Here is a 98,117-nt window from a genome sequence, read left to right on the forward strand (position 1 = left end):
TCGTGGGGAGTGCGCCAGTTCGCCGCCGTGGCGCGATTCCATCAGCCACTTGGCCAGCAGGGTGACCAGCCCCAGGCAGGCCAGCAGCGAAGCCAGCGCGAAGGACGAGGCGATCGCGCTGTCGCTGCCGCCGTTGTAGACCTGGTCCACCTGCAGCGGCAGCGTGTTGGTGAGGCCGGGGAGATGTCCCGACACCACCGATACGGCGCCGAACTCACCCATGCTGCGCGCGGTGCACAGCAGTACGCCGTACAGCAGCGCCCAGCGGATCCTGGGCAAGGTGACGCGGAAAAAGATCTGCCAGCCGCCAGCGCCCAGCGTGCGCGCCGCCAGTTCCTCGTCGCTGCCCTGCGCCTGCATCAGCGGGATCAGCTCGCGCGCGACGAACGGAAACGCCACGAACACCGTGGCCAGCACCAGGCCGGGCCAGGCGAAGATCACGCGCAGGCCATGCGCTTCCAGCCAACCGCCGTACCAGCCATGCACGCCGTAGACCAGCACGCAGACCAGGCCGGCGACCACCGGCGACACCGAGAACGGCAGGTCGATCAGGGCGGCCAGCAGTGCCTTGCCGCGGAACTGATGGTGCGTAAGCAGCCACGCGGCGGCCAGGCCGAACACGGTATTCGCCGGTACGGCGATGGCGGCGACGGTGAGCGTCAGGCGCACCGCGGCCAGCGCATCCGGATCTGTCACGGCGGCGGCGAACACCGCCCAGCCCTTGGCGAAAGCCTCGGCAAACACCACCAGCAAGGGCAGCACCAGCAAGCCGCCGATGCACAGCAAGGCGAGCGCGATCAGCGTGGCGTGCCGCCAGCGTCCGCTGCGCGAACGGCTGGCGGGATGATTCACGGCATAGGCAGCGACGGCAGCCATCAGGACACCCCGCTCCAGCGCCGGCTCCAGCGCTGCAGGCCGTTCACCGCCAGCAGCACCAGCAGGGACACCGCGAGCATCACCGCGCCCAGCAGGGCCGCCGGTGCGGTGTCGTCACCAGCATCGATCTTCTGCACGATCAGCAGCGGCACGATTTCCGTGCGCATCGGCAGGTTGCCGGAGATGTAGATGACCGAGCCGTATTCGCCCACCGCGCGCGCCAGCGCCAGCGCGAAGCCGGTGAGCAGGGTCGGCGCGAGCAGCGGCAGCAGCACGCGGCGGAAGCTCTGCCACGGCGAAGCGCCGAGGGTGAGCGCGGCTTCTTCCACTTCGCGCTCCAGGCTCTCGATCACCGGTTGCAGGGTGCGCACCACGAACGGCAGGCCGACGAAGACCATCGCCAGCAGCACGCCCAGGCGCGTATAGGCCACCTGCACGCCCAGCGGCTGCAGCAGATGGCCGATCCAGCCGTTCGGCGCGTACAGCGCCGTGAGCGCGATGCCGGCCACGGCGGTGGGCAGGGCGAACGGCAGGTCGATCAGGGCATCGCAGACGCGGCGCAGCGGGAAACGGTAGCGCACCAGTACCCACGCCAGCAGCAGGCCGAGCAGCAGGTCGATCGCGGCGGCGGCGAGCGCTCCGCCGAAACTCAGTTGCAAGGCCAGCAATACGCGCCGGGTACCCAGGTGCGCCCACCACGCCGACGGTCCCAGGCTGGCCGCCTTCCAGGCCAGCGCCGCCAGCGGCAGCAGCACGATTCCGCCCAGCCAGACCAGAGTGACGCCCAGGCTGAGGCCGAATCCGGGCAAGGCGCGGCGGCTCATGGCTTCAGTGCCCCGCTTCGCTGAGCTGGTCGTAGATGCCGCCGTCGGCGAAATACGTGGCCTGGGCCTTGCGCCAGTCACCGAACTGCTCGGCCAGGGTGAAGGTCTTCACCGGCGGAAAGGTCGAGGCGTACTTCGCGGCCGCGGCGGCATCGCGCGGACGGTAATAGTGCTTCGCCACCAGGGCCTGGCCCTCCGGCGAGTACAGGAACTTGAGATAGGCCTCGGCCACCGCCCGGGTGCCATGCTTGTCGACCACCTTGTCGACCACGGCCACCGGAGGCTCGGCCACGATGGTCAGCGAGGGCACGACCACGTCGAACTTGTCCGCGCCCAGCTCCTGCCGGGCCTGCAGCGCCTCGCTCTCCCAGGCGATCAGCACGTCGCCGATGCCGCGCTGGACGAAGGTATTGGTGGCGCCGCGCGCGCCGGTATCGAGCACCGGCACATGCTTGTAGAGCTGGGCCACATAGGCGCGCGCCTTGTCCGCATTGCCGCCGGGCTGCCGCTGCGCCCAGCCCCAGGCGGCCAGGAAGTTCCAGCGAGCGCCGCCGGAGGTCTTGGGATTGGGCGTGATCACCTGCACGCCTTCGCGGACCAGGTCGGGCCAGTCGCGGATGCCCTTGGGATTGCCCTTGCGCACCAGGAACACCACCGTCGAGGTGTAGGGGGTGCTGTGCTCGGGCAGCCGCGACTGCCAGTCCTTGGCCAGCAGGCCGCGGTCGGCCAGCACGTCGATGTCCCAGGCCAGGGCCAGGGTGACCACGTCCGCCTCCAGGCCGTCCTGCACCGCGCGCGACTGCTTGCCGGAGCCGCCGTTGGAGGTGGTGATGCGCAGTTCCTTGCCGGTCTGGCGTTTCCAGGAGGCGGCGAAAGCGGTGTCGGCGTCCTTGTAGAGCTCGCGGGTGGGGTCGAAGGAGACGTTGAGCAGGCGGACGTCCTGTGCATGGACGGTGGCGCCGAGGGCGAGGCCGGCGATGGCGAGGAGCAGGGTCGGGCCAAGGCGTTTCAAGGTCGGGCTCCAATGGCGGATGGGGACGTCGTGGGCGCCTGCGCGCTCCACCCTGATGGCTTTGTCCCATGCCAAGCATTCAGAGAGCGTCAGTGGCGTGCTAGGGCGCCGTTGGTCCGGATGGACACAAGCAGGTTGCCGGGTTTTCGGCGGGCAACGAAATGATCGATGCGCATAAGCTCATGCGTTCGGCCGTATAGACATCCACATCGAAGACCAGTCCGGACGAGTCCCGGCGTAAGCCAAGGCTCGCTGGCACGCGACGCAGCACTCAGAGTGCGTAGCTGCCCTGCACCACCAGCTTGCTGGCCGCCTGCTTCGCACGGACGCGCAGATACCAGGTGCCCGGCTGCGGAAGGCTTATCGCGATCGCTTCACTATTGCCCGCATGGTCCGAGGTGGCATCGGCGTCCGCTCCATCGACGGCTGGCGCCATCCCGGACTTCAGGTAAAGCGTTGCGTCCCCCGTCCCGCCCAGCGTGCGCAGATGGAGATAACGCGCGCCGGCGGGAACCGTGATGGCGTAGAGCAGGCTTTGGTCCTGGGCGATGGATGGTTCCGAATGGAGCACGCCGCGTTCCAGCGGGATCACGGGTTCGGCCGGCGCCGCACTGCCTAAGGCTTTCACCACCGCCGCATACGTATCCAGGATGCCGGCGCCGATCGGCCGGTCCGGCGCGACAGGGAAAGCCCGTGCCGTATCGATCAGCAGTTGGCCCACCTGCCCGGCATCGAGCGCCGGCAGGCCGGCCTGCTTCACGGCACCGATCACCAGCGCGGCGGCGCCGGCCACGTGCGCGGCGGCCAAAGCCGTACCGGTGGATCCGCCATAGCCAGGATCGGCAGGTACCGTCGCTCCTTCGTTGGACGAGGACCAGATCAGATCGTTGGCGCTGCCGACCACCGCCTCGCCACCGCCCGGGGCAGCCAGCGCAACGCCCGAACCGAAGCTTGAGTTACCGGCGCGCCCACCCTTGATGCCATTGGCGGCAACGGCGATGACACCCGGACAACTCGCTGGAACCGCCAAGTCCACATCGCCGCCGAAATCGCCGGCAGGAGCGATCACGACCGCGCCACGGCGGCGGGCTTCGGCGATGGCGCTTTTCAGGCTGTAGGTTTCCGTGCAGCCGTCCTCGAAGCGGTCGCCGACGCCCAGGGTGATGACTTGTGCCGGATGCTTGTTGTCCGGCGCGCCGCGGACATGCCCACCCGCAGCCCACACGATGGCGTCGGTGATGTCCGACAGATAACCCGCGCCGCAGTGCCCTGCCACGCGGACGGGCAACACTTTCGCCCGATAGGCGATGCCCAGGTTTCCGGTGGAACCGCCGGCCAGCCCTGCCACGATGCCGGCCGCCCGCGTGCCCTGCCAGCTGCTGGCCTCTCCACCCGGCTCATCGAAGCAATCCTCGTATTCGGGCGTGTTGCTCCAGTCGCCCGGATCCCAGCCTCCCGCGGCCCGGCCGTACTCGTCGCGGCCCGAGGTCAAGGGGTCCCTGGTGAAGTCGTAACCGGCATCGGCCAGTGCAAGGTCCAGCCCGGGATGCCGCGTGATGCCCGTGTCGAGCACGGCGACGACGACGTCCTTGCCATCGGCGAGCGCCCAGGCCTTCTCGATGTTGGCGCCGCCGCGCGGATCGCTGTAGTTCCACCGGACCGTGGGAAATGCCTGGCGATGCACAGTCCATCCATGCGCCGAGGTTCCGGCCGAAGCGCGCGAACCGCCCAACGTATGCAGGCGGACATCGCGCTCGACATGCAGCACGGCAGGATCCGCCGCGATTTCCCGCATCAGGCTGCGCGCCTGCGCGGTGTCCAGCGGATGCGACACGCCGATCAGGTCGCCACCCGAGGCCAGCTTGCGCATGTAGCTCGCGGACAAGTACCGGGCTCCCAGACCTTTGACGGCAGGTTGGGCCAATCCGCTTTTGCCGACTGCCACGCTCACGTTCTGCAGGGCGGCGCCCTGGTCGCGCGCTTCATTGCTGTCTTGCCGGTAAGTGACGATGAAGCGGTCGGACGCGTTGGCGCCGTCATGCGCATGGAGCTGAGGAACCGCTGCCCCCATCGCGGCAACGATGGCCATGACCGGAAAACGGATGAGATGTCGTTTCATGCGAGTACCTCGGGAAAGGAATCGAGCAAGGCTCGGAGAGGTGGCCACGGCCGCGCGCGGGCCTGCGTCTCCCGGTAGCCGCGCGGCATGCGCGCGGCCGGGCCACCAACGTGATGGCGGGCCCGTTACGGAGCGCGCCGTGCGCTTATCGGCTGAAGCCCGGGCCACGCGTTCCACTGCACTCGCCGTACGTTCTGTGCAAGCAGGCCTTCCGTGACCGCGAATGAGGCGCCGAAGCGAAAGCGCGAGGCATGTACGCCCCCGCTCCTGCCATCGATCGAATCGGCAAGCGGCCAGGCATCGTGCAGGGCCTTGCTGTGCATCCTTTTCATGCGGTGCTCCATGACGGCGGAGAAAGTGGCGACGCAGGCTGGGGCGTCGTGCCGGTGGAGTCAGCTTTCCGCAGGTTGGGCGGGCGATCACTCACGCTTTCCAACCGGACATCACCGAGGTGTTGGCGTGCCTGGCTTTTCTCGCGCGTACCCTGCTGCACGCAAAGCCCGCAGCTGAGCGCTTCGGAGGGAGAAACACGAGGTGACGCGGCAGGAGAGAAACTCACGCCGAAAGCGTGAAGCGCCATGCTTTTTGGGCCGGCTCCTACGCCGGCGTGCTGCGCCCGACGAAGGCATAGCCGCCACCGCGCACGGTGATCAGCGGCAACACCGGCACGCCGAGCACCCTGGCCTTCCTGCGCAGGCGGTAGATCAGCATTTCCAGGCGATGCGGGTCGAACTCGGCGTCCTCGCCGTGCCACGCGGCGATCAGCACCTCCCGCGCCACCGTCGTACCACCGGCGGCGAACAGGGGGCGCAGGATGCAGCGCTCAGAAGCGGACAGGGGAATGGACTCGCCCGTGGGTGCCACGAGGTTCCAGTCATCGGTCGACAGGCGCCACTCCGCTGGAGCGGCACATGCCACCGCTTCGGTGGCGGGTGCCGGCGACGCCGGCCGCGGCGCCCCCAGCAGACGCCTGCCCACGCTGTGCAGGCTCGCTGCCAGCAACGCCATGCCGGCGGGTTTTCGCAGGTAGATATCGGCGCCGGCGGTGAGCGCGCGGATCTGATCGTCCTCGGCGGTACTGCCGGTGAGCACCACGATGCCGATATCCGTACAGCGGCGCAGATGGCGCGCCACCGAGATGCCGTCTTCGTCCGGCAGGCCCAGGTCGAGCACGGCCAGATCGAAGTGCTCGGCGAGCATGCACCGATAAAGTTCGGCGGCGCGGCCTACGCCGACCGCGTCGAAGCCGAGGCTCAACAGTCCGGGCACCAGGATTTCATCGCGCAGCGGGGCATCGTCTTCCAGCACGACCACCCGCCATGCACCCTGCCCGCCCGACGAGAAAGAAGTGGCTTCCATCTGCGTCCCTGCCGTCATCCGTTGCGGCGGACCTTATAGCAGCGCGGCGGCATGGCCGGCGTATAGACGTCCAAACGCCATGCGCCATGCAAGCGCCGGCGAGGCATTTCCTGACGGCAAAATCCGAGGTGCGGCGCGATAGCTGCCTGTAGCTTCTATGCCACCGCCCCCGAAACGCAGGCATAAAAAAACGCGGCAACTTGCGCTGCCGCGTCTTTCACCAGCAGACGGCTTAGCCGACCGCGGCGTCCTTCAGCTTCTTCAGCGGGCGGATCTTCACCTTCACCGTGGCCGGCTTGGCGGCGAACCACTGCTCTTCCTTGGTGAAGGGGTTGATGCCCTTGCGCTTCGGCTTGGCCGGCACATTGACCGCGGTGATCTTCAGAAGACCCGGCAGCGTGAACGAGCCGTGGCCCTTCTTGTGCACCGAACCGGCGACGGCACCTTCGAGCGCACCCAGAATAGCGCGCACGTCCTTGGCCACCACACCGGTGGTTTCGGCGAGGTGGGCGACCAGGCCGGACTTGCTCAGAGCGTCCTTGATCGGCTTCAGCGCAGCCGGCTTGGCGGCGGCCTTGGCGGTGGTCTTCTTGGCGGCTTTCTTGGCCATACATTCCCCGTAGTTTTGATGGGTTTGGTTGAAACCTGTGCCTTTCGGCAGGTGGAATGTATGGCATGTGAGCGATGCCGCCAAGACGCAAACGCATAAATGTGTCTTACGGCATGGTGTTTTTTGCGACCGCGTCATGCCGAAGCGCCGTTTTCCCGGCGAAAGATGACCCGCCGCTGTCCGCCGGAGCTGATTTGCAGGGGTGGCGGAGCGGCCGCAGATGCGTGCGCCGACGGCCTCGCAGCACAGCTGCGGATACGAAAAGGCCCGCTCCGCGGTGGCGTCGCCACCTGGGAGCGGGCCCGGTGTCCCGCGGCATCGGCCGGGGTTCAGCGCCCGAAGATGATTTCCTTGCCTTCGTGATCGCGGTCCCAGCCGCGCAGCTCGTCGCGGATGTGGGCGATGCGCTGGCGGCCGAGCGCGTTGCGCTCTTCATCCAGCACCTGACCGTCCAGCAGCTCGGCCAGCCGCTGCGCGGTAGGCAGCATGGCGTCCCAGGCGTCGAGCGCGGGGATCGGCGCCGGCAGGGTCATGAAGAAGCTCAGGCCCGGCGAGCGCAGCGCGTCCAGGCGGCTCAGATCGAAGTTGCCCGGCTTGAGCATGTTGGCGACGCTGAAGATCGGACCTTGTTCGCGCTTGCCATCGAGCAGGCGGTGATAGATGCCCATGTCGCCGAATTCGAGGCCAGCCTTCTCGGCGGCCACGATCAGGTCGGGGCCGAGGAAGACTGCGCCTTCGCGCGCCACCACGAACAAGGTGACGATGCGCTCCACCGGCAACTGCGCCGGGCGCTTGCCCAGCTCCGAACGCGGCGGCACGCGCGGCGCCGCTGGCGCGGGCGCCGGAGCGGCAGGCGGCGGCACCGGTGCCTGCGGGCGCGGCCTGGTTTCCAAGGGCCTGGTGTCAAAGGGTGCGTGCTCGACGGGCGCGGGCTTCACCGGCTCGTCGACATGCCCCTGCGCCGCCAGGAACTGCTCCGGCGGTGCACGCAGCGCCTCGATGATCGAGGCCGCGGCGCCCATCGGCTTGGCACTCACCGGCGCAGGCGCGACGCGTTCGCTGGACAGCGTGGCGCCGAGCTTTTCCAGCTCTTCGCGCAGGCCCATGTCCAGCTCGCCCTGCTTGGGTTTGGGTTCGTCGAGCGGGTCGAGGCGGAAATCGTCGCGAGCGCTGAACCCGGGTGCATCGTCGGCCACGTCCACGTCGTCGCCGAAAGTGGGCTCTCGCCGCTCCTCGCCGCCCTGCGCGGCAGGCGCGCGGCGGCGGCCCTGCTCTTTCTTCGGCTGGCCGAACAGCCAGATCAGGGCCAGCGCGATCGCGCCCACGATCAGCAGCGGGACGCCTACCGCGGGATTCCAGGCCAGGGCGAGCACGGGTTGCATGGTCATGTCGGGTTCCTCAGGCTGCGCCGGCAAGTTTGGCCGCTTCGGCCAGGTCCACCTGCACCAGGCGCGACACGCCGGGTTCGCGCATGGTCACGCCGCACAGCTGCGACGCGGCCTCCATGGTGGCCTTGTTGTGGCTGACGAAAATGAACTGCACCTTCTCGCTCATCTCCTTCACCATGTTGGAGAAGCGGCCCACATTGGCCTCGTCCAGCGGCGCATCCACCTCGTCCAGCAGGCAGAACGGCGCGGGGTTGAGGCCGAAGATGGAGAACACCAGCGATACGGCGGTCAGCGCCTTCTCGCCGCCGGACAGCAGCGAGATGTTGGAGACGCGCTTGCCCGGCGGGCGGGCCATGATGGCCACGCCGGTGTCGAGCAGGTCGTCGCCGGTCAGTTCCAGATACGCATGGCCGCCGCCGAACAGGCGCGGGAACAATTCCTGCACGCCAGCGTTGACGCGGTCGAAGGTTTCCTTGAAGCGCTGGCGGGTCTCGCGGTCGATCTTCTTGATCGCGCCTTCCAGCGTGTCCATGGCGGAGGTCAGATCCGCCAGCTGGTTGTCCAGGTAGTTCTTGCGCTCGCTCTGTTCGGCGTGTTCCTGGATCGCGGCCAGGTTGACCGGTTCCAGACGCTGGATCTTCTGGCCGATGTCGGTCAGCGCGCCGCGCCATTGCGAGGCGTCGGCGTCCTCGGCCAGTTCCGCCAGCAGCGGTTCCAGCTCCAGGCCGGAGGCGGCGATCGCTTCGGCCAATTGCTGCGCGCGCAGCTCCAGCGCCTGCGCGGCGAGGCGCTTCTGCGACAGGCTTTCGCGCAGGCTGTTGAGGCCCTGCTCGATGCGCTGGCGCTCCTGCTCCAGGCGGCGGAATTCCGCGTCGCAGTCTTCCACCGCGCGGCGTGCTTCCACCAGCTGCTTGTCGACCAGCAGGCGCTGGTCCAGATAGGTCTGGCGCTCGGCCTCGAGCTCGGCGATGGGGTCGGAGCCGGCGGCCAGCTGTTCGGCGATTTCGCCGCGGCGCGAGGCGATCTGGCGGATCTGCGTGTCCATGCGCGCCAGGGCCTGGTCGAGCGAGGCCAGCGCGGAGCGCTTGGATTCCATCGACAGCGCCAGCGCATGCGCCTGGTCGGCGGCCTCGCGCGCATTCATGCGCGCTTCCTCGCGCGCTTCCAGCAGGGCGCGGCGCTCGTTTTCCAGTTCGCGGCGCTGGTCTTCCAGGTCGCCCATGTGGTTGACCGATTCGTCCAGGCGCGCGCGCGCGTCGCGGATCTGCGCCTGCAGTTCGTCGAGCTGGCCGATGATCTCGCCCAGTTCGCCGCCGACCTTTTCGGCGCGGGCGCGCGCGGTTTCCATCTTGCCGCGGTGGCTCTGCAGCTGGCCGGCCAGTTCGGACTGGCGGCGATGGGCGTTGTACAGCTCGCGCTGCGCGTCGTCGCGCGCGCGTTCGGCTTCGAACTTGCGCGTGCGCAGGTCGTCGAGCTCGCCGGTGGCTTCTTCGATGCGCGCTTCCAGCGTGGCGATCTGCTCGGCCAGCAGGCGCATCTCGCGCTCGCGCGCCAGCACGCCGACCTGGTTGCCCTGCGCGCGGCGCACGCGCGCCCAGCCCGGGCCCAGCCACTCACCGGTGCGCGTCATCACCGACTGGTACGGTGCCAGCGCGGAAAGACCGGCCACGCGCTGGTGCGCTTCGTCGAGGTTCTCGGCGGTAAGCACGTGGCTGAGGATCGCCACCGCGGCGGACGGGCCGCGCACGTGCGAGGCCAGCGTGCCGGCGGTGTTGGCGCCGCCCTCGGCGGCGTCCAGCAGGGCGAGATCCGCGTTCTTCAGCTCGCCGAAGTCCTTGGCGTAATCGTGCGCGCCGTCGACCAGCACGCTGTCGAGGAAGCCGGCCAGCGCGGTTTCCACCGCGGTTTCCCAGCCCGCTTCCACCTGCAGCGATTCGCCCAGGCGGCGCGATTTATCCAGGCCCAGCCGCGACAGCCAGCCGCTGGCGGCGCTTTCCTCCTGGCCCAGCGCGGCATGCTGCAGCGCTTCGAGCGAGGATTGGCGGCCGCGCGCGGACTGCAGCTGCTGGCGCGCTTCGTTGAGCGCGGACTGCACCTGGCGCTCCTCGTCCAGTACCTGCTCGTAGCCGAGCTTGTGCTGGTCGAGCAGGCCGCCCAGGGTTTCCAGGCGTTCGCGCTGGGTTTCGTGCTCGCCCTGCAATTGTTCGAAGGAAGCGTCCAGCGCCTCGATGTCGGTGGCCTTCTGTTCGGTCTCCAGCGCCTCGCGGCGCTTGGCCAGGTCGATCGACTGGCGGTCCAGATAGGCCAGCTTGGTGCGCTCCACTTCCGCGGCACGCGCGGATTCGCCGGCGGTGCGGGTGTAGACGTCCCAGCGCTGCTGCCAGTCGGACAGCTTGGTTTCGGTGTCGCGCTGCGCGTCGGCGGTGTCGTCCTGCATCTGCTGCAGGGCTTCGAGCTTCGGCTCGCCCTCGGCCAGCGCCAGGCGCAGGCTTTCGGTCTGTTCGCGATCGGTGGCGATATGCGCGGCCAGTTCCTCGTGCTCGCGCTCGGCCTCGGCCTGGGCGCGCCCGAGGCGCTCGGCGGTTTCGCGGTTGAAGCGCACCTGCTGCTCGACGCGGGCGATCTCGGCGCCGACCTTGTACACCTCGCCCTGCACCTGGCCCAGATGCTCGTTGGCGGAGGTGTGGCGCTCGCGCACGCTTTCCAGCTGCGCCTCGACGTGGCGCTGCCCGGCCACTCGCTTCTCGATCTCGATCTCGGCGGCGGAAAGCCCCGCGCCTTCGCCGTCGTGCTGGCTCTTGAGTCCGCGGTATTCCAGCGCGCGCAGCTCGGCTTCCTTGCGCGTCTGTTCTTCCTTCAGCGCCTTCCAGCGCTCGGCGGCGCGGGCCTGGCGGTTCAGGTGTTCGAGCTGCTTATCCACTTCGTCGCGCACGTCTTTCACGCGGTCGAGGTTTTCGCGGGTGGACTTGATGCGGCTCTCGGTCTCCTTGCGGCGCTCCTTGTACTTGGAGATGCCGGCGGCTTCCTCCAGGTGCACGCGCAGTTCTTCCGGCGCGGCCTCGACGATCTGGCTGATCATGCCCTGCTCGATGATCGAGTAGCTGCGGGGCCCAAGGCCCGTGCCCAGGAACAGGTCGGTGATGTCGCGGCGGCGGCAGCGCGCGCCGTTGAGGAAGTACGCGGACTGGCCGTCGCGGGTGACCTGGCGCTTCACCGAGATCTCGGCGTACTGGCCGTATTCGCCCTGGATGGTGCCGTCGCTGTTGTCGAAGATGAGTTCGACCGTGGCCTGGCCCACCGGCTTGCGCGAGTTGGAGCCGGAGAAGATCACGTCGGTGAGCGAGTCGCCGCGCAGGCGGCTGGCCGCGCTCTCGCCCATCACCCAGCGGATGGCGTCGATGATGTTGGACTTGCCGCAGCCGTTCGGACCCACCACGCCGGTCATATTGGTCGGCAGGTGCAGGGTGGTCGGGTCGACGAAGGACTTGAAGCCGGCGAGTTTGATCGTGGTCAGGCGCATGCGGATTCCGCGGCAGCTCTACGGAGAGGCCCGGCTAAGCGGCACGGGCGATGGGGCACTGTGCCAAACGCGGGGCGGGGTCGCAATGCGCGTGGGCAGCAAGACATGGCCTTAAGAATAAGGCCTATGTCCATGATATCGAAAGGCTCATGTATCCGGCGGACGCGCGTCGATGGAAAGCGCGTGGATGCCGTTGTCCATCAGACCTTCCAGCGCCGCATAGATCATGCGGTGGCGCTTCAGCGGCGGCTGGCCGGCGAACACCGGGCTGACGATGCGCACGTGGAAGTGGCCCTTGCCCTCGTTGGCGTGGCCGGCGTGCTTGTGGCCTTCGTCGGCCACGTCCAGCTCCACCGGCGCCAGCGCGGCCTGCAGGCGTTCGCGGATCTGGGTGGCCATCGAGGCGGTCATGTCAGGGCAGCACCTTGCGGAAGGGTTTGACCGAGACGGAAGCATAGACCCCGGCCGCCACATAGGGGTCGGCATCGGCCCAGGCCTGCGCCTCGGCCAGCGAAGCGAACTCGGCCACGATCAGGCTGCCGGTGAAGCCGGCGCTGCCCGGGTCTTCTGCGTCGATCGCCGGGAACGGGCCGGCCAGCAGCATGCGGCCTTCGGCCTGCAGCTGCTGCAGGCGGGCCAGATGGGCCGGACGCGCGGCGCCGCGCTTTTCCAGCGAGTTCGGAACATCGGTACCGACAATGGCGTACCACATGGCTCAGGCCTCCGGACGCATATAGGGGAACAGCAGCACGTCGCGGATCGACACGGCGCCGGTCAGCAGCATCACCAGGCGGTCGATGCCGATGCCCAGGCCGCCGGTGGGCGGCAGGCCCACTTCCAGCGCGCGAATGTAGTCGGCGTCGAAGTGCATGGCTTCGTCGTCGCCGGCGTCTTTGGCCGCCACCTGGGCGCGGAAGCGGGCTTCCTGGTCTTCCGGATCGTTGAGCTCGGAGAAGCCGTTGGCCAGCTCGCGGCCGTTGATGAACAGCTCGAAGCGATCGGTGATGCCCTTGTCGGTGTCGCTCTCGCGCGCCAGCGGCGAGACCTCGACCGGGTGCTGGGTGATAAAGGTGGGCTGGATCAGGGTGTGCTCGACGGTCTTCTCGAAGATTTCCAGCAGCAGCTTGCCCCAGCCGTAGCCCGGCTTGACGTTGCAGCCCAGGCGCTTGGCGTGCGCGGCCATCGCTTCGCGGTCGCGCAGCTCGTCGCGGCGGATCTCCGGGTTGTGCTCCAGCACCGCGTCTTCCATCGACCAGCGGCGGAAGGCCGGACCCAGGTCGATGTCGGCGCCGTCCCAGTGGATCTGCGTGCTGCCGATGACGTTGGCGGCGGTATCGCGGATCACGCCTTCGGTCAGGTCCATGATCTCGGTGTACGTGGCGTAGGCCTGGTACAGCTCGAGCATGGTGAATTCGGGATTGTGCCGGGTCGACACGCCCTCGTTGCGGAAGTTGCGGTTGATCTCGTACACGCGGTCGAAGCCGCCGACCACCAGGCGCTTCAGATACAGCTCCGGCGCCACGCGCAGGTACAGGTCCAGATCCAGCGCGTTGTGGTGGGTGATGAAGGGCTTGGCCGTGGCGCCGCCGGGGATGATCTGCATCATCGGCGTTTCCACTTCCATGAAGCGGTAGGGCTCGGCCTCCAGCCACTTGCGGATGTAGCCGATGATGCGCGAGCGCAGCACGAAGGCGCGGCGCGATTCCTCGGTGACGATCAGGTCGACGTAGCGCTGCCGGTAGCGCTGCTCCACGTCGGCCAGGCCGTGGAACTTGTCCGGCAGCGGGCGCAGGCTCTTGGTCAGCAGGCGCAGGGTGTCGACCTTGACCGACAGCTCGCCGGTCTTGGTGCGCATCAGCAGGCCTTCGGCGCCGACGATGTCGCCCGAATCCCAGCCCTTGAACGCGTCGTACGTGGCTTCGCCCACCGTGCCCTGGTGGATGAAGAACTGGATGCGGCCGGACATGTCCTGCACCTGCACGAAGCTGACCTTGCCCTGCACGCGCTTGAGCACGATGCGGCCGGCCATCTTCACGCGGCGCGCTAGCGCGTCGATCGCCTCGGCGGTGTGCACGTCCTTGTCGGCGTATTCGGCCTGCAGGTCGCCGGCGAAGGCGTCGATCTTGAAATCGTTGGGGAACGCGACGCCCTGCCCGCGCAGCGCTTTAAGTTTCTCGCGGCGCTCAGCGATCAACTTGTTCTCGTCGATGGGCAGGTTGTCTGTCGTTTCGCTCATGGTGATTCCGTGATGTCGGCCATCGAAGTGGCGATGGCCGGGATGTTGGCTAATGGCCGAATAGTGCGGGGTTGTTCTTCTTGAGGACGCTGTACGGGATGACCGACCAGTCCGGGTTGTCGCAATTGCGGGCCACGCGCGCGAAATAGGCGCCGACGTACAGGCCCTTGTCGGTGAGATACCAGGGACCGAAATCCCACACGCCAGCGTCGGCGTAGTTGCAGCCGTCTTCGTCGCCGTCGCTCTTCATGGCGTCGGGATAGAGCTTCTGGAACAGCTTCACCACGGCCGGCGCGTACACCTTTTCGCGGTACTGGTACCACGCGTCGGAGCGCTCGGCCGGCTTGCTGCCGCTGCCCAGCCAGTAGACGTCTTCCAGCGCCAGCTCCTTGCCGGTGGCGGCGTCGATGGTGGTGCCGCTGATGCCGAAATCCGGATGCGCCGCGCCGTAGCAGCTCCAGCTGCTGGAGACGGCGTAGCTGACGAAACGCTCGGTGAGGTAATGGCTGGATACCTCCGCCGACTCCTGGCCGGAGCCGCCCTCGCCGTTCGCGCAGCCGAAATATCCCTGCAGGCCGCCGTAGAAACCGGTGTCGATAGTGCGGTTGATCGCCGCCATCGCCGCCTCCGGATAACCGCCCACCACATGGAACATGGCGATCTTGGACAGCGGCTCGGAGAACCACTGGATCTGGTACTTGCCGCCGACGGTTTCCTTCTTGCCCGGCACGAAACGGAGATCGGCCAGGCGCAGCTTTTCGTAGTCCGACAGCGGGCGCTCGAACTTCAGGTCCGGCCGCGGCTCATGCACCGAGCCGGCCGCCACCGCGTGCAGTTCGACCGGCAGGCTGGCGCCCTTGCCGGCGCTGAAGCTGCCCTTGAAACCGTCGCCGGCCTTGGTGAGCACGAAGTGGTCCGACTTGGCTTCGTCGGTGTCGTAGGCGGCCGAGCTGAGCTTGTAGCCCTGCTTGGCGGGTTCGCCGCGCAGCGGGATGTCCTGCTTGAACTTCTCGTAGAAGTAGGTGCCGGACACGGTGCCGTCGGACTCGTCCAGCTGCATCACGATCGGATACTTGCCCACCGTGCCGCGCAGCAAACGGCTTTCCGCATGCAGCGTGGCGGTGGCCAGCAAGCTCACGGCGAACAGAGCGATCGAGGCGCTTCTCATGCGTGGGTCTCTTCCTTGGGAGTGCGGCTCGCAGGCACGAGCGGTGCGCTGCGCATTCAGTCTTCCTTGCCCACCGCGTGCTTCACCGCATGCTTGGTGGCGTTCCAGCCGTCGCGCGCGCCGTGGCCGATCTTGAGGCCGACGTCCTTGGCGCCATGACCCACCTTCAGGCCGGCATCGCGCGCGCCGTGGCCCACTTCGACGCCCGCATCGCGGGCGCCGTGGCCGACTTTGACGCCCGCGTCGCGGGCGCCATGCCCGACTTTGACGCCCGCGTCGCGGGCGCCGTGCCCGACTTTGACGCCCGCGTCGCGGGCGCCGTGCCCGACCTTGACGGCGGTGTCGCGGGTGGCGTGGCCGACGTCGCGGCCGGCATCGCCGACCGCGTGGCCGGCGGCCTTGGCGTCCTGCTTGATGCCCTGCCCCGTGCTCTCCTGCGCGTTCGCCATGCCGATGCCTGCCGCCAGTGCCGCACAGGCGATCAGGATCCGGGAGATCTTGCTGCTGCTCATGCGGTCACCTCGTCGGCGGTCAGGTGGAATCGGTGGCGGAGCACTCAGGCGTCGATGCGCTTGGCGCCCGCGTCCAGGCCGGCCTTCAGGCTGCCTTCGACGAATTCGTCGAGGTCGCCGTCCAGCACCTTCTGCGTATCGGAGCGTTCGATGCCCGTGCGCAGGTCCTTGATGCGGCTCTGGTCCAGCACGTAGTTGCGGATCTGGCTGCCCCAACCGATATCGGACTTGGTCGCTTCCAGCGCGTCCTTCTCGGCATTGCGCTTCTGCAGCTCCAGCTCGTACAGCTTGGCTTTCAGCATCTTCATCGCGCGGTCGCGGTTGGCATGCTGGCTGCGCTCGGTCTGGCAGGCCACCACCACGCCCGAGGGCATGTGGGTGATACGCACGGCCGACTCGGTCTTGTTCACGTGCTGGCCGCCGGCGCCGGACGAGCGGTACACGTCGGTGCGCAGGTCCGCCGGGTTGATCTCGATATCGATGTCGTCGTCGACTTCCGGCGACACGAACACCGAGGTGAAGCTGGTGTGGCGACGGTTGTCGGAATCGAACGGGCTCTTGCGCACCAGGCGGTGCACGCCGATCTCGGTCTTCAGCCAGCCATAGGCGTAGTCGCCTTCCACGCGGAAGGTGGCGGACTTGATGCCGGCCACGTCGCCGCCGCTGACTTCCAGCAGCTCGGCCTTCCAGCCGCGCGATTCGGCCCAGCGCAGATACATGCGCAGCAGGATTTCCGCCCAGTCCTGCGCCTCGGTGCCGCCGGCGCCGGCCTGGATGTCCACGAAGGCGTTGGCCGAATCCATCTTGCCGGAGAACATGCGCTGGAATTCGAGCTTGCCCACCTGGGCGTCGAGCTTGCCAAGGTCGCTGACGATGGACAGCACGGTGGATTCGTCGTCGTCGGCGACGGCCATCTCCAGCAGGTCGCCGGAGTCGGCGAGGCCGGCCGTGAGCGTGTCGATGCCGCTGACGATGGTTTCCAGGCGGGCGCGTTCGCGGCCCAGTTCCTGCGCGCGCGGCGGATCGTCCCAGACGTTGGGACTTTCCAGTTCGCGGCTTACTTCTTCGAGACGCTCACGCTTGGTGGCGTAGTCAAAGATACCCCCTAAGCGACTCGACGCGGCCCTTGAGGTCCGCGATCTGCGCAAGGATCGGATTGGTCTCGATCATGGATGGAATGGCTTGGAAAATGGCCGAACAGGATAACAGGCGCACCTCGCCCACGGTAGGTTGGGGTGAGCCGCAGGCGAACCCCAACGGACGTCCGGTCAGCACGGAAGGTCCGTTGGGGTTATCACCCCAACCTACAGCGCCTGCTGGTGCACCCCGCGCACCGCGCGCCCCGACGGATCGGCCGCGGCGGCGAAGGCCGGATCCCAGGCCAGCGCGGCCGGCGAGGAACAGGCGATCGACTTGCCGCCCGGCACCGTGGCCGCGCAGGCCTCGCCGGGGAAGTGCTGCTCGAAGATGCGCCGGTACAGGTAGGCCTCCTTGGTGGCCGGCGGGTTGTGCGGGAAGCGCGTGGAGGCGGCGGCGAATTCGCGGTCGCTGACCACTTGTTCCGCATGCGCCTTCAGCCCGTCGATCCAGCCGTAGCCGACGCCGTCGCTGAACTGCTCCTTCTGCCGCCACAGGATCGAATCCGGCAGCGCGCCCTGGAAGGCCTCGCGCAGCACGGCCTTCTCGATGCGGCCGTGGCCGGCCATCTTGTACTTGGCGTCCAGGCCCATCGCCACGTCGAGGAATTCCAGGTCCAGGAACGGCACGCGCGCCTCCACGCCCCAGGCCATCATCGCCTTGTTGGCGCGCAGGCAGTCGAAGCTGTGCAGGGCGTCGAGCTTGCGCACGGTTTCCTCGTGGAAGGCTTCCGGCGACGGCGCCTTATGGAAGTAGAGATAACCGCCGAAGATCTCGTCCGAACCCTCGCCCGACAGCACCATCTTCACCCCCATCGCCTTGATGCGCCGGGCCAGCAGGTACATCGGGGTGGAGGCGCGGATGGTGGTGACGTCGTAGGTCTCGATATGGCGGATCACTTCCGGCAACGCGTCCAGGCCTTCCCAGAAGGTGTAGACGAAGCCGTGGTGCACGGTACCCAGCGCCTCGGCGGCCACTTGTGCAGCGGCGAGGTCCGGCGAGCCTTCCAGGCCGATGGCGAAGGAATGCAGGCGCGGCCACCAGGCTTCGCTGCGGTCGTCGTCCTCGATGCGTTCGCGCGCGAAGCGTGCGGCGCAGGCGGCAACCAGCGAGGAATCCAGGCCGCCGGAGAGCAGCACGCCGTAGGGCACGTCGGTCATCAGCTGGCGGTGCACGGCTTGTTCGAAGGCGCCGCGCAACTCGGACGGTTCCAGCTGCTGGCCGTGGGTGACTTCATAGGAACGCCAGTTCTTGCGGTAGTAGCGCGTCACTTCGCCGGTAGCGCTGTCGTAGACATGGCCCGGCGGGAAGGCGGAGACGTCCGCGCAGATGCCGACCAGGGCTTTCATTTCCGAAGCCACGCACAGGCGCCCTTCCGCATCGTGGCCCCAGTACAGCGGGCAGACGCCGATCGGATCGCGCGCGATCAGGTAGCGCTGCGTGGCGGCATCCCACAGCGCGAAGGCGAAGATGCCGTTGAGCTGCTTGATGCCGCGCGCCAGGAACTCCTCCGGCCCCAGTTCGCGGTACAGCGCGTTGATCACTTCGCAGTCGGAGCCGGTGGTGAAGTCGTAGCCGCTGGCAGCGCGCAGCTCGCGGTGGTTGTAGATCTCACCGTTCACCGCCAGGGCCAGGCTCTCGTCGCGCGAGCGCAGCGGCTGGGAGCCGCTGGCCGGGTCGACGATGGCCAGGCGCTCGTGCACCAGGATCACGCCGGCGTCGACGAACACGCCGCTCCAGTCCGGCCCGCGGTGGCGCTGGCGCTGCGAGAGTTCCAGCGCCTGGCGGCGCAGGGCGGCCAGATCGTCGCCGGGTTGCAGGTCGAACATGCCGAAGATGGAACACATGGTTTGACGCTCCTGAGGTTGGATGACGCGCAAAACTGCGTACTGGGAAAAAGAAAAGGGCCCGCTTGTCGGCGGGCCCTTTTGCGTGATTGGAGACTTTTTTTCGTGTCTACACGCCGGCCCACCCGTCGATGCGGGGATTGTTATTGGCGTTGTTATTCAGCGCGTTCGCGGATACGCGCAGGCCGGCCGCGTAGGCGGCGAAGGCGGAGCGCTGGGTGGCGAAGGCACGGGACATGAGGCCGACTAAAGCACAGGCATGCTGCGGCGCGCAAGAGCTTTTTTCACCCTCCTCGCGGCCGGCCTAGGTTGGGGTGAGCGCAGCGAACCCCAACGGTGCGACAGCCTGCGAGGTCCGTTGGGGTTCGCCTATGGCGCACCCCAACCTACGTGCTCACCCAGTTCCGCGCTTCTTCCAGCTGCGCCGTCTCATACAAGCGAAACTCCCCCGGCGACAGAAACCCCAGCGCCTTGGCCAGGTTGCGCATCCAGCCCACGTCGGTGACCAGGGCCGCGCGTTCCCAGCCGCTGAAATGGCGGAAGCCCAGCTTGGCGTCGTCCCACATCGCGGCGGCGTCGAAGCCGGTGAAGTCCTGGTCGATGTGGAAGATCACCCGCAGCTTGCGGTTAAGCGCGAAGGCTGCCTCGATATCGGGAATCACTACCCGTTCGTAATCCGCCGCGGTGACCTGGTTGTGCGCGGTGAAACCGATCACGCCGGGCGGCAGTCCGGTCATCTGCACGATCATGGCGCCAGCTCCTCGATGGTTGAGACTGACCCTATCCAAGCGCGGCGCTCGTTGCGCCGGCAGCTAGGCGCCGTGAAGAAGCGCCCAACAAATCACCGGCGGCAAATCAAACCGGCTCGATATGCCGCAGCAGCAGGCGCGGGCTTTCGCGGCCCTGCCAGTCGTTGATGGTCAGCTCGTAGGCGGCGCGCAGCCGCGTCGGCGGCGGCTGGCCGGTGTAGGCGCCGAACATCACCGCGTCCAGCACGGCTCCGTCGCGCGGATCGCTCAGGCTCAGGCGCAGATGGGTTTCGCCCATCACGCGCCAGCTGGCGCAGGCGAATTCGTTGTCGAACACCGGCTCCGGAAACGCCTGGCCCCAGGGGCCGCCGTAGCGCAGCTGGCGCGCCAGTTCCAGGGTGGCGGCGCCGGGCGGCAGTTCGCCGTCGGTATAGAGCACGTGTTCCAGACAGGCTTCGTCCAGCCATTCGCGCGCGATCGCGTCGAAGGCCGCGGCGAAGCGGGCGAAGTCGCTCGCCTTCAGGCTCAGGCCCGCGGCCATGGCGTGGCCGCCGAAGCGTTCGATCAGGCCGGGCTGGCGCGCGTCGATCGCGGCCAGCGCATCGCGGATATGGAAGCCGGCGATCGACCGGCCGGAGCCGCGCAGCTCGCCGGTGTTGTCTTCGCTCGCCGGAGCGAACGCGATCACCGGGCGATGCAGCCGCTCCTTCAGCTTCGACGCCACCAGCCCCACCACGCCGGCATGCCACGAGGGTTCGAACAGGGCCACGCCCACCGCATCGATATCGGCGGCGCGCGCGACCATCACCTCGGCTTCGGCCACCATGGTCGCCTGCAGCTCGCGGCGCTCCTGATTGATCGCGCTCAGCTGCTCGGCGTAGCGGCGCGCCACGCCGAAGTCGTCGGTCAGCAGGCATTCGACACCCAGGCGCATGTCTTCCAGGCGGCCGGCGGCATTGAGCCGCGGCCCCACCGAAAAACCCAGGTCGCTGGCGCACAGCGTGGCGACGCTGCGCTTGCCCGACTCCACCAGCGCCGCGATGCCCGCGCAGGCGCGCCTCGCGCGGATGCGCTTCAGGCCCGCTTCGACCAGCACGCGGTTGTTGTAGTCCAGCGGCACCAGGTCGGCGACCGTGCCCAGCGCCACCAGATCCAGCAGCGTGGAAAGGTCGGGCTCCTTGCCCTCGGCGAACGCACCCTGCCCGCGCAGCGCAGCGCGCAGGGCCAGCAGCAGATAGAACATCACGCCGACGCCGGCCAAGGCCTTGCTCGGAAACGCATCGCCGGCCAGGTTCGGATTGACCATCGCATCGGCCGCGGGCAATTGCTCGCCGGGCAGATGGTGGTCGGTCACGATCACGCGGATGCCCAGCGCCTGCGCCGTGGCCACGCCGCTCAGGCTGGCCACGCCGTTGTCGACCGTGATGATCAGCTGCGGCTTGGGCTGCAGCGATTCGACCAGGGCGGGACTCAGGCCATAGCCGTGGATAAAGCGGTTCGGCACCGCGTAATCGACATGGCGCGCGCCGAGCATGCGCAGGCCGCGCACGGCCACGGCCGTGCCGGTGGCGCCGTCGCAGTCGTAGTCGCCGGCGATCAGGATGCGCCAGTCGCCGCGGATCGCTTCGGCCAATAGTTCCACCGCGCGTTCCAGGCCGCCGAGCTGGTGCGGCGCCAGCATGCAGGCGAGCCGGTGGTCGGCATCGGCGGGACTGAGCACGCCGCGCGCCGCATAGATCTGGCGCAGCACCGGATGCACGGCATCGCTCCAGCCTTGCGGCACGCCCTTCGGCGCGCGGCGGCGCAGGCTCAGGCGCGGACTCATCGGCCGCCACCGCGCCAGAAGCGCAGGCGATGCCACGGACGCTGCAGCCAGCGTTCGCCGCTGGCGAAGGACAGTTGCAGCGGAGCCGCGGCAAGACGCTGCAGCACCGGCCACCAGGCGCCGCCGATCTCGCTCGCCTGCAGATCCTGCAGATCGATCAGCCAGCCGGTGCCTGCCTTGGCGATGGCATCGGGTGTGCGCGGCACGACTTCGACGCCGGCACGCGCAGCCAGCGCGCCCAGCAGCACGTCGTCGCTCACGCAGCCGCTCAGTGCGCTGCGCACCTTGGTCGGCAGATGGCCGCCGCCCCACAGCCATAGGCTGTTGACCGGCGGCAGTCCGCGCTCGCGCCGCTGCGCATTCAAGGGATGCTGATGCAGCAGCACCTGCGCCTCGGTGAGGATCACGCGCCAGCGGCGCCCTTCCGCGCCCTCCGGCAGATGCTGCACAAGGTTTTCGCCCAGGGCCTCGTCCGGCGAGGCGAACGAAGGCAAGGCGATGCCCGGCGGTACGCGCACATGCCAGCGGTCCGGCGTGCCGACTTCCAGCGCCATGCCGGCATCGGCGAATGCCGGCTGCAGCGCATCGGCCAGCGTGCGGGCTTCGTCGAGGCTCAGCTGCATCTGCCCGCAGGCCAGCAGGCGCGCGCCGTTGAGATCGGGCTGGATCCAGGCCGGATCGGCGCTGAGCCAGGTGGCCTCGCCCGCATCGCCGGCCAGCAGCTCACGGGTCAGCGCGGCCGGCGCGAAACCGTCGGCGCAGTCGAAATACGCAGCCAGCCCGCCGAGAAATCCGCGCGGGCCATCTTCGATGCGGTCGGCGCGCGCCAGCCAGGCGCGCAGCGGATGGTCCGGCTCGAAGCGCGGCAGGTCGGGCAGCCACAGTTCCAGCGGTCGCGCCGCATCCGCCATCGCCTCAGGCCTCCAGCAGTTCGTACAGCTCTAACCACTGCGCCTCGAGCGTTTCCTTCTCGCGGCGCAGTTCGGCCTGGCGCTGGCCGAGCTTCATCATCTCGGCGGTGGAGCCGTTGTAGACGTCCGGATCGGCGAGCTTGGCTTCCAGCTTGCCCAGCTCCTCGTCGATCGCGGCCATGCGCGTCTCGATCTTCTTGACCTTCTGCCGCGTGGCCTTTTCGTTCTCGCGCTGCGCGGCTGCCGCGCGGCGGCGGTCGGCGGCGGAAACGGCCGGCGTGCTGTCGGCCTGCGCGCTCTTCTTCGGCGAGGAGCCACGGGCGCGCAGCCAGCGGGCGTAGTCGTCGAGGTCGCCGTCGAAGCCTTCGACCTGGCCGTCGGCGACGCGCCAGAAGCTGTCGCAGACCATGCCCAGCAGATGGCGGTCGTGCGAGACCAGCACCAGGGCGCCGTCGAAATCGGCCAGCGCGTCGGCCAGTGCCTCGCGCATGTCCAGGTCCAGATGGTTGGTGGGCTCGTCGAGCAGCAGCAGGTTAGGTTTGTCCCAGGCGATCAGCGCCAGCGCCAGGCGCGCGCGTTCGCCGCCGGAGAAACCGTCCACCGATTCGAAGGCGCGGTCGCCGGCGAAATTCCAGCCGCCGAGGAAGTCGCGCAGCACCTGCGTGCCGACGCCGGGCGCCTTGTCCTGCAGATGCTGCAGCGGGCTGGAGCCCTCGTGCAGGCTCTCCACCGTGTGCTGGGCGAAGTAGCCGATCTTCAGGTCCTTGTGCGTCTTGCGCTCACCGGCCAGCGGGGCCAGCTCGCCGACCAGCGTCTTCACCAGGGTCGACTTGCCCGCGCCGTTGGGGCCGAGCAGGCCGACGCGGTCGCCGGCTTCCAGGCGGAAGCGCACGTCGTGCAGGATCGCCGCAGGCGCGCCGCCGTTGTCGTCCGGATAGCCGGCCGTGACCTCTTCCAGCTGCAGCATCGAATCGGGCAGGCGCTCGGGCACGGCGAACTGGAAGCGGAACGAGCGCTCGGCGCGCACGGCCTCGGTGCCGGCCATCTTCTCCAGCCGCTTCATGCGCGACTGCGCCTGCTTGGCCTTGCTGGCCTTGGCCTTGAAGCGGTCGATAAAGGACTGCAGGTGGGCGCGCTCGGCCTGCTCGCGCTCGTGCGCGATCTGCTGCAGGCGCAGGTGTTCGGCGCGCTGTCGCTCGAAGGCGCTGTAGTTGCCGGTGTAGAGCTTGGCGCGGCCTTCGTTCAAATGCAGGGTGTGGGTGATCACGCCGTCGAGGAATTCGCGGTCGTGCGAGATCACCAGCAAGGTGCCCTGGTAGCGGCGCAGCCATTCTTCCAGCCACAGCACGGCGTCGAGGTCCAAGTGGTTGGTCGGCTCGTCGAGCAGCAGCAGCTCGGACGGCGCCATCAGCGCGCGCGCCAGGTTAAGGCGCACGCGCCAGCCGCCGGAGAACTCGCGCACCGCGCGCTCGTGCGTTTCCGGCGCGAAGCCCAGGCCGTGCAGCAGGCGGCCGGCGCGGGCGCGGGCGTCGTAGCCGTGCAGTTCCTCGATGCGGTGGTGCGCCTTGGCCATGGCCTCGGTGTCGCCGCGGGCCTGGGCATCGAGTTCGTCGCGCAGGGCGATGGCCAGTTCTTCGTCGCCGCCCATCACGTATTCGATCGCCGGGTCCGGCAGGGCCGGGGTTTCCTGCGCCACCGAGGCCAGGCGCAGGCGCGCGGGCAGATCCAGCTCGCCGGCGTCGGCTTCCACCTGGCCCTGCAGGGCGGCGAACAGGCTGGACTTGCCGCAGCCGTTGCGGCCGACCACGCCCAGCCGCCAGCCGCTCTGGATGACCAGGTCGATGTCGGAAAGCAACAGCCGGGCGCCGCGGCGCAGGGCGAAATGACGGAAGGCGATCATCGGAACCACAACCCATGGACAGGGCGTGCAGCCGCCCTCAGCCGCCCATGATAGCGGACGCGGCGCCCCGCCCCATGGCCGGAATGCCCACCCCATCGCAGTCGCGAGCGGTGCTCGTAGCTTCCCCGCCGCGGTTTCTGCTACAACGACGCCGCACTGCGCAGCGGCCTCGCGCCACTGCCGCTCGGGGGCAATCGACAGACATATAACGTGCGGAGGCGCAGCCCGGCTGCCCCCGTCAACGTGGAGAGGGGACCATGACCAAGTTCGGCATCAGCCTGCCCATGCTCGTATTGCTCGCCGCTGGCGCCGCCGCGCCGCAGCTGGCCCGGGCCGATAACCTGCTGGTCAATCGCGTCAAGCAGGAACAAGGCATGAACCTCCCGGCTCGCGGCATGAGCATGGAGCAGGTCGAACAGAAGTTCGGCGCGCCCAAGCGCAAGCTCTCGCCGCGCGGCGGCGATACGGCCAAGCATCCGGTGATCAATCGTTGGGATTACTCCAACTTCATCGTGTATTTCGAGCACAGCCATGTGATCCATGCGGTGCTCAACACCCCGGCCGGCAACAACAAGAATCCCGAAACGGTGAACTGAGGGCCCGCCCCTTCGCCCATCGGCTGAGCAGTATTCGAGAACGGGCTGCGCCTTGCGCGGCCCGCTTCTTTGTCGGGCGTGCCCTTTCGTCATGGCCGCGCCTTACAATTCGCGTTTCCTCTTGCAACGCGAGTCCCCCACATGAGCCACGCCACCTTGCGCCTGCCGGCGGAATGGGAGCCCCAGTCGGCCGTCCTGATCGCCTGGCCGCATGCCGATACCGACTGGGCCGAGCGCCTGGCCGAGGTGGAAACCACCTATGTGGCGCTGGCCGCGGCCGTCACCCGCTTCGAGCCGCTGATCGTGGTGGTCGCCGACGCCGGACTGCGCGCGCATGCCGAAGCGAAGCTGCGCGATGCCGGCGTGGACCTCTCCCGCATCCGCTTCGTCGAACTGCCCTACGACGACACCTGGCTGCGCGATTCCGGCCCGATCACCCTGAAGGACGACCAGGGCGCGTTCCAGCTCACCGATTTCCGCTTCACCGGCTGGGGCGGCAAGTTCGGCGCCGAGCAGGACGACGCGCTGGTGGCCGGCCTGGTGCAGGCGGGCGTGTTCGGCCGCGCCGCGCACAAGCGCATCGACTGGGCGCTGGAAGGCGGCGGCATCGAGAGCGACGGCGCCGGCACCGTGCTCACCACCTGGCGCTGCCTGGTGCAGCGCCATCCGGAGCAGTCGCGCGAGGAAATGACCGCGATCCTGCGCGACGGCCTGCAGGCCGGCCGCATCCTGTGGCTGGACTACGGCTATCTGGAAGGCGACGACACCGACGCGCACATCGACACGCTGGCGCGCTTCTCGCCGGACGGCGGCATCGTGTTCCAGGCCTGTGAGGATGAGAGCGATGCGCACCACGACGAACTGTCGCGCATGGCCGGCGAACTGGCCGCGCTGCGCACGGCGGACGGCAAGCCGTACGCGCTGCACCCACTGCCCTGGGCCGAGCCGATCCTGGACGAAGGCCGCCGCCTCGCGGCCTCGTACGCCAACTATCTGATCGTCAACGGCGGCGTGCTGGTACCCGCCTACGGCGACCCGGCCGACGACGAAGCGGCGCGGATCATCGGCCAGGCCCATCCGGGCCGCGACGTGGTGCAGGTGCCCTGCCGCCCGCTGATCTGGCAGAACGGCAGCCTGCACTGCATCACCATGCAGTTGCCGGCGGGCATCTACGGCTAAATCTTCTTAAGAATCGGCCGGCGTAGGTTGGGGTGAGCAAAGCGAACCCCAACGTTGCGACACGGTGGCGGGCCTGTTGGGGTTCGCCTGCGGCTCACCCCAACCTACGTCTCAACCTACGTACAATTGCCCCTTTCGCCCCCAGCGAGCAGGACTTCCCCATGACCCGCAAGACCCTCAAGGTCGCGCTGCTGCAGGAAACCCACCGCGGCAGCCGCGACGCCAATCTCGACGCCATCGAAGCCGGCCTGCGCGAAGCCGCCGCGGCCGGCGCCGAACTGGTGCTGCTGCAGGAGCTGCATAACGGCCCGTATTTCTGCCAGCACGAGTCCGTGGGCGAGTTCGATCTGGCCGAGACCATCCCCGGCCACAGCACCGAGCGCATCGGCAAGCTGGCCGAGGAGTTGAAGCTGGTGGTGGTGGCCTCGCTGTTCGAGAAGCGCGCCACCGGCCTGTACCACAACACCGCGGTGGTGTTCGACCGCTCGGCGAAGATCGCCGGCAAGTACCGCAAGATGCACATCCCGGACGATCCGGCGTTCTACGAGAAGTTCTACTTCACGCCGGGCGACCTGGGCTTCGATCCGATCGACACCGCGGTCGGCCGCCTCGGCGTGCTGGTCTGCTGGGACCAGTGGTATCCGGAAGCCGCGCGCCTGATGGCGCTGGCCGGCGCGGACCTGCTGCTCTATCCCACCGCGATCGGCTGGGACCCGAACGACGAGCAGGCCGAGAAGGACCGCCAGCGCGAAGCCTGGGTCACGGTGCAGCGCGGCCACGCGGTGGCCAACGGCCTGCCGCTGCTGGCCTGCAACCGCACCGGCTACGAGCCGGACCCGTCCGGCGTGGGCGCCGGCATCCAGTTCTGGGGCACCAGCTTCGTGGCCGGACCGCAGGGCGAATTCCTCGGCCAGGCCGGCACCGACGGGCGCCAGCTGCTGGTGGTCGAGATCGACATGGCGCGCAGCGAGCACGTGCGCCGGATCTGGCCGTTCCTGCGCGACCGCCGCATCGACGCCTACGGCGACCTGCTGAAGCGCTTCCGCGACTGAAGCGTGACCTCCGGCCGGATGGCTTGCGCCGTCCGGCCCCCGACCCCATGCAGTGATTTCCCTTACGCACCGAACCGACGCATGAGCCTGGACGCCACCGACACCACCCTGCCCGCCGCCCTCGAAGGCCAGCCGATCGAGCGCGTGCTGCGCGACGGCGTCGAATACGTGGTGCTGGGCACGGCGCATGTGTCGCGCGCCAGCGTGGAAGCGGTGCGCGAGCTGCTGGCGCGCGAGAGCTTCGACGCGGTGGCGGTGGAACTGTGCCCGAGCCGCGCGCAAGGCATGCGCGATCCGGACGCGCTCAAGAAAATGGATCTGTTCCAGGTGATCCGCCAGGGCAAGGCCGGCATGGTCGCCGCCAGCCTGGTGCTGTCCACCTTTCAGAAACGCCTGGCCGACCAGTTCGGCATCGAACCCGGCGCCGAGATGAAGGCCGCGATGGATGGCGCCGAACAGCGCGGCGTGCCGGTATGGCTGGTCGACCGCGAGGTCGGCACTACGCTCAGGCGCGCCTGGCGCAGCGTCGGTTTCTGGCAGCGCTTCGGCCTGATGGGCGGCCTGCTCGCCAGCGTGTTCGAGCGCGAGGCGATCGAGGAAAAGGAAATCGAGAAGCTCAAGGAAGGCGACATGCTGGAAAGCGCCTTCAGCGAATTCGCCAATCAATCCGAGCCGCTCTACCGCAGCCTGATCGCCGAGCGCGACGCCTACATGGCCGCGCGCCTGCGCGAAGAAGCCGGGCTGGCCGGCTACGGCGGCGAACCGCGGCGCGTGCTGGTGGTGATCGGCGCGGGCCACTTGAAGGGCCTGAGCGAACTGCTGCGCACGCAGCAGGGCGATGCGGCCGCGCAGGCGGCCGAGCTGGCCAAGCTGCCGGTAAAATCGAGCTGGCCGAAATGGATCGCCATCGGCCTGGTGCTGCTGGTGTTCGTGGCGATCGGCATCGCCTTCCACCGCAACAGCGCGCTGGGCGCGCAGGCGCTGCGCGACTGGGTGATGTACACCGCGGGCTTCTCCGCGCTGGGCGCGATCATCGCCGGCGGCCATCCGCTGAGCGTGCTGGCCGCGGCCGTGGCCGGACCGATCAAGCCGTTCCGCCCCGGCGTGCCTTCCGGCGCGATCAGCGCGATGGCCGAAGCCTGGGTGCGCAAGCCGCGCGTGGCCGACTTCGAAACCCTGCGCGACGACATCGGCCACTGGACCGGCTGGTGGAAGAACCGCGTGGCGCGCACCCTGCTCAACTTCCTGCTGGTATGCGTGGGCACGATTGCCGGCGAGTACACCGCCGGCATCCATATCTTCAAGAGCCTGTTCTGAGTCCCCTACTCGGGGTCAGTGCAGGCCCTTGACCAGCACGTCGAGCAGTTCGCTGTCCTTGTCCAGGCTCTGTTCCCAGTACATCGCACCGCCCAGGTGCCGGGACTTGATGAAGCCGGTCTTGATGCGCAGCGACTGCGGGTCTTCGTAGCTGACGAAAGTGTGCGTCTTCGCATTCCACAGATACGGCACCTGGGCCTGCTCGTCCCAGTAGCGCACGTAGCCGTTCTTGCCGATGTAGTCCGCCGTCAGTTCGCGCCACGAGGGCGCGCCGAAGAACTTGCCGTATTTCTGCTGCAGGCCGTTGTGTTCCGGCGCCACGTCGGTAAAGGCGCGGCCGTAGAACGGCACGCCCAGCACCAGCTTCGAAGCCGGCACGCCCGCGTCGAGATACTGCTTCACCGCCTTGTCCGCGGCGCGGTCGCCGGGCGGATCGATCGCCGACGGATGCAGGCCGGCGTGGTGGCCGGTGGCGGGCGTGAGACTGTTGTGGAAGTCGTAGGCCATCATGTTGAACCAGTCCAGCGAGCGCGCCACGCGCGCCAGCTCGATGCCGGCGACGAATTCGTTGTCGGCCGAGGCGATGGTCAGCAGGTAATGCCGGCCCTGGTGCTGCTTGCCCAGCGCGTCGAGGCGCACGCGCACGGCTTCCAGCATCAGGCTGAAGTTGCGGCGGTCCTCGGGACGGTGGCTGATGTTGCCGCCGGGGAGCGTGGGGTATTCCCAGTCGACGTCCAGGCCGTCGAGGTCGTGCTGCTCGATCAGCTTCGCGGCGTCGTCGGCGAAGCGCTTGCGCGAGGCTGCGGTGAGCGCGGCCTCGGAGAAATGCCCCGCGCTCCAGCCGCCCACCGACAGCACGATGCGCAACTGCGGGTTGCACTGGCGCAAGGCCACCAGGCTGGTCAGCGAGGCGGTGGCATGCGGGCTGCGCAGCACGATGTGGCCTTGTTCGTCGAGCGTGCCGAAGGCGTAGTTGAGGACGTCGACCTTGGCCGGGTCGATGGCCGGCAGCGGATCGGCATCGGCCACGTAGCCCACGATGCGATAGCTGGCTGGCGATTCTTTCGCCACCGCGCCCCCCGCGATCCACAAGACCAGCAGCCCCAGCACCCACCGGAATGCCGCCGGGCGGCCGTTCGACGCAATCCCCACCATGCCGTGTCCTTATCTATCAAGTGTCTTCGGCAAGCGGCCGGGCTGGCCGCCGACGTTATTGTCCCTGCTCGGACCCACCGACTATACTTCCGAGACTTAACGCCATGTACCCGTCGGAATCGTGGGAATGATGATGACTCGACTGCAATTGCTCGGCCTGACCGTCGCTGCCGCTCTACTCGTCACTGGCAGCGCGCATGCCGAAGGCGACAAGGCCGCCGGCCGCAAACTGATCTACACCTGCAATGGCTGCCACGGCGTCGAGGGTTACGAAAACGCCTATCCGCGCTATCCCGTGCCGAAGATCGCCGGGCAGAACGCGCAGTACATCGTCAACGCCTTGCACGGCTACAAGGCGGGCGACCGCAGCCATCCGACCATGGGTGCCCAGGCGCAGAGCCTGTCCGACAAGGACATCGAGGACATCGCCGCCTACCTGTCCAGCCTCGCCAAGTAAGTAGCCCAAGGGATTCCGATGAATCGTGCGCTCACCCTGCTTTCGTTCGGCGCCGTCCTGGCGTTCGCTTCCCTCCAGGCCCCGGCCGCCGGCAACACCGACGCCGGCAAGCAGAAGGCCGCGGCCTGCTTCGCCTGCCATGGCGCCGACGGCAATTCCGTCGACCCGCAGTACCCGCGCCTGGCCGGCCAGTACAACATGTACATCCAGCGCGCCCTGCACGAGTACAAGAGCGGCGCGCGCAACAACGCGATCATGAAGGGCTTCGTCGCTACGCTGTCCGAGCAGGACATCGAGGACGTGGCGGCCTACTTCTCTGCGCAGCCGACCAAGCTCAGCACGCTCGAGGGGCATATCCAGGGCGACAAGTAAGCCCTGAGCTTGCCACATAAAAAAGGCCCGCTCGCGCGGGCCTTTTTTGCATTCGCGACAAGCACTCAGCCCATGGCCGAGTGCCCTTCCCGCTTGCTGTAATAGGGATTGCTGCCGCCCGCGTGGTCGGTGGCATCGCGCACTTCGGTGATCTCCGGCACGCGTTCGCGCAGCGTCTTCTCCACGCCCTGCTTGAGCGTCACGTCGGCCATGCCGCAGCCGTGGCAGCCGCCGCCGAACTGCAACACCACCACGCCCTGGGCGCTCACTTCCAGCAGGCTGATGCGGCCGCCGTGCGCGGCGATGCGCGGATTGACCTCGGCGTCGAGCACGTAGCGCACGCGCTCCACCAGGCCCGCTTCCATGCCCGGCATGTCGCCCTTGATGCGCGGCGCGCGGATATTGAGCTGGCCGCCGGTGGCGTTGGATTCGTAGTCGATGCTGGCGCCGTCGAGCCAGGACGCGCTGTCGCCCTCGACCTGGAACAGGAAGCCCTCGCACTCGATGGTCCATTCGTTGCCGGTGAGCTCGTCCGGCTCGCAGAACTCCAGCTCGCAATTGGCGGCGGGCGTGCCCGGCGCGGTGACGCGCAGGCGGATGCTGAGGCCTTCGATGCCCTGCTGCGAAAGAAGGCGCAGGAAATGCCGCTGCGCGCGTTCGGAAATGTCGATCATGCCTGCTCCGGGGAAACGGCCTGGCGCGAGCTGGGGGAGCCGCGCCGAAAACAGCACCATTTTAGTCCTCTTTCGCGCCGGCTGCATGGTTTTGACTTTTCGCCACGCAACTTCGACGCTTCGCGTTTTGAATCTTCCGGAGTCCCGACCATGAGCTACGCCGACCTCGCCAGCCAGCACTGCACCCCGCGCAAGGGCAAGGAGCACGCGCTGGATGGCGCGCAGATCGAGGCCATGCTGGCGAAACTGCCGGGCTGGACGCTGGCTGTCGGGGGCAAGGCGATCGTGAGGGACTTCAAGTTCGCCGATTTCCACCACACCCTGGGCTTTATCAATGCGGTCGGCTTCATGGCCAACCAGGAAGACCACCACCCGGATCTCGAAGCCGGCTATGGGCACTGCCAGGTGCTGTGGTCGACGCATGACGTGGGTGGGCTTTCGCTCAACGACTTTATCTGCGCCGCGCGCGTCGAGGCCTTGCTGGCTCGCTGAGCTTGGGCGCGCGCCTGCCTGCCGCGATCCGCGCCACCGGCTTCGTGCTGGCGGCGGCCCTGTTGCTGCTGGGGCTGCGCGCGCTGGCCGGCTGGGTGGTGGAAAGCCATCTGCGCCATGAGGCGGAGCGCGAACTGCATGTGCTGCAGGCGGGCGAGCCGCTGTGGCGGTGGCGCTTGCGGCAGCCGCGCGATCTGGTGGCCGGGCGCGCGTTCGGGAATGCCTCGGTGGCCGCGGATGGGACCGGTCTGAAAGTGACCAGCCATGACGGGCAGGCTTTCGAGCTGGGCCTGCCGGTGCTGCAGCCGATGGATCTGGCGCACTGGCCGTTGCTGCGTCTGGACCTGCGCGGCAGCAAGGCTGGATCGCTTTATCTCATCGTCCAGCCGCATGCGCAGGAGCCTTCGTGCGTGGCCGACGCTGGCGGCATTCCTGTCGACGCGACCACCCAGGTCTTCGATCTGCGCAAGCTCGACTGGCGGCACGGCGACGCGTCGCCCTGCGCGATGCCGGCCACCGTGGCGTATCTGTTCCGCCTGCGTGCGCAACTGCCGGCCGGCGAGACGCTCGAACTGCACGAGGCGGCACTGGTGGCGGCGCAGCCGGTAGCGCTGCCCGGCACCACTCCTACGGTCGATCTTTCGGCGGGACGGGAAATCGACCTGCGCGAACAGATGACCGTGGCCCCCACCATGCCGGCCGTGCCGCTGGTCTGGCTGCCGCGCCACGGCTCGGTTGAAAACTCGCTGGCACTGCGCGACCGGCTGCGCGATCTGTGGCCAGCCGCCCTCATCGTTCCTGCTGGATTTACACCCGTCGCCGCGGCGCATGAAGCCGCTCCCGCCTGGCTGGCCTGGTCGATCTGCGCGGCCTACCTGCTGGTGCTGCTGTACACCGCGCGGCGCGATACCCATCCCGCCTGGGACGTGCTGGCCGTAGCGGCCGGCCCGCTCTGGCTGATCGCCGGCCTGCAATGGGGGCTGCACGCGTCGCCACCGGCAGTGGCGGCTTTTGTCGGCGCCCTGGCCTGGGCCGGATGGAAAGAGACGCGGCGGCGTCCGGCGGATTGGCGCTGGATCGGCGGCAAGGCGAAGGACTGGCTGGCGCCGCTGGCGCTGCTTCCGGTGGCCGCGATCGTGGTGGCCGTGTTCGGCCATGGCTATGCCGCGCCCGAATGGCGCCACGCTTTCTTATATGTCGCCTGGGCCGGGCTGCAGCAGTGGCTGATGCTGGCGGTGGTGCTGCGCCGGCTGGAGCGCTGGCCGGGCGGTGCGGCGCTGCCCATCCTGGGCGCCGCCACTCTGTTCGCCCTGCTGCACACCCCGAACGGGGTGCTCATGCAGCTGTGCTTCCTGGCCGAGCTTGGGTGGGCCTGGTGCTTCCTGCGCTCCCGCCGCCTGCTGCCGATCGCCCTGGCTCACGCCGGTTGCGCGCTGCTGGTGGAAAGCGGGCTGACCGGCGGGCTGCTGCGCTCGCTGGAAGTCAGTGCGCGTTTTTTCCTCTAGGGCGGTAGCCCTCGGGATTTTTGCCTTTCACGGCAAGCACATCGAGGAAGTTCTTCAAGTCTTCGGGCAAAGGCGCCGAGAAGCCGTAGGCGCGCCCATCGAGCTCGAAACTCATATGCGCGGCATGCAGGAACAGCCGCTGCAGGCCCATCTCGCGATACAGCTTGTTCGCTTCCTTGTCGCCGTACTTGGCGTCGCCGGCCAGCGGGTGGCCGACGTGGGCGGCGTGCACGCGGATCTGATGGGTACGGCCGGTGCCCAGGGTGGCCTGCATCAGGCGGGCGCCGCGGTACTGCTCCATCTCACGGAAAAAAGTGAGCGAGGGCTTGCCGTTATCGGACACTCTTACCATGCGTTCGCCGCCCTGGAGCACCGATTTCTGCAGCGGCGCATTGACGTCGAACTTGGCCTTGTTCGGATGCCCGACCATCAGGCAGAGGTATTGCTTGGTCACCGTATTAGCGCGGATCAGCGCCTGCAGCCCGGTCAGGCCGGCGCGGGTGCGGGCGAACACCAGCACGCCGCTGGTGTCTCGGTCCAGGCGGTGGACCAGCTCCAGGTGCTCGTTCGGCCGGGCCGCGCGCAGCAGCTCGATCGCCCCATGACTGACCCCGCTGCCGCCATGGCTGGCGATACCGGCGGGCTTGTCGATCACCAGGAAGTGCTTGTCCTCGAAGATGACAGCCTCGGCGACAGCTTCCATCAGCGCGGCCGATGGCGGCTGTTCGCCGGTCTTCTCGGGGGCCATGCGCACGGGCGGGATACGCAGCATATCGCCGGCGGCGAGACGGGTTTCCGGCTTGGCGCGCTTGCCGTTCACGCGCACCTGTCCGGTGCGCAGCAGACGGTAGATCATGCTTTTCGGCACGCCCTTGAGGATGGTCATCAAGGCGTTGTCGATCCGCTGGCCGTCCCTTTCAGGGCCGATCTCGACTTGACGCACTCCGTGAGGTGCGTCGTGGGAAGTTGCCGTCTGCATTGAAAAAAACCTGACTAAATAGGATACTCGGCCGGCGCTACGTCCTAGCCCGCCGAAACCGGTCCGGGCCGGGGCGCCCGCCCGTGACGCCGGCGAGGATAGCGCCGGCCGCTCACCCGGCAGCCGGTCGCTGCTCCCTTTCATCGTAACGGTTCGGGTTGCCGTTTGTCCGATTGTTAAGAGAAATTCTTAACAAACCGGCGCGGCTGGCGTGATGCCACGAATACCCCGGAGCCGGTAACGGCGCCGTCTTTATGCCGCTTCCCCGCTGCGGCGCGATCCCCGGCAGGCCGCCCAGAAGGCGCCACCGCGGCACGCGACGCGCGGCAAGCCAAGGAAAACTACAATGAAACGTATGTTGATCAACGCGACTCAGCGTGAAGAGTTGCGCGTGGCCATCGTCGATGGCCAGACCCTGTACGACCTCGACATCGAAATCCCCTCCCGCGAACAGAAAAAGGCCAACATCTACAAGGGCCGCATCACTCGCGTCGAACCCTCCCTGGAAGCCTGCTTCGTCGAATACGGTGCCGAGCGCCATGGCTTCCTGCCGCTGAAGGAAATCGCCCGGGAATATTTCACCCCCGGCCTGGATCCGAACAAGGCGAATATTCGCGACCTGATCAAGGAAGGCCACGAAGTGGTCGTCCAGGTCGAGAAGGAGGAGCGCGGCAACAAGGGCGCCGCACTCACCACCTATATCAGCCTGGCCGGCCGCTACATGGTGCTGATGCCGAACAACCCGAAGGCCGGCGGCGTCTCGCGCCGGATCGAGGGCGAGGACCGGCAGGCCCTGAAGGAAGCGCTCGAGCACCTCACCGTGCCGGACGACGTCGGCCTGATCGTGCGCACCGCCGGCATGGGCCGCGACGCCGAAGAGCTCCAGTGGGACCTGGACTACCTGCTGCAGCTGTGGAAGGCCATCTCGGCCGCCGCCAACGCGCAGAAGGCGCCGTTCCTGATCTACCAGGAATCGAAGCTGTTCATCCGCGCCCTGCGCGACTACCTGCGCAATGACATCGGCGAGATCCTCATCGACGAGGAATCGCTGTTCAACGACGCGCGCGAGTTCATGCAGCAGGTCATGCCCAATGCCCTGCGCAAGCTCAAGCTGTATCGCGACGACACCCCGCTGTTCTCGCGCTACCAGATCGAGACCCAGATCGAGAGTGCGTTCGACCGCCAGGTCCGCCTGCCCTCCGGCGGCTCGATCGTGATCGACCAGACCGAAGCGCTGACCGCGATCGACATCAACTCCTCGAAGGCCACCAAGGGCAGCGACATCGAGGAAACCGCGTTCAACACCAACTGCGAGGCGGCGGTGGAAATCGCCCGCCAGTTGCGCATCCGCGATGCCGGCGGCCTGATCGTGATCGATTTCATCGACATGGACAGCCCCAAGCACCAGCGCGAGGTGGAAGAGCGCCTGAAGGACGCCCTGAAGCTCGACCGCGCCCGCGTGCAGGTCGGCCGCATCTCGCGCTTCGGCCTGCTGGAGATGTCGCGCCAGCGCCTGCGCCCGAGCCTGGGCGAAGCCACCCAGATCGTGTGCCCGCGCTGCGAAGGCCATGGTCACATCCGCAGCGTGGAATCGCTGGCGCTGTCGACCCTGCGCCTGATCGAAGAGCACGCCATGAAGGACAACACCGGCCAGGTGCTGGTGCAGGCCCCGCCGACGGTGGCCAACTTCATGCTCAACGAGAAGCGCGCCGGCGTGGTGGAGATCGAGCTGCGCAACAAGGTCCACGTGGTGATCGTGGCCGACGACCAGCTCGAGACCCCGCACATCCAGATCCAGCGCATCCGCGAAGCGGAGATGGGCGAGCACAGCAAGCCCAGCTACGAACGCCGGACCGTGGTGGAAGCCGCGCCGATCCCGAAGATGGGCCAGGCCCTTGGCAGCGGCGAGCAGCCGGCCGTCAGCGGCATCGTGCCCGCCTCGCCCGCCCCCGTGCGCGAGGAAACCGCGCCGGCCCCGGTCGCCGCGCCGCCGGCCCGTCCGGCTCCGCGCCCGGCCGCCGCGCCGACGCCGAGCGGCGGCATGATCTCCCGCTTCCTGGGCTGGTTCCGCGCCGCCCCGGCCCCGGCGCCCGCGCCGGAAGCCAGGCGCGAAAGCACCCCGTCGAGCGCCGGCGGCCGCAACCAGCGCCGCGACGAGCGCGGCCGTGGACAGCAGCCGCAGAACCGCCAGCAGCAGCCGCAGCAGCGCCGCGAACAGCAGCAGCCCAAGCAGGGCCAGGCCCAGCAGCAGCAACAGCAGGGCAAGGGCAATCGCCAGCGCGGCAACGAGCAGCAGCCGCGCCAGCAGCAGGGCCAGGCCAAGCCGGAACAGCAGCCGCGCCAGCAGCAGCCGAAGGCCGCCGAGGCCCAGGCCGGCGAGCGCAAGCAGAACCCGCAGCCGCCGCGCCAGGAACAGGCCAAGCCCGCCCAGCCGCAGGCCGCGCAGGCGCAGGAGCCGCGTCAGCCGCGTCCGGCCGCGCAGCAGCCGGCCACTCCGGTCGCCGCCGCGGCTCAGCCGATCGCGCCGCAGCAGCCCGCACCGCAGCCGCAGCGCCCGGCCCCGGCACCCGCCGATGAAGCCGCGCAGGACGCCGCGCTCGCCGCCAAGCCGGTGACCGATGCCGTCGCACCCGAGGTGGATCCGGCCGCCGCCGAAGGCGAAGGCGGCCAGCCGCGCCGCCGCCGTGGCCGCCGCGGCGGTCGCCGCCGTCGCCGTCACGAGGACGCCGGCCAGGCTGGCTCGCCCGACGCGCAGCTGGACAACGAGTTCGATCTGGACGACGAAGACCGCGAGGAAGATGGCACCGAGCAGCCGGCCAAGGCCGAAGCGCGTCCCGCTCCTGCCGCTGCGGCCGTCGCCGCGACCGCAGCCGCGGCCGTGATCGCCGGCGAGGACATCGAGTCGGCCCATGCACCGGCGGCTCGCGCCGAGCTTGAGGTCCCGGTGGTCGAAACGCCCGCTCCGGCGCCGGCTTCGTTCAACCTGCCCGCCCTGCCGCCGGTGCCCGCGAAGGCGGACGAGCCGGAAGCCGCGGCCGAACTGCCGGCCGAACCGGTGGTGGCGCACGCGCCGGTGGAAGATGCGCCGGTCGCCGCCGATGTGTCGGCACCGCCGGCCGCCGTGGTGGAAAGCGAGATCCGCGCCACTGCGACGGCGACGACGCTGGAGTCCGCTCCGCTGTTCGCCGCCGCAGAGGCCGTGGAAGCCGAGCCCGTCGCTGCCGCTCCGATCGCCGAACCGCCCGCGGTTGAAGCCGCGCCGGTGGTAGTCCATGTCGAGCCGGTGCTGCCGGTGGAACCGGCTGCCGTGGAACCCGTCGTCATCGAACCCGCGGTTGTCGTCGTCGAGACGGTCAAGGCCGAGCCGGAAGTCCAGGCGCCGGAAGCCACCGAGACGAAGCACGAGGCGATCGCCGACGAACCCGCTCCGGCAGAGCTGCCGTCGGAAGTCACCGTGGTGCCCGCACCGGTCACGCAGTTGCCTGCACAGGGCGATCTGCTGGGTCACGGTCACGCGGCTCCGCCGCCGGCCATCCACGCGAACGCGGACGAAGCCGCCGCCCACGGCGACGACGCTTCGGGAGAGAAGAAGGACAGCCACGCTTCCAACGGCTGATCCGGCGCATCGCGCGCAACGAAAAAGCCGGGCTTATCGCCCGGCTTTTTTTATGCCCCGCCTCGACCGCGAACTGCGGCCCGGTGCGCTGCGCTCAACCGCCGCCGATCTGGTTGTTGTGCGTATCCAGCAGCCCGTGGATGGTCATCAGGTGCGCGAGGCTCACGATGTGGTCCACCTGCAGCTTCTCCATCAGGCGCTGCTTGTAGGTGGACACCGTCTTCGGACTCAGGTTGAGCTGCTCGCCGATGGTGGTGAGCGCCTTGCCGCGCACCAGCATCATGGCCACTTCCAGCTCGCGGCTGGACAGCGCGTCGAACGGCGAGGCCTCGCCGTCCAGCGTCGCCAGCGCCAGTTGCTGCGCCACCGCCGGCGCCAGATAGCGGCGGCCGCCGGCGACCTGGCGCACCGCGCACAGCAGTTCGTCGGCGGTGCAGCCCTTGGTGAGATAGCCGGTGGCGCCGGCTTCGAGCAGGCGCTTGGGAAAGCGCGCGTCGTCCACCACGGTGATGATGATGATCTGCGTCGGCATCTTGGCGCGGGCCACGCGCTCAGTGAGCTCGATGCCGCTCATGCCGGGCATGTGCACGTCGACCAGCGCGATTTCCGGCTCATGCGCGCGGATCAGCTTCAGCCCATCTTCCGCCGTGCCTGCCTCGCCGCAGATATGCACGTCCGGCTGCTGCTGCAGGATCATCCGAAAGCCGGTGCGGACGAGCTCGTGATCGTCGATAAGAACCAGATTGATCACGTCCCCGCCCCCCGTGGGTCAAGTTCCTGAAAGTAGGCGGCATGCGCATACGATGCAAGCACCCCCCTGTAAGTGGCGTCCACCAACATAAAAACTTCTTCTCGCCTCCCTTTCCCCGGAGCGTTGCCGCCTGGACTTGCGCAAGTATCTTCGATCGCCCTGACCGGGTCTGTCAGTCATGACCTACGGTGTGTCGTCATAAGCTGGCGAGTGTTATCTCCTCGTGATGATTTTCGCGCTTTCCGGAGGCCCCGGACGTGCGTTGGCGCCAGGAAATCCCTAGCGCCTCAAGCGGCTGATCGCTGACAGCGGAGCTCCGCATGCCCATATGGTTTTAGGAGTGATTCCGGCCCGGACGATGGTTTTCCCTGGACCGCGCCTGCGGTGTCGTCCTACATCGATGGCGGCTGCGATGTCAGGAAGACCTCACCCGCATCCGGATCGACGCAGGGGTCTGCTTTCCTTCGCTCAAACGGATGCACTCCCCACGCGCGAAACGCACGCACACGAAACGGACGCCGCAGCGCCCGCCAGGAAACAAGAGAAAGACATGGTGCCCGGAGCGGGGGTCGAACCCGCATAGCCTTTCGGCTGAGGGATTTTAAGTCCCTTGCGTATACCAGTTTCGCCATCCGGGCTGAGCGACATGATGCACGTGCGGTGCGCGCCGCCTGCGATATCGCGGCGCATCCTAGCATGCGTGCATGGCCGGCACTCCGCATCCGCCGTTCTGCAAATCCCGCCGACGCAGGCAACAAAAAGCCCGCGCAAGGCGGGCTTTTTGAATCTTCGCAATGGAGGCCAGGGTCGGAATCGAACCGGCGTACACGGCTTTGCAGGCCGCTGCATGACCACTCTGCCACCTGGCCATTGCCGGCGCATCGTAACCGGAAAGATCACGCTGTGCCTTAAAAAACAAAACCCCGGCGGTCCGAGGTTTTGCTGAAGACTGGAGCGGGAAACGAGACTCGAACTCGCGACCCCGACCTTGGCAAGGTCGTGCTCTACCAACTGAGCTATTCCCGCATCAGAGTCAGAAATCATAGCAGAAGATCGGGATTTGTGAAGAGGCGGCGACGGATAATTTGCCCGCGCTTACCGCTTTCATCCCCTTCCGAGCCCGATGGCGTGCGCACCCCGGAAACGAGAAAGCCCCGGATTTACCGGGGCTTTCATCGAATCTGGAGCGGGAAACGAGACTCGAACTCGCGACCCCGACCTTGGCAAGGTCGTGCTCTACCAACTGAGCTATTCCCGCATCGGAGTCGCGCATTGTAATGGCTAAAGCGCGGTCGTCAAGCCTCTGTCACACGGCGCCGTTTTCCTCGTTTGCCGGCTCATTGCGCGGCGGTTCGCCGCGCAACATCGGCCATGCGGCGCGCAGGTAGTACAGGCCGGACCAGATGGTCAGCACGCCCGCGATGACCAGCAGCGCCTCGCCGATGTGGTACAGGCGCAGCGCCTCGGCGCTCTTCTCGTGCTGCACGATCAGCACCACCAGCGCGATCATCTGCATCACGGTCTTGAGCTTGCCGACGAAGGCCACCTTCACCGCCGCGCGCATGCCGATCTCGGCCATCCACTCGCGCAGCGCGGACACGCTGATCTCGCGCCCGACGATAATCGCCGCCGTCACCGCCATCAGCACGCCGGCCCAGCCGCCGCGATGCGATTCCACCAGCAGGAACAGCGTCACTGCCACCATCAGCTTGTCGGCCACCGGATCGAGGAAAGCGCCGAACGCGGACGTCAGATTGAGCCGACGCGCAAGGTAGCCGTCCAGCCAGTCGGTGATCGCCGCGAGCAGGAACACCACCGCAGCGGTGATGTTGTGGCCCGGGAACTGCCAGTAGAACACCAGCACCATCACCGGCAGCAGCGCCACGCGGAACAGGGTGAGCCAGGTCGGCAGATTGATGCGCATAGGTTCCTTAGCTCTCATCCGCGCAGTGTCGCATGCGCGCGTCGGGCCCACAGTAACGAAGGTTCAGCCATGCAGGGCCGCATAGATGCGCTCCGCCAGGCCACGGTCGATGCCTTTGATCCGCGTGAGTTCTTCCACGCCCGCCGCTTCCACGCCGGCGAGTCCGCCGAAGGCCTTGAGCAGCGCGGCGCGGCGGCGTGCGCCGATGCCCGGCACGTCTTCCAGCACGCTGCGCTCGCGCGCCTTCTCGCGCCGCTTGCGATGGCCGCTGATAGCGAAGCGGTGCGCTTCGTCGCGCACGGCCGCCACCAGATGCAGCGCCGGCGAAGCCGGGCCGGGATGCAGCTCGCGGCCGCTGTCGGCGAGGATCAAGGTCTCCTCGCCCGCACGGCGGCCCGGCCCTTTCGCCACGCCGATCACGCGGATGCCGCTCACGCCCAGTTCCTTCAATACATCCAGCGCCTGCGCCACCTGCCCGCCGCCGCCGTCGATCAGCAGGATGTCGGGGCTGGCGCCCTCGCCTTCCGCCACTTTGCGGAAGCGGCGCGTCAGCGCCTGGTGCATGGCGGCGTAGTCGTCGCCCGGCGTGATGCCGGCGATATTGAAGCGGCGGTAGTGCGATTTCTCCGGCCCTTCCGGACCGAACACCACGCACGAAGCCACCGTGGCCTCGCCCATGGTGTGGCTGATGTCGAAGCACTCGATGCGCCGCGGCGATGCGTCCAGTTCCAGCAGCCGCTGCAGGTCGTCGAAGCGCGCGCCCAGCGTCTGCCGGCTGGCCAGGCGCGCGGTGAGCGAGGCCTGCGCATTGCGCTCGGCCATCTGCAGGAAGCGCGCGCGCTCGCCGCGCACGCTGGCTTTCAGTTCCACCGTGCGGCCGGATTGCTGGGTCAGCACCTCGGCCAGGATCTCCTGGTCCGGAATCGGCTGGCACAGGATCAGCTCGCGCGGCACCGGGCGGTCCAGGTAGTACTGCGCGATGAACTGCGCCATCACGTCGCCCGGCTCGGCATCCAGCGGCAGGCGCGGGAAGAAATCGCGCGTGCCCAGGCTGATGCCGTTACGGAAGAACAGCACGCTGACGCAGGCCATGCCCGCTTCGATGCGGCAGGCGATCACGTCCATGTCGGCGCTCGCCCCATGCACGTGGTGCTGCGCCTGCAGGCCGCGCAGCGCGGCCACCTGGTCGCGCATCGAGGCGGCGCGCTCGAATTCCAGCGACTTGCTGGCCTGCTCCATCGAACCCACCAGCTCGTCGATCACCGCGCTGCTGCGCCCTTCCAGGAACATCTCGGCGTGGCGCACGTCGCTGCGGTAGTCGTCGACGGTGATCAGCTGCACGCACGGCGCCGTGCAGCGCCCGATCTGATGCTGCAGACAGGGCCGCGAGCGGTTGCGGAAATAGCTGTCCTCGCACTGGCGCACCTTGAACAGCTTCTGCATCAGGTTGAGGCTTTCGCGCACCGCGAACGCGCTCGGATACGGACCGAAATAGCGGCCCGGCTGGTTCTTGGCGCCGCGGTGGAAGGCCAGCCGCGGATAGTCCTCTTTGCTGGACAGGTAGATGTACGGATAGCTTTTGTCGTCGCGCAGCAGGATGTTGTAGCGCGGCTTCAGCGACTTGATCAGCTGCGATTCCAGCAGCAGCGCCTCGCCCTCGGTGCGCGTAATGGTGATCTCGGCGCGCTCGATCTGCGACACCATCGAGGCGATGCGCGGTTCCATCCGCGGCTTGAGGAAATAGCTGCCGACGCGCTTCTTGAGATTGCCCGCCTTGCCGACGTAGAGCAGCTCGCCCTCGGCATCGAAATAACGATAGACGCCGGGCGAGGTGGTCAGGGTGCGGACGAAAGCCTTGCCATCGAAGGCCTGCGGCGGAGTGGGCTGCATAGGGTGAATTCTAACGGGATTCGCCCTTCTCTTATGGAGGCCGGCGTCGCCATTGCAATGGCGCGGATCAGCGCCGGCGCAGGCGCTCGATCAGTCCGGCCACGCTACGTTCGGCCAGCGCCACGCAGGCGGTGAAACCCTCGGGTCCGCCGTAGTACGGATCCGGGAAATCCTGCGGCGGCGCGGCGCCGGTCCAGGGCAGGAACAGGCCGGTCTCGGCGCGTGAGCGGGGTGTGACGAGGCGCTGGATGCCGCGCAGATTGTCGCTGTCCATGGCGAAGACCAGGTCGTACTCGTCCAGGTCCGCGGCCCGCAGCTGCCGCGCGCGATGCGGCGAAAGATCGAAGCCCGCCGCCGCGGCCGCATGCACCATGCGCGGGTCCGCGCCCTCGCCCACATGCCAGTGCCCGGTGCCGCACGAGGCCACCTCCACGGCGAGCCCCGCCTCGGCGCAGCGCTGGCGCGCCACGCCTTCCACCAGCGGCGAGCGGCAGATGTTGCCCAGGCAGACGAACAGGACGCGCGGCGCGCTCATCCCTGCGCTGCCAGCCATTGCTCGGCGCGCAACACGTCGGCTTCGGTATCGATCCCCGGCGGGAACGGCTCCGGCGTCAGGCGCACGGCGATGGCATGGCCATGTTCCAGCACGCGCAGCTGCTCCAGCGATTCGGCCTGCTCCAGCGGCGTGCGCTGCAGCGTGGTGTAGCGCTGCAGGAAGCCGGCGCGATACGCGTAGATGCCGATATGGCGCAGGAACGGCGTATCCGCCGGCAGCTGTTCGCGGCTGGCGGCGAAAGCATCGCGCGCCCAGGGCAGCGGGGCGCGGCTGAAGTACAGCGCGCGGCCGGACACGGTGCGCACCAGCTTCACCACATTCGGATCGAACAATTCGTGCGCATCGAGGATGGGCGTGGCCAGTGTGGCCATCGGCGCATCGTCCTCGGCCAGCGCACGCGCCACTTCGCGGATGCCGGCCGCGGGAGCGAACGGCTCGTCGCCCTGCAGGTTCACCACGATGGCGTCGTCGGCCCAACCGTAATGCGCGGCGCATTCGGCCAGGCGGTCGCTGCCGGAAGCGTGGTCGGCGCGGGTCATGCAGATATCGATGCCCTGCTGCCCGGCCAGCGCATCGGCGACGCGCCGGTCGTCCACCGCCACCACCACCTGGGCCGCGCCGGCCTGCAGCGCACGCTGGGCCACGCGCACCACCATCGGCACGCCGCCCAATGCGCGCAGCGGCTTGGCCGGCAGGCGGGTGGAGCCGTAGCGGGCGGGGATGGCGACGATGAAGGGCGGGACGTGTGCGGACATGGCGACCTCGTGTGGAGGCGCCAAGCCTAACTGCTGGGCAAGGTTGACACGAGCCTGACCCGCGTAGGTTGGGGTGAGCCGCAGGCGAACCCCAACAGCGTGGCAACGTTGGGGTTCGCCTGCGGCTCACCCCAACCTACGTCAGCCGTCGGTGCGCAGCTCGAAGCCGCAACCGTTCGCCAGCTCCATGAAGCCCGGGAACGACGTCGCCACATTCGCGCAATCGGCAATGCGGATCGGCCCCTGCGCCACCAGGCCGGCGATGGCGAAGCTCATCGCGATGCGGTGGTCGCCGTGGCTGTCCACCTCGCCGCCACGCAGCGCACCGCCTTCGATGATGGCGCCGTCCGGCGTCTCCTCGATGTTCGCGCCGATGGCCTTCATACCGGCGGCCATGGTGGCGATGCGGTCCGATTCCTTCACGCGCAGCTCGGCCGCGCCGCGCACCACGGTGCGCCCTTTGGCCGCCGTCGCGGCAATGAACAACGCGGGGAACTCGTCGATCATGTCCGGCACCAGCGCCTCGGGCAGCTCGACGCCATGCAGCTGCGCGTGGCGCACGATCAGGTCGCCCACCGGCTCGCCGCCGCTTTCGCGCTCGTGCTCGACCGTGATGTCGGCGCCCATCAGGCGCAGCGCCTGCAGCAGGCCGGTGCGGCGCGGGTTGAGGCCCACCGCCGGCAGGCGCAGTTCGGCGCCGGGCACGATGCTGCCGGCGACCAGGAAGAACGCCGCGGACGAGAAATCCGCCGGCACGTCCACGTCGGTGGCGCGCAGGCGATGGCCGCCGCTGAGACGCGCACGGCCGGGTTCGAACGCGATCGGCCAGCCGAAGGCGGCGAGCATGCGCTCGGTGTAGTCGCGCGTGGGATGCGGCTCGATCACTTCCGTCTCGCCCTGCGCATACAGGCCGGCCAGCAGCAGCGCGGACTTCACCTGCGCGCTCGCCACCGGCAGCGTGTAGCGGATGCCCTTGAGCGGCTGCCCGCCGTGCACGCGCAGCGGCGGCAGGCCGTCCTGCGTATCGATGCGCGCGCCCATCGCGGCGAGCGGCTCGGTGACGCGGCGCATCGGGCGCTTGGACAGCGACTCGTCGCCGATCAAGGTGCTGTCGAAGGCCTGCCCCACCAGCAGGCCGGCCAGCAGGCGCATGCCGGTGCCGGCATTGCCGCAGTCCAGCGCTTCGGCGGTGCCGCGCAGGCCGTGCAAGCCGACGCCGTCGACCACGCGTTCGCCGGCGCTGGGCGTTTCGATGCGCACGCCGAGCTTCTGCAGCACGGCCGCGGTGGCGCGGGTGTCCTCGCCTTCGAGGAAGCCGCGGATATGCGAGCGGCCTTCGGCCAGCGCGGACAGCATCATCGAACGATGCGAAACGGACTTGTCGCCCGGCACGCGCACGCTGCCGTGCAGCGCGCGGGCGGGCTGGCTCAACCAGTCGAGTCGGGTCACGAAGCTTCTCCGGGCGGCGGCCGGCGGCCGCCGCGGTCTGGGATCAGGGCAAGGCCACCGGGTAGGAACCGAGCACGCGCACCTGAGCGGCGGCGCCGTCCATCTCCTGCATGGCGGCCTGGATCGGCGCGTCCTGCACATGGCCGGACACGTCGATGAAGAACGCGTACTGCCACTTGCCGGTATGCGCCGGGCGCGACTCGATGCGGTTGAGGCTGACGTCGTGCTTGGCGAACGGGCTGAGCACGTCGTACAGCGCGCCGGGCTTGTCGTTCACCGTGATCAGCAGCGAGGTGCGGTCGTTGCCCGAGGGCGGGAACAGCGAGCGGCCGATGACCAGGAAGCGCGTGGTGTTGTCGGCGCGGTCCTCGATGCCGTTGGCCAGCGTCTTCAGGCCGTACACGCGGCCGGCCGTTTCACCGGCGATCGCGCCCGCGTCGTCCGCATGCCGCGCCATGCGCGCGGCTTCGGCATTGCTGCTGACCGCGATGCATTCCACGCCCGGCAGGTTGATGCGCAGCCAAGTCTTGCACTGCTGCAGCGACTGCGCGTGCGCGTAGACGCGCTTGATGTCTTCCATCCTGCCGCTCTGCGAATGCAGGCACTGGTGCACGCGCAGCTCGATCTCGCCGCAGATGGTGGCCGCGGAAGTGAGGAACATGTCCAGGGTGATCTGGATCATGCCCTGGCCGGAGTTCTCCACCGGCACCACGCCGAAATCGGCATGGCCGGCGGCGACCTCCTGGAACACTTCCTCGATGCTGCCCAGCGGCAGGCCGTAGGCGGCATGGCCGAAGTGCTTGCGCACGGCCTGCTCGCTGAAGGTGCCCTCGGGGCCGAGGAAGCCGACCTTGAGCGGGTCTTCCTGCGCCAGGCAGGAGGACATGATCTCGCGGAACAGGCGCACCATTTCCGTGTCGGACAGCGGCCCGCGGTTGCGGTCCACCACCATGCGCAGCACGTGGGCCTCGCGCTCGGGCCGGTAATAGTCGATCGCCGACAGCCCCTCGCCCTTGACGCGTGCTACTTCCTGGGCCCAGGTCGCGCGCTCGGCGATGAGCTCCTGGATCTGGCGGTCGATGCTGTCGATGCGTTCGCGCACCTGTTCGAGCGAGACTTTTGATTCGGTCATGGGCTGAATTTCGAAGTAACCTTGTTCGGGGGTAAAGATGTCCAAACGGGGAAACGCATAGTGCCTGATCGGCGGCGGTAAAAGCGATCAGGCATGCCGGTCAACCATGCCGCGCGGCGAAGTCGCGCATGAACTGCACCAGCACCTGCACCGCCTCCAGCGGCACCGCGTTGTACAGCGAGGCGCGCATGCCGCCCAGCGCCTTGTGGCCCTTCAACGCCAGCAGGCCGGCGGCTTCGGATTCCTTGAGGAAGTCTGCGTCCAGCGCGCTGTCGTGCAGGGTGAAAGGCACGTTCATGCGCGAACGCGCGGCCACATCCACCGGGTTGCGGTAGTAGCCGCCGGAACCGTCGATGGCCTGGTACAGCAGCGTGGCCTTGTCGTGGTTGCAGCGCGCGATGGCCTCCAGGCCGCCCTGCTCCTTCAGCCACTGGAAGGTGAGCCCGGCCAGGTACCAGCCCCAGGTATTGGGCGTGTTGAGCATGGAATCGTTCGCGGCGTGATCGGCGTAGCGGAAGATCTTCGCCATCGGCCGCGAGGCGCGCTGTAGCAGGTCGCGGCGCACGATCATCACCACCAGGCCGGAGGGGCCGATGTTCTTCTGCGCGCCGGCGTAGATCAGGCCGAAGCGGCTGATGTCGAGCGGTTCGGACAGAATGTTGGAGGACATGTCGGCGACCAGCGGAACCTCGCCCACGTCCGGCACGTCGTGGTACTCGACGCCGTGGATGGTCTCGTTCGGCGTGTAGTGCACGTAGGCGGCGCGCAGGTCGAGCTGCCAGCTGTCGCGCGGCGGCAGGCGCAGGTAATGCTCGTTCTTGCTGCTGGCGGCGATGCTCACCCGCACGTACGGCGCCGCTTCGCTGGCCGCCTTCTCGCCCCAGTGGCCGTTGACGATGTAGTCCGCGCTGTCGCCCTCGCCCGCCAGGTTCAGCGGGATCTGCGCGAAATGCTGGGTGGCGCCGCCCTGCAGGAACAGCACGGCGTAGTCGGCCGGGATGCGCAGCAATTCGCGCAGGTCCGCTTCGGCCTGCTCGGCCAGGCCGATAAAGCGCTTGCCGCGGTGGGACAGTTCCATCACCGAGGCGCCGCTGCCGTTCCAGTCGAGCAGTTCGCGCTGCGCGCGTTCCAGTACCGCGGTGGGAATCGCGGCCGGCCCCGCGCTGAAATTCCAGACCCTGCTCACGAGCGACGCCTTATGAAGGGAATAAGCGCCGCATTATGCCGCGCCGCAACAACCCAGCGTCAACCGTAGAAAACCGTTGCTTTAGAAACGAACCAGCAGGATGAGGGCAATGCCCAGCGCCAGCACGGCGGCGGTGACGATCAGCCACCACACCTCGCCGCGCGGGCCGGCGTCTTCCTCGGGCAGGTGCTCGGGTTCCGGCGGAGGCGGCGGCAGTTCCGGCTCGCGTTCCAGGCCGGGGGCGTCGACCACGAAGCGGTGCATCGCCAGGCCGATCTGGTCGCCCGGATGCAGCGCCACCCGCTGCACCGGCGCACCGTTGACGCGCAGCGGGTAGCGTTCGGAACCCTGCAGCGACTCCAGCCACACCTGCCCGTCCTTCCAGGCCAGGCGGAACGAGGCCGTCTCGCCCTGCGGCAGTTCCAGCGGATAGCGGCCGAGCGGGCCGAATTCCAGCGCGCCGTCGACCGGGATCACCCGGCCCGACAGCGGACCGCCCATCGCCCGCAGCGCCACGGCGCAGCGGGCGGCATCGGACACGCTTTCGAGCGGGGCGCGGGCCTCGGGCAGCTCGTCGGCGCACAGCAGCATGCGGCAATCGCCGACGCTCAGGATGTCGCCGGCGCGCAGCAGCGCCCGTTCGCGCACCGGCCGGGCATTGACGTAGATGCGGTTCCCCTGCGGCAGCACCTGCAGCACCCAGCCGCGGCGATCCAGCTGGATGCGCAGATGGTGGCTGCCGGCCTGGCGTTCGGCCAGCACCAGATCGTTGTCGGGCGCGCTGCCGATCCTCAGCAGCGGCTGCTCCCAACGAAAATCTTCGCGGGCCGAATGAGGAAACTCGATGCGCATCTGTGAACCAGTCTAGAGACCGGCGGGACTCTAGCAGATACGTGCGTCCGCTCCATGCGGCTTGCGCTGAATGCGTGGCGATCGCTGCACCATGCGTGGCTATCGCCGCTAATATGCGTGGTTTCTCCGCAGGAACCGACCATGCCCAAGATCGACATCCGCCGCCCGCACCAGCTTTCCGTGCCCGAGGCCCGCGCCGTGGTCGAGCAGGTGGCGGCGCGCATGCGCGAGAAGTTCGGCATGGAGGGCAGCTGGCAGGGCGACACGCTCAGCTTCCAGCGGCCGGGGGTCAACGGCTCGATCGAGGTGGAGGCGGACGCCATCCAGGTCCGGGCCGAGCTGGGCATGATGCTGGCCCCGCTCAAGGGAATGGTGGAACAGGAGATCCGCCGCAAGCTGGACGAGCACTTCGGCTGATGATTCTTTAACCATCCGCCATTCCATGGCATAATCGCCCGCTTACGCGGCCGCGACGGCCGCCCTCTTACCGACCGGAACGCATGGCCAAAGACGACGTCATCGAAATGGAAGGCACGGTCATGGAGACCCTGCCGAACACCATGTTCCGCGTGCAGCTGGAGAATGGGCACGTGATCACTGCCCACATTTCCGGTCGCATGCGCAAGCACTACATCCGTATCCTCACCGGCGACAAGGTGAAGGTGGAGATGACTCCGTACGACCTGACCAAGGGTCGTATCACCTATCGCATGAAGTGATGCCGGCCGCCGGCCCGGACGGGCGGGCATCCGGATCGGCCCGACCAGCGGGCCGGGTTCCGCAAACGAAAAGGCCGCGCTGAGCGCGGCCTTTTCTTTCTGCGTGCGGCAACCGCGGCGGCTTAGGAAACCACCGCCGGCAGCTTTTCCGCTTCCTCGGTGTCCACCTTCAGCTCGCCCTCGGCCACGCTCAGGCGCACCTTGCCGCCCTCGGACAGCTTGCCGAACAGCAGCTCGTCGGCCAGCGGACGCTTCACCTTCTCCTGGATCACGCGGGCCATCGGGCGCGCGCCCATCTGCGGGTCGAAGCCATGCTCGGCCAGCCAGCGGCGGGCGTCGGCGTCCACGTCCAGCGACACGTGCTTCTCGCCCAGCTGGGTCTCCAGTTCGATCAGGAACTTGTCCACCACGCGCAGGATGTGCTCGAAGTCCAGCGCGTTGAACTGGATCACCGCGTCCAGGCGGTTGCGGAACTCCGGCGTGAAGGTGCGGCGGATCACTTCCATCGAATCGGTGGTGTGGCTCTGCTTGACGAAGCCGATGCCGCGGCGGGCCGCCTGCTGCGCGCCGGCATTGGTGGTCATCACCAGGATCACGTTCTTGAAGTTCGCCTCGCGGCCGTTGGTGTCGGTCAGCACGCCGCGGTCCATCACCTGCAGCAGGATGTTGTACACATCCGGATGCGCCTTCTCGATCTCGTCCAGCAGCAGCACCGCATGCGGATGCTTGGTCACCGCCTCGGTCAGCAGGCCGCCCTGGTCGAAGCCGACATAGCCCGGAGGTGCGCCGACCAGGCGCGAGACGGAGTGCGCTTCCATGTACTCGGACATGTCGAAGCGGATCATCTCGATGCCCAGCTGCATCGCCAGCTGGCGGGTGACCTCGGTCTTGCCCACCCCGGTGGGGCCGGCGAGCAGGAAGGAGCCGATCGGCTTGGACGGGTCGGCCAGGCCGGAACGCGCCATCTTGATCGACGAGGCCAGCGCCTCGATCGCCGCATCCTGGCCGAACACCACCATCTTGAGGTTGCGTTCCAGGTTGCGCAGCACGTCGCGGTCCGAGGCCGAGACCTGCTTGGCCGGGATACGCGCCATCTTGGCCACGATGTATTCCACTTCCGGCACGTCGATCTTGCCGGTGCGCTGGTCGACCGGCAGCAGGCGCTGGCGGGCGCCGGCTTCGTCGATCACGTCGATCGCCTTGTCCGGCAGCAGGCGGTCGGGAATGTGCTTCACCGACAAGTCCACCGCCGCCTTCAGCGACTCGTTGGTATAGACCACGTTGTGGTGCTCTTCGAAGCGCGAGCGCAGCCCCTTCAGGATCTCGATGCTGTCGGCCACGGTGGGCTCGACCACGTCGATCTTCTGGAAGCGGCGGGCCAGGGCGCGGTCCTTCTCGAAGATGCCGCGGAATTCCTGGAACGTGGTGGAACCGATGCAGCGCAGCTCGCCGGAAGCCAGCATCGGCTTGATCAGGTTGGACGCGTCCATAGTGCCGCCCGAGGCGGAACCGGCGCCGATGATGGTGTGGATCTCGTCGATGAAGAGGATCGAGCCCGGCTGCTTCTTCAGCTGGGTGATCACCGCCTTCAGTCGCTTCTCGAAGTCGCCGCGGTACTTGGTGCCGGCCACCAGGGCACCCAGGTCCAGCGACCAGATGGTGGCGTTTTCCAGCACCTCGGGCACGTCGCCGTCGACGATGCGCTTGGCCAGGCCTTCGGCCAGGGCGGTCTTGCCCACGCCGGCCTCGCCCACGTAGAGCGGGTTGTTCTTGCGGCGGCGGCACAGCACCTGGATGGTGCGCTCGATCTCGTCCTGGCGGCCGATCAGCGGATCGATCTTGCCTTCCAGCGCCAGCTCGTTGAGGTTGGAGGCGTACTCGCTCAAGGGATTGCCCTTGGAGTCGCCGCCATCCTCGCCTTCGCGGTCGGTGCCGGGCATGCCGGTGGACGGTTCGTCGCCGATCTTGGCGATGCCGTGCGAGATGTAATTGACCACGTCCAGGCGGGTGATTTCCTGCTGGTGCAGGAAGTACACCGCGTGGGAGTCCTTCTCGCCGAAGATCGCCACCAGCACGTTGGCGCCGGTGACCTCTTTACGGCCGGAGGACTGCACGTGGTACACGGCCCGCTGCAGCACGCGCTGGAAACCCAGGGTGGGCTGGGTGTCGCGCTCGTCGCCGTGCGGCAGTACCGGCACGGTCTCGGCGATGATCTTTTCCAGCTCGTGGGTGAGCCGCGGCAGGTCGACCCCGCAGGCGCGCAACGCGCCGAGGGCCGACTGGTTTTCGGTGAGCGCGAGCAGCAGGTGCTCCACCGTCATGAATTCGTGGCGCTGCTCGCGGGCCTGCTTGTAGCACTGGCCGATGGTGACTTCGAGATCCTTGCTGAACATCCGGACCTTCTCCGCTTGGATGGCAGGGCGGCTAGCGCCGCGATGACCACGAAATGGGGGCGCTCACAGCTTTTCCATAGTGCATAGCAAAGGATGCTGATGGGCACGTGAATATTCGTTCACCTGGGTCACCTTGGTTTCGGCCACCTCCCTCGTGAAGACCCCGCACACGCCCTTGCCGCGGGTATGCACGTGAAGCATCACCTGCACCGCGCGCTCCTGGTCCAGGCCGAAGAAGCTGCGCAGCACCTCCACCACGAAATCCATGGGGGTGAAATCGTCGTTGAGCAGGACCACCTGGAACAGCGGCGGGCGTGCCACCTCCGGACGGGCGGTTTCCAACGCCAGGCCATGCCCTGTGCCTTGCTCGTGTTCGGGTTCGTGCGCCATGAGTTCCGCTGTCTCGATCTTGTGGCCAGTATACCGCCCGGCCCACGCGATGGTTTCCGCGTTCCGGGATAGCACTTTCAGGTGATGGCACAATGTCATCTTTTCCAGTGCGGGCTTTAAGCGCTATATCCCCTGCCCATGAACGATTCCGCTCCCGCCCCTGCTGCCGTGTGGTGTCCGCGCGTCACCGTCGCCTGCGTGGTGGCCGACGGCGGCCGCTACCTGATGGTGGAAGAAGAGGTCAACGGCCGCCTCGTCTACAACCAGCCGGCTGGCCATCTGGACGATGGCGAAAGCCTGGCTAGCGCCGCCGTGCGCGAGACGCTGGAGGAAACCGGCTGGACCGTCGAGCTCGACGCGCTGGTCGGTGTGCACCAGTGGCGCAGCACCGAGCACGGCCACAGCGTGCTGCGTTTCAGCTTCGCCGCCAGCCCGGTCGGGCACGACCCGGACCGCCGGCTGGATACCGGCATCCGCCGCGCCCTGTGGCTGACCCGCGCCGAAGTGGCCGGCCTGGGCGACCGCCTGCGCAGCCCGCTGGTGCTCCGGAGCATCGACGCCTGGCTGGCCGGCCAGCGGGTCCCGCTGTCCGCGCTGAGCAGCCTGCTGCCCGAGGACCGCTATCCGTGAAAGTGATGCTGGGCATCTCCGGCGGCGTGGACTCCTCGGTCGCCGCCCTGCTGCTGCAACAGGCCGGCCACGAGGTCGAAGGCCTGTTCATGCAGAACTGGGAAGAAGACGACCGCGCCGGCCCCTGCACCGCCGACGCCGACCGCAAGGACGCCGTCGCGGTCTGCGGCCGGCTGGGCATTCCTTTCCACGCGCGCAACTTCGCCGCCGAATACTGGGACGGCGTGTTCGAGCATTTCCTCGCCGAATACCGCGCCGGCCGCACGCCGAACCCGGACGTGCTGTGCAACCGCGAAATCAAGTTCAAGACCTTCCTCGACGAAGCGCGCGCGCTCGGCGCGGACAAAATCGCCACCGGCCACTACGCCCGCGTGGACGAACGCGACGGGCAGCACCGCCTGCTGCGCGCGGTGGACGCCGGCAAGGACCAGACCTATTTCCTGCATGCGCTGGGCCAGCAGCAGCTTGCGGCCACGCTGTTCCCGGTCGGCGAGATCGAGAAATCCGCGGTGCGCCGCATGGCCCTGGACGCGGCCCTGCCGACGCACGCGAAGAAGGATTCCACCGGCATCTGCTTTATCGGCGAGCGCGATTTCCGCGAATTCCTGAGCCAGTACATCCCCGCCCGCCCCGGCGAGATGCGCACGCCCGAGGGCGCGCGCGTCGGCGAGCACCAGGGCGTCATGTACTACACGCTGGGCCAGCGCAACGGCCTGGGTATCGGCGGCCGCCAGGGCGCCAGCGGCGACGCCTGGTACGTGGTGGGCAAGGACGTGCGCGCCAACGTGCTGTACGTGGCCCAGGGCGGCGAGAACCACTGGCTGCATTCGCAGCGCCTGTATGCCGACGCGCCCACCTGGGTGGCCGGCGCCGCGCCCGCCGGCGAATTCCGCTGCACCGCCAAGACGCGCTACCGCCAGCACGACCAGGCCTGCACCGTGCGCGTCGACGCCGCCGGCGTGGAAGTGCGTTTCGACGAAGCCCAGCGCGCCGTCACACCCGGCCAGTCCGTAGTTTTCTACGATGGCGAGGCTTGCCTGGGCGGCGCCGTGATCGCCCGCACCGACGCTCCCTACGGCGGCTGGAACGCCGCCCCCGTCCCCGAAGAGTCCGCACAACGTGTTTGAAACCTATGCCATGACCGAAGAGCGCGTGCTCGCGCTGGCCGGCCTGTTCCAGGCCGCCGCGCTCACCCAGCAACTGGCCAACGACGGGCGCTGCGACGAGAGCGCGTTCGAGAGCAGTGTCGGCAGCGTGTTCCGCATCGACGCCCCGTCGGTGGTCGGCGTCTACGGCAATGTCGGCGGCGTGCGCCTGGGCCTGCGCCAGCTGATCGCCCAGCTGGACGACACCGGCCGCGACATGGGCGTCACCCGCATGGCCGTCACCGTGATGCGGCTGGAGCGCAGCCTGTCGCGCAACCGCCAGCTGCTGGACGACCTGCAGAAAGGCATCGTCGCCGCGCAGCGCCAGGTCGAGCACTTCGGCCAGGACTCGCCGCAGGTGGTCAAGCGCCTGGCCGAGCTGTACGCGTCCACCCTGTCCACACTGAAGCCGCGCGTGATGGTCACCGGCAATCCGCAGCAGCTGCAGCAGCCCAAGGTGGTGGAGAAGGTGCGCGCCAGCCTGCTGGCGGCGGTGCGTTCGGCGGTGCTGTGGCGGCAGATCGGCGGGCGCCAGTGGCAGCTGCTGTTCTACCGGCGCCAGTGCAGCATGCTGGCGCGGGGCTTGTTGACCGGGGTGACGCTGGACAACGGCTGACGCCGCTCAGGCGGCGTCGATCACCCTCAACCCATCACCCTCAACCCCGGCCGCTGCTTCGCCAGCTTGCGCAGCAGCTCCGCAAACGCCTGCAGGTCAGCCTCCCATGGCGAGGCCTCGCGCCAGTACAGCACGATCTCGCGCCCCGGCGCCTGCCCCTTGAACTTGGCCAGCGCCACTTCCGGCATCGAGGCCAGCCGCTCGTGCGCCAGCGCCGGCACCAGGGCGTAGCCGCCGCGCAGGCCGACCAGGGCGGCCAGGCTTTCCAGGCTTACGTCTTGTACATGGCCGCCGCCGAGCACGTCGTCGGCGCGGCTTTCCGCCATCAGGGTGGCGTCGGCGGCGTCGAGCTGTTCCAGCGTCAGGGTGCGGCGGCCGGCCAGCGGATGGTCGGCGCGCAGCATCACTTCCCAGGGTTCGAAGAACAGCGGACGCATGGCGATGCCGCTCACCGGCGGCGACGGCTGCGCCAGCACCGCATCGAGCTCGCCTTCCTGCAGGCGACGCAGCAGGCCGCGCGGCTTGCCCTCCGACAGGCTCAGCTGGGCGCCGGGAAAATGCTGCGGAAACGGCGCGATCAGATGCGGCAGCAGATACGGCCCCAAGGTGGCCAGCACGCCCAGGCGCAGTTCGCCGCCGAAGGCGGTCTCGCCGGCGCGTGCGGCCTGCTGCAGATGGTCGGCCGCCAGCAGCACCGCATCGATCTGTTCCAGCAGGCGCTGCCCGCCGGCGGTGGGCACCACCCTGCGGCCGCCGCGCTCGAACAGCGGCGTGCCCAGCGCCTGCTCCACTTTCTGCACCTGGTGCGACAGGCCCGAGGGGCTGATGTGCATGGCGCGCGCGGCGCTGTTGAAGCTGCCGTGGCGGCGCACGGCCTGGACCAGGATCAGGTCGCGCAGCGAGACGGCCGATAAGTGAGTGGAAATCATCCTGCTGCCCGCGCCTCGCCGCCGAAGCCCCGCATCGAGGCGGCGCAAAGCATAAACGACGAAGCCCGGCACGGGGCCGGGCTTCGTTCGAGAACGCAGAACCTGGGCGTAGGTTGGGGTGAGCCGAAGGCGAACCCCAACAAGCGCCGCAGGTTGCCGCCGCGTTGGGGTTCGCTGTGCTCACCCCAACCTACACTGGCGTTTCTCAGGCCGTGACGGTATCGGCAACATCCTTGAAATCGGCAATCTGATCGAAGTTCATATAGCGATAGATCTTCTCGCCATTCGCATTGATCACGCCGATATCCGCCATGTACTCCTCCTTGGTCGGGATGCGGCCCAGGCGCGAGCAGATCGCCGCCAGTTCCGCCGAGCCGAGGTACACGTTGGTGTTCTTGCCCAGGCGGTTGGGGAAGTTGCGCGTGCTGGTGGACATCACCGTGGCGCCTTCGCGCACCTGCGCCTGGTTGCCCATGCACAGCGAGCAGCCCGGCATTTCCATGCGCGCGCCGGCGGTGCCGAGCACGCCGTAGTGGCCTTCCTCGGTGAGCTGCTGCTGGTCCATCTTGGTCGGCGGGGCCACCCACAGGCGGGTCGGGATGTCGCGCTTGCCTTCCAGCAGCTTCGACGCTGCCCGGAAATGACCGATATTGGTCATGCAGGAACCGATGAACACCTCGTCGATCTTCGCGCCGGCCACGTCGGACAGCGACTTCACGTCGTCCGGGTCGTTCGGGCAGGCCACGATCGGCTCGTGCACGTCGGCCAGGTCGATCTCGATCACCGCGGCGTACTCGGCGTCCGCATCCGGCTCCAGCAGCTGCGGGTTGGCCAGCCACTCTTCCATCTTCTTGATGCGGCGGGACAGCGAGCGGGCGTCCTGGTAGCCCTGGGCGATCATGTACTTCAGCAGGGTGATGTTGCTGTTGAGGTATTCGATGATCGGCGCCTTGTCCAGGCGCACGGTGCAGCCGGCAGCGGAGCGCTCGGCCGAGGCGTCGGACAGCTCGAACGCCTGCTCCACCTTCAGGTTCGGCAGACCTTCGATCTCCAGGATGCGGCCGGAGAAGATGTTCTGCTTGCCCTGCTTGGCAACCGTGAGCAGGCCCTGCTTGATGGCGTACAGCGGAATGGCGTTGACCAGGTCGCGCAAGGTGACGCCCGGCTGCAGCTCGCCCTTGAAGCGCACCAGCACCGACTCGGGCATGTCCAGCGGCATCACGCCGGTGGCGGCGGCGAAGGCCACCAGGCCGGAGCCGGCCGGGAAGGAAATACCGATCGGGAAACGCGTGTGGCTGTCGCCGCCGGTGCCGACGGTGTCGGGCAGCAGCATGCGGTTGAGCCAGGAGTGGATGACGCCGTCGCCCGGACGCAGGCTGATGCCGCCGCGGGTGGAGATGAAGGCGGGCAGCTCGTGGTGGGTCTTCACGTCGACCGGCTTCGGATACGCCGCGGTGTGGCAGAACGACTGCATCACCAGGTCGGAGGAGAAGCCCAGGCAGGCCAGGTCCTTCAGCTCGTCGCGGGTCATCGGGCCGGTGGTGTCCTGCGAACCGACCGAGGTCATCTTCGGCTCGCAATAAGTGCCCGGGCGCACGCCCTCGCCTTCGGCCAGGCCGCAGGCGCGGCCGACCATCTTCTGCGCGAGGGTGTAGCCCTTGCCGGTGTCGGCCGGGTTCTGCGGCAGGCGGAACAGCGTGGACGGGGCCAGGCCCAGCGCCTCGCGCGCCTTGGCGGTGAGGCCGCGGCCGATGATCAGCGGAATGCGGCCGCCGGCGCGCACTTCGTCGAACAGCACGTCGGACTTCACCTGGAACTCGGCGATCACCTCGCCGTTCTTCAGCGCCTTGCCCTCGTACGGGCGCAGCTCGACCACGTCGCCCATGTCCATCTTCGACACGTCGAGTTCGATCGGCAGCGCGCCGGCGTCTTCCATGGTGTTGTAGAAGATCGGGGCGATCTTGCTGCCCAGGCACACGCCGCCGAAGCGCTTGTTCGGGATGAAGGGGATGTCCTCGCCGGTCCACCACAGCACCGAGTTGGTGGCGGACTTGCGGCTGGAGCCGGTGCCGACCACATCGCCCACGTAGGCGACCAGATGGCCCTGCTTGGCCAGGTCCTGGATCTGCTGGATCGGGCCGCGCTTGCCGTCTTCTTCCGGCTGGAACGGCGCGCCTTCGCGCTTGTTCTTCAGCATGGCCAGCGCGTGCAGCGGGATGTCCGGGCGGGTGGTGGCGTCGGGGGCCGGCGACAGGTCGTCGGTATTGGTCTCGCCCGGCACCTTGAACACGGTGATGGTCAGGCTCGGCGGCACTTCCGGACGGCTGGTGAACCACTCGGCGTCGGCCCAGCTCTGCAGCACGCTCTTGGCGTTCGCATTGCCCTTGTCGGCCTTTTCCTTCACGTCATGGAAGGAGTCGAACATCAGCAGGGTCTTCTTCAGCGCATCGGCGGCGATGCCGCCCACCTGCGCGTCGTCCAGCAGTTCGATCAGCGGATGGATGTTGTAGCCGCCCAGCATGGTGCCGAGCAGCTCGGTCGCCTTCTCGCGGCTGAGCAGCGGGCAGGCTTCCTTGCCGAACGCCACGGCGGCCAGGTACGAGGCCTTGACCTTGGCCGCGTCGTCCACGCCGGCCGGCACGCGGTTGCTGATCAGGTCGACCAGGACGGCTTCCTCGCCCGCGGGCGGATTCTTCAGCAGCTCGATCAGGTCGGCGGTCTGCTGGGCCGTCAGCGGCAGCGCGGGGATCCCGAGGGCGGCGCGCTCGGCGACGTGTTGGCGATAGGCGTTGAGCATGTGGTTCTCGTCCGTTGGCGTGGCGGGAAGCGGAACGGCCGACCGGTTGGCAAGAGGCTGCGAAGCCAGTGCCCAAGCCGCTTCCGGAGGTCGTTTCAGCCGCATATTTTGCCAGCCGCACGCCATCTGCCGCAACGCAAGACGTTGTTTCCGCCTGCGTTCGATATCTTGCAATGACGGCAGGGGCAAATCGCCGGCCCGGTAACTTGCGCGTAGCGTCGTTTGCCTCAAACTCCCCGGAATCGGCAGAACGGAAGGCCCGCTTTGCGCCTGATGCTCACGCCGGCTGCTCTAGGATCCCTCCGCGACGCCACCTCAGCGCCGCGACCCCAAGCAACAGGAGTTCAACCCATGCTGGATTCATTCGCCACCCGCGACACCCTCAAGGTCAACGGCAGCTCGTACCAGATCGCCAGCCTCGCCAAGCTCGGCCAGCGCTTCGACATCAAGCACCTGCCCTACTCGATGAAGATCCTGCTGGAGAACCTGTTGCGCCACGAGGACGGCGTCAACGTCACCGCCAAGGAAATCGAAGCGGTCGCGCGCTGGAACCCGAAGGCCGAGCCGGATACCGAGATCGCCTTCATGCCCGCGCGCGTGGTGCTGCAAGACTTCACCGGCGTGCCCTGCGTGGTCGACCTGGCGGCGATGCGCGACGCGGTGGTGAAGCTCGGCGGCGATGCCAAGCAGATCAATCCGCTGGCGCCGGCGGAGCTCGTGATCGATCACTCGGTGCAGGTCGACGTGTACGGTTCGGAATCCGCGCTGGAACAGAACGTGGCGATCGAGTTCCAGCGCAACCAGGAGCGTTACGCCTTCCTGCGCTGGGGCCAGAAGGCGTTCGACAACTTCAAGGTGGTGCCGCCGCGCACCGGCATCGTGCACCAGGTGAATCTGGAATACCTCGGCCGCGTGGTGTTCACCGGCGAGAAGGACGGCCAGCCCTGGGCGTATCCGGACACCGTGTTCGGCACCGACTCGCACACCACCATGATCAACGGCGTGGGCGTGCTGGGCTGGGGCGTGGGCGGCATCGAAGCCGAGGCGGCCATGCTGGGCCAGCCGTCGTCGATGCTGATTCCGCAGGTGGTGGGCTTCAAGCTCACCGGCAAGCTTGCCGAAGGCGTGACCGCCACCGACCTGGTGCTCACCGTCACCCAGATGCTGCGCAAGCTCGGCGTGGTGGGCAAGTTCGTGGAGTTCTTCGGCCCGGGCCTGAAGGATCTGGCGCTGGCCGACCGCGCCACCATCGGCAACATGGCGCCGGAATACGGCGCCACCTGCGGCATCTTCCCGATCGACCAGGAAGCGCTGAACTACCTGCGCCTGTCCGGCCGCAGCGAAGAGCAGATCGAGCTGGTCAAGTCCTACGCGCAGGCGCAGGGCCTGTGGCACGACGAGAACACCCCGCACGCGCAGTTCACCACCACGCTGGAACTGGACCTCGGCGACGTGCGCCCCTCGCTGGCCGGCCCCAAGCGCCCGCAGGACCGCGTGCTGCTGCAGGACGTCGAAAAGAGCTTCCGCGACGCGCTCGGTCCGCTCACCGCGAACCGCCGTCCGCGCAATGGCGACACCTCGAACTTCATTAATGAAGGCGGCTCCTCCGCGATCGGCAATCCCGCCAATGCGGTTTCCGAAAGCGGCGTGCTGGTGGAGAAGGACGGCGAGAATTTCCGTCTGTCCGACGGCGCGGTGGTGATCGCCGCGATCACGTCCTGCACCAATACCTCCAACCCTGCCGTGATGCTCGCCGCCGGCCTGCTCGCCAAGAAAGCCGCGGCCAAGGGCCTGAAGGCGCAGCCGTGGGTGAAGACCTCGCTCGGGCCGGGTTCGAAGGTGGTCACCGATTACCTCGAGCAGACCGGCCTGCTGAAGGAGCTGGAGAAGGTCGGTTTCTACGTGGTCGGCTATGGCTGCACCACGTGTATCGGCAACTCCGGCCCGCTGCCGGCGGAAATCAGCAAGGGCATTGCCGAGGGCGACCTCGCGGTGGCGTCGGTGCTGTCGGGCAACCGCAACTTCGAAGGCCGCGTGCACCCGGAAGTGAAGATGAACTACCTCGCCTCGCCGCCGCTGGTGGTGGCGTATGCGCTGGCCGGTTCGCTCGACGTGGATCTGAGCAAGGAACCGCTCGGCACCGGCAGCGACGGCAAGCCGGTTTACTTGAAGGACATCTGGCCGAGCAACCAGGAGATCTCCGACACCATCGCCGGCGCGATCAACCCGGCCATGTTCGCCAAGAACTACGCCGACGTGTTCAAGGGCGACGACCGCTGGAACCACATCGCCTCGCCGGACGGCTCGGTGTACCAGTGGGGCGATTCCACCTACATCAAGAACCCGCCCTACTTCGACGGCATGACGCGCGAAGTCGGCAAGGTGGAGGACATCCACGGCGCCCGCGTACTCGGCCTGTTCGGCGACTCCATCACCACCGACCACATCTCGCCGGCCGGCTCGATCAAGAAGGACAGCCCGGCGGGCCGCTTCCTGATCGGCAAGGGCGTGGAACCGAAGGACTTCAACTCCTACGGCTCGCGCCGCGGCAACGACGACGTGATGGTGCGCGGCACCTTCGCCAACATCCGCATCAAGAACCTGATGCTGGACGGCGTCGAAGGCGGCTACACCCTGCACATCCCCAGCGGCGAGCAGCTGGCGATCTACGACGCGGCGATGAAGTACAAGGCCGAGCACACGCCGCTGGTGGTGCTGGCCGGCAAGGAATACGGCACCGGCTCCTCGCGCGACTGGGCGGCCAAGGGCACCTTGCTGCTGGGGGTCAAGGCGGTGATCGCCGAGAGCTTCGAGCGCATCCACCGCTCCAATCTGGTCGGCATGGGCGTGCTGCCCTGCCAGTTCGAGGATGGCCAGAGCGCACAGTCGCTGGGCCTGACCGGCAAGGAAGTGTTCGACGTCACCGGCTTGAACGACGGCGAGTCGAAGGTGGCCAAGGTCACCGCCACCGCGCCGGACGGCAGCAGGAAGGAGTTCACCGTGAAGGTGCTGCTGCTGACGCCGAAGGAGCGGGAGTTCTTCCGCCACGGCGGCATCCTGCAGTACGTGCTGCGGCAGCTGGCGGGGAAGAAAGCAGCCTGAGGGTTCTCAGTCCTCACGTTCGAATCCTTCTCCCTCCGGGAGAAGGTGGCGGCAGCCGGATGAGGGTACGGGCGGAGTGCAACGCACCGCTCCGCCCGTACCCTCACCCCAACCCCTCTCCCGACGGGAGAGGGGCTCAACGTTGCAGCACTACAACTGCTGTTCCCAGCTGGCAGTAAAGCAGCGCCACTCGCGCCCTTCCCTGCGCCAGCCCGTCTCCACCTTGAACATGCCCAGTTCCGCCGGGAACAGCTTGCCGCCGCTGCCCAGGGTGACGGTGAAGCGCGCCACGTAGCGGTCGCCGCGCGGCTCCACCTCGATCGGGCCGAGCACGGCATGCACGCTCTCGCCGCGGAACTTCGCCAGGCGCAGCAGGTTGCCCAGGTCCTTGGCGCTCATCGCGCCGCCATTGCCGTCGAAGTCCTCGCTCAGCACGCCGGTGAGCGCGCCGGCATCGGCGTCGGCCGCGGCGGTGCGCGCGGCCTCGATGGACTGGCGGATGCGCACCTCGTCGGGCGCGCGCCGGCAGCCGGCCATAGCCACTGCCAGCACCGCGAAAAACAGCAGAAAAACCAGCTTGCGCATCGACCGATCACCCCTCGAAAAACCCGCTGCAACGCGGCTTGCCGCTGTACGCGGGCGTATGCTCCAATGCCCTGTGACCATGATGCCCGATGCGCGCGCGCGGCGGCATTCGATACCAGGAGCAGGGATACAACATGAGCAACGAGCGTCCGTGGCTGGCTAATTATCCGGAAGGCGTACCCGCGCAGATCGATCTCAACGCCTACGCTTCCGTCGCCGCGGTGCTGGAGGAAGCCTTCTCGAAGTTCCGCGACCGCCCCGCCTTCCACAGCTTCGGCAAGGAACTGAGCTACGGCGAGATCGACGAGCTGAGCCGCCACTTCGCCGGCTACCTCACCGGCGTGCTCAAACTGGTCAAGGGCGATCGCATCGCGATCATGATGCCCAACGTGCTGCAGTACCCCATCGCGCTGTTCGGCGCGCTGCGCGCCGGCCTGGTAGTGGTCAACACCAATCCGCTGTACACCGCGCGCGAGCTTAAGCACCAGCTCGAAGACGCCGGCGCCAAGGCGCTGGTGGTGATGGACAACTTCGGCGCCACCGTGCAGCAGGTGGTGGCGGAGACACAGGTCAAGCACATCGTCACCACCGGCCTGGGCGACCTGCTCGGGCTGAAGGGCAAGGTGATGAACCTGGTGGTGAAGTACGTCAAGAAGATGGTGCCCGACTACCACCTGCCGCACGCCGTGCGCTTCCGCGACGCGCTGGCGCAGGGCGCCGCGCATCCGGTGCCGAAGGTAGAGCTCAGCCACAGCGACCTGGCCTTCCTGCAGTACACCGGCGGCACCACCGGCGTGGCCAAGGGCGCCATGCTGTCGCACGGCAATATGGTGGCGAACATGCTGCAGGCCGGTGCCTGGATCGGCACCAATGCCAAGGAGGGCGAAGAGGTGATCATCACCGCCCTGCCGCTGTATCACATCTTCTCGCTCACGGCGAACGGCCTGGTGTTCACGCGCCTGGGCGGCCTGAACTGGCTGATCACCAATCCGCGCGACATGCCGGCCTTCGTCAAGGAACTGAAGAAGTCGCGCTTCACCGCGCTCACCGGCGTCAACACGCTGTTCAACGGCCTGCTCAATACGCCGGGCTTCGACCGGGTGGATTTCTCGCGCCTGCATCTGAGCCTGGGCGGCGGCATGGCGGTGCAGCGCGCGGTGGCCGAGCGCTGGAAGAAAGTCACCGGCGTGACCCTGGCCGAAGCCTATGGCCTGACCGAGACCTCGCCCGCGGCCTGCATCAATCCGCTGGACCTGAAGGACTACAACGCCTCGATCGGCCTGCCGATTCCTTCCACCGACGTGGCGATCTGGTCGGAGGAAGGCCAGCCGCTGCCGTTCGGCGAAGTGGGCGAGCTGATGGTGAAGGGCCCGCAGGTGATGCAGGGCTACTGGCAGCGCCCGGACGAGACCATCAAGGTGCTCGGCGCCGACGGCTGGCTGCACACCGGCGACATCGCGCGCATGGACGAGAACGGCTACGTCTATATCGTCGACCGCAAGAAGGACATGATCCTTGTGTCCGGCTTCAACGTGTATCCGAACGAGGTCGAGGACATCGTCATGACCCATCCGGGCGTGGCCGAAGTGGCCGCGGTGGGCGTGCCGGACGAGCATTCCGGCGAAGTGGTGAAGCTGTTCGTGGTGCGCAAGGACCCGAACCTGACGGTGGAAGCGCTGAAGGAGTTCTGCCGCGCCAACCTCACCGGCTACAAGCGGCCCAAGCTGATCGAATTCCGCGATGCGCTGCCCAAGAGCAACGTGGGCAAGATCCTCCGCCGCGAACTGCGCGACGAGAAGAAGCCGGCCGCCTCGGCGGCCTGATGGACTTAAGTCATGAACCAGCGAGGAGCCTGTCCTCCCCAGGGAGTTCGGACAGGCTCCAGGCTGCTTCGCCCGCGCCGATCCACGCGGGATTCCGCAAGCGGCTGCCGCGACGAATCAATCGTCGTGCCACGTCTCCAGGATGTCGGCGTAGCCGCCCAGCAGATTCCATAGCGGAACCTGCTTGTCCTCCGGTATGCGCGTGTACGCGAAACCGATGTGCCGGTCCGAGATGCGCTTCACCTGGGCCTCCAGGTGGATGTGCAGGTCGTGGCCGAAAATCATGTCCAGCATCCAGCTCTGCCCTACTTCGCCCTGCCATCCCAGCGGGCGGCGCAGCAGCGCGCCGGTGGCCGAGATGTCTACCAGTTCCGTCGGCTGTGACTGGCTGCCGCGGCTCATCAGTACGGTCGTCTCGATGCGCATCCGCGCGGGGCGCAGCTGCTCCGGACCATCGCTATGGTGTTTGCCGCCGGCTTTGGTCATGCCTTTCCCTCCCATCCCCGCTGCTGTGCAGCGTCATCCAACTTATTCGCGGCAGGCACTAGTGCCCGTGAAATGGACCCCCGCCGCGTATGCGGCCTATCCCCCGCGCCGATCAAACTGCCCTTACCGTGGCGTAAAGCAAGCGCCGTGCCACGTCGTAATATTCTGCCGGCGACGTGTCCGGAACCCATCAGCACGCGGGATTCGGCCATTTCCCGCCGTTTTGCGGGCGCTTTGAAGCCGTGCCCGCTTCCATCGGGCGTTTCCATTTCATCGGCGCCAATGCCCGGGTCAGACGCGGCGGGTCACATGCTGCCCTTGCGATGTGGACGATCGAGCCGTCCCAAACCACGCATCCGCGGCATTCTGCCGATGCACCCGCACGCTTGGTAGGCCGTACGCATACTGGACTTGGCCGCATGCAGCCGTTAACCTTGATCGCACGTGGGTTACAGGGTGCGCCTGCCGTTCGAGCCAGACGCCGCCGGAGCACCCGCCCGACACCCAGCAGACCTCCTGTTCACGCCGTGGCGCAGTTCAACGCGCGGCCCGGCTTGCCGTTCGCCGTGGATTGCCTCCCGGTCCGGTAGCAGGAATTGTTCACGGCCAGCCTGACCGATGCCGCCGCAGGCGCGGTTTCATCATGCGGAGCCGTGACGGACGCCAGAGCGCCCGTGGTGATCGAGCCTCAAGGAGTTTCACGGGTGACCGCCGGATGGCCGCCGCCCGAGAGCGGGGGACAGCCTCAGCGAATGCCGGTGGAATCGAACGGTTCCGAACGTGTTGAACGCACTGCAAGCCCTCATGGGCGGCCCAACGACATGCATTGATGAGCACTGAGCCAGTCGAGCCTCAGCCGGTGGCAGCACCGCAGGACGCTTTCGCGTCGGTACCGCAACAGCAGGAAATGCCGCTGGCCATCGTGCGCGGCGAACCCGTGCTGCAGATGCCGCAGGACCTGTACATCCCGCCGGATGCGCTGGAAGTCATCCTGGAGGCGTTCGAAGGCCCGCTGGACCTGCTGCTGTACCTGATCCGCCGGCAGAACCTGGACATCCTGGACATCCCGATCGCCGAGATCACCCGGCAGTATCTGGAATACATCGACATGATGCGGGACATGCGGCTGGAACTGGCCGCCGAGTACCTGCTGATGGCCGCGATCCTGGCCGAGATCAAGTCGCGGCTGCTGCTGCCGCGGCCGCCGGTGGAAGAAGGCGTCGAGGAAGATCCGCGCGCCGAGCTGGTGCGCAGACTGCAGGAATACGAGCGCTTCAAGCGCGCGGCGGAGGACATCGATGCCCTGCCCCGCGTGGAGCGCGACACGGTGGTGGTGCACGCCGACAGCGGCGAGCGCACCGTGATCAAGCTGCCGCCGCCGCTGGACCTGAAGGAACTGCTGCTGGCGCTGAAGGACGTACTGCACCGCGCCGAGCTGTTCGGGCATCACGCCATCCGGCGCGAGGCGCTCAGCGTGCGCCAGCGCATGGGCGAGCTGCTGGGCAAGCTCGGCGACGCCAGCTTTCACCGCTTCGATACGCTGTTCGACCCCAGCGAAGGGCGGCTCGGCGTGGTGGTCACCTTCCTGGCCATGCTGGAACTGGCCAAGGAAATGCTGGTGGAAATCGTGCAGGAAGAGCCGCTGGCTCCGATCTATGTGAAGGCGAAGGTCACCCAGGCCGAGGAATCCGTCGAAGACGACACGCCCGCGCAGGCGTCCGCCGCCGATTGACCCCCGAACCCATCCAGGCACTCTCAACCGAGCATCCTCAACCGATCAGGCCATGCAGATCGAGCAACTGAAGAACATCATCGAGGCGGCCCTGCTCGCCGCCACCCAGCCGCTCACCGTGCAGCAGCTGGGCGACCTCTTCGGCGAGGAAGACGAGGTCGACCGCGAGCAGTTGTCGCGCGCGCTGGAAGCGCTGGCGGAAGATTGCGCCGGCCGCGGCGTCGAGCTGCGCGAGGTGGCCTCCGGCTTCCGCTACCAGGTGCGCCAGGAGGTCCATCCGTGGATCTCGCGCATGTGGACGGAAAAACCCAGCCGCTACTCGCGCGCCCTGCTGGAAACGCTGGCGCTGATCGCCTACCGCCAGCCGATCACCCGTCCGGAGATCGAGCAGATCCGCGGCGTGGTGGTGTCCTCCAACATCATCAAGACGATGGAGGAGCGCGAGTGGATCCGCGTGGTCGGCTACCGCGACGTGCCCGGCAAGCCCGCGCTGTTCGGCACCACCCGCGCCTTCCTCGACTACTTCAACCTGAAGTCGCTGGACGAGCTGCCGCCGCTGTCGGAAATCCGCGACATGGAAGACCCGCAGCTGCGCTTTATCGAAGACCTGCCGGCGCGCGTGATCCGCGACCTGCCGATCGATCCGGAAGCCGAGGCCGAGGAACGCGCCAAGGCTGAGGCCGAAGCTGAGGCTGCAGCCCAGGCCGAAGAGAACGGCACCGAAGCGGCGGCCGGCAACGAAGACGAGGCTCCCGGCCGCACCGAAGGCGAAGAGGAATTCCACGTCTCGGGCCAGCCGGAAGCCGCCAGCGAAATCACCGAACCGGCAGCGCCCGCCGCACCGGTCGAAGAACACCAGGAGGCCGCTGCCGTCGAGGCCGCGACTCCCGTCACCGGCGAGGACCACCCCGCCGCATCATCCACCCCCACTGCCGCCGAGGCAGCGAACGAAGCGGACGCCAGCGATGGCGACGCCACGAAAGACACCGAGGAGTACCGCGCATGAATGCGCCGCAGAAATCCGTTTTGACCCTCAAGCGCGACACGCGCACCACCGACGCGCCCGCCCTGGAAGAACGCCTGCACAAGGTGCTGGCCAACGCGGGCCTGGGCTCGCGCCGCATGCTCGAGCAGCGCATCCAGGCCGGCGAAGTCGAAGTCAACGGCAGCGCCGCCGGCATCGGCGCCAGCGTGCACGCCGGCGACCGCGTGGTGGTGGACGGCAAGCAGTTCGTGGTCGCCACCGACAACCGCGACGAGACCGAAGTGCTGGTCTACCACAAGCCCGAAGGCGTGGTGACCACCCGCGAAGACCCCGAAGGCCGCCCCACCGTGTTCGAACAGCTGCCGCGCCTGAAGGGTGCGCGCTGGGTCGCCGTGGGCCGCCTGGACATCAACACCACCGGCCTGCTCCTGCTCACCACCGACGGCGAGCTGGCCAATGCGCTGATGCATCCGCGCAGCGGCCTGGTGCGCGAATACCTGTGCCGCGTGCATGGCGAGGTGCCGGACGAAATCATCGAAAAGCTGAAGGCCGGCGTGGAGCTGGAAGACGGCCCCGCCCGCTTCGACGAGATCGCCGTGATCAGCCGCGGCGGCAGCCACAGCTGGTTCCGCGTGGTGATCCGCGAAGGCCGCAACCGCGAAGTGCGCCGCCTGTGGGATTCGCAGGGCTTCCTGGTCAGCCGCCTCAAGCGCATCCGCTACGGCAGCGTGGAGCTGTCGCGCACCCTGCGCCGCGGCGACTGCGAGGCGCTGGGCGAAGAAGCAGTGAAGGAACTGCGCCAGGCCAGCGGCCTGGGCGCGCCGCAGCCGGTGCTCACCCTGAGCCCCGTGCTGCACCAGCGCCGCGCCACCCGCAACGTCACCGAGTACCGCCCCGAGCGCGGCGCCGGCGGCGCGTGGAGCGGCGGCTACCAGGACGAAGCGCGCGAACTGCGCGCCTACGACCGCATCCGCGAGGAACCGGCACGCGGCAAGCAGCAGCGCCGCCGTCCGGGCAAGGAAGTGAACGGCAACGTCGCCCGCCCCGAGCGCGGCGGTCCCAATGCGAATGCCGGCCGCCGCAAGACCGGCGGCAAGCGCGGCGTCGCGCCGGGCCAGGAACTGCCCTCGGTGCGCACCTGGTTCGCCGGCGAAAGCCGCGAAGGCGGTGGTGGCGGCCAGGGCCAGGGCTACGGCGGCGGCAATCGCCGCAGCGGCGGCGGTGGCGGCAAGCGCGGCCCCGGCGGCCAGGCGCAAGGCGGCGGCAATCCCTACGGCGGCTTCGGCGGCGGTGGCGGCGGCAACCGCAGCTACGGCGGCGGTGGCGGCCATGGCGGCGGCTACGGCGGCGGCCAGGGTGGTCAGGGCGGCAAGGGTGGACGTCCGCAGGCACGCAGCGGCGGCGCTCGTCCGGGCGGCCAGGGCGGCGGTGGCGGGCGTCCGGGCCAGGGCGGCGGCAATCGCTCCGGCCAGGGCGGCGGCAACCGTCACGGCGGCGGTGGCGGCGGGCGTCCGCAGGGCGGCGGCCGCGGCGGTCCGCGCGGCGGCAATCGCTGAGCCAAGCCATGGACGCGGTCCGCATCTATCACAACAACCAGTGCTCCAAGTCGCGCGCCACACTCGCGCTGCTGCAGGAGCGCGGCTGCCAGTGCGAGGTGATCAACTACCTCGACACGCCGCCCAGCATCGATGAACTCGTGCAGCTGCTCGACCAGCTCGGCATGACCGCGCGCGAGCTGATCCGCAAGGGCGAGGCGGAATATGCCGAGCTGGGGCTGGACGATCCCGCGCTGAGCGAGCATGACCTGATCGCGGCGATGTCGCGGTATCCGCGCCTGATCGAGCGGCCGATCGTCGTTGCCAATGGCAGGGCGAAGCTGGGGCGGCCGCCGGAGTCGGTGCTGGGGATTTTGTGATACCCACGGCGTAGGTTGGGGTGAGCCGAAGGCGAACCCACAACATCGTGCGCCGCAAGCGCTTTGCAACGTTGGGGTTCGCTGCGCTCACCCCAACCTACGAAAAAGGCCGCCCTAGGGCGGCCTTTTTCATGCGGTGCAAATACGCTCACGGTTGCAGCGAAAACTCATCCGCATCCATCCACGCCGGAAAGCGCTCGCGATGCGCCAGCAGCGGTGCGGGATCCAGCGTCACCGTCGCCACCTGCTCCTGCGGCCCTAGTTCGATCAATGGCTCGCCCACGGCGTCGAGCACCGCGCTATCGCCCGCGTACGGCAAGTCGTTGCCATCCACGCCGACGCGATTGAGCCCGATCACATAGCTGAGATTTTCGATCGCACGCGCACGCAGCAGCGTGCGCCACGGCTGGCGGCGCGGCGCCGGCCAGTTGGCGACGAACAAGGCCAGGTCGTAATCCATGCCACCCGCGGCAGCTTCCGCGCGGCGGTTGCGCAGCCACACCGGGAAGCGCAGGTCGTAGCAGACCTGCGGCAGGATGCGCCAACCTTTCAGCTCCACGATCAGCCGCTCGCGGCCGCCGCCGTAGCGGGTGTGCTCGCCGGCCATGCGGAACAGATGGCGCTTGTCGTACTGCGCGAAGCTGCCGTCCGGACGCACCCACAGCAGGCGGTTGTACACGGTGTCGCCTTCGCGGATGGCCAGGCTGCCGCACAGGGTGGCGCCGACTTCCTGCGCCAGCGCGCGCAGCCAGGCCACGCCTTCGCCGTCCATGGTTTCCGCGCTGGCGCGGGTGTCGTTGCTGAAGCCGGAGAGAAACGTTTCCGGCAGCACGATCAGGTCGCTCTTGCCCACGCTGCGCACCAGCGCGCCGTAGTAGTCGCGATTGGCCGGCGCGTCGTGCCAGCGGGTGGCGCCCTGTACGAGACTGACGGTCAGAGCTTGCATAGGCGCTCCGCGGCGGCTTCCATGGTGGCGTCGCTCTTGGCGAAGCACAGGCGCACCAGGCGCGTGTCCGGCGCGGTCTCGTAGAACGGCGCCAGCGGGATCGCCGCCACGCCGCCGTGCTTCACCAGCCACTCGCAGAAGGCCACGTCGGACTCGTCGCGGATCGCGGAGTAGTCCACCAGCTGGAAATAACCGCCCGGCACGTCCAGCAGCTTGAAGCGGGACGGCTGGATGAGCGCGCGGAAACGGTCGCGCTTGGCCTGGTAGAACGCCGGCAGCTCCAGGTAATGCTCCGGCGTGCTGGCCATGAATTGCGCGAACGCCACCTGCGCTGGATGGAAGGTGCAGAAGGTGAGGTACTGGTGCACCTTGCGGAATTCCGCCGACAGCGCCGGCGGCGCCACCGCGTAGCCGAGCTTCCAGCCGGTGCAGTGATAGGTCTTGCCGAACGAGGACACCACGATGCTGCGCTCGGCCAGTTCCGCGTGGCGCAATACGCTCTGGTGCAGCGCGCCGTCGAACACGATGTGTTCGTACACCTCGTCGGACAGCACCACGATCTCGGTGTCGCGCACGATCGCCGCGAGTTCGTCCAGGTCCGCCGCCGACAGCACCGCGCCGGAAGGATTGTGCGGGCTGTTGATCAGGATCATCCGCGTGCGCGGCGTGACGGCGTCGCGCACGCGCTGCCAGTCGATGCCGAAGCTGGGCACGGTGAGCGGGATATGCACCGCCTTCGCACCCTGCAGGTCGATCGCCGGCTCGTAGCTGTCGTAGGCCGGGTCGAACACGATCACTTCGTCGCCCGCGCGCACCACCGCGGCGATTGCCGCGAACAGCGCCTCGGTGGCGCCGGAAGTAACGGTGACGTCGGTGCCCGCGTCGATGCGGCGGCCGTACATGCGCTCGGTCTTCAGCGCGATCTGCTCGCGCAGCGCCGGCAGGCCGATGCCCGGCGCGTACTGGTTGCGCCCTTCGGCCATGGCGCGGCTGATCGCATCGCGCAGCGGTTCCGGCGGTTCGAAATCGGGAAAGCCCTGCCCCAGGTTGACCGCCTGGTGCTCGACGGCGAGCTGGCTCATCACGCTGAAGATGGTGGTGCCCACCTTCGGAAGCTTGGTGTCGATACGCATCGAGGCTCTAAGGGTTTGGAAGTCCAAACGGGATGCTAGCACGCGGAAGCTTTCGGGCCTGCGCGCCCACCGCTTTTCAGACTTCCGGACAGGCCCGCTTGCGGCACTGCTCGTGCTTCTGCAGCGTCGCCTGCGGCAGGCGTTCGGCGAGGAAGTCGACGAAGGCGCGCACGCCGGGCAGCAGGCCGCGCCGGCTCGGATAGACGAAGTGCATGGTGCCCTCGGGCACGCTCCAATCCGGCAGCAGCACTTCCAGGTCGCCATTGGTGATGGCCGGCGCGCAGACGAATTCCGGCAGCAGGGTGACGCCGATGCCGCGCCGTGCGGATTCGAGCAGCACGGAGAAATCGCCGCAGATCAAGCGCGGCTGGATATCCACCACGACGCGCTCGTTATCCGCGCCCAGCAGCTCCCAGCTGTGCGCGCCCTCGTGCTCGTTCATGGCCAGCGCGGGGATCGCGGAAATATCCGCGGGCAGCTTCGGCCGTCCGGTCTGTTCCAGCAGCTTGGGGCTGGCCACGATCAGCACGCGCGACTGGCCGAAGGTGCGCATCACCAGGGTGGCGTCGGTATCCAGCTTGGCGCGCACGCGAATCGCCACGTCTACGCCTTCGCCGATCAGATCCACCCGGCGGTTGGTGGCCTGCAGGCGCACCTGCACCTTGGGGTGTTGCGCCAGGAAGTCCGGCAGCACGTGCGCGACGATGGTCTGCGCCAGCGAATTGGGACAGCTCACCCGCACCACGCCGCGCGGCTCGGTGCGCAGCTCGTCCACTGCATCCTGGGCGGCGCGCGCTTCTTCCAGCACGGCGCGGCAGTGCGAATAGAAACGCTCGCCCACCTCGGTGACCACGAAGCGGCGCGTGGTTCGCTGCAGCAGGCGCACTCCGAGGCGGTCCTCCAACTGCGCGATGCGCTTGCTCAGGCGCGACTTGGGGATGCCCAGCGCCCGCCCGGCGGCCGAGAAACCGCCGTGCTCCACCACCGAGGCAAAGAAATAGAGGTCGTTGAGATCCTGCAGGGCGCCGTCGAGTACGCTCATGGTCGTTTCCAATATGAAACAATTCGTTCGTAATCACCCGTCTTATCGGATGATTGTTCCAAGAATATCGTTATTCCCGTCGCCGGCATACCGACCGGCCCCCGAACGAGGAATAGCGCCATGAAAGTCCTGCATATCGATTCCAGCGCCCTGGGCGGCCACTCGGTCTCCCGCGGCCTGACCGCCGCCATCGTAGCCGAGCTGGTCCGCGAACAGCCGGGCGTGGAAGTCACCTACCGCGACCTGGCTGCCCAGCCGATCCCTCACTGGAGCCCGGTGGCCGACGCCGCCGACCCGGCCGCCGTGCTCGGCAGCGCGGTGCTGGAGGAATTCCTGGCCGCCGACGTGATCGTGATCGGCGCCCCGATGTACAACTTCTCCGTGCCCAGCGCGCTGAAGGCCTGGATCGACCGCGTGGCGGTGGCCGGCAAGACCTTCCACTACACCGCGAACGGTCCGGAAGGCCTGGCCAAGGGCAAGCGCGTGGTGATCGCCTCCAGCCGCGGCGGCTTCTACGGCCAGGGCGCTGCCGCCCAGTCGTTCGACTTCCAGGAGCCCTACCTGCGTGCGGTGCTCGGCTTCCTCGGCATCACCGACGTGGAATTCGTCCGCGCCGAAGGCGTGAATGTCAGTGCCGACCACAAGACCGAAGCGCTGAAGACCGCCCAGGCCAGCATCGGCGTGGCGATCCGCAAGGCGGCTTAAGCTCCGCCCCTTCCCCGCTCCACGCAGTACCTTCCACCCCGGCCGGCGCCGCGCAGTTCATCGCGCGGCGTCGGCTTTTCCGGCTTCGTACACGGCCTTGCCGTCGACCCAGGTGCTGAGCGGCTTGAGGTCGGCGACCTGGCGCGGCGGAATGGTCAGCGGGTCGGCATTGAGCACCACGAAGTCGGCGCGCATGCCTTCCTTCAGCATGCCCACCTCGCGCTCCATGAAGGCCGCATAGGCCGCGGTACGGGTAAAGCCGGCCAGGGCCTGGATGCGGCTGACCTTCTGGTCCGGCAGCCAGCCACCCGGGGGCTGGCCCTTCAGGTCCTGGCGGGTGATCGCCGCATAGATGCCCAGCATCGGGTTCGGGCTTTCCACCGGGAAATCCGAGCCGAAGGCCAGCGGCACCTGCTCGTGCAGGAAGCGCTGCCAGGCATAGGCGCCCTTCAGCCTGTCGATGCCCAGGCGCTGCGCGGCCCAGGGCATGTCCGAGGTGGCATGAGTCGGCTGCATCGAGGCGATCAGATGCAGCTTGGCGAAGCGCGGGATGTCCTCCAGCGCCAGGATCTGCGCGTGCTCCACGCGCCAGCGGTGGTCGCCCTGCGCGTCCTTGCCCAGCGCGGCCTGGTAGGTGTCCAGCACCATGCGGTTGCCGCGGTCGCCGATCGCATGGGTGGCCACCTGTACGCCGCATTTGTGCGCCTTTTCCACCGCGACGCGGTAGTCCTCCGGCGAGGTGACGAAGATGCCGCGGTTGCCGTGGTCGTCGCTGTAGTCCTGCAGCAGGGCCGCGCCGCGGCTGCCCAGGGCGCCATCCATGTACAGCTTCACCGTATGCATGCGCAGGCGGCCGCTGTCGTCGATCCACTGCCCGCCCTGCATGCACAGCCATTCCAGCGCGGCATGGTTGCCGTCGGCCATTTCGTACAGGCGCAGCGGGATATTGCCGGCCTTGGCCATCTGCTGCAGCACGCGGAAATCGTCCAGGCTGACACCGGCGTCGTGCACGCCGGTGAGGCCTTGCGCCACCAGTTCCTTGAAGGCGGTGCGGTAGGCATCGCGGGTCTGCGCCGGCGTCAGCGGCGGCACCGCGCTGCCGACCAACGGCTGCGCGCCGTCGACCAGCACGCCGGTGGCGCGCGTGCCGACGCGCACGATGCGGCCGCCGTCCGGCTGCCAGTCGCCGTCGAGCGACTTGCTGGCCTTCTTCATCGCCGCGGTATTGGCCCAGGAAGCGTGGCCATCGATGCGTTCGAGAAAGACCGGGCGATCCGGAAACGCCTGATCCAGATCCGCCGCGCTGGGGAACTGCTTATCCGGCCACAGGTTCTGGTCCCAGCCGCGGCCCAGCAACCAGGCATCCTTCGGCAGCTTCGCGGCGAAGTCCTTCAGGCGCTGGACGATCTCGGCCTTGGAATGCGCGCCGACCAGGTCGGCCTGGCCGCGGATCATGCCTAGGCCGAGTACGTGTCCATGGGCGTCGATCAGGCCGGGGATCACCGTCGCGCCGTGCGCATCCACCGACTCCGAACCGGCGAACTTCTCCTGCAGTTCGGCCGTGGTGCCTACAGCGAGCAGGCGGCCTTCGCCGTCCCAGGCCAGGGCTGTGGCCTCGGGCTTGGCGGGATCCATGGTGTGCACGCGGGCGTTGACGAGCAGCGTGGCGGCCTGCAGCGGTGCGAGGGCGAGCGCCAGCAGCACGGCGGCGGCAAGGCGGCGGGACAGAAGCATGGGCGGCGTCCTGGGGAGGGAATCGCGCCACTTTGCCCGTGCCCGGGCGGGAATGACAAGAAGCGGATGGCGCCGCGCCGGCGGATCAGCAGCCGGCGACGGCGAAGCCTTCCATCGAGCGCTCCTCGTACTGCGCCAGCCGGATGGCGGAACCCAGCCCCGGCATCTCCACGCAGACCGAACGGCCCGAGCGTGCGTGCTCGTCGCGGGCGACTTCCCGCGCCAGCGTGATCGCCGGCCCCAGGCGCAGGCCGCTGAACAGGCAGAAGCCCGAGCGGCAGATATTCCATTGGCCTTCGTGCGAAGGCTTGAGCGCGTAGATGATCATCGTGCTTGCCCCTCTGGGATGAAGTACGCCGGCTTGCGGTCGCGCATCCATGCAACGGCCGCCATACCAGCGTGTGAAGCATGCAACGGCGTGAGGAATCGTCCTATCGGCGTGCGGCACGTCGTTGTGTAGGCGATGGACTACGTATTTGTGGTCCAAGTCTCAATTTCGCCGCCAGCGGCGCATTGACGGCCATGGAGCTTGCTGCCGTGGCATGAGTTCTGCGCTACCGCATCCGCGCCGCGGAACGCACAAACAAAAAGGCGCCCCGGAGTGCGGGGCGCCAAAGCCTAGGGCTCAGGGGCATGAGCCATACAGAAGAACGCCCCGGTCATCGGCTGGCATGAGCCTGAAACTCACCGCCTGACTCGCGGGGCAGATGCAGATTGCGCCTATTCGCCATCGGCACCTAGCGGCGAATGGCGCAAGTTGTTGTAGGGGAATTCCGATCAGCGCCGTCAGCGGCGCCGGCAGTCCCCTGACACGCGGATCAGCCGCCGCGTACCGCCGTGCCCGTAGCCTGCCCGCATTCCGGGCAGAAACGGCTGCCGGCGGGCAGTTCGGCCTGGCAGCCGCCGCATTGCGAAGGATCGGCCAGACGATGACCGCAATCCGGGCAGAACTTGCCGCCGCGCGCTTCGCAACCGCACTGCGGGCAGACCAGCTGACGCTCGGTCTTCACGTCGACCTTGCCGGCCTGGCTCTTGCCGAATTCGACCGCGTTGTCCTTGGCCGCCTGCAGTTGTCCCTGATGCCGGGCCGCCTGCACTTCCGCGGCGAGATCGGGCGCGCAGGTTTCGCACAGGCCCTTCTCGATGCTCCAGCAGCGGTCGCACACATAGTGGTTGCAGCGCGCGCAGCGGTGGAAATGATGTTCGGCCGCGCCGATGGCGTCCTTGAACGCCTCATCGCGCGAGGTCCCCCAGCCCGCCTTGGCCAGCCCTTCCACCGCGTTGTCGATGCCGTTGCTCACGCCGCCCAGCAGATTGCTGGCGAAGCTGCCGATCTCCCGCATCCAGCCCGACGCCTGCCCGCTGCGATAAGGCGCGAATGGCGAGCGCCAGGTGTCGCTGCAGCTCTGGCAATAGAACTCGAACTGGAAGCCCGCGCCGGTGCCGTACTGCTGGCAGAGGTCGCGGTAGTTGCTGGAGAAATGCAGGTCGTCGCTCATCGTTCCCTCGAAGGTGGGCATGCTGGTCCGGGCAAGCCGCGGATTATGCCGAAGGGACATGGCGCCGGCCCGGCCGGCCGCTGGAAGCTGTGGATCAGGCAACAAAAAACCCGCCATAAGGCGGGCTGCGCTTCCAGGCATGAAGGCGGGTGCCGTAGTCCCGGCCGCACTCCTGTGCCCCGAAAAAGAAAAGCCCCATCCATGGGGCTTGCAGCCATCCGTAGCCGCTTCGTCCTTAGTGTCCGGGGCATCGGCAAAGGAGCCTGACTTGCCGGACAGAGATAGTTTGCGGATTTGTCTTACGTGGGTGTAGAGGGAAAAGGCGCGTCGTGTTGTAGGGGAATTCCTACAAATGCCCTGCCCATGCGAAATTCGGAGTTTGCCGCCTCAAGGGCCCGATGGGTTCGAGGCAGAATCAAAGATTCCGCAAGCCGCACTTTTCAGCTGGATAAAGGACAGGGATGCCAAACCCACTGGTCGAAGTGGACAAATTCAAGGCATGGGCCGGCACTTACCCAAGCACCGAACGATATGGCGAATGGGAGTGCGACTACACGGAGTGGCCAGCGCTTCACGCAGCCGTACTCGAATTCGTCGCCAGCCGCCGGTTTGATCACTGGCACCGGGAGGAGCAGTTGCAGGTCCTCTACGCCATCGCGCGCGACAACGAAATCGAATATCTCGCCGAAGAGATCAGGACCCGCCATCCAGAACTGCTGCTATCGCTTGCCCAAGCCTCGCTTGAGATCGATGAACGCGACGCCCGCTGGCAACTCGCCGTCCAGCTGGCGTGGCTCGGCACCCAAGCGGAACCGCTGCTGTTGAAGATGGCTGACGACGAGCACGAATACGTCCGGCGCCGTGCACTGCAATCGCTGCTCCGAATCGATTCGCCCTCGGTCGAAAAATTCGCCCTGGCAGCCTGGCACCGACCTGATGAAGCACAGCAGTGGGCTCGAATGAATACGCTTTATTGCCTGCAAGGCATCAGCTCATCTCAGCTTCCGGCGTTATTGGCCGAAGCCGAAAAGGACGAGCGCCCATACCTTCGCGAGTACGCCGGCCGGATCATGCGAGGAGAATGTCTTGATTAGCCGTTTCGACCTGGACTGACCAGTTGCGGCAACCCATTCCAGAAAACAAAAAACCCCGCCGAAGCGGGGTTTTTCATGCATTTCTGGAATGTCGTGCGACACGCCTGAAACTTCGATTGGTGCCCAAGGGGGGACTCGAACCCCCACGACTTGCGTCGCTACCACCTCAAGGTAGTGCGTCTACCAATTCCGCCACCTGGGCAGGTGTCTTGCTGTTACTTCTTTTCCGGCGTCGAAGCCGGCTTGGCCGGAGCGGTCGCCGCGGGGACTTCGGCGCTCTGGGCCGGAGTCGTGGCCGCCGGGACGTCGCCGGCCGGCTTGGTCGCCTGCGGGACTTCCGCGTTGGCCGGGGCCGAGGGCTGCGCATTCTGCGTGGCGGCCGGCGGGTTGGCAAGGCCGGACATCACGCCGAGATCCGCGCCGCCGTTCTGCGGTGCGCCGTGGCGGCTCAGGTAGATACCCATGCCGAGGCTGAGCACGAAAAACAGCGCGGCCAGCACGGCCGTGGCGCGGGTCATGAAGCTGGACGAGCCGCGCGCACCGAACACGGTGGCCGAGGCGCCGCCGCCGAAACCGGAACCCGCATCGGCACCGGCACCGCGCTGCATCAGGATCAGCACGATCATCGCCGCGGCGATCAGGATGTAGAAAACGCTGAAGATGACGAACATGGTTTCCAGAGAATCCGTGCGTTCAATGCGCGGCGGCGCAGATCGCGAGGAAATCGGCCGAGGTCAGACATGCACCTCCGACGAGCCCCCCATCTACGTCCGCCTGCGCGAATAATTCCGCGGCGTTGGCCGGCTTGACGCTGCCGCCATAAAGCAGCCGAGTCAGACGGGCGATCATAGCATCCTGCCGGGCCAGTTGGCTACGGATGAATCCGTGGACCTCCTGGGCCTGCTCCGGCGTGGCGGTGAGGCCGGTGCCGATGGCCCAGACCGGTTCATAGGCGATCACCGCGGTATCGAAGCTCGCCACGCCGTTGAGCGCCAGCACGGCGTGCAGCTGGCGGGCGATCACCGCCTCGGTCTCGCCGGCCTCGCGCTGCGCCAAGGTCTCGCCCACGCACAGCACCGGAGTGAGGCCGCCGGCGCGGGCGGCGGCGAACTTGCGCGCCACCAGCTCGTCGCTCTCGTGGTGGTACTGGCGGCGCTCGGAATGGCCGACCAGGGTCCACTGCGCGCCCACGTCCTGCAGCATCGCCGCGGAGACTTCGCCGGTATACGCGCCCTGCCCCTCGTGCTCGCTCACGTCCTGGCCGCCGAAGCCCAGGCCCGAACCGGCATGCTGCGCGGCCAGCTCGGCGATATAGGGAAACGGCGGGAACACCACCGCATCGATCGACGCCGGCAGGCCGGCCGCGATCTCGCTCGCCAGCGCGGCGGCCATCGAGCGGCTGCCGTGCATCTTCCAGTTACCGGCAACGAGCTTCTTGCGCATGGCGCGTCTCCCTAAGGTTCAAAGCGCGGCAGCTTAGCGAGCGCTCCCTGGCCCGGCAACGGCGCGGGCGCTGGCGCGTTCGGCCGACTGACCGCAAGATCGCGTCTCCACCCGCGCACCGAAGGAACCGGCATGCCGCAGTCCCGCCCCTTGAGCCTGATCACCGGCGCCTCCGCCGGCATCGGCGCCGCCTTCGCACGCGAACTGGCCGCGCGTGGCCACGATCTGGTGCTCACCGCGCGCCGCACGGACCGGCTGGAAGCGCTGGCGGAAGAACTTCGCGGCAAGCACAACGGCAGCGTGACCGTGCTGCCGGCCGATCTCGCCGACCCCGCCGCGCCGCAGCAACTGCAGGCCGCGCTGGCCGAACGCCAGCTCGCCGTGGACTGGCTGATCAACAACGCCGGCTATGGCCTGCCCGGCACCTTCGACGCCAATACCTGGGAAGACCATGCGGCCTTTATCCAGGTGCTGATGACCGCCCCCACCGAACTGGCCTGGCGCCTGCTGCCCGGCATGCGCGAGCGCGGCTACGGCCGCATCGTCAACGTCGCCTCGCTCGCGGGCCATGTGCCGGGTACGGCGGGGCACACGCTGTACGGCGCATCCAAGGCGTATCTGATCAAGTTCTCGCAATCGCTCGCGCTGGAAAACCGCCACCTCGGCGTCCACGTCTGCGCGCTGTGCCCGGGCTTCACCTGGTCGGAATTCCACGACGTCACCGGCACGCGCGAACTGATGAACCAGATGCCGCGCTTCATGTGGCAGACCGCGGAAGAGGTGGTGCGCGAAGCCTGCGATGCGGTCGAGCAAGGCGACATCGTGCGCGTCACCGGCCGCGTCAATCGCTTGATCAAAGCGCTGGTGAAGCTGCTGCCGGACCGCATGGCGCTGGCCTTGTCGGCGCGCGAATCGCGGCGCTACCGGCAGACCGCGTCGCACTGAATCACGGGCGTTTGCAGGTCAGTGTGTCGCCCACCACGAAGCTGCCGCCGCGCATTACCTGCCAGTCGACGCGCAAGTCGCCATCGGCCGTGCGCACATAGACGAACTTCTGCGCCGGCTGCACCTCCGGCGCGGAGGTCCACGTCAGCGTGTCGCCTTCCCATCCGCCGGCACTGAAACGGCGCGCGCCGCCGAAGTTGTCGACGATGGCCGCATTGAACTGCTTGTCCTTTGCGTCGTACGTCCACGCCTCCACCGCGCGATAAGTATTCGGCGCGATATCGTCGTGATGCTTGAGCACACCGGCGCCGCCGAGTTCGCTATCGAAGCGCATGGTCGAGGCGATCTTCTTGCCGCTGGCGGGAAACACGCCAGCGCAATGCCAGCTGCCCAGCAGCGGCTGCATGGCCTGGATGGGGGACGGCGCGTCCGCGGCGCTGGCCGCGCCGCCGAGCAGGATCAAGGCGAACAGGAACGGAACACGCATCGCGGCATCTCCGCATCGAAGTGCCGCGAGGCTAGCGGACTCCCGGCCGGCGCGTACCGACCGGAAGTCATGCATGAGCGTCAGATCAGCCCGGCTTAGATCAAGCCGATCAGATCGAGCCGATCAAATCAGCCCGATCAAATCAGCCCAATTAAATCAGCTTGATCTCGCGCAGCCGCTGCTGCAGATACTCATGCGAGGTGATCGACGTGTCGTAGCGGCTCGGATTATCCGGCGTCACGCACTGCGGCAGCGGATCCAGCACCACGTCCGGATTCGGATGCAGGAAGAACGGCACCGAATAGCGCGGCTTGCGCGCATTGGCGTTCTGCGGGTTCACCACGCGGTGCGTGGTGGACGGATACACGTGGTTGGTCAGGCGCTGCAGCATGTCGCCGATATTCACCACGATGGCGTCGCCCTCGGTGGTGATCGGCAGCCACTCGCCCTCGCGGGTCAGCACTTCCAGACCCTCGGCGCTGGCGCCGACCAGCAGGGTGATGAAGTTGATGTCCTCGTGGGCGCCCGCGCGCACGTTCGGGATGTTCTCCTCGGTGATCGGCGGGTAATGGATCGGACGCAGGATGGAATTGCCCTGGTCGGTCTTGTCCTCGAAATAGTTCTCCGGCATGCCGATGTGCAGGGCCAGCGCGCGCAGCACGCGGGTGCCGAGCTGGTCCAGCGCCTCGAACAGGCCGTAGCCGTAGGGCTTGAACGCGGGCACTTCCTCCGGCCACAGGTTCGGCGCCATCACCTCGGCGAAGCGGGAGTCGCGCGGAATTTCGCGGCCCACGTGCCAGAACTCCTTGAGGTCGGCGTACTTGCTGTCCTTGGCGGTCTCCACCTTGAACGGGGTGTAGCCGCGCGCGCCGCCGCTGCCGGGCACGTGGTACTTCTGCTTGGTCTCGGCCGGCAGCGCGAAGAACTGCTGGAAGGCCTGGTAGGCGTTGTCGATCAGCTCCGGCGCGATGCCGTGCCCGCTGATGCCGCAGAAGCCGTATTCGCGGTAGGCGGCGCCCAGTTCCGCCACGAAGGCTTCGCGGTCGGTGTCGTAGCGGCGGATGTCGAGGGTGGGAACCCGTTTGACGGTCGTATTCATGTGTCGTGATCCACAGGTAGGCGTGCGGTCGATTTGTCGAACCCGCCACCGCAGGGGCGGGGCACGTCGGGCCAATCCTTGGCGACCTGGGCGGGGCTGGGTCTTACGACCGCCCCCGCTGGCTCACGAGCGTTCGGCCGCGGATTTTACGACCTCCGCCAGCTGCTCCGCCATCCGCCTCACCTCGGCCTCGTCGGCGGCCTCCACCGTCACCCGCACCAGCGGCTCGGTGCCGGAGGCGCGCAGCACCACCCGGCCGCGGCCGCGCAGGGCTTCCTCGGTCTCGGCCAGGGCCTGCTTCACCTCGTCGCTGTGCAGCGATTCGCGCGCACCGTTGGCGCGCACGTTGATCATGATCTGCGGCATTTTGTAGAGACCCTGGCGCGCCTCGGCCAGGTCGCGCCCGCCAAGAGCCTCCAGCACCGCCAGCGCCGAGACGATGCCGTCGCCGGTGCTGGCGCGGTCCAGACACAGGATATGGCCGGAGGTCTCGCCGCCCAGCTGGCCACCGTGCTCCTTCAGCTTCTGCAACACGTAGCGGTCGCCCACGTTGGCGCGGATCAGGTCGACGTCCAGCGCGCCCAGCGCCTGCTGCAGGCCGTAGTTGCTCATCAGGGTGCCGACCACCGGCCCCTTCAGGCGGCCCTGCGCGGCCCAGGCGCGGGCCAGGATGAACAGCATGTCGTCGCCGTCGGCCAGCACGCCTTCGCGGTCCACCATCTGCACGCGGTCGCCGTCGCCGTCGAAAGCGATGCCGATGTCGGCGTGGTGTTCCAGCACCGCCAGCTGCAGGGTCTGCGGATGGGTCGAGCCCACCCCGCGGTTGATATTGAAACCGTCCGGCTTGTGGCCGATGGCGATCACCTCGGCGCCGAGCTCGGAGAACACCTTCGGCGCCACCTGGTAGGTCGCGCCGTTGGCGCAGTCCAGCACGATGCGCATGCCGCGCAGGGTGAACTCGCTGTCGGCCAGGGTGCGCTTGCAGAACTCGATATAGCGCCCGCCCGCGTCGTCGATGCGGCTGGCCTTGCCCAGGCGCTCGGGGGACTCGGTGGTGAACTCGGCATCCAGGCCCAGCTCGATCGCCGCTTCCACGTCGTCGGAGAGCTTCTCGCCGGTGGCGGAGAAGAACTTGATGCCGTTGTCCTGGTGCGGATTGTGCGAGGCACTGATCACGATGCCGGCCTGCGCACGCAGCGAGCGCGTAAGGAAGGCCACCGCGGGCGTCGGCATCGGGCCGAGCAGGCCCACGTCCACGCCCGCCGCGACCAGGCCTGCTTCCAGCGCGGCCTCGAACATATAGCCGGACACGCGGGTGTCCTTGCCGATCAGCACCTTCGGCCGCCCTTCGCGGCTGTCGCGCGCCAGCGCCATGCCGGCGGCGCGGCCCAGGCGCAGCATGAAATCCGCGCTGATCGGCCACTGGCCGACCGGCCCGCGAATGCCATCGGTGCCGAAGTATTTGCGTTCGCTCATGGGGATCCTTTCATCGCGCCGGATGGCGCGGTTGGTTGCTTATTCGTCGTCGGGCCAGCGCGGCGCGGCCGGACGCGGGTCCTTGCGCACCGCGGGCTCCCCTGCAGCCACGGCTTGCCATACCGCCAAAGCATCGACCGTAGCGGCCACATCATGTACGCGCACCATACGGGCGCCACGTTGCACGGCGATGAGCGCGGCGGCCACCGAACCTGCCGCGCGCTGCGCGGGATCCTCGCGGCCGGTGAGCTTGCCGATCATCGTCTTGCGCGACAGCCCCACGTAGCAGCCGCTGCCGAGGTTGCCGAAGCGCTCCAGCGCGCGCAGCAGGGCCAGGTTGTGTTCCAGCGTCTTGCCGAAGCCGAAGCCCGGGTCGACCAGCACCAGGCGCTTGTCGATGCCCGAGAGCTCGCAGGCGAACAGCCGGTCGGTGAGGAAGCGGTGCACTTCGCCCACCACGTCGTCGTAGCGCGGATCGTCCTGCATGCCGCGCGGCTCGCCCAGCATGTGCATCAGGCACACCGGCACGCGCAGTGCGGCGGCGGCATCCAGCGCGCCGTCGCGGCGCAGCGCGTAGACGTCGTTGATCATGCCCGCGCCCGCGGCCACCGCGGCGCGCATCACTTCGGGCTTGGAGGTGTCGACCGCGATGGGCAGCGCGGTGCGCGCGGCCAACTGCTCGATCACCGGGATCACCCGGCGCAGCTCTTCCTCCAGCGGCACGTCGTCCGCGCCCGGGCGGGTGGATTCGCCGCCCACGTCGAGCATGTCCGCGCCCTCTTCCGCCAGGCGCAGGCCATGCGCCACCGCCGCTTCCGCGGTGGCATGGCTGCCGCCGTCGGAGAACGAATCGGGCGTGACATTGACGATGCCGACCACGCGCGGACGGTCCAGCACCAGGCGGCGGCCGTTGCAGTCGAGCACGGTGGCGAAGAGATCGGCGGCGGACATGGTCACTCCTGGCTCAAGCCTGCGGCGCGGCGCTCAGCCGGCGCCGCCCAGCGCGCCCATGAACTGGCGGTAGTAGCGCAGCTCCTCGATGGAGTCGCGGATATCCGACAGCGCGGTATGCGCGGATTCCTTGCTGAAGTTCTTGCAGATGCTCGGCGACCAGCGGCGCGACAGCTCCTTGAGCGTGGACACGTCGAGGTTGCGGTAATGGAAATAGCGTTCCAGCCGCGGCATCTGCCGGTGCATGAAGCGGCGGTCCTGGCAGATCGAGTTGCCGCACATCGGCGACTTGCCGGCCGGCACCCAGGCCTTGAGGAACTCCACCGTGGCCGCCTCGGCCGCCGCATGGTCGTCGGCGGAAGCCAGCACCTGCTCCCACAGGCCGGACTTGCGGTGCTGGTTGCGGTTCCACGCATCCATCGCCTCCAGGCGCTCCACCTCGTGGCGGATCGCGAACACCGGGCCTTCGGCCAGGATGTTCAATTCCTTGTCGGTCACGATGGTGGCGATTTCGAGAATCGAGTCGTTATCGGTATCCAGACCGGTCATTTCCAGGTCGATCCAGATCAGATTTTCTTCGTTCGCTAGGCTCATGCTCCCTCCTGGGCGCGCAGTCTAGCAGCACGAAAGCCCGGTCCTGGGCGGCGTATGCCCATTGGCCGGCCATCCTGTGCAAGCGGACACACCTGGACGGCCATGCGATCATCCCCGGCATGCAGACGTTCTTCTGGCACGACTACGAGACCAGCGGCGCCGACCCCTGGCGCGACCGCCCCCTGCAGTTCGCGGGCATCCGCACCACGATGGAGCTGGAGATCGTCGGCGAGCCGGTGATGTTCTTCGGCAAGCCCCCGCGCGAGCTGCCCCCTGCCCCGGAGGCCTGCCTGATCACCGGCATCGCGCCCCAGCAGGCCGAGCGCGACGGCGTGGGCGAGGCCGAGTTCGCCGCGCGCGTGCACGAGCAGCTGGCCGCGCCGGGCACCTGCGGGGTGGGCTACAACTCGCTGCGCTTCGATGACGAGTTCACCCGGCAGATGCTCTACCGCAACTTCCACGAGCCCTACGGGCGCGAATGGGAGAACGGCAATTCGCGCTGGGACCTGATCGACCTGGTGCGCATGTGCGCGGCCCTGCGCCCCGAAGGCATCGCCTGGCCCACCCGCGAGGACGGCACGCTCAGCTTCCGGCTGGAGCACCTGGCCAGCGCCAACCGCCTCACCCAGGAGCGCGCGCATGACGCGCTGTCGGACGTGCACGCGCTGATCGACCTGGCCCGCCTGATCCGCGTGCGCCAGCCGCGCCTGTGGGACTGGCACTACGCGCTGCGCCGCAAGCAGAAGGTGTTCGAGCTGCTGGACGTGGTGAACATGACGCCGGTGCTGCACGTGTCCTCGCGCTATCCGGCCAGCCGCTATTGCCTGGCCATGGTGGCGCCGATCGCGGCGCATCCGACGCGGCCGGGCGAGATCATCGTGTACGACCTGTCGGGCGACCCTTCGCTGCTGCTGGCGCTGGACGAGGAAGAGATCGCCGACCGCATGTTCACCGCCCGCGCCGACCTGCCCGAAGGGGTGGAGCGCATCCCGCTGCGCACCGTGCGCGCCAACCGCTCGCCGGCGCTGGCGCCGCTGTCGGTGCTCAAGGGCACCGACACCGCCCGCCTGCAGCTGGACGTCGAGCGCTGCCTGGCCAACCGCGACGTGCTGGCCGCCGCCGAGGGCCTGGCCGAGAAGCTGCGCCGGGTGTTCCAGCGCGCCAGCGACCTGCCGCCGCCGGCCGATCCGGAGCTGGCCATCTACGGCGGCTTCCTGCCCGACTCCGACAAGCGCCTGCTGGCCGAAGTGCGCGCCACGCCGCCGGAACAGCTGGGCACGCGCGACTTCCCGTTCCGCGACCCGCGTTATCCCGAGCTGCTGTTCCGCTACCGCGCGCGCAACTGGCCGCAGACGCTGACGCCGGAGGAACACCAGCGCTGGGATGCGTTCCGCCGCGACCGCCTGTTCAAGTCCACGCCGCTGACGAACCTGACCCTGCCCGACTACTTCGCCCGCCTCGCGCAGCTGCGCGGCGAACTGGCGCAGGACACCGGCAAGCTCGCCCTGCTCGATCAACTGCAAGCCTGGGGCGAACAGCTCGCCGCGGATCTTGCGCCCCTGCCCGCCTGACCCTTACCGACCATGGCCAACGCTTACTTCACGCCCGCCACTTTCCGTTTTCTCCGTGCCCTCGAACGCAACAACAGCCGCGAATGGTTTCTGGCGCACAAGCCGGAATACGAACGCGACGTGCGCGATCCGTTCCTGCAGCTGATTGCCGACATGCAGGCGCCGCTGATCAAGATCAGCGCGCATTACCGCGCCGACTCGCGCAAGAACGGCGGCTCGCTGTTCCGCATCCATCGCGACACGCGCTTTTCCAACGACAAGCAGCCGTACAAGCCCTGGCAGGGTGCGCGCTTCTTCCACGAGCGGCGGCACGAGATTCCGGCGCCGTCGTTCTATGTGCATATCCAGCCGGGCGATTGCTTTGCCGGCGGCGGCATGTGGCATCCGGAATCGGATGCCCTGAAGCGCATCCGCGCCTTCCTCGCCGACAATCCGGCGGCATGGAAGAAGGCCACGCAGAGCAAGACCTTCCGCGAGCATTTCACGTTCTGGGGCGAGACCCTGACGCGCCCGCCGCGCGGGTTCGATCCGGCGCACGAGCTGATCGAGGACATCAAGCGCAAGGACTTCGCCGCCGGTGAAGGCTTCGACGAGAAGCTGGCCTGCTCGGCGGAGCTGCGGCCGTGGATGGTGGAGACGTACAAGCGGCTGGCGCCGATGGTGGATTATCTGTGCGCCACGCAGGAATTGGATTTCTAAGGCGCTGGCGTAGGTTGGGGTGAGCCGCAGGCGAACCCCAACATCACCCTGCACGTCGCCATGTTGGGGTTCGCCTGCGGCTCACCCCAACCTACGCCCAGCCTGTCAGCGTTCGTGGAACTCGCGCTGCGTAGTGAGCAGATACAGCGCGCAGCCCACGCCGATCACCGCGGTCAACGCCACGTAGTGCGCCGGCGCCATCGCACCCAGCTTCGCAGCCAGGTAGGCGATCAGCGGCGGCGTAATCGCGCCGAACACCGCATAGGCGATGTTGTACGAGAACGACAAGCCGGAGAACCGCACGGCCGGCGGAAACGCCGCCACCATCACCGCGGGGATCACGCCGACCACGCCGACGCAGAAACCGGCCAGCGCGTAGAGCAGCATGAAGTGTTCCGCGCCCTGCGCCAGATCGCGATACAGCAGATAAGTAGTGACCAGCAGCGCCAGCGAACCGACCAGCAAGGACCACCCGCGCCCGAACCGGTCCACCGCCACGCCGCCGGCGATACAGCCGAAGCACAGCATCAGGGCCGCCAGGCTGTTGCCGTGGAAGGCCAGCGTCTGCGGCAGATGGAAACTGCTCTGCACCAGGGTCGGCGTCATCAGGATCACCACCACCACCGCGGCGGTGAGCATCCAGGTCACCAGCATGCTCAGCAGCACGCCGCCGAGCTGTTCGGTCATCACGCGCTTCAGCGGCAATTCGCTGGCCAGCTCCTTGCGCTCGCGCATCTGCGCGAACACCGGCGTCTCGCTCAGCCAGCGGCGCAGCCACACCGCGAAGAAGCCGAACACGCCGCCCAGGATGAAGGGCCAGCGCCAACCGTAGGCCAGCACGTTCTCCGGCCCCAGGCTGCTGATGCCGGCGGCCACCAGGGAGCCGATCAGGATGCCGGCGGTAAGCCCCGACGTCAGGCTGGCGCAGGCAAAGCCCACGCGGCCGGGCGGCGCATGTTCGGCCACGAATACCCAGGCGCCCGGCACCTCGCCGCCGATCGCCACGCCCTGCACCACGCGCAGCAGCAGCAGGAGCATCGGCGCGAGCACGCCGATCTGCCCATATGTGGGCAGCAGGCCGATGCAGAGGGTGGGCAAGGCCATCAGGAACACGCTCAGCGTAAACATCCGCTTGCGCCCCGTGCGGTCGCCGAAATGCGCCATCACGATGCCGCCCAGCGGCCGCGCCAGATAACCCGCGGCGAAGATGCCGTACACCTGCACCTGCGCCAGCCACGGCGGCATATCGGCCGGGAAGAACAGCTGACCCAGCACCTTGGTGAAGAACACGAACACCACGAAGTCGTAGAACTCCAGCGCGCCGCCGAGGGCGGCCAGGGCCAGGGTGCGCAGGTCGTTGCGGTTCAAGCGGGGGGCGGGCGAGTCCAGCGGGGGAACGGACGGAGCGGCTTGCGTCATCGTCGGGCGCGGAGGCGTGGGAAAGGGTCCGCGGAACATAGCACCGGCACCGCGCGAATGCTGCCGCCTTTTACGCTAGGCTAGCGCCCGCGCCGGACAGGACGACCGGGGCTGTAGGGGCAACAAGAACTTTTTGCTTTTCCCTTCCCGCCTTCGCAAGGAGACCTGCTCATGAGCATTGGCAAGCGTTTGACCGCCGAATTCTTCGGCACTTTCTGGTTGGTATTCGGCGGCTGCGGCAGCGCGGTGCTGGCCGCGGCGTATCCGGATCTCGGCATCGGCTTCGCCGGCGTGGCCCTGGCCTTCGGCCTGACCGTGGTGACCATGGCCTACGCCGTGGGCCATATTTCCGGCGGCCATTTCAATCCGGCCGTGACCGTGGGCCTGTGCGCCGGCGGCCGCTTCCCGGCCAAGGACGTGGTGCCTTACATCGTGGCGCAGGTGATCGGTTCGATCGCCGCCGCCGCCGTGCTGTACGTGATCGCCAGCGGCAAGGCCGGCTTCGACGCCACCGCCGGCTTCGCCTCCAACGGCTATGGCGAGCATTCGCCGAACGGCTATTCGCTGCACGCCGCGATCGTGGCCGAGCTGGTGCTCACCGCGTTCTTCCTGCTGGTGATCCACGGCTCCACCGACAAGCGCGCACCGGCCGGCTTCGGCCCGCTGGCGATCGGCCTGGCGCTGACCCTGATCCACCTGATCAGCATCCCGGTCACCAATACCTCGGTGAACCCCGCGCGCAGCACCGGCGTGGCGATCTTCCAGGGCAGCTGGGCGCTGCAGCAGCTGTGGGTGTTCTGGCTGGTGCCGCTGATCGGCGGCGCGATCGGCGGGCTGATCTACCGCCACCTGCTGGAAACCAGGGACTGACGGAAACGTCGAAGGCCGGGCGCCGGAGCATCGGGAGGATGCTCTGACGCCCGGCCTTCTTTATGTGCGCCTTAGCTGGTGCGGCGGACCATCATGCCCACGCCCAGCGCGATCAGCACCACCGGCCACCAGGTGGCGAACAGCTGGCCCAGGTGCAGGTCGAAGCCGAGGTTGCGCAGCAGGAACAGCGCGCCGATCGCGATCAGGATGATGCCGGGGACGCTGGGTTTCATCGAAAGTCTCGCAGTGGATGGTGTTGGCGGCGAGCACTTTGCCACAAGACACCGGCGGCGTTGCAACGTTGGGGTTCGCTGCGCTCACCCCAACCTACGTCAAGCTTCAGCGAACGGGAATGCCAATACGTCGGCGATGGCGTCGGTTCCTGCCAGGCACATCAGCAGGCGCTCCATGCCCAGGGCCACGCCCGCGCAATCCGGCATCGCATCCAGCACCGCCAACAAAGGCTCATCCAGCGGAATCTCACGCAGCCCACGTTCGCGCCGCACCGCGTTGTCACGCTCGAAGCGCCCGCGCTGCTCCGCCCCGTCGTTCAACTCGTGATACCCGTTGGCCAGCTCGTAGCGCCCCAGGAACAGCTCGAAGCGCTCCGCCATCGGCGGATCGCCGGGGCGGATGCGCGCCAGCGCGCACTGGCTGGCCGGGTAGTCGTGGATCACGGTGATGCGGTCGCGCGGAAACGCCGGCTGCAGCTTGTGGGTGATCAGCAGATCGAGCCAGTCGTCGCGGCCCAGCCCGTCGGGGCCGATGCCGTATTCGGCCAAGGGCGCGCGCAGTTCGTCGATCGGCGCATGCAGCGGATCGATGCCCAGTTCGTCCAGGAACAGCTGGCGATAGCTTTCCACCACCACTTCGGCACGCCGCCCGGCCATGGCCAGCGCGGCTTCCACCAGGGCGATGGTCTCTTCCATCAGCTGGCGATGGTCCCAACCCACGCGGTACCACTCCAGCATGGTGAACTCGGGGTTGTGCCGGCCGCCGGATTCGCCATTGCGGAACACGCGGCCAAGCTCGTAGCAATCGCCCACGCCAGCGGCGAGCAGACGCTTGAGCGGGTATTCCGGCGAGGTGCGCAGCCAGCGCTCGCGCGGGCCGGCATCGACGTGGCCGCTGAAGCTCGCGCTGAAGCTTTCGATATTCGGATCGGTATTGCCGGCCGCCGACAGGATCGGCGTTTCCACTTCCAGCACGCCGCGATCGGCGAAGAACTGGCGCAGCAAGGCGTTGAGCTGCGCGCGCAGGCGCAGCGAGCCGCGGTCGGTGGGCAGCTGCACGATGCGCGCGGATTCCTTCGCGGTCATGCGCCGCCCTCGTGCTCGGCCAGCAGCGCCAGCAGGCGTTCCTCGTCCCACACCTCCACGCCCAGCTCCTGCGCTTTCTCCAGCTTGGAGCCGGCCGCTTCGCCGGCCACCACGAAACTGGTTTTCTTCGACACCGAGCCGGAAACCTTGGCACCCAGCGCTTCCAGGCGCTCCTTGGCTTCGTCGCGGGTCAGCCCGGCCAGTGTGCCGGTGAGCACCACGGTCTGCCCGTCCAGCGGCGCGGCTTCGGCCTTGGCGGATTGAGGGATGGCGTCCAGCAGGCGCTGCATGGCCGCTTCCGCATCTTCCAGGGCCTTGAGGTTTTCCCGGTCGGCCAGGAACTGCTCCAGATTCGTCGCCGCCGCCGACGGCACGCCGGCCACCACCCAATGCGCGGCACCCGCGTCCGCCAGCTGCTTCAGGCTGCGGTAGTGCTGCGCCAGCAGCTGCGTGCTCTTGGGACCGAGCTTGGACACCTTGGCGGTATCCAGCAGCACGTCCAGCCCCAGCTTGCCGCGCAGCTTCGGCGATGGCGCGCTCTCGTCGCCGAGCACAACGGAGGCGAGCAGTTCGTCCACCACCTTCTGGTTGCCTTGCTGCGCGAAGAAGCCATCGATGGAGTTGGCCACTTCGTCACCGATATCCGGCAGTACGCGCAACACCGGCGCCGGCGTGGAACGCACCAGCTCCAGCCGGCCCAGCCACAGGGCCAGCGTCTTCGCCGTGCTCTCGCCGATATGCATGATGCCCAGCGCGTACAGAAACCGCGGCAGCATGCTGCGCTTGCTGGCGTCGATCGCTTCCAGCAGGTTCTCCGCCCACTTGGTGGCGACCTTGCCCTGCTTCACCGTCTCCGGCGTGGTGCCGTCGCGCTCGTCGGCGCGGCGCTTCATCTCGAGGAAATCGTCCAGGGTGAGCTTGTACAGATCGGCCGGCGTGTGCACGTAGCCGAAATCCACCAGCGCATCGACGAAGCGCTCGCCGATGCCTTCGATATCCATCGCACGGCGCGCGGCGAAGTGGATCAACGCCTCCTTGCGCTGCGCGGCGCAGATCAGGCCGCCGGAGCAGCGCCATACGGCCTCGCCTTCCTCGCGCAGCAGCTCCGAATTGCACACCGGGCAATGCGACGGCATATGCCAGGGCTTGGTGTGCGGCGGGCGCAGCTCGGGCATCACCCGCACCACTTCGGGGATGACGTCGCCCGCACGGCGCACGATCACCGTATCGCCCACCCGCACGTCCAGCCGCGCCACCTGGTCGGCGTTGTGCAAGGTGGCATTGCTTACCGTCACGCCCGCCACCTGCACGGGTTTGAGGCGCGCCAGCGGCGTGGCGGCGCCGGTGCGGCCGATATTGATCTCGATCGCCTCGACCGTGGTGGTCTGTTCCTGCGCCGGGAATTTGTGTGCGATGGCCCAGCGCGGCGCGCGCGAAACGAAGCCCATCTCGCGCTGGCCTTCGTAGTCGTCCAGCTTGTACACCACGCCGTCGATATCGAACGGCAGGCTGTCGCGCTTCTCGCCGATGCGCCGGTAATACGCCAGCAGCCCCTTGAAGCCCTTGGCCGTGCCCACCTCGTGCGAGACCGGGAAACCCCATTCGCGCAGCTTCTGCAGCGTGGCCGAATGGGTGGCGGGAATCTCGCCGCCCTCCACCACGCCGATGGCGTAGGCGAAGAAGCTCAACTTGCGCTTCTTGGTGATGGCCGGATCGAGCTGGCGCAGCGAACCGGCCGCACCGTTGCGCGGGTTCGCCAGCACCTTCTCGCCATGCTCGCGGGCTTGCGCGTTGAAGGCTTCGAAATCCTTGCGCAGCATGATCACCTCGCCGCGCACTTCCAGCACGCGCGGCCAGTCCTTGCCGTGCAGGCGCAGCGGAATGGCGCCGACCATGCGCAGGTTGGCGGTGACGTCCTCGCCGGTGGCGCCGTCGCCGCGCGTCGCGCCCTGCACGAACACGCCATTCTCGTAGCGCAGGCTGATGGCCAGGCCGTCCAGCTTCGGCTCCACCGAGAACACGGGCTCTTTCCGCTGCAGGGTCTGCTCGATGCGGCGCTCGAATTCCGCCACTTCGCGGAAACGCTCCAGCTCCGTCTCGCCTTCCTGCTCGAAGGCATTGCTCAGCGACAGCATGGGAATGGCGTGCTGCACCTCGGCGAAGCCGCCGACCGCGCGGGCGCCCACGCGGCGTGTGGGCGAATCGGGCGTGGCCAGTTCCGGATGTTCGGCTTCCAGCGCCTCCAGCTCGCGCAGCAGGCGGTCGAACTCGATGTCGGCGATCTCCGGATCGTCGAGCACGTGGTACCGGTAATTGGCGCGCTCGATCCGCTCGCGCAGCTCGGCGGCGCAGACCTTAGGTTCAGATGAATGGCTCATGCGGGGCTCCTCATGCCGCGCAGTTTACTAAGACAACCGAAAGCCACGCGCCCTAGCCTCGTTTTCGTTTGATCTATCGCATCAGGGGCCACCAAGACCACCCATCAAGGAGGTCCAGACGTGCTCGTGTCCAAATCCGCCCCCGCCCTGCTTATCGCCGCCCTGACCCTGCCCGCCGCCGCCCATGCCGCGGGCGGCCCCTTCGGCATCGACCACACCCTGCATTACGACAACAGCGGGATATGGAAACGCGGCAATCAGCAGATCGTCTACTACGGCAGCCTCGCCTCGGTCGCCGCCGGTGCGCTGTGGCTGGGCGACCAGGACGAAATGGGCGACACCTTGTGGCGCTCGGTCGACGCCATCGCTGTGGCCGGCGCCAGCGCCCAGGCCCTGAAATGGACCTTCCAGCGCGAGCGGCCCACGCAGAGCCGCAGCCCCGACCAGTGGTTCAAGGGTTGGCATGCGCAGAGCTTCCCCAGCGGCGAAGTGGCGGCGATCAGTGCCGCGGTCACGCCGATCATGATCCATTACGGCGACGAACACCCCGCGGTGTATGCACTGGCCCTGCTGCCCGTCTACGACGCCGTGGCGCGCATGAAGGTGCACCAGCATTGGCAGAGCGACGTGCTGGTCGGCGCGGCGATCGGCGTGGGCGCGGGCCTGTGGGCGGAGCACCGCAAGTCGCCGTGGATCGTGAGCTTCCTGCCGGGCGGGTTCCAGGTGGGGTTTGCCAAGCATTGGGATTGAGCGAGAAGGCGCCTCGCGCCTTCACGCCGCATCGACGGGCTCAGCGATGGTAGTGCCCCGCCGCCTCCGGCTGGTAGGCGATATCCACCACGTGCAGGCGCTTGCGCCGGCCATCCGGCATCGGCCAGTCAATGTGCTGGCCCTTGGCCAGGCCGAGCAAGGCGCTGCCCACCGGGGCCAGCACCGACACGTGGCCTGCTTCGCCCGCGGCGGACGGATACACCAGGGTCAGTTCCAGCCGCTCGCCGTTGCCTTCGTCCTGCGCGGTCACGCGCGAGTTCATGGTGACCACGTCGGCCGGCATGTCCTTGGGCTCGCGCACCTCGGCCCGTTCCAGTTCGTCCCGCAGGGCGGCATGGCCCTGGGCCTGTGCGGGCGGCATGCGCTCCAGCAGGGCTTCGATGCGCTCCAGGTCGAGGCTGGAGATGACGATGGGGGGCTTGATGCTCATGGCGTTGTCCTGTGTGCGTTGGCGTTCCCGGCGCGCAAAAAATTCGCGCCGGGCACTGGAAGCGCCCGGCGCGAGGGAATGGGTGGCCGGCAAGCGGCCGCATGAAACGGCCCTGACTTTGGCCGCCGCCCCCATGAAAAGCAAGTTGCCATAGCAGCTATCATGCGCAGGTCATGTCCGATACCTCCGCAGCCACGGAAGTGCCGCCCGAACTGGGTACGCCCAACCCCGGCGCACCTCCCGCTCCGCCTCCCGTCTCCTCGCGCGAGCGCTACCGCGGACTGATCTGGCTGGTCGCCGCCAGCTTCTTCATGCAGGCGCTCGATTCCACCATCGTCAACACCGCCGTGCCGGCCATGGGCGAAGCGCTGGGCGTGGCGCCGCTGGGCATGCGCATCGCGCTCACCAGCTACGTGCTGACCCTGGCCATCTTCATTCCGGCCAGCCCGTGGATGTGCGACCGCTTCGGCACGCGCCGCATCTTCGCCGCGGCCATCGCCATCTTCACCGTGGGCTCGCTGCTGTGCGGCATCTCGCAGACCCTGCCCCAGCTGGTGGCCGCGCGCGTGCTGCAAGGCTTGGGCGGCGCCGCGCTGATGCCGGTGGGCCGCTATGTGCTCGTGCGCAGCATCGACAAGCGCGACTTCGTCGGCGCCATGAGCACGGTGGCCACGGTGGGCCTGCTCGGTTCGGTGATCGGCCCGCTGCTCGGCGGCGTACTGGCGGAATACACCTCGTGGCGTCTGATCTTCCTGATCAACGTGCCGGTGGGCATCGCCGGTTTCTGGATGAACCGCCGCGAGATGCCGGATTACCGCCTGGCCGATCCGCACCGCTTCGATCTCTCCGGCTTCCTGCTGTTCGCGCTGGCCTCGGCCATGCTGCTCACCGCTTCGGAAGTGGCCAGCGGCGGCGGCGGACAATGGCTGCAGATCGCCGTGAGCGGCGTGCTCGCGCTGATCTTCGGCGGCATCTACGTATGGCATAGCCGGCATACCGAACACCCGGTGGCGGACCTGAACCTGCTGCGCGTGCGCAGCGTGTGGGTGTCGCTGGCCGGCAACCTGTTCACGCGCCTGGGTGTGTCCGGCATGTTCCTGCTGCTGGTGCTGTTCCTGCAGGTGGGCTGCGGCTGGTCGCCGACCATGGCCGGCTTGATGATGGTGCCGCAGGCGCTGGGCTCGATCTGCGCCAAGTGGGTGATCAACCGCCTGCTGCAAAGCATGGGCTATCGCCGCTTCCTGCTGACCAACACCTTGATCGTGGCGGTGCTGCTGGCCTGCTTCGCCCTGCTCGGCAAGGACTCGCCGATGTGGGTGATCGCGGTGATGGTGTTCGTCTACGGCGGCTTCATGGGCCTGCAGTACACCGCGATGAACACGCTGATCTACAACGACCTGGACGTGAAGTACGCCTCGATGGCTTCGTCCATGGCCTCCACCGCGCAATACCTGTCGATGAGCTTCGGCATCGCGCTCGCCTCGCTGCTGATGGAGGCACTGCTGCAAGGCCATGCGCACGACGACTACGTGGTGTCGTTCCGCTGGACGGTATTGCTGCTGGGCATCGTCACCGCCACCGCCAGCTGGGTGTTCAGCCGGCTCGGCCGCGACGCGCCGAAACGCAGCGCAAGCGTGTAGCATGCCCCGGTCGCGATAGACCGGAAGGAACCTGAGCATGCATCACGCCGCCGACATCCTGCTCACCCTGTTCATCGTCTTCGTCGCCGCGCAGATCGGCGGGGAAATCGCGCAACGCCTGAAATTGCCGGGCGTGGTGGGCGAAATCGCCGCCGGCTGCGTGGTCGGGCCTTCCTTGCTCGGCTGGATCGCGCCGGAGCAGATCGCCACCGGCACGCCGCTCGACGTGCTCGCGGAAATAGGCGTAGTCCTATTGTTGTTCGCGGTGGGCCTGGAGACGCGGCTCGAAGATCTCAAGAAAGTGGGCAAGGTCGCCTTCCTGGTCGGCATCCTCGGCGTGCTGGTGCCGTTCGGCCTGGGCGGCGTGTGGGCGCATGCGAGCGGCTACGACTGGGGCAAGTCGCTGTTTATCGCTGCCGCCTTCGTGGCCACCTCCGCCGGCATCACCGCGCGCGTACTGCAGGAGCTCAACGCCCTGCAGCGCACGGAGAGCAAGGTGATCCTCGGTGCCGCCGTGATCGACGACATCCTGGCCATGCTGCTGCTGGGCGTGGTGGTGTCGCTGCAGGGCGGCGAAGGTTTCAACGCGATGCATCTGGTCACGACGCTGGTCGGCGCGATCGGTTTCATCGCGGTGATCGGCTTCGGCGGTGCGCGCGCGATGCGCTGGAATTCCAGCTGGCTGGACAAGCCGCACGGCCAGCACTCGGCGCTGGCGATCGTGCTGGCGCTGTGCCTGGGGTTGGCTTATGTGTCCACGCTGTTCGGCCTGGCCGCCATCATCGGCGCCTTCCTCGCCGGCATGATCGCCTCGGAGACGCGCCAGCAGCACACACTGGAAAAACAGGTGCAGCCGCTGCTCGCGCTGCTCACGCCGTTCTTCTTCGTGATCACCGGCAGCAAGATCGACCTGCAGCAGCTGGCGAGCGCGGACGCCTTGATCACCCTGTCCGTCGTGACCGTGATCGCCATCATTTCCAAGCTCGCCGGCGGCTTCCTCGGCGCGCTGTCGCTGGGCAAGCGCGGGGCCACCATCGTGGGCTTCGGCATGGTGCCGCGTGGCGAGGTAGGCGTGGTGATCGCCAGCCTTGGCCTGGCGGCCGGGGTGTTCAGCGATCGCACCTACGCGATCATCGTGGCGATGTCGCTGCTGACGGCGATGGTGACGCCGCCGGTGCTGGCGGTGTTGTTGAAGCGTGGCGATGGCGCCGCCGCCAACGTGGCGGAGCCTGATACGCGCGGTTGACCCATGCTGCCTTGGCGTGGGTGTGTGCAATTCCACACGCCTCCGTGAAAGAAAGCACCCCACGGGAGCAGCCCCGTTGCAGCCAAAACGGCCGAACCGCGCTTGATCGAGCTGGCACGGCTTTTGAATTTCTCCCTGGAAACCGCCGAGGGAACGGGAGCCTATAAGCCTTGGGGTGAATATCCACGTGACTTTCAGAGGAGCAGAACAGCCATGAGCAAAACCTGGAGGTACGCCAAAAAGTTCCCGGCTTCAGCCGCGGGCAAGCATTTCGGCAAGTCTGAGGGAGAGGCCATAGCCGCCACCCTGGGCCGCAAGAACATTCCACACACGAACTCCGTGATCGATCCGACGAGCCATTACGAAAGCGGCGGATCCCACTATGTAAGCGGACAGAGCTGGAACGTACTCGCCGGCCCGAGGAAAAATGGGCAGCTCGCATTTGTGACCGTACAGGCGCGGGGGCATCAGGTCGACAAGTTCAAGACCACCGACCCCGGTCATCGCGAAGGTCCCGCCAACGCGATAACACGTTACGTGCCCAAGCCGACCTCGATCGCCTTACGACATAGATCGACCGACCCCGACAACTTCGGGGAAGACACCTAGCGATGCTCTGATGGTTCCGCCCGGATCTTCAGCTCAGCCGCGCCCGCGCATGGCCTGATAGGCGGCCAGCGCGGCGTTGCGCGAGTCCGCCAGGTCGAGCATCGGTGCCGGGTAGCCGCTGCGCGACAGCAGCGAGGCGTCCTTCCACGGCTCATGCAGCAAGGGCAGCGGCGCGTCCTTCAGTTCGGGCAACCAGCGCCGCAGATAATCCCCTTGCGGATCGAATTTCTGCGCTTGCGCTACCGGATTGAACACGCGGAAGTACGGCGCGGCATCCGCACCGCAACCGGCCACCCATTGCCAACCGAGCGTGTTGTTGGCGAGGTCCGCATCGACCAGCGTGTCCCAGAACCACTTTGCGCCCTCGTGCCAATGCTGGCGGAGGTTCTTGGTGAGGAAGCTCGCCACCACCATGCGCACGCGGTTGTGCATCCAGCCGGTGTGCCATAGCTCGCGCATGCCTGCGTCGACCAAGGGGATGCCGGTGCGGCCATGGCGCCAGCGTTCGAGCAGGGCTTCGTCGGACTTGGCCCAGCGGAAGTTGGCGAAGCCTGGGTTGAAGTTGTCGGTCGGGGTTTGCGGAAAGTGAAACAGCAGGTGGTGGGCGAATTCGCGCCAGCCCAGTTCGCGCAGGAAGGGTTCGAGATCCGGGCGGCGCTTGGCGGCCAGGCCTTGGGTCTGGCGATGCAGGATGTGGTGGATCTGCCGCGGCGAAATCTCGCCGAAATGCAGATGCGGCGACAGGCGCGACGTGCCGTAGCGTGCCGGCAAATCGCGCAGGCGCGCGTAGCCGTTGAGCGCGTCGTCGGCGAACAGCTCCAGCGCTTCGAGAGCGCCCTGCTCGCCCGGGGTCCAGGTTTCGTGCAGGCCTTTGTCCCAGTGGATGCGCGGCAAGAGTTCGAGCGACTTCAATGTCACGCCATGTTTGGCTTTGGCGAAACGCATGGCCGGGACGGGAATTGGCGCCTGCGGTTCCAACCGCGGCCTTACGCTGCGCCAGAACGGAGTGAAAACGCGATAAGGACCATCCTGCTGCGTGGCAACCTGCCACGGTTCCACCCACAACGCCGCATTGAAACTCTTCGCCTCGATGCCTTGCTCGCGCAGCGCCGTCTTGATGTGCTTGTCGCGCTCGATCAGCGCGGGTTCGTAGCAGCGGTTCCAGTAAACCGCGGTGGCGCCGGCGGCGCGGCATGCGGCGATGAGGTTGTCCAGGGTGCCGCCGGTGCGGATATGCAGGCTGCCGCCTTTCTGCTTCAACGCGGCGGACAGCGACGCCAGCGAATGATGCAGCCACCAGCGGCTCGCAGCGCCGGGCGCCCAGGCACCTTCCTCGTCCGGCTCGTGCACGTAGACCGGCAGGATGCGCTCGTGCTCCGCGCAAGCGGCGGCGAGCGCGGGGTTGTCGGCCAGGCGGAGATCGCGGCGGAACCAGACGAGAGCGGTCATCGGGATGAAAAGCCTTCGGAGGAACGATGCTTATCGCCCAAAGCGAGCCCCAACGCCAATTCTGCTAGGATGGCGCCGCTTTCGCTGTCCTGGACAGCCGACAACGCTTACGGAGAGATGGCCGAGCGGTTTAAGGCACCGGTCTTGAAAACCGGCGAAGGGTCAAATCTTCCGTGGGTTCGAATCCCACTCTCTCCGCCAGATACCAAAACGCCCCCCCACGGGGGCGTTTTGGTATCTGGCGGAGAGAGTGGGTAGAGAGAACCGGTTGCTCGGCTCCGCCGAGCAACCGGTTCGACAAATTTGTCTGGAACAAATTTGGACAGCCGCAGGCTGGCCCCGCAGCGCGCAGCGCGAAGGGGTTCGGCCCATGGATGGGCCGAACAATCCCACCCTTCCAAGCTAAAGCGCGCCCCCCATCGAAACCTCACTACGCCCA

General features: G+C 67.8%; 87 protein-coding genes and 6 tRNA genes (1 of these 93 cut by a window edge). 31 read left to right on the forward strand and 62 right to left on the reverse strand.

Translation table 11 applies throughout. The annotated features are described in order from the left end of the window. From cysW to KK141_RS10645, 20 genes are all read right to left on the reverse strand, one after another. Positions 1-876, reverse strand: partial view of a sulfate ABC transporter permease subunit CysW gene (cysW, locus tag KK141_RS10555; RefSeq protein WP_214572105.1) — the 5' portion only. The gene continues 21 nt to the left of window position 1, outside the view; only the first 876 of its 897 coding nucleotides appear in the window; it begins with the start codon at positions 874-876; its stop codon lies beyond the left edge, outside the window. Continuing rightward, on the reverse strand, positions 876-1,700 hold the full coding sequence (gene cysT, locus KK141_RS10560) for a sulfate ABC transporter permease subunit CysT (RefSeq protein ID WP_214572104.1): 825 nt from the start codon (positions 1,698-1,700) through the stop codon (positions 876-878). Before cysT ends, cysW begins: the two co-directional genes overlap by 1 nt. A 4-nt stretch (positions 1,701-1,704) precedes the next feature. Beyond that, the gene (locus KK141_RS10565) at positions 1,705-2,691 is read right to left on the reverse strand and encodes a sulfate ABC transporter substrate-binding protein (protein WP_214572127.1); all 987 of its coding nucleotides are present in this window, start codon (positions 2,689-2,691) and stop codon (positions 1,705-1,707) included. 292 nt (positions 2,692-2,983) lie between these two features. Then, on the reverse strand, positions 2,984-4,831 hold the full coding sequence (locus KK141_RS10570) for a S8 family serine peptidase (RefSeq protein ID WP_214572103.1): 1,848 nt from the start codon (positions 4,829-4,831) through the stop codon (positions 2,984-2,986). 597 nt (positions 4,832-5,428) lie between these two features. Beyond that, the gene (locus tag KK141_RS10575) at positions 5,429-6,190 is read right to left on the reverse strand and encodes a response regulator transcription factor (RefSeq protein ID WP_214572102.1); all 762 of its coding nucleotides are present in this window, start codon (positions 6,188-6,190) and stop codon (positions 5,429-5,431) included. Positions 6,191-6,422: 232 nt separating this feature from the next. Further along, positions 6,423-6,800, reverse strand: coding sequence for an HU family DNA-binding protein (locus tag KK141_RS10580; RefSeq protein WP_214572101.1), 378 nt, complete (start codon positions 6,798-6,800; stop codon positions 6,423-6,425). Positions 6,801-7,129: 329 nt separating this feature from the next. After that, positions 7,130-8,188 (reverse strand): cell division protein ZipA, encoded by a 1,059-nt coding sequence (gene zipA, locus KK141_RS10585; protein ID WP_214572100.1) that lies wholly within the window; start codon positions 8,186-8,188, stop codon positions 7,130-7,132. Between the two features lie 10 nt (positions 8,189-8,198). Beyond that, complete coding sequence (gene smc / locus KK141_RS10590; RefSeq protein ID WP_214572099.1) at positions 8,199-11,708, reverse strand: chromosome segregation protein SMC; 3,510 nt, start codon at positions 11,706-11,708, stop codon at positions 8,199-8,201. A gap of 147 nt (positions 11,709-11,855) precedes the next feature. Continuing rightward, on the reverse strand, positions 11,856-12,119 hold the full coding sequence (locus KK141_RS10595; protein ID WP_214572098.1) for a BolA family protein: 264 nt from the start codon (positions 12,117-12,119) through the stop codon (positions 11,856-11,858). Between the two features lies 1 nt (position 12,120). Continuing rightward, a complete protein-coding gene (locus tag KK141_RS10600; RefSeq protein ID WP_214572097.1) occupies positions 12,121-12,420 on the reverse strand; it encodes a YciI family protein in 300 nt (99 codons plus the stop codon). Positions 12,421-12,423: 3 nt separating this feature from the next. After that, positions 12,424-13,944 (reverse strand): lysine--tRNA ligase, encoded by a 1,521-nt coding sequence (gene lysS / locus KK141_RS10605; protein ID WP_214572096.1) that lies wholly within the window; start codon positions 13,942-13,944, stop codon positions 12,424-12,426. 49 nt (positions 13,945-13,993) lie between these two features. Next, positions 13,994-15,112, reverse strand: a complete 1,119-nt coding sequence (locus tag KK141_RS10610; RefSeq protein ID WP_214572095.1) for a hypothetical protein — start codon at positions 15,110-15,112, stop codon at positions 13,994-13,996. Between the two features lie 56 nt (positions 15,113-15,168). Further along, positions 15,169-15,624: a hypothetical protein gene (locus KK141_RS10615; protein WP_214572094.1), complete on the reverse strand. Its 456-nt coding sequence runs from the start codon at positions 15,622-15,624 to the stop codon at positions 15,169-15,171. Between the two features lie 44 nt (positions 15,625-15,668). Further along, positions 15,669-16,794, reverse strand: a protein-coding gene (gene prfB / locus KK141_RS10620) for a peptide chain release factor 2 (protein ID WP_214572093.1) whose coding sequence is annotated in 2 segments (ribosomal slippage) — positions 15,669-16,718 and positions 16,720-16,794 — 1,125 coding nt in all. Because the reading frame shifts where the segments join, the coding sequence is not laid out codon by codon here. Positions 16,795-16,928: 134 nt separating this feature from the next. Beyond that, a complete protein-coding gene (gene asnB, locus KK141_RS10625) occupies positions 16,929-18,608 on the reverse strand; it encodes an asparagine synthase B (protein WP_214572092.1) in 1,680 nt (559 codons plus the stop codon). Positions 18,609-18,717: 109 nt separating this feature from the next. Beyond that, a complete protein-coding gene (locus KK141_RS23085) occupies positions 18,718-18,846 on the reverse strand; it encodes a hypothetical protein (protein WP_284733876.1) in 129 nt (42 codons plus the stop codon). A 148-nt stretch (positions 18,847-18,994) separates the two neighbouring features. Next, positions 18,995-19,357 (reverse strand): STAS/SEC14 domain-containing protein, encoded by a 363-nt coding sequence (locus tag KK141_RS10630; RefSeq protein WP_168647268.1) that lies wholly within the window; start codon positions 19,355-19,357, stop codon positions 18,995-18,997. A gap of 106 nt (positions 19,358-19,463) precedes the next feature. Then, entirely contained in the window at positions 19,464-21,182 is a 1,719-nt protein-coding gene (recJ, locus tag KK141_RS10635) for a single-stranded-DNA-specific exonuclease RecJ (RefSeq protein WP_214572091.1), read from the reverse strand. Continuing rightward, positions 21,179-22,093, reverse strand: coding sequence for a phosphoglycerate mutase (locus KK141_RS10640; RefSeq protein WP_214572090.1), 915 nt, complete (start codon positions 22,091-22,093; stop codon positions 21,179-21,181). The genes recJ and KK141_RS10640 overlap by 4 nt, the downstream gene beginning before the upstream one ends. A 4-nt stretch (positions 22,094-22,097) precedes the next feature. Further along, a complete protein-coding gene (locus KK141_RS10645) occupies positions 22,098-23,993 on the reverse strand; it encodes an ATP-binding cassette domain-containing protein (RefSeq protein WP_214572089.1) in 1,896 nt (631 codons plus the stop codon). Between the two features lie 257 nt (positions 23,994-24,250). On the opposite strand from KK141_RS10645, the gene KK141_RS10650 reads away from it, so the two are divergent. The 4 genes from KK141_RS10650 (at position 24,251) to KK141_RS10665 (ending at position 28,137) form a co-directional block, all read left to right on the forward strand. After that, positions 24,251-24,589 (forward strand): hypothetical protein, encoded by a 339-nt coding sequence (locus KK141_RS10650; RefSeq protein ID WP_214572088.1) that lies wholly within the window; start codon positions 24,251-24,253, stop codon positions 24,587-24,589. A 141-nt stretch (positions 24,590-24,730) separates the two neighbouring features. Beyond that, positions 24,731-25,768, forward strand: a complete 1,038-nt coding sequence (locus KK141_RS10655; protein ID WP_214572087.1) for an agmatine deiminase family protein — start codon at positions 24,731-24,733, stop codon at positions 25,766-25,768. A 161-nt stretch (positions 25,769-25,929) separates the two neighbouring features. Then, entirely contained in the window at positions 25,930-26,820 is an 891-nt protein-coding gene (locus KK141_RS10660; protein WP_214572086.1) for a carbon-nitrogen hydrolase, read from the forward strand. 81 nt (positions 26,821-26,901) lie between these two features. Beyond that, positions 26,902-28,137, forward strand: coding sequence for a TraB/GumN family protein (locus KK141_RS10665; RefSeq protein ID WP_214572085.1), 1,236 nt, complete (start codon positions 26,902-26,904; stop codon positions 28,135-28,137). Positions 28,138-28,152: 15 nt separating this feature from the next. On the opposite strand, the gene KK141_RS10670 is transcribed toward KK141_RS10665, so the two are convergent. Next, a complete protein-coding gene (locus tag KK141_RS10670; RefSeq protein ID WP_214572084.1) occupies positions 28,153-29,292 on the reverse strand; it encodes a glycoside hydrolase family 18 protein in 1,140 nt (379 codons plus the stop codon). 133 nt (positions 29,293-29,425) lie between these two features. Here KK141_RS10670 and KK141_RS10675 point away from each other — a divergent pair, with 133 nt between their 5' ends. Next, positions 29,426-29,749, forward strand: coding sequence for a cytochrome c (locus KK141_RS10675; RefSeq protein WP_167257002.1), 324 nt, complete (start codon positions 29,426-29,428; stop codon positions 29,747-29,749). Positions 29,750-29,767: 18 nt separating this feature from the next. Further along, on the forward strand, positions 29,768-30,121 hold the full coding sequence (locus tag KK141_RS10680; protein ID WP_214572083.1) for a cytochrome c: 354 nt from the start codon (positions 29,768-29,770) through the stop codon (positions 30,119-30,121). Between the two features lie 65 nt (positions 30,122-30,186). On the opposite strand, the gene KK141_RS10685 is transcribed toward KK141_RS10680, so the two are convergent. Continuing rightward, a complete protein-coding gene (locus KK141_RS10685; RefSeq protein ID WP_214572082.1) occupies positions 30,187-30,795 on the reverse strand; it encodes a NifU family protein in 609 nt (202 codons plus the stop codon). A gap of 150 nt (positions 30,796-30,945) precedes the next feature. Here KK141_RS10685 and KK141_RS10690 point away from each other — a divergent pair, with 150 nt between their 5' ends. Together KK141_RS10690 and KK141_RS10695 are read left to right on the forward strand one after the other, a co-directional pair. Then, positions 30,946-31,287, forward strand: a complete 342-nt coding sequence (locus KK141_RS10690) for a 4a-hydroxytetrahydrobiopterin dehydratase (protein WP_214572081.1) — start codon at positions 30,946-30,948, stop codon at positions 31,285-31,287. A gap of 2 nt (positions 31,288-31,289) precedes the next feature. Continuing rightward, entirely contained in the window at positions 31,290-32,792 is a 1,503-nt protein-coding gene (locus KK141_RS10695) for a type II CAAX endopeptidase family protein (RefSeq protein WP_214572080.1), read from the forward strand. Here the strand turns inward: KK141_RS10695 and KK141_RS10700 are convergent. Continuing rightward, positions 32,770-33,678, reverse strand: coding sequence for an RluA family pseudouridine synthase (locus KK141_RS10700; protein ID WP_243868148.1), 909 nt, complete (start codon positions 33,676-33,678; stop codon positions 32,770-32,772). The genes KK141_RS10695 and KK141_RS10700 overlap by 23 nt on opposite strands. A gap of 439 nt (positions 33,679-34,117) precedes the next feature. Here KK141_RS10700 and KK141_RS10705 point away from each other — a divergent pair, with 439 nt between their 5' ends. Next, the gene (locus KK141_RS10705; protein ID WP_214572079.1) at positions 34,118-37,387 is read left to right on the forward strand and encodes an Rne/Rng family ribonuclease; all 3,270 of its coding nucleotides are present in this window, start codon (positions 34,118-34,120) and stop codon (positions 37,385-37,387) included. A 94-nt stretch (positions 37,388-37,481) separates the two neighbouring features. On the opposite strand, the gene KK141_RS10710 is transcribed toward KK141_RS10705, so the two are convergent. The 13 genes from KK141_RS10710 to KK141_RS10770 all read right to left on the reverse strand — a co-directional run bounded on the left by KK141_RS10710 (position 37,482) and on the right by KK141_RS10770 (position 47,882). Continuing rightward, the gene (locus tag KK141_RS10710; protein ID WP_214572078.1) at positions 37,482-38,138 is read right to left on the reverse strand and encodes a response regulator; all 657 of its coding nucleotides are present in this window, start codon (positions 38,136-38,138) and stop codon (positions 37,482-37,484) included. A gap of 551 nt (positions 38,139-38,689) precedes the next feature. Continuing rightward, a tRNA-Leu gene (locus tag KK141_RS10715) sits at positions 38,690-38,776 on the reverse strand. A gap of 157 nt (positions 38,777-38,933) precedes the next feature. Continuing rightward, a tRNA-Cys gene (locus tag KK141_RS10720) sits at positions 38,934-39,007 on the reverse strand. Positions 39,008-39,088: 81 nt separating this feature from the next. After that, a tRNA-Gly gene (locus tag KK141_RS10725) sits at positions 39,089-39,164 on the reverse strand. A gap of 156 nt (positions 39,165-39,320) precedes the next feature. Next, positions 39,321-39,396, reverse strand: a tRNA-Gly gene (locus KK141_RS10730). A gap of 48 nt (positions 39,397-39,444) precedes the next feature. Next, entirely contained in the window at positions 39,445-40,062 is a 618-nt protein-coding gene (gene pgsA, locus KK141_RS10735; RefSeq protein WP_214572077.1) for a CDP-diacylglycerol--glycerol-3-phosphate 3-phosphatidyltransferase, read from the reverse strand. Between the two features lie 63 nt (positions 40,063-40,125). After that, complete coding sequence (gene uvrC / locus KK141_RS10740) at positions 40,126-41,952, reverse strand: excinuclease ABC subunit UvrC (RefSeq protein WP_214572076.1); 1,827 nt, start codon at positions 41,950-41,952, stop codon at positions 40,126-40,128. Positions 41,953-42,019: 67 nt separating this feature from the next. Next, positions 42,020-42,487, reverse strand: coding sequence for a low molecular weight protein-tyrosine-phosphatase (locus tag KK141_RS10745; RefSeq protein ID WP_214572075.1), 468 nt, complete (start codon positions 42,485-42,487; stop codon positions 42,020-42,022). After that, positions 42,484-43,263, reverse strand: a complete 780-nt coding sequence (gene kdsB, locus KK141_RS10750; protein ID WP_214572074.1) for a 3-deoxy-manno-octulosonate cytidylyltransferase — start codon at positions 43,261-43,263, stop codon at positions 42,484-42,486. The genes KK141_RS10745 and kdsB overlap by 4 nt, the downstream gene beginning before the upstream one ends. Before the next feature lie 141 nt (positions 43,264-43,404). Continuing rightward, positions 43,405-44,712: a 3-phosphoshikimate 1-carboxyvinyltransferase gene (gene aroA, locus KK141_RS10755; protein ID WP_345777602.1), complete on the reverse strand. Its 1,308-nt coding sequence runs from the start codon at positions 44,710-44,712 to the stop codon at positions 43,405-43,407. A gap of 43 nt (positions 44,713-44,755) precedes the next feature. Further along, complete coding sequence (pheA, locus tag KK141_RS10760) at positions 44,756-45,844, reverse strand: prephenate dehydratase (protein ID WP_214572072.1); 1,089 nt, start codon at positions 45,842-45,844, stop codon at positions 44,756-44,758. Positions 45,845-45,944: 100 nt separating this feature from the next. Further along, positions 45,945-47,030 (reverse strand): 3-phosphoserine/phosphohydroxythreonine transaminase, encoded by a 1,086-nt coding sequence (serC, locus tag KK141_RS10765; RefSeq protein ID WP_214572071.1) that lies wholly within the window; start codon positions 47,028-47,030, stop codon positions 45,945-45,947. Positions 47,031-47,111: 81 nt separating this feature from the next. Next, the gene (locus tag KK141_RS10770; protein WP_168647254.1) at positions 47,112-47,882 is read right to left on the reverse strand and encodes an FHA domain-containing protein; all 771 of its coding nucleotides are present in this window, start codon (positions 47,880-47,882) and stop codon (positions 47,112-47,114) included. Positions 47,883-48,023: 141 nt separating this feature from the next. Here KK141_RS10770 and KK141_RS10775 point away from each other — a divergent pair, with 141 nt between their 5' ends. After that, positions 48,024-48,299 carry a polyhydroxyalkanoic acid system family protein gene (locus tag KK141_RS10775; RefSeq protein ID WP_214572070.1) on the forward strand — a complete coding sequence of 92 codons (276 nt, stop codon included), beginning with the start codon at positions 48,024-48,026 and terminating at the stop codon, positions 48,297-48,299. A gap of 83 nt (positions 48,300-48,382) precedes the next feature. Further along, on the forward strand, positions 48,383-48,601 hold the full coding sequence (gene infA / locus KK141_RS10780) for a translation initiation factor IF-1 (protein ID WP_026636496.1): 219 nt from the start codon (positions 48,383-48,385) through the stop codon (positions 48,599-48,601). A 122-nt stretch (positions 48,602-48,723) separates the two neighbouring features. Here infA and clpA read toward each other — a convergent pair whose 3' ends face one another. Together clpA and clpS are read right to left on the reverse strand one after the other, a co-directional pair. Continuing rightward, entirely contained in the window at positions 48,724-50,994 is a 2,271-nt protein-coding gene (gene clpA / locus KK141_RS10785; RefSeq protein ID WP_214572069.1) for an ATP-dependent Clp protease ATP-binding subunit ClpA, read from the reverse strand. Between the two features lie 63 nt (positions 50,995-51,057). Then, positions 51,058-51,384, reverse strand: a complete 327-nt coding sequence (gene clpS / locus KK141_RS10790; RefSeq protein ID WP_167256927.1) for an ATP-dependent Clp protease adapter ClpS — start codon at positions 51,382-51,384, stop codon at positions 51,058-51,060. Positions 51,385-51,522: 138 nt separating this feature from the next. Between clpS and KK141_RS10795 the strand changes: the two genes are divergently transcribed. From KK141_RS10795 to hflD, 3 genes are read left to right on the forward strand one after another with little or no spacing between them, the layout of a single operon-like run. After that, the gene (locus KK141_RS10795) at positions 51,523-52,014 is read left to right on the forward strand and encodes an NUDIX hydrolase (RefSeq protein ID WP_167256926.1); all 492 of its coding nucleotides are present in this window, start codon (positions 51,523-51,525) and stop codon (positions 52,012-52,014) included. A gap of 5 nt (positions 52,015-52,019) precedes the next feature. Then, entirely contained in the window at positions 52,020-53,141 is a 1,122-nt protein-coding gene (gene mnmA / locus KK141_RS10800) for a tRNA 2-thiouridine(34) synthase MnmA (RefSeq protein WP_214572126.1), read from the forward strand. Between the two features lie 10 nt (positions 53,142-53,151). Next, positions 53,152-53,775 carry a high frequency lysogenization protein HflD gene (gene hflD, locus KK141_RS10805; protein WP_214572068.1) on the forward strand — a complete coding sequence of 208 codons (624 nt, stop codon included), beginning with the start codon at positions 53,152-53,154 and terminating at the stop codon, positions 53,773-53,775. A 26-nt stretch (positions 53,776-53,801) separates the two neighbouring features. On the opposite strand, the gene KK141_RS10810 is transcribed toward hflD, so the two are convergent. Together KK141_RS10810 and acnB are read right to left on the reverse strand one after the other, a co-directional pair. Continuing rightward, positions 53,802-54,704, reverse strand: a complete 903-nt coding sequence (locus KK141_RS10810) for a LysR family transcriptional regulator (protein WP_214572067.1) — start codon at positions 54,702-54,704, stop codon at positions 53,802-53,804. A gap of 205 nt (positions 54,705-54,909) precedes the next feature. Further along, the gene (gene acnB / locus KK141_RS10815) at positions 54,910-57,501 is read right to left on the reverse strand and encodes a bifunctional aconitate hydratase 2/2-methylisocitrate dehydratase (RefSeq protein WP_214572066.1); all 2,592 of its coding nucleotides are present in this window, start codon (positions 57,499-57,501) and stop codon (positions 54,910-54,912) included. 351 nt (positions 57,502-57,852) lie between these two features. On the opposite strand from acnB, the gene acnA reads away from it, so the two are divergent. Beyond that, positions 57,853-60,603 (forward strand): aconitate hydratase AcnA, encoded by a 2,751-nt coding sequence (gene acnA / locus KK141_RS10820; protein WP_214572065.1) that lies wholly within the window; start codon positions 57,853-57,855, stop codon positions 60,601-60,603. Between the two features lie 150 nt (positions 60,604-60,753). Here acnA and KK141_RS10825 read toward each other — a convergent pair whose 3' ends face one another. After that, positions 60,754-61,188 (reverse strand): hypothetical protein, encoded by a 435-nt coding sequence (locus KK141_RS10825; RefSeq protein ID WP_214572064.1) that lies wholly within the window; start codon positions 61,186-61,188, stop codon positions 60,754-60,756. Positions 61,189-61,322: 134 nt separating this feature from the next. On the opposite strand from KK141_RS10825, the gene KK141_RS10830 reads away from it, so the two are divergent. Next, on the forward strand, positions 61,323-63,011 hold the full coding sequence (locus tag KK141_RS10830) for an AMP-binding protein (protein WP_214572063.1): 1,689 nt from the start codon (positions 61,323-61,325) through the stop codon (positions 63,009-63,011). Positions 63,012-63,128: 117 nt separating this feature from the next. Here the strand turns inward: KK141_RS10830 and KK141_RS10835 are convergent, their stop codons facing one another. Beyond that, on the reverse strand, positions 63,129-63,497 hold the full coding sequence (locus KK141_RS10835) for a PilZ domain-containing protein (protein ID WP_214572062.1): 369 nt from the start codon (positions 63,495-63,497) through the stop codon (positions 63,129-63,131). Positions 63,498-64,326: 829 nt separating this feature from the next. On the opposite strand from KK141_RS10835, the gene KK141_RS10840 reads away from it, so the two are divergent. From KK141_RS10840 to arsC, 4 genes are read left to right on the forward strand one after another with little or no spacing between them, the layout of a single operon-like run. Next, a complete protein-coding gene (locus KK141_RS10840; RefSeq protein ID WP_214572061.1) occupies positions 64,327-65,229 on the forward strand; it encodes a ScpA family protein in 903 nt (300 codons plus the stop codon). Positions 65,230-65,281: 52 nt separating this feature from the next. Continuing rightward, on the forward strand, positions 65,282-66,235 hold the full coding sequence (gene scpB, locus KK141_RS10845; RefSeq protein WP_214572060.1) for an SMC-Scp complex subunit ScpB: 954 nt from the start codon (positions 65,282-65,284) through the stop codon (positions 66,233-66,235). Beyond that, positions 66,232-67,770, forward strand: a complete 1,539-nt coding sequence (locus KK141_RS10850; protein ID WP_214572059.1) for a pseudouridine synthase — start codon at positions 66,232-66,234, stop codon at positions 67,768-67,770. The genes scpB and KK141_RS10850 overlap by 4 nt, the downstream gene beginning before the upstream one ends. 8 nt (positions 67,771-67,778) lie before the next feature. Next, complete coding sequence (gene arsC / locus KK141_RS10855; protein ID WP_214572058.1) at positions 67,779-68,129, forward strand: arsenate reductase (glutaredoxin); 351 nt, start codon at positions 67,779-67,781, stop codon at positions 68,127-68,129. A 148-nt stretch (positions 68,130-68,277) separates the two neighbouring features. On the opposite strand, the gene KK141_RS10860 is transcribed toward arsC, so the two are convergent. The 3 genes from KK141_RS10860 to KK141_RS10870 form a co-directional block, all read right to left on the reverse strand. Continuing rightward, positions 68,278-69,075, reverse strand: a complete 798-nt coding sequence (locus KK141_RS10860) for an amidohydrolase (protein ID WP_214572057.1) — start codon at positions 69,073-69,075, stop codon at positions 68,278-68,280. Continuing rightward, a complete protein-coding gene (locus KK141_RS10865) occupies positions 69,063-70,208 on the reverse strand; it encodes a pyridoxal phosphate-dependent aminotransferase (RefSeq protein WP_214572056.1) in 1,146 nt (381 codons plus the stop codon). Before KK141_RS10865 ends, KK141_RS10860 begins: the two co-directional genes overlap by 13 nt. Before the next feature lie 76 nt (positions 70,209-70,284). Continuing rightward, complete coding sequence (locus tag KK141_RS10870) at positions 70,285-71,250, reverse strand: LysR substrate-binding domain-containing protein (RefSeq protein ID WP_214572055.1); 966 nt, start codon at positions 71,248-71,250, stop codon at positions 70,285-70,287. A gap of 120 nt (positions 71,251-71,370) precedes the next feature. On the opposite strand from KK141_RS10870, the gene KK141_RS10875 reads away from it, so the two are divergent. Next, the gene (locus tag KK141_RS10875; RefSeq protein ID WP_214572054.1) at positions 71,371-71,955 is read left to right on the forward strand and encodes an FMN-dependent NADH-azoreductase; all 585 of its coding nucleotides are present in this window, start codon (positions 71,371-71,373) and stop codon (positions 71,953-71,955) included. Positions 71,956-72,012: 57 nt separating this feature from the next. Here KK141_RS10875 and KK141_RS10880 read toward each other — a convergent pair whose 3' ends face one another. From KK141_RS10880 to KK141_RS10890, 3 genes are all read right to left on the reverse strand, one after another. Further along, complete coding sequence (locus tag KK141_RS10880) at positions 72,013-73,689, reverse strand: amidohydrolase (protein ID WP_214572053.1); 1,677 nt, start codon at positions 73,687-73,689, stop codon at positions 72,013-72,015. A gap of 85 nt (positions 73,690-73,774) precedes the next feature. After that, complete coding sequence (locus KK141_RS10885) at positions 73,775-74,017, reverse strand: hypothetical protein (RefSeq protein WP_214572052.1); 243 nt, start codon at positions 74,015-74,017, stop codon at positions 73,775-73,777. Positions 74,018-74,507: 490 nt separating this feature from the next. Continuing rightward, positions 74,508-75,209, reverse strand: a complete 702-nt coding sequence (locus KK141_RS10890) for a zinc ribbon domain-containing protein (RefSeq protein WP_214587341.1) — start codon at positions 75,207-75,209, stop codon at positions 74,508-74,510. A 440-nt stretch (positions 75,210-75,649) separates the two neighbouring features. Between KK141_RS10890 and KK141_RS10895 the strand changes: the two genes are divergently transcribed. Continuing rightward, positions 75,650-76,282, forward strand: a complete 633-nt coding sequence (locus KK141_RS10895) for a HEAT repeat domain-containing protein (protein WP_214572050.1) — start codon at positions 75,650-75,652, stop codon at positions 76,280-76,282. Between the two features lie 117 nt (positions 76,283-76,399). Here KK141_RS10895 and KK141_RS10900 read toward each other — a convergent pair. The 3 genes from KK141_RS10900 to tpiA all read right to left on the reverse strand — a co-directional run bounded on the left by KK141_RS10900 (position 76,400) and on the right by tpiA (position 77,725). Further along, positions 76,400-76,484: transfer RNA gene (locus KK141_RS10900), tRNA-Leu, on the reverse strand. 13 nt (positions 76,485-76,497) lie between these two features. Next, complete coding sequence (secG, locus tag KK141_RS10905; RefSeq protein ID WP_214572049.1) at positions 76,498-76,953, reverse strand: preprotein translocase subunit SecG; 456 nt, start codon at positions 76,951-76,953, stop codon at positions 76,498-76,500. Positions 76,954-76,975: 22 nt separating this feature from the next. Continuing rightward, positions 76,976-77,725, reverse strand: a complete 750-nt coding sequence (gene tpiA, locus KK141_RS10910) for a triose-phosphate isomerase (protein WP_214572048.1) — start codon at positions 77,723-77,725, stop codon at positions 76,976-76,978. A gap of 132 nt (positions 77,726-77,857) precedes the next feature. Between tpiA and KK141_RS10915 the strand changes: the two genes are divergently transcribed. Beyond that, complete coding sequence (locus KK141_RS10915) at positions 77,858-78,670, forward strand: SDR family oxidoreductase (protein ID WP_214572047.1); 813 nt, start codon at positions 77,858-77,860, stop codon at positions 78,668-78,670. Between the two features lies 1 nt (position 78,671). On the opposite strand, the gene KK141_RS10920 is transcribed toward KK141_RS10915, so the two are convergent. From KK141_RS10920 to orn, 5 genes are all read right to left on the reverse strand, one after another. Continuing rightward, entirely contained in the window at positions 78,672-79,157 is a 486-nt protein-coding gene (locus KK141_RS10920; RefSeq protein WP_214572046.1) for a hypothetical protein, read from the reverse strand. A gap of 151 nt (positions 79,158-79,308) precedes the next feature. Further along, positions 79,309-80,256 (reverse strand): 2-oxoglutarate and iron-dependent oxygenase domain-containing protein, encoded by a 948-nt coding sequence (locus KK141_RS10925; RefSeq protein WP_214572045.1) that lies wholly within the window; start codon positions 80,254-80,256, stop codon positions 79,309-79,311. A 123-nt stretch (positions 80,257-80,379) separates the two neighbouring features. Further along, a complete protein-coding gene (glmM, locus tag KK141_RS10930; protein WP_214572044.1) occupies positions 80,380-81,732 on the reverse strand; it encodes a phosphoglucosamine mutase in 1,353 nt (450 codons plus the stop codon). A gap of 39 nt (positions 81,733-81,771) precedes the next feature. Next, positions 81,772-82,683, reverse strand: coding sequence for a dihydropteroate synthase (folP, locus tag KK141_RS10935; protein ID WP_214572043.1), 912 nt, complete (start codon positions 82,681-82,683; stop codon positions 81,772-81,774). Positions 82,684-82,716: 33 nt separating this feature from the next. Continuing rightward, complete coding sequence (orn, locus tag KK141_RS10940; protein ID WP_214572042.1) at positions 82,717-83,277, reverse strand: oligoribonuclease; 561 nt, start codon at positions 83,275-83,277, stop codon at positions 82,717-82,719. A gap of 119 nt (positions 83,278-83,396) precedes the next feature. Here orn and sbcB point away from each other — a divergent pair, with 119 nt between their 5' ends. Further along, positions 83,397-84,848, forward strand: a complete 1,452-nt coding sequence (gene sbcB / locus KK141_RS10945) for an exodeoxyribonuclease I (protein WP_214572041.1) — start codon at positions 83,397-83,399, stop codon at positions 84,846-84,848. A 12-nt stretch (positions 84,849-84,860) separates the two neighbouring features. Continuing rightward, a complete protein-coding gene (locus tag KK141_RS10950) occupies positions 84,861-85,547 on the forward strand; it encodes a DUF2461 domain-containing protein (protein ID WP_214572040.1) in 687 nt (228 codons plus the stop codon). Between the two features lie 105 nt (positions 85,548-85,652). On the opposite strand, the gene KK141_RS10955 is transcribed toward KK141_RS10950, so the two are convergent. Beyond that, positions 85,653-86,966 carry an MFS transporter gene (locus KK141_RS10955; RefSeq protein ID WP_214572039.1) on the reverse strand — a complete coding sequence of 438 codons (1,314 nt, stop codon included), beginning with the start codon at positions 86,964-86,966 and terminating at the stop codon, positions 85,653-85,655. 171 nt (positions 86,967-87,137) lie between these two features. Between KK141_RS10955 and aqpZ the strand changes: the two genes are divergently transcribed. Continuing rightward, positions 87,138-87,836 carry an aquaporin Z gene (aqpZ, locus tag KK141_RS10960; RefSeq protein WP_214572038.1) on the forward strand — a complete coding sequence of 233 codons (699 nt, stop codon included), beginning with the start codon at positions 87,138-87,140 and terminating at the stop codon, positions 87,834-87,836. A gap of 71 nt (positions 87,837-87,907) precedes the next feature. Here the strand turns inward: aqpZ and KK141_RS10965 are convergent, their stop codons facing one another. From KK141_RS10965 to ligA, 3 genes are all read right to left on the reverse strand, one after another. Then, complete coding sequence (locus KK141_RS10965) at positions 87,908-88,069, reverse strand: DUF5668 domain-containing protein (RefSeq protein ID WP_214572037.1); 162 nt, start codon at positions 88,067-88,069, stop codon at positions 87,908-87,910. A 99-nt stretch (positions 88,070-88,168) separates the two neighbouring features. Beyond that, the gene (gene epmA / locus KK141_RS10970) at positions 88,169-89,155 is read right to left on the reverse strand and encodes an EF-P lysine aminoacylase EpmA (protein ID WP_214572036.1); all 987 of its coding nucleotides are present in this window, start codon (positions 89,153-89,155) and stop codon (positions 88,169-88,171) included. Continuing rightward, entirely contained in the window at positions 89,152-91,533 is a 2,382-nt protein-coding gene (gene ligA, locus KK141_RS10975; protein ID WP_214572035.1) for an NAD-dependent DNA ligase LigA, read from the reverse strand. The genes epmA and ligA overlap by 4 nt, the downstream gene beginning before the upstream one ends. A 120-nt stretch (positions 91,534-91,653) precedes the next feature. Between ligA and KK141_RS10980 the strand changes: the two genes are divergently transcribed. After that, the gene (locus KK141_RS10980) at positions 91,654-92,283 is read left to right on the forward strand and encodes a phosphatase PAP2 family protein (RefSeq protein ID WP_345777601.1); all 630 of its coding nucleotides are present in this window, start codon (positions 91,654-91,656) and stop codon (positions 92,281-92,283) included. Between the two features lie 40 nt (positions 92,284-92,323). Here the strand turns inward: KK141_RS10980 and rnk are convergent, their stop codons facing one another. After that, the gene (gene rnk / locus KK141_RS10985) at positions 92,324-92,734 is read right to left on the reverse strand and encodes a nucleoside diphosphate kinase regulator (RefSeq protein WP_214572034.1); all 411 of its coding nucleotides are present in this window, start codon (positions 92,732-92,734) and stop codon (positions 92,324-92,326) included. Positions 92,735-92,907: 173 nt separating this feature from the next. Here rnk and KK141_RS10990 point away from each other — a divergent pair, with 173 nt between their 5' ends. From KK141_RS10990 to KK141_RS11000, 3 genes are all read left to right on the forward strand, one after another. Beyond that, complete coding sequence (locus KK141_RS10990) at positions 92,908-94,374, forward strand: MFS transporter (protein ID WP_214572033.1); 1,467 nt, start codon at positions 92,908-92,910, stop codon at positions 94,372-94,374. 37 nt (positions 94,375-94,411) lie between these two features. Next, complete coding sequence (locus tag KK141_RS10995) at positions 94,412-95,620, forward strand: cation:proton antiporter (RefSeq protein ID WP_214572032.1); 1,209 nt, start codon at positions 94,412-94,414, stop codon at positions 95,618-95,620. A 213-nt stretch (positions 95,621-95,833) separates the two neighbouring features. Continuing rightward, on the forward strand, positions 95,834-96,229 hold the full coding sequence (locus KK141_RS11000) for a hypothetical protein (protein WP_214572031.1): 396 nt from the start codon (positions 95,834-95,836) through the stop codon (positions 96,227-96,229). Between the two features lie 33 nt (positions 96,230-96,262). Here the strand turns inward: KK141_RS11000 and KK141_RS11005 are convergent, their stop codons facing one another. Continuing rightward, positions 96,263-97,678, reverse strand: coding sequence for a deoxyribodipyrimidine photo-lyase (locus KK141_RS11005; protein WP_214572030.1), 1,416 nt, complete (start codon positions 97,676-97,678; stop codon positions 96,263-96,265). Between the two features lie 111 nt (positions 97,679-97,789). On the opposite strand from KK141_RS11005, the gene KK141_RS11010 reads away from it, so the two are divergent. Continuing rightward, positions 97,790-97,879, forward strand: a tRNA-Ser gene (locus KK141_RS11010). The last annotated feature ends 238 nt before the right edge of the window (positions 97,880-98,117 follow it).

The organism is Dyella sp. LX-66, from assembly GCF_018599165.1.
GTDB classification, from domain to species: Bacteria; Pseudomonadota; Gammaproteobacteria; order Xanthomonadales; family Rhodanobacteraceae; genus Dyella_D; species Dyella_D marensis.

Coding starts and splice junctions, on each gene's coding strand:
- cysT (WP_214572104.1), bottom strand. CDS start 1,700: ATGAGCCGCCGCGCCTTGCCCGGATTCGGCCTCAGCCTGGGCGTCACT.
- KK141_RS10570 (WP_214572103.1), bottom strand. CDS start 4,831: ATGAAACGACATCTCATCCGTTTTCCGGTCATGGCCATCGTTGCCGCG.
- KK141_RS10575 (WP_214572102.1), bottom strand. CDS start 6,190: ATGGAAGCCACTTCTTTCTCGTCGGGCGGGCAGGGTGCATGGCGGGTG.
- KK141_RS10580 (WP_214572101.1), bottom strand. CDS start 6,800: ATGGCCAAGAAAGCCGCCAAGAAGACCACCGCCAAGGCCGCCGCCAAG.
- zipA (WP_214572100.1), bottom strand. CDS start 8,188: ATGACCATGCAACCCGTGCTCGCCCTGGCCTGGAATCCCGCGGTAGGC.
- smc (WP_214572099.1), bottom strand. CDS start 11,708: ATGCGCCTGACCACGATCAAACTCGCCGGCTTCAAGTCCTTCGTCGAC.
- KK141_RS10595 (WP_214572098.1), bottom strand. CDS start 12,119: ATGACCGCCTCGATGGCCACCCAGATCCGCGAACGCCTGCAGGCCGCG.
- KK141_RS10600 (WP_214572097.1), bottom strand. CDS start 12,420: ATGTGGTACGCCATTGTCGGTACCGATGTTCCGAACTCGCTGGAAAAG.
- lysS (WP_214572096.1), bottom strand. CDS start 13,944: ATGAGCGAAACGACAGACAACCTGCCCATCGACGAGAACAAGTTGATC.
- KK141_RS10610 (WP_214572095.1), bottom strand. CDS start 15,112: ATGAGAAGCGCCTCGATCGCTCTGTTCGCCGTGAGCTTGCTGGCCACC.
- KK141_RS10615 (WP_214572094.1), bottom strand. CDS start 15,624: ATGAGCAGCAGCAAGATCTCCCGGATCCTGATCGCCTGTGCGGCACTG.
- asnB (WP_214572092.1), bottom strand. CDS start 18,608: ATGTGTTCCATCTTCGGCATGTTCGACCTGCAACCCGGCGACGATCTG.
- KK141_RS23085 (WP_284733876.1), bottom strand. CDS start 18,846: ATGTCCCGTGCCTTCGCCACCCAGCGCTCCGCCTTCGCCGCCTACGCG.
- KK141_RS10630 (WP_168647268.1), bottom strand. CDS start 19,357: ATGATCGTGCAGATGACCGGACTGCCGCCCGGCGTGATCGGTTTCACC.
- recJ (WP_214572091.1), bottom strand. CDS start 21,182: ATGAGTCCGCGCCTGAGCCTGCGCCGCCGCGCGCCGAAGGGCGTGCCG.
- KK141_RS10640 (WP_214572090.1), bottom strand. CDS start 22,093: ATGGCGGATGCGGCGCGACCGCTGGAACTGTGGCTGCCCGACCTGCCG.
- KK141_RS10645 (WP_214572089.1), bottom strand. CDS start 23,993: ATGATCGCCTTCCGTCATTTCGCCCTGCGCCGCGGCGCCCGGCTGTTG.
- KK141_RS10650 (WP_214572088.1), top strand. CDS start 24,251: ATGACCAAGTTCGGCATCAGCCTGCCCATGCTCGTATTGCTCGCCGCT.
- KK141_RS10655 (WP_214572087.1), top strand. CDS start 24,731: ATGAGCCACGCCACCTTGCGCCTGCCGGCGGAATGGGAGCCCCAGTCG.
- KK141_RS10660 (WP_214572086.1), top strand. CDS start 25,930: ATGACCCGCAAGACCCTCAAGGTCGCGCTGCTGCAGGAAACCCACCGC.
- KK141_RS10665 (WP_214572085.1), top strand. CDS start 26,902: ATGAGCCTGGACGCCACCGACACCACCCTGCCCGCCGCCCTCGAAGGC.
- KK141_RS10670 (WP_214572084.1), bottom strand. CDS start 29,292: ATGGTGGGGATTGCGTCGAACGGCCGCCCGGCGGCATTCCGGTGGGTG.
- KK141_RS10675 (WP_167257002.1), top strand. CDS start 29,426: ATGACTCGACTGCAATTGCTCGGCCTGACCGTCGCTGCCGCTCTACTC.
- KK141_RS10680 (WP_214572083.1), top strand. CDS start 29,768: ATGAATCGTGCGCTCACCCTGCTTTCGTTCGGCGCCGTCCTGGCGTTC.
- KK141_RS10685 (WP_214572082.1), bottom strand. CDS start 30,795: ATGATCGACATTTCCGAACGCGCGCAGCGGCATTTCCTGCGCCTTCTT.
- KK141_RS10690 (WP_214572081.1), top strand. CDS start 30,946: ATGAGCTACGCCGACCTCGCCAGCCAGCACTGCACCCCGCGCAAGGGC.
- KK141_RS10700 (WP_243868148.1), bottom strand. CDS start 33,678: ATGACCATCCTCAAGGGCGTGCCGAAAAGCATGATCTACCGTCTGCTG.
- KK141_RS10705 (WP_214572079.1), top strand. CDS start 34,118: ATGAAACGTATGTTGATCAACGCGACTCAGCGTGAAGAGTTGCGCGTG.
- pgsA (WP_214572077.1), bottom strand. CDS start 40,062: ATGCGCATCAATCTGCCGACCTGGCTCACCCTGTTCCGCGTGGCGCTG.
- uvrC (WP_214572076.1), bottom strand. CDS start 41,952: ATGCAGCCCACTCCGCCGCAGGCCTTCGATGGCAAGGCTTTCGTCCGC.
- KK141_RS10745 (WP_214572075.1), bottom strand. CDS start 42,487: ATGAGCGCGCCGCGCGTCCTGTTCGTCTGCCTGGGCAACATCTGCCGC.
- kdsB (WP_214572074.1), bottom strand. CDS start 43,263: ATGTCCGCACACGTCCCGCCCTTCATCGTCGCCATCCCCGCCCGCTAC.
- pheA (WP_214572072.1), bottom strand. CDS start 45,844: ATGACCGAATCAAAAGTCTCGCTCGAACAGGTGCGCGAACGCATCGAC.
- KK141_RS10770 (WP_168647254.1), bottom strand. CDS start 47,882: ATGCGCATCGAGTTTCCTCATTCGGCCCGCGAAGATTTTCGTTGGGAG.
- KK141_RS10775 (WP_214572070.1), top strand. CDS start 48,024: ATGCCCAAGATCGACATCCGCCGCCCGCACCAGCTTTCCGTGCCCGAG.
- infA (WP_026636496.1), top strand. CDS start 48,383: ATGGCCAAAGACGACGTCATCGAAATGGAAGGCACGGTCATGGAGACC.
- clpA (WP_214572069.1), bottom strand. CDS start 50,994: ATGTTCAGCAAGGATCTCGAAGTCACCATCGGCCAGTGCTACAAGCAG.
- clpS (WP_167256927.1), bottom strand. CDS start 51,384: ATGGCGCACGAACCCGAACACGAGCAAGGCACAGGGCATGGCCTGGCG.
- KK141_RS10795 (WP_167256926.1), top strand. CDS start 51,523: ATGAACGATTCCGCTCCCGCCCCTGCTGCCGTGTGGTGTCCGCGCGTC.
- mnmA (WP_214572126.1), top strand. CDS start 52,020: ATGCTGGGCATCTCCGGCGGCGTGGACTCCTCGGTCGCCGCCCTGCTG.
- hflD (WP_214572068.1), top strand. CDS start 53,152: ATGACCGAAGAGCGCGTGCTCGCGCTGGCCGGCCTGTTCCAGGCCGCC.
- KK141_RS10810 (WP_214572067.1), bottom strand. CDS start 54,704: ATGATTTCCACTCACTTATCGGCCGTCTCGCTGCGCGACCTGATCCTG.
- acnB (WP_214572066.1), bottom strand. CDS start 57,501: ATGCTCAACGCCTATCGCCAACACGTCGCCGAGCGCGCCGCCCTCGGG.
- acnA (WP_214572065.1), top strand. CDS start 57,853: ATGCTGGATTCATTCGCCACCCGCGACACCCTCAAGGTCAACGGCAGC.
- KK141_RS10825 (WP_214572064.1), bottom strand. CDS start 61,188: ATGCGCAAGCTGGTTTTTCTGCTGTTTTTCGCGGTGCTGGCAGTGGCT.
- KK141_RS10830 (WP_214572063.1), top strand. CDS start 61,323: ATGAGCAACGAGCGTCCGTGGCTGGCTAATTATCCGGAAGGCGTACCC.
- KK141_RS10835 (WP_214572062.1), bottom strand. CDS start 63,497: ATGACCAAAGCCGGCGGCAAACACCATAGCGATGGTCCGGAGCAGCTG.
- KK141_RS10840 (WP_214572061.1), top strand. CDS start 64,327: ATGAGCACTGAGCCAGTCGAGCCTCAGCCGGTGGCAGCACCGCAGGAC.
- scpB (WP_214572060.1), top strand. CDS start 65,282: ATGCAGATCGAGCAACTGAAGAACATCATCGAGGCGGCCCTGCTCGCC.
- KK141_RS10850 (WP_214572059.1), top strand. CDS start 66,232: ATGAATGCGCCGCAGAAATCCGTTTTGACCCTCAAGCGCGACACGCGC.
- arsC (WP_214572058.1), top strand. CDS start 67,779: ATGGACGCGGTCCGCATCTATCACAACAACCAGTGCTCCAAGTCGCGC.
- KK141_RS10860 (WP_214572057.1), bottom strand. CDS start 69,075: ATGCAAGCTCTGACCGTCAGTCTCGTACAGGGCGCCACCCGCTGGCAC.
- KK141_RS10865 (WP_214572056.1), bottom strand. CDS start 70,208: ATGCGTATCGACACCAAGCTTCCGAAGGTGGGCACCACCATCTTCAGC.
- KK141_RS10870 (WP_214572055.1), bottom strand. CDS start 71,250: ATGAGCGTACTCGACGGCGCCCTGCAGGATCTCAACGACCTCTATTTC.
- KK141_RS10875 (WP_214572054.1), top strand. CDS start 71,371: ATGAAAGTCCTGCATATCGATTCCAGCGCCCTGGGCGGCCACTCGGTC.
- KK141_RS10880 (WP_214572053.1), bottom strand. CDS start 73,689: ATGCTTCTGTCCCGCCGCCTTGCCGCCGCCGTGCTGCTGGCGCTCGCC.
- KK141_RS10885 (WP_214572052.1), bottom strand. CDS start 74,017: ATGATCATCTACGCGCTCAAGCCTTCGCACGAAGGCCAATGGAATATC.
- KK141_RS10890 (WP_214587341.1), bottom strand. CDS start 75,209: ATGCCCACCTTCGAGGGAACGATGAGCGACGACCTGCATTTCTCCAGC.
- KK141_RS10895 (WP_214572050.1), top strand. CDS start 75,650: ATGCCAAACCCACTGGTCGAAGTGGACAAATTCAAGGCATGGGCCGGC.
- secG (WP_214572049.1), bottom strand. CDS start 76,953: ATGTTCGTCATCTTCAGCGTTTTCTACATCCTGATCGCCGCGGCGATG.
- tpiA (WP_214572048.1), bottom strand. CDS start 77,725: ATGCGCAAGAAGCTCGTTGCCGGTAACTGGAAGATGCACGGCAGCCGC.
- KK141_RS10915 (WP_214572047.1), top strand. CDS start 77,858: ATGCCGCAGTCCCGCCCCTTGAGCCTGATCACCGGCGCCTCCGCCGGC.
- KK141_RS10920 (WP_214572046.1), bottom strand. CDS start 79,157: ATGCGTGTTCCGTTCCTGTTCGCCTTGATCCTGCTCGGCGGCGCGGCC.
- KK141_RS10925 (WP_214572045.1), bottom strand. CDS start 80,256: ATGAATACGACCGTCAAACGGGTTCCCACCCTCGACATCCGCCGCTAC.
- glmM (WP_214572044.1), bottom strand. CDS start 81,732: ATGAGCGAACGCAAATACTTCGGCACCGATGGCATTCGCGGGCCGGTC.
- folP (WP_214572043.1), bottom strand. CDS start 82,683: ATGTCCGCCGCCGATCTCTTCGCCACCGTGCTCGACTGCAACGGCCGC.
- orn (WP_214572042.1), bottom strand. CDS start 83,277: ATGAGCCTAGCGAACGAAGAAAATCTGATCTGGATCGACCTGGAAATG.
- sbcB (WP_214572041.1), top strand. CDS start 83,397: ATGCAGACGTTCTTCTGGCACGACTACGAGACCAGCGGCGCCGACCCC.
- KK141_RS10950 (WP_214572040.1), top strand. CDS start 84,861: ATGGCCAACGCTTACTTCACGCCCGCCACTTTCCGTTTTCTCCGTGCC.
- KK141_RS10955 (WP_214572039.1), bottom strand. CDS start 86,966: ATGACGCAAGCCGCTCCGTCCGTTCCCCCGCTGGACTCGCCCGCCCCC.
- aqpZ (WP_214572038.1), top strand. CDS start 87,138: ATGAGCATTGGCAAGCGTTTGACCGCCGAATTCTTCGGCACTTTCTGG.
- KK141_RS10965 (WP_214572037.1), bottom strand. CDS start 88,069: ATGAAACCCAGCGTCCCCGGCATCATCCTGATCGCGATCGGCGCGCTG.
- epmA (WP_214572036.1), bottom strand. CDS start 89,155: ATGACCGCGAAGGAATCCGCGCGCATCGTGCAGCTGCCCACCGACCGC.
- ligA (WP_214572035.1), bottom strand. CDS start 91,533: ATGAGCCATTCATCTGAACCTAAGGTCTGCGCCGCCGAGCTGCGCGAG.
- rnk (WP_214572034.1), bottom strand. CDS start 92,734: ATGAGCATCAAGCCCCCCATCGTCATCTCCAGCCTCGACCTGGAGCGC.
- KK141_RS10990 (WP_214572033.1), top strand. CDS start 92,908: ATGTCCGATACCTCCGCAGCCACGGAAGTGCCGCCCGAACTGGGTACG.
- KK141_RS10995 (WP_214572032.1), top strand. CDS start 94,412: ATGCATCACGCCGCCGACATCCTGCTCACCCTGTTCATCGTCTTCGTC.
- KK141_RS11000 (WP_214572031.1), top strand. CDS start 95,834: ATGAGCAAAACCTGGAGGTACGCCAAAAAGTTCCCGGCTTCAGCCGCG.
- KK141_RS11005 (WP_214572030.1), bottom strand. CDS start 97,678: ATGACCGCTCTCGTCTGGTTCCGCCGCGATCTCCGCCTGGCCGACAAC.